The organism is Microvirga brassicacearum, assembly GCF_008757455.1.
Classification (GTDB): Bacteria; Pseudomonadota; Alphaproteobacteria; order Rhizobiales; family Beijerinckiaceae; genus Microvirga; species Microvirga brassicacearum.
Map to the genome: position 1 here is coordinate 3,143 of NZ_VCMV01000063.1, position 100,247 is coordinate 103,389.

Annotated in this window: 87 protein-coding genes and 2 tRNA genes; 61 read left to right on the forward strand and 28 right to left on the reverse strand. The window is 61.9% G+C overall.

The window, feature by feature from the left end; translation table 11 throughout:
- The 15 genes from FEZ63_RS21675 to FEZ63_RS21745 all read left to right on the forward strand — a co-directional run.
- The coding region (locus FEZ63_RS21675; RefSeq protein ID WP_201274252.1) for an RHS repeat-associated core domain-containing protein at positions 1-875 on the forward strand (875 nt) is incomplete at its 5' end.
- Between the two features lie 17 nt (positions 876-892).
- Positions 893-1,261: a hypothetical protein gene (locus FEZ63_RS21680; protein WP_150948580.1), complete on the forward strand. Its 369-nt coding sequence runs from the start codon at positions 893-895 to the stop codon at positions 1,259-1,261.
- Between the two features lie 36 nt (positions 1,262-1,297).
- Positions 1,298-1,813, forward strand: coding sequence for a hypothetical protein (locus FEZ63_RS21685; protein ID WP_150948583.1), 516 nt, complete (start codon positions 1,298-1,300; stop codon positions 1,811-1,813).
- 26 nt (positions 1,814-1,839) lie between these two features.
- The gene (locus FEZ63_RS21690) at positions 1,840-5,070 is read left to right on the forward strand and encodes an Ig-like domain-containing protein (RefSeq protein ID WP_150948585.1); all 3,231 of its coding nucleotides are present in this window, start codon (positions 1,840-1,842) and stop codon (positions 5,068-5,070) included.
- A gap of 6 nt (positions 5,071-5,076) precedes the next feature.
- Positions 5,077-5,571, forward strand: coding sequence for a prepilin peptidase (locus FEZ63_RS21695; protein WP_150948588.1), 495 nt, complete (start codon positions 5,077-5,079; stop codon positions 5,569-5,571).
- Positions 5,568-7,277: a GspE/PulE family protein gene (locus tag FEZ63_RS21700; protein ID WP_150948591.1), complete on the forward strand. Its 1,710-nt coding sequence runs from the start codon at positions 5,568-5,570 to the stop codon at positions 7,275-7,277. The genes FEZ63_RS21695 and FEZ63_RS21700 overlap by 4 nt, the downstream gene beginning before the upstream one ends.
- Positions 7,274-8,503 (forward strand): type II secretion system F family protein, encoded by a 1,230-nt coding sequence (locus tag FEZ63_RS21705; protein ID WP_150948594.1) that lies wholly within the window; start codon positions 7,274-7,276, stop codon positions 8,501-8,503. Before FEZ63_RS21700 ends, FEZ63_RS21705 begins: the two co-directional genes overlap by 4 nt.
- Positions 8,503-8,982: a type II secretion system major pseudopilin GspG gene (gspG, locus tag FEZ63_RS21710; protein WP_275552361.1), complete on the forward strand. Its 480-nt coding sequence runs from the start codon at positions 8,503-8,505 to the stop codon at positions 8,980-8,982. Before FEZ63_RS21705 ends, gspG begins: the two co-directional genes overlap by 1 nt.
- Complete coding sequence (locus FEZ63_RS21715) at positions 8,957-9,406, forward strand: prepilin-type N-terminal cleavage/methylation domain-containing protein (protein ID WP_150948601.1); 450 nt, start codon at positions 8,957-8,959, stop codon at positions 9,404-9,406. The genes gspG and FEZ63_RS21715 overlap by 26 nt, the downstream gene beginning before the upstream one ends.
- A complete protein-coding gene (locus tag FEZ63_RS21720; protein WP_150948606.1) occupies positions 9,393-9,776 on the forward strand; it encodes a PulJ/GspJ family protein in 384 nt (127 codons plus the stop codon). Before FEZ63_RS21715 ends, FEZ63_RS21720 begins: the two co-directional genes overlap by 14 nt.
- On the forward strand, positions 9,773-10,441 hold the full coding sequence (locus tag FEZ63_RS21725; protein WP_150948609.1) for a hypothetical protein: 669 nt from the start codon (positions 9,773-9,775) through the stop codon (positions 10,439-10,441). Before FEZ63_RS21720 ends, FEZ63_RS21725 begins: the two co-directional genes overlap by 4 nt.
- A gap of 302 nt (positions 10,442-10,743) precedes the next feature.
- A complete protein-coding gene (locus FEZ63_RS21730) occupies positions 10,744-11,490 on the forward strand; it encodes a hypothetical protein (RefSeq protein WP_150948612.1) in 747 nt (248 codons plus the stop codon).
- Positions 11,487-12,041, forward strand: coding sequence for a GspMb/PilO family protein (locus FEZ63_RS21735; protein ID WP_150948615.1), 555 nt, complete (start codon positions 11,487-11,489; stop codon positions 12,039-12,041). Before FEZ63_RS21730 ends, FEZ63_RS21735 begins: the two co-directional genes overlap by 4 nt.
- Positions 12,038-12,478, forward strand: a complete 441-nt coding sequence (locus FEZ63_RS21740; protein ID WP_150948618.1) for a hypothetical protein — start codon at positions 12,038-12,040, stop codon at positions 12,476-12,478. The genes FEZ63_RS21735 and FEZ63_RS21740 overlap by 4 nt, the downstream gene beginning before the upstream one ends.
- A complete protein-coding gene (locus tag FEZ63_RS21745) occupies positions 12,468-13,283 on the forward strand; it encodes a hypothetical protein (RefSeq protein WP_150948621.1) in 816 nt (271 codons plus the stop codon). The genes FEZ63_RS21740 and FEZ63_RS21745 overlap by 11 nt, the downstream gene beginning before the upstream one ends.
- 157 nt (positions 13,284-13,440) lie before the next feature.
- On the opposite strand, the gene FEZ63_RS21750 is transcribed toward FEZ63_RS21745, so the two are convergent.
- Positions 13,441-13,516, reverse strand: a tRNA-Ala gene (locus FEZ63_RS21750).
- Positions 13,517-13,690: 174 nt separating this feature from the next.
- Here FEZ63_RS21750 and FEZ63_RS21755 point away from each other — a divergent pair.
- From FEZ63_RS21755 to folD, 3 genes are read left to right on the forward strand one after another with little or no spacing between them, the layout of a single operon-like run.
- Complete coding sequence (locus FEZ63_RS21755; protein ID WP_150948625.1) at positions 13,691-13,981, forward strand: YggT family protein; 291 nt, start codon at positions 13,691-13,693, stop codon at positions 13,979-13,981.
- Between the two features lie 10 nt (positions 13,982-13,991).
- On the forward strand, positions 13,992-14,306 hold the full coding sequence (locus FEZ63_RS21760) for a DUF167 family protein (RefSeq protein WP_150948628.1): 315 nt from the start codon (positions 13,992-13,994) through the stop codon (positions 14,304-14,306).
- Positions 14,303-15,205 (forward strand): bifunctional methylenetetrahydrofolate dehydrogenase/methenyltetrahydrofolate cyclohydrolase FolD, encoded by a 903-nt coding sequence (gene folD / locus FEZ63_RS21765; RefSeq protein ID WP_150948630.1) that lies wholly within the window; start codon positions 14,303-14,305, stop codon positions 15,203-15,205. The genes FEZ63_RS21760 and folD overlap by 4 nt, the downstream gene beginning before the upstream one ends.
- A 4-nt stretch (positions 15,206-15,209) precedes the next feature.
- On the opposite strand, the gene FEZ63_RS21770 is transcribed toward folD, so the two are convergent.
- Entirely contained in the window at positions 15,210-16,097 is an 888-nt protein-coding gene (locus FEZ63_RS21770; RefSeq protein ID WP_150948634.1) for a LysR family transcriptional regulator, read from the reverse strand.
- A gap of 187 nt (positions 16,098-16,284) precedes the next feature.
- Between FEZ63_RS21770 and sdhC the strand changes: the two genes are divergently transcribed.
- From sdhC to lpdA, 13 genes are all read left to right on the forward strand, one after another.
- Positions 16,285-16,680, forward strand: a complete 396-nt coding sequence (gene sdhC / locus FEZ63_RS21775; protein ID WP_150948637.1) for a succinate dehydrogenase, cytochrome b556 subunit — start codon at positions 16,285-16,287, stop codon at positions 16,678-16,680.
- 12 nt (positions 16,681-16,692) lie between these two features.
- Positions 16,693-17,097: a succinate dehydrogenase, hydrophobic membrane anchor protein gene (sdhD, locus tag FEZ63_RS21780; RefSeq protein ID WP_150948640.1), complete on the forward strand. Its 405-nt coding sequence runs from the start codon at positions 16,693-16,695 to the stop codon at positions 17,095-17,097.
- Positions 17,098-17,109: 12 nt separating this feature from the next.
- Complete coding sequence (sdhA, locus tag FEZ63_RS21785; protein WP_150948643.1) at positions 17,110-18,933, forward strand: succinate dehydrogenase flavoprotein subunit; 1,824 nt, start codon at positions 17,110-17,112, stop codon at positions 18,931-18,933.
- A 40-nt stretch (positions 18,934-18,973) separates the two neighbouring features.
- Complete coding sequence (locus FEZ63_RS21790; RefSeq protein ID WP_150948647.1) at positions 18,974-19,756, forward strand: succinate dehydrogenase iron-sulfur subunit; 783 nt, start codon at positions 18,974-18,976, stop codon at positions 19,754-19,756.
- A gap of 160 nt (positions 19,757-19,916) precedes the next feature.
- Entirely contained in the window at positions 19,917-20,504 is a 588-nt protein-coding gene (locus FEZ63_RS21795) for an AprI/Inh family metalloprotease inhibitor (RefSeq protein WP_420846319.1), read from the forward strand.
- A 42-nt stretch (positions 20,505-20,546) separates the two neighbouring features.
- Positions 20,547-21,740 carry a cell division protein ZapE gene (zapE, locus tag FEZ63_RS21800; RefSeq protein WP_150948650.1) on the forward strand — a complete coding sequence of 398 codons (1,194 nt, stop codon included), beginning with the start codon at positions 20,547-20,549 and terminating at the stop codon, positions 21,738-21,740.
- Positions 21,737-22,372 carry a TetR/AcrR family transcriptional regulator gene (locus FEZ63_RS21805; protein ID WP_150948654.1) on the forward strand — a complete coding sequence of 212 codons (636 nt, stop codon included), beginning with the start codon at positions 21,737-21,739 and terminating at the stop codon, positions 22,370-22,372. The genes zapE and FEZ63_RS21805 overlap by 4 nt, the downstream gene beginning before the upstream one ends.
- 229 nt (positions 22,373-22,601) lie before the next feature.
- Positions 22,602-23,564, forward strand: a complete 963-nt coding sequence (mdh, locus tag FEZ63_RS21810) for a malate dehydrogenase (protein ID WP_150948657.1) — start codon at positions 22,602-22,604, stop codon at positions 23,562-23,564.
- Between the two features lie 109 nt (positions 23,565-23,673).
- A complete protein-coding gene (gene sucC / locus FEZ63_RS21815) occupies positions 23,674-24,873 on the forward strand; it encodes an ADP-forming succinate--CoA ligase subunit beta (protein WP_150948660.1) in 1,200 nt (399 codons plus the stop codon).
- 9 nt (positions 24,874-24,882) lie between these two features.
- Positions 24,883-25,770, forward strand: coding sequence for a succinate--CoA ligase subunit alpha (gene sucD / locus FEZ63_RS21820; protein WP_150948663.1), 888 nt, complete (start codon positions 24,883-24,885; stop codon positions 25,768-25,770).
- Positions 25,771-25,836: 66 nt separating this feature from the next.
- Positions 25,837-28,797, forward strand: coding sequence for a 2-oxoglutarate dehydrogenase E1 component (locus FEZ63_RS21825; RefSeq protein ID WP_150948667.1), 2,961 nt, complete (start codon positions 25,837-25,839; stop codon positions 28,795-28,797).
- Positions 28,798-28,857: 60 nt separating this feature from the next.
- The gene (odhB, locus tag FEZ63_RS21830; RefSeq protein ID WP_150948671.1) at positions 28,858-30,096 is read left to right on the forward strand and encodes a 2-oxoglutarate dehydrogenase complex dihydrolipoyllysine-residue succinyltransferase; all 1,239 of its coding nucleotides are present in this window, start codon (positions 28,858-28,860) and stop codon (positions 30,094-30,096) included.
- A gap of 90 nt (positions 30,097-30,186) precedes the next feature.
- Entirely contained in the window at positions 30,187-31,587 is a 1,401-nt protein-coding gene (gene lpdA, locus FEZ63_RS21835) for a dihydrolipoyl dehydrogenase (RefSeq protein ID WP_150948674.1), read from the forward strand.
- A 42-nt stretch (positions 31,588-31,629) separates the two neighbouring features.
- Here lpdA and FEZ63_RS21840 read toward each other — a convergent pair whose 3' ends face one another.
- Positions 31,630-32,607, reverse strand: a complete 978-nt coding sequence (locus tag FEZ63_RS21840) for a tyrosine recombinase XerC (protein ID WP_150948678.1) — start codon at positions 32,605-32,607, stop codon at positions 31,630-31,632.
- Between the two features lie 56 nt (positions 32,608-32,663).
- Between FEZ63_RS21840 and FEZ63_RS21845 the strand changes: the two genes are divergently transcribed.
- The 8 genes from FEZ63_RS21845 to FEZ63_RS21880 all read left to right on the forward strand — a co-directional run bounded on the left by FEZ63_RS21845 (position 32,664) and on the right by FEZ63_RS21880 (position 41,925).
- Positions 32,664-34,826, forward strand: a complete 2,163-nt coding sequence (locus tag FEZ63_RS21845; protein WP_150948681.1) for a primosomal protein N' — start codon at positions 32,664-32,666, stop codon at positions 34,824-34,826.
- A 20-nt stretch (positions 34,827-34,846) separates the two neighbouring features.
- On the forward strand, positions 34,847-35,458 hold the full coding sequence (locus FEZ63_RS21850; RefSeq protein ID WP_150948684.1) for a histidine phosphatase family protein: 612 nt from the start codon (positions 34,847-34,849) through the stop codon (positions 35,456-35,458).
- Between the two features lie 161 nt (positions 35,459-35,619).
- Positions 35,620-36,192 carry a F0F1 ATP synthase subunit delta gene (locus FEZ63_RS21855; RefSeq protein WP_150948688.1) on the forward strand — a complete coding sequence of 191 codons (573 nt, stop codon included), beginning with the start codon at positions 35,620-35,622 and terminating at the stop codon, positions 36,190-36,192.
- Positions 36,192-37,721: a F0F1 ATP synthase subunit alpha gene (atpA, locus tag FEZ63_RS21860; protein WP_150948690.1), complete on the forward strand. Its 1,530-nt coding sequence runs from the start codon at positions 36,192-36,194 to the stop codon at positions 37,719-37,721. Before FEZ63_RS21855 ends, atpA begins: the two co-directional genes overlap by 1 nt.
- Before the next feature lie 52 nt (positions 37,722-37,773).
- The gene (locus FEZ63_RS21865; protein ID WP_150948692.1) at positions 37,774-38,646 is read left to right on the forward strand and encodes a F0F1 ATP synthase subunit gamma; all 873 of its coding nucleotides are present in this window, start codon (positions 37,774-37,776) and stop codon (positions 38,644-38,646) included.
- Positions 38,647-38,668: 22 nt separating this feature from the next.
- Positions 38,669-40,105 carry a F0F1 ATP synthase subunit beta gene (gene atpD, locus FEZ63_RS21870; RefSeq protein ID WP_150948695.1) on the forward strand — a complete coding sequence of 479 codons (1,437 nt, stop codon included), beginning with the start codon at positions 38,669-38,671 and terminating at the stop codon, positions 40,103-40,105.
- Positions 40,106-40,221: 116 nt separating this feature from the next.
- On the forward strand, positions 40,222-40,626 hold the full coding sequence (locus FEZ63_RS21875; RefSeq protein ID WP_150948699.1) for a F0F1 ATP synthase subunit epsilon: 405 nt from the start codon (positions 40,222-40,224) through the stop codon (positions 40,624-40,626).
- Positions 40,627-40,863: 237 nt separating this feature from the next.
- A complete protein-coding gene (locus FEZ63_RS21880; RefSeq protein WP_150948703.1) occupies positions 40,864-41,925 on the forward strand; it encodes an ABC transporter substrate-binding protein in 1,062 nt (353 codons plus the stop codon).
- Between the two features lie 26 nt (positions 41,926-41,951).
- Here FEZ63_RS21880 and FEZ63_RS21885 read toward each other — a convergent pair whose 3' ends face one another.
- The 3 genes from FEZ63_RS21885 to FEZ63_RS21895 form a co-directional block, all read right to left on the reverse strand.
- A complete protein-coding gene (locus FEZ63_RS21885) occupies positions 41,952-43,085 on the reverse strand; it encodes a CobW family GTP-binding protein (RefSeq protein WP_150948707.1) in 1,134 nt (377 codons plus the stop codon).
- Between the two features lie 4 nt (positions 43,086-43,089).
- Positions 43,090-43,986, reverse strand: a complete 897-nt coding sequence (locus tag FEZ63_RS21890) for a DMT family transporter (protein ID WP_150948710.1) — start codon at positions 43,984-43,986, stop codon at positions 43,090-43,092.
- A gap of 122 nt (positions 43,987-44,108) precedes the next feature.
- Positions 44,109-45,566, reverse strand: coding sequence for a D-alanyl-D-alanine carboxypeptidase family protein (locus tag FEZ63_RS21895; RefSeq protein WP_162419818.1), 1,458 nt, complete (start codon positions 45,564-45,566; stop codon positions 44,109-44,111).
- Positions 45,567-45,760: 194 nt separating this feature from the next.
- Here FEZ63_RS21895 and FEZ63_RS21900 point away from each other — a divergent pair, with 194 nt between their 5' ends.
- Positions 45,761-46,663 (forward strand): DMT family transporter, encoded by a 903-nt coding sequence (locus FEZ63_RS21900; RefSeq protein ID WP_150948716.1) that lies wholly within the window; start codon positions 45,761-45,763, stop codon positions 46,661-46,663.
- A gap of 56 nt (positions 46,664-46,719) precedes the next feature.
- Here FEZ63_RS21900 and FEZ63_RS21905 read toward each other — a convergent pair whose 3' ends face one another.
- On the reverse strand, positions 46,720-47,175 hold the full coding sequence (locus tag FEZ63_RS21905; RefSeq protein ID WP_150948718.1) for an NUDIX hydrolase: 456 nt from the start codon (positions 47,173-47,175) through the stop codon (positions 46,720-46,722).
- 148 nt (positions 47,176-47,323) lie between these two features.
- On the opposite strand from FEZ63_RS21905, the gene FEZ63_RS21910 reads away from it, so the two are divergent.
- Complete coding sequence (locus FEZ63_RS21910) at positions 47,324-48,490, forward strand: acetyl-CoA acetyltransferase (RefSeq protein ID WP_150948721.1); 1,167 nt, start codon at positions 47,324-47,326, stop codon at positions 48,488-48,490.
- Positions 48,491-48,525: 35 nt separating this feature from the next.
- Here the strand turns inward: FEZ63_RS21910 and FEZ63_RS21915 are convergent, their stop codons facing one another.
- Entirely contained in the window at positions 48,526-48,792 is a 267-nt protein-coding gene (locus FEZ63_RS21915; protein ID WP_150948740.1) for a BolA family protein, read from the reverse strand.
- Between the two features lie 90 nt (positions 48,793-48,882).
- Here FEZ63_RS21915 and FEZ63_RS21920 point away from each other — a divergent pair, with 90 nt between their 5' ends.
- The 4 genes from FEZ63_RS21920 to FEZ63_RS21935 all read left to right on the forward strand — a co-directional run bounded on the left by FEZ63_RS21920 (position 48,883) and on the right by FEZ63_RS21935 (position 53,538).
- Complete coding sequence (locus tag FEZ63_RS21920; RefSeq protein ID WP_150948743.1) at positions 48,883-49,512, forward strand: J domain-containing protein; 630 nt, start codon at positions 48,883-48,885, stop codon at positions 49,510-49,512.
- A gap of 119 nt (positions 49,513-49,631) precedes the next feature.
- Entirely contained in the window at positions 49,632-50,618 is a 987-nt protein-coding gene (gene cobS / locus FEZ63_RS21925; RefSeq protein WP_150948746.1) for a cobaltochelatase subunit CobS, read from the forward strand.
- A gap of 8 nt (positions 50,619-50,626) precedes the next feature.
- Positions 50,627-52,522, forward strand: a complete 1,896-nt coding sequence (gene cobT / locus FEZ63_RS21930; protein WP_150948749.1) for a cobaltochelatase subunit CobT — start codon at positions 50,627-50,629, stop codon at positions 52,520-52,522.
- The gene (locus FEZ63_RS21935; RefSeq protein WP_162419819.1) at positions 52,519-53,538 is read left to right on the forward strand and encodes an esterase-like activity of phytase family protein; all 1,020 of its coding nucleotides are present in this window, start codon (positions 52,519-52,521) and stop codon (positions 53,536-53,538) included. Before cobT ends, FEZ63_RS21935 begins: the two co-directional genes overlap by 4 nt.
- A 3-nt stretch (positions 53,539-53,541) precedes the next feature.
- On the opposite strand, the gene FEZ63_RS21940 is transcribed toward FEZ63_RS21935, so the two are convergent.
- Together FEZ63_RS21940 and rpmB are read right to left on the reverse strand one after the other, a co-directional pair.
- On the reverse strand, positions 53,542-54,174 hold the full coding sequence (locus tag FEZ63_RS21940; protein ID WP_150948756.1) for a queuosine precursor transporter: 633 nt from the start codon (positions 54,172-54,174) through the stop codon (positions 53,542-53,544).
- A gap of 79 nt (positions 54,175-54,253) precedes the next feature.
- The gene (rpmB, locus tag FEZ63_RS21945; protein WP_150948759.1) at positions 54,254-54,544 is read right to left on the reverse strand and encodes a 50S ribosomal protein L28; all 291 of its coding nucleotides are present in this window, start codon (positions 54,542-54,544) and stop codon (positions 54,254-54,256) included.
- A gap of 246 nt (positions 54,545-54,790) precedes the next feature.
- Here rpmB and FEZ63_RS21950 point away from each other — a divergent pair, with 246 nt between their 5' ends.
- The 6 genes from FEZ63_RS21950 (at position 54,791) to FEZ63_RS21975 (ending at position 61,618) form a co-directional block, all read left to right on the forward strand.
- Positions 54,791-55,609, forward strand: a complete 819-nt coding sequence (locus FEZ63_RS21950; RefSeq protein ID WP_150948762.1) for a DUF3108 domain-containing protein — start codon at positions 54,791-54,793, stop codon at positions 55,607-55,609.
- Positions 55,610-55,759: 150 nt separating this feature from the next.
- Complete coding sequence (locus tag FEZ63_RS21955) at positions 55,760-58,939, forward strand: helicase-related protein (protein ID WP_150948765.1); 3,180 nt, start codon at positions 55,760-55,762, stop codon at positions 58,937-58,939.
- 11 nt (positions 58,940-58,950) lie between these two features.
- Positions 58,951-59,253 (forward strand): RNA-binding S4 domain-containing protein, encoded by a 303-nt coding sequence (locus tag FEZ63_RS21960; protein WP_150948768.1) that lies wholly within the window; start codon positions 58,951-58,953, stop codon positions 59,251-59,253.
- A gap of 56 nt (positions 59,254-59,309) precedes the next feature.
- Positions 59,310-59,648, forward strand: coding sequence for a ferredoxin FdxA (gene fdxA, locus FEZ63_RS21965; RefSeq protein WP_150948771.1), 339 nt, complete (start codon positions 59,310-59,312; stop codon positions 59,646-59,648).
- 344 nt (positions 59,649-59,992) lie between these two features.
- Positions 59,993-60,583: a CarD family transcriptional regulator gene (locus tag FEZ63_RS21970; protein WP_150948775.1), complete on the forward strand. Its 591-nt coding sequence runs from the start codon at positions 59,993-59,995 to the stop codon at positions 60,581-60,583.
- A gap of 162 nt (positions 60,584-60,745) precedes the next feature.
- Positions 60,746-61,618 (forward strand): RNA polymerase factor sigma-32, encoded by an 873-nt coding sequence (locus FEZ63_RS21975; RefSeq protein WP_150948778.1) that lies wholly within the window; start codon positions 60,746-60,748, stop codon positions 61,616-61,618.
- Between the two features lie 44 nt (positions 61,619-61,662).
- Here FEZ63_RS21975 and FEZ63_RS21980 read toward each other — a convergent pair whose 3' ends face one another.
- Positions 61,663-63,087 carry a M48 family metalloprotease gene (locus FEZ63_RS21980; RefSeq protein ID WP_244622931.1) on the reverse strand — a complete coding sequence of 475 codons (1,425 nt, stop codon included), beginning with the start codon at positions 63,085-63,087 and terminating at the stop codon, positions 61,663-61,665.
- A gap of 6 nt (positions 63,088-63,093) precedes the next feature.
- On the reverse strand, positions 63,094-63,885 hold the full coding sequence (locus FEZ63_RS21985; protein WP_150948781.1) for a thermonuclease family protein: 792 nt from the start codon (positions 63,883-63,885) through the stop codon (positions 63,094-63,096).
- Between the two features lie 118 nt (positions 63,886-64,003).
- Between FEZ63_RS21985 and FEZ63_RS21990 the strand changes: the two genes are divergently transcribed.
- From FEZ63_RS21990 to FEZ63_RS22000, 3 genes are all read left to right on the forward strand, one after another.
- A tRNA-Arg gene (locus FEZ63_RS21990) sits at positions 64,004-64,080 on the forward strand.
- A gap of 206 nt (positions 64,081-64,286) precedes the next feature.
- Entirely contained in the window at positions 64,287-65,108 is an 822-nt protein-coding gene (locus FEZ63_RS21995; protein ID WP_244622932.1) for a thermonuclease family protein, read from the forward strand.
- Positions 65,109-66,301: 1,193 nt separating this feature from the next.
- Positions 66,302-66,673, forward strand: coding sequence for a hypothetical protein (locus FEZ63_RS22000; RefSeq protein ID WP_162419820.1), 372 nt, complete (start codon positions 66,302-66,304; stop codon positions 66,671-66,673).
- A gap of 60 nt (positions 66,674-66,733) precedes the next feature.
- On the opposite strand, the gene FEZ63_RS22005 is transcribed toward FEZ63_RS22000, so the two are convergent.
- The gene (locus FEZ63_RS22005) at positions 66,734-67,891 is read right to left on the reverse strand and encodes a hypothetical protein (protein ID WP_150948786.1); all 1,158 of its coding nucleotides are present in this window, start codon (positions 67,889-67,891) and stop codon (positions 66,734-66,736) included.
- Positions 67,892-67,987: 96 nt separating this feature from the next.
- Complete coding sequence (locus FEZ63_RS22010) at positions 67,988-69,130, reverse strand: HNH endonuclease (RefSeq protein ID WP_150948789.1); 1,143 nt, start codon at positions 69,128-69,130, stop codon at positions 67,988-67,990.
- Positions 69,131-69,278: 148 nt separating this feature from the next.
- Here FEZ63_RS22010 and FEZ63_RS22015 point away from each other — a divergent pair, with 148 nt between their 5' ends.
- Positions 69,279-69,578, forward strand: a complete 300-nt coding sequence (locus tag FEZ63_RS22015; protein WP_150948792.1) for a hypothetical protein — start codon at positions 69,279-69,281, stop codon at positions 69,576-69,578.
- Positions 69,579-69,591: 13 nt separating this feature from the next.
- Here the strand turns inward: FEZ63_RS22015 and FEZ63_RS26305 are convergent, their stop codons facing one another.
- The 4 genes from FEZ63_RS26305 to FEZ63_RS22035 form a co-directional block, all read right to left on the reverse strand.
- Positions 69,592-70,455 (reverse strand): competence protein CoiA, encoded by an 864-nt coding sequence (locus tag FEZ63_RS26305; RefSeq protein ID WP_150948795.1) that lies wholly within the window; start codon positions 70,453-70,455, stop codon positions 69,592-69,594.
- 731 nt (positions 70,456-71,186) lie between these two features.
- The gene (locus tag FEZ63_RS22025; protein WP_150948798.1) at positions 71,187-72,425 is read right to left on the reverse strand and encodes a site-specific integrase; all 1,239 of its coding nucleotides are present in this window, start codon (positions 72,423-72,425) and stop codon (positions 71,187-71,189) included.
- A gap of 385 nt (positions 72,426-72,810) precedes the next feature.
- Complete coding sequence (locus FEZ63_RS22030; protein WP_150948800.1) at positions 72,811-73,722, reverse strand: virulence-associated E family protein; 912 nt, start codon at positions 73,720-73,722, stop codon at positions 72,811-72,813.
- Positions 73,723-74,955: a DNA-primase RepB domain-containing protein gene (locus FEZ63_RS22035; RefSeq protein ID WP_150948806.1), complete on the reverse strand. Its 1,233-nt coding sequence runs from the start codon at positions 74,953-74,955 to the stop codon at positions 73,723-73,725. It abuts the gene before it with no gap.
- Positions 74,956-76,091: 1,136 nt separating this feature from the next.
- On the opposite strand from FEZ63_RS22035, the gene FEZ63_RS22040 reads away from it, so the two are divergent.
- A complete protein-coding gene (locus FEZ63_RS22040) occupies positions 76,092-76,964 on the forward strand; it encodes a hypothetical protein (RefSeq protein WP_150948809.1) in 873 nt (290 codons plus the stop codon).
- 188 nt (positions 76,965-77,152) lie between these two features.
- On the opposite strand, the gene FEZ63_RS22045 is transcribed toward FEZ63_RS22040, so the two are convergent.
- The 5 genes from FEZ63_RS22045 to FEZ63_RS22065 form a co-directional block, all read right to left on the reverse strand.
- A complete protein-coding gene (locus FEZ63_RS22045; protein ID WP_150948812.1) occupies positions 77,153-77,350 on the reverse strand; it encodes a hypothetical protein in 198 nt (65 codons plus the stop codon).
- Positions 77,351-77,673: 323 nt separating this feature from the next.
- Positions 77,674-82,899: a phosphorylase family protein gene (locus FEZ63_RS22050; RefSeq protein WP_162419822.1), complete on the reverse strand. Its 5,226-nt coding sequence runs from the start codon at positions 82,897-82,899 to the stop codon at positions 77,674-77,676.
- A gap of 556 nt (positions 82,900-83,455) precedes the next feature.
- On the reverse strand, positions 83,456-83,788 hold the full coding sequence (locus FEZ63_RS22055; protein WP_150948819.1) for a GYD domain-containing protein: 333 nt from the start codon (positions 83,786-83,788) through the stop codon (positions 83,456-83,458).
- Positions 83,789-84,003: 215 nt separating this feature from the next.
- Positions 84,004-84,780, reverse strand: coding sequence for a VOC family protein (locus FEZ63_RS22060; RefSeq protein WP_150948822.1), 777 nt, complete (start codon positions 84,778-84,780; stop codon positions 84,004-84,006).
- A gap of 279 nt (positions 84,781-85,059) precedes the next feature.
- Positions 85,060-87,087, reverse strand: a complete 2,028-nt coding sequence (locus tag FEZ63_RS22065; RefSeq protein WP_420846320.1) for a transcriptional regulator — start codon at positions 87,085-87,087, stop codon at positions 85,060-85,062.
- A gap of 137 nt (positions 87,088-87,224) precedes the next feature.
- On the opposite strand from FEZ63_RS22065, the gene FEZ63_RS22070 reads away from it, so the two are divergent.
- The 5 genes from FEZ63_RS22070 (at position 87,225) to FEZ63_RS22090 (ending at position 94,995) form a co-directional block, all read left to right on the forward strand.
- Positions 87,225-88,070: a class I SAM-dependent methyltransferase gene (locus tag FEZ63_RS22070; protein ID WP_150948825.1), complete on the forward strand. Its 846-nt coding sequence runs from the start codon at positions 87,225-87,227 to the stop codon at positions 88,068-88,070.
- Between the two features lie 237 nt (positions 88,071-88,307).
- Entirely contained in the window at positions 88,308-89,060 is a 753-nt protein-coding gene (locus FEZ63_RS22075; protein ID WP_150948828.1) for an ImuA family protein, read from the forward strand.
- Positions 88,978-90,483 (forward strand): Y-family DNA polymerase, encoded by a 1,506-nt coding sequence (locus FEZ63_RS22080; RefSeq protein WP_150948831.1) that lies wholly within the window; start codon positions 88,978-88,980, stop codon positions 90,481-90,483. The genes FEZ63_RS22075 and FEZ63_RS22080 overlap by 83 nt, the downstream gene beginning before the upstream one ends.
- The gene (locus FEZ63_RS22085) at positions 90,480-93,731 is read left to right on the forward strand and encodes an error-prone DNA polymerase (RefSeq protein WP_150948834.1); all 3,252 of its coding nucleotides are present in this window, start codon (positions 90,480-90,482) and stop codon (positions 93,729-93,731) included. Before FEZ63_RS22080 ends, FEZ63_RS22085 begins: the two co-directional genes overlap by 4 nt.
- Positions 93,732-93,780: 49 nt before the next feature.
- Positions 93,781-94,995, forward strand: coding sequence for an adenylate/guanylate cyclase domain-containing protein (locus tag FEZ63_RS22090; RefSeq protein ID WP_150948837.1), 1,215 nt, complete (start codon positions 93,781-93,783; stop codon positions 94,993-94,995).
- Positions 94,996-95,018: 23 nt separating this feature from the next.
- On the opposite strand, the gene FEZ63_RS22095 is transcribed toward FEZ63_RS22090, so the two are convergent.
- From FEZ63_RS22095 to FEZ63_RS22115, 5 genes are all read right to left on the reverse strand, one after another.
- Positions 95,019-95,813 carry an ABC transporter permease gene (locus FEZ63_RS22095; RefSeq protein ID WP_420846321.1) on the reverse strand — a complete coding sequence of 265 codons (795 nt, stop codon included), beginning with the start codon at positions 95,811-95,813 and terminating at the stop codon, positions 95,019-95,021.
- Between the two features lie 116 nt (positions 95,814-95,929).
- Positions 95,930-96,763, reverse strand: a complete 834-nt coding sequence (locus tag FEZ63_RS22100; RefSeq protein ID WP_150948845.1) for an ABC transporter permease — start codon at positions 96,761-96,763, stop codon at positions 95,930-95,932.
- An 89-nt stretch (positions 96,764-96,852) separates the two neighbouring features.
- The gene (locus FEZ63_RS22105) at positions 96,853-97,986 is read right to left on the reverse strand and encodes an ABC transporter substrate-binding protein (RefSeq protein WP_150948848.1); all 1,134 of its coding nucleotides are present in this window, start codon (positions 97,984-97,986) and stop codon (positions 96,853-96,855) included.
- The gene (locus FEZ63_RS22110; protein ID WP_244622933.1) at positions 97,979-99,070 is read right to left on the reverse strand and encodes an ABC transporter ATP-binding protein; all 1,092 of its coding nucleotides are present in this window, start codon (positions 99,068-99,070) and stop codon (positions 97,979-97,981) included. Before FEZ63_RS22110 ends, FEZ63_RS22105 begins: the two co-directional genes overlap by 8 nt.
- A 177-nt stretch (positions 99,071-99,247) precedes the next feature.
- Positions 99,248-100,247: glycoside hydrolase family 3 C-terminal domain-containing protein (locus FEZ63_RS22115; protein WP_201274253.1), on the reverse strand; the 1,000-nt coding region annotated here is incomplete at its 5' end.

Sequence of the window (100,247 nt, forward strand, 5' to 3'; positions counted from 1 at the left end):
ATATCGGCGAACGCGAGGACGCCGAGACCGGGCTGGTCTACCTCAACGCCCGCTACTACGATCCGAAAGTGGGCCGCTTCCTGTCGCCCGACAGCCTCGACCCAACCCTGCCGGGCGTGGGCACGAACCGCTATGCGTATGCGCTGAATGATCCGATCAATCTCAAGGATCCGTCGGGCTTTGCCTCGGACGACAGTTCCGATTACGGCGCCGGCGGCGACATGAACGATGGGCACTACAGCGCTACAGACCAGGTCCGCGACCAGGAAGCCGCTATCGCCGACGGCAGCTACAGCGCCGCCCCTGGCGCCCAAGGCGGCGATTGGTCGGAGGAGGAAAAGGAATTTTACGGCCTTCAGGTCAGCCCTGCGCCTGGTCCCCTAGAGGCATGTGCGCCCTACAAACCCGGCATCGGTCACAACATGGGGCCGCCGATGAGGGGGCCGGCTATGGGCCGGATGGGCGGGCCCCTTGGGCTTCTAGCAGCGATCGTTGCCGAATGGTTTGGAAATCCGATTCAAGATATTTCGCCAGCGGACGTTGCCCGAGCTCAGACCAAAGCCAATCAGTTCAGCTCGTTCACCGACCCTGCCCGGATTGGGCAACCGATCGGACCGAATCCCTATGGCGTGCCTGAAAGCTGGGTCGGCCAACCTGCGAACAACAACAGAGGAGTCAGCTATCGAGATCCAAACAATCCAGGTTATAATGAAGCGCGGTTCTCGACTGGGAATCCAGGATTTATGTCCTATACTGGGCCATACGGAACTGTGCAGGTCAACGGCAATTACTATGATAGTCTCGGTAATATTGTCTCAAATAGATCCGGCGGTGCTCACCAAAGACCGGGAGAACTTACGTTCCCAAGTCAATGAGATTTTAGAGTTAAGATATGAGAAACGTCTATTATTCCGACCTCAGTGAGGTTGTAGATGCCATTTCTGATAGAGAATATCAGAATGCTTCTTGGTTCGGATCTAATCTCAACCTAATGGATTCTCCCGGAGAGCAAATTCATCGGCTACTGAGTGGCGATAAACTTGACAATATCATACGCGAGCAGCGATTTAATTTGGACGCCCGCATCTATGATCTGCTGTCGCAGTTAAAAGCCGCCATTCTGGCCTATCAGGCGGAAGTCGGCCTCGATCCCGATCCGCGAGTCACACTTGATCACCCGAAATGGGAAGCAATCCGGGTTATCGCCCGTGAGATCACCAGCCTGTTGCCGGACGAGCCACCCACTCCCTGGATCCCTTGACTGAAAGCTCGCGCCAAGTCTCCCCAGCGGCTGAAAATGAACGACCGGCCCCAGGTCTACGACGCCAACGGCAACCTGCGTCAGGGCGGCGGGCGGATTATCGCGTGGGACGGGGAGAACCGGCCGGAGGAGATCGCGGCCGGTCTCTCCACGGTGAGATTCGCGTACGGGCCTGACGGGGCGCGGCTGACGAAGACCGTCAAGACCGACCCGAACGATCCGGTCGGCCGCACGACGCTCTACCTCGGCCCCGACGTGGAGCGCGCGCCGGGACCGGCCTCCGCCGGGATCTGGACGGTCTATCCGCATCCCGACATCCGGCTGCAGCCCTCTCCCGGGGGCCATGACGCCATCGTCCAGCGCGACCACCTCGGCAGCCTGCGCCGCCTGACCCGCCCCGACGGCGCCGCCCTCGCCTCGAGCGTGCACCGGGCCTTTGGCGAGAAGCTGGTGGCTTCGGGCGCGGACAAGCTCGACAGCCACGGCTCGCGAACGCTCGTTCTTGTTGAAAACTCGCAACGCAAGGTTTTGTTATCTCGTAACAAGACCTAGTTTGGTGGCCACATCGGAGTAGGATCGTGAGCCCCGTTCCCAGCTTGAATTCGGTTGCATTGTTGCCGACTATCACTATCGCGAATCTCGACGGTGATAGTTTCACCTACCCGGAACAATCCGGTGCTGTCCTAATCGATCAGGGAGCTGGAGTTTCCGTAGCGGCAAGTCCTCCGATTTTCGCCGGGTTGATTTTGACCGCCTCCATCGGCGACATGTCTTCGACTCAGATCCTCTCGGTCCGCCATCAGGGTATGGGGGCGGGGCAAGTCGGCTTCGAGAACGGGTTCATCACATATGAAGGCACGCCAATCGGCGAGGCAACCGGCGGGGCCGGCGAACTGTTGACGATCATCCTGACGACGAACGATGTCACCGCGGTCACGGCTCTCCTCCGGAACCTCACCTATGCGGATACGGGTGACGCCCCGGAGTCATTCAGCGAGATTACGATCGAGTTCTCGGACGATGACGGTGTCCTGGGAAGCGCAGTCGTGGCCGTGAATGCCACGCCGGCGGACGATCCGCCGGAGGCCGAAGACGACGGGTTCTCCCTCATCGTCAATGACGCCGTCACCGGCACTCTCACCGGCAACGATTTCGATCCAGACCACCCGGATGAAGGGATCCTTGATGTTGTTAGTTTGACGGATACGGTCGGCATCGAGCACCCGGTTCCCGCCGTGGGGAGTGTCGATGTCATCGGGATATACGGGACGCTGACCATCGATGCGACGGGGGTGTTTACCTACACGGCCGACAACGCGGGTTCTGTGGCTCCAGGCGACACGGTGACGGAAACGTTCAACTACACGATCGTCGATCAGGATGGAAGCGAAGCGACGGCGACGGTCAGTTTCGCGGTCACGGCTCCGCCCCTGTTCAAGTTTGCGAATCTCGACGGCGACACGCTGATCTACCGAGAAGGCTCCACTCCGCTTTTGCTCGACAATGGGTCCGACGCTCTCGTGGTCGGCACGCTTCCCACGCTCGAGGGTGTTGTCCTGACGGTTGCGCTCGATCAAGCGTCGGGATCCAAAATTCTTTCCGTCATTGGCGGAGGCAGCGGACCGGGCCAAATCGATATCTTGGCGGACGGCACGGTGAGATTCGAAGCCGTAGAGATTGGGGTTCTGTCCAACGAACCGGGCGAGCCTCTGAGCGTCGTTTTTTCCGCCGCCGCCACGATCGATGCAATCGCGGCTCTGGTTCGGCGCATCGCTTATGCGGATACGAGCGAGGCACCCTCTGACGGGACCGTGGACTTCACGCTATCGAGCGGAACGACGGTGCTGTCGGTTTCACACGTTTCGGTGACGGCCGAAGGCACGCAAGACGATCCGGTCGCGGACGCGGATATCGGAACGGTGACCGCCGGAGGGTCTCTGACGGGCCGAGTGACCCAAAATGATATCGACCCCGACGATGCCGCCGCGGTCTTGACCGTGACGACATTCAATGCGGGCGCCTCCGGCGGGAACCCCCAGGCTGCCGCCGGGGCGTCCATTCAGGGTACATTCGGATCTCTGACGCTGAACGCGGACGGCACCTATACATATTTGGCAAGCGATACCAGCGCGATTCCGCCTGGCGGCTCAGGACAGGACTTGTTCACCTACAACATCACGAGTTCCGCAGGCGGCGAGGCTACGGCTCAGCTCGAGATCACGGTGGAAAATCCTCTACAGCAGTCTCTCTTCACATTCTCCAATTTCGACGGCGATGCACTCGATTACGACGAGCAATCAGGCCCCGTGATTGTCGATCAAGATGTTTCGGTGGTTTCGGACGGGATTGGATGGGATGGCGTGAAGCTCCTGTTCGATTTCGGCGGGGCCGCACCGGGAGAAATCATCGCGCTGCGACATCAAGGGACGAGCGCAGGACAGATCGGCCTTTCGGGTCCCCATGTGAGCTATTCCGGGAGTACCATCGGCAGCGTCACGCGCCTCTCGGCCACGTCTTTCGAGATCCTTTTCAATGGGGCGGCGAGCGACGAGATCGTCTCGGCGGTTCTGCGCAACGTCGAATATGACAACCCCAACGAGATCATCAGTTCGGCCGCCCGGACCATGACGACGACGGCGAGTCTTAATGGACAGGCCTTCGGAGCTGACACTGCCACGTTCCAAATCAAGTCATCGGACGATCCTCTCCTGCCAGGGGACGACGCGGCCCTCATCTTCGAAGAAACGACCATTTCGGGCAATGTCTTCACCAACGATGTGGATCCTGACCGGCCGCCTCCGCTGGTCAAGGATCTGGAAATTCGCGGTGCCGTGTCCGGTATCGCCACACCATTATCGCAGGCCGTGACCGGCCCGCTCGTTGTCGCAGGGCAATACGGTTCGCTTATCCTCAATCAAGACGGAACCTTCACCTATCACGCTGACCGAGCCGACGATCTAATCGGCGGCGAAACGGCAACCGACGTTTTCACCTACCTGACCAGGAACGACACCGGCGACGAGGCTTCAGCTCGCCTCGTCCTCACGGTCAAAGGATCAGATGAGGTTCGGATCGGCAGCGAGTCTGCCGACGCCCTGACGGGTGGCCGCGGATCGGACCAGCTCAACGGTCTTGGAGGTGACGACCGTCTCCTTGGTGGAGATGGAACCGACGTTCTGACTGGCGATGCGGGTAACGACACACTGGACGGCGGAACCGGTGCCGACCTCATGTATGGCGGTGAAGGAAACGACACTTTCATGGTCGATAACGCGCAAGACCGCGTCATAGAGAGCGGAAAGGGAAGGGACACAATCCTCACGACGGTCAGCCTCACGCTCCGGACGAAGCTCCCGATCGAACTGATTCAGGCTCTCGGCACGGACTTCAGTCAGCTGCAACTCGTCGGAAACGAATTCCGCCAGACGATTCGAGGGAGTTTGGGAGCGGACACTTTGAACGGCAAGGGGGGTGCCGACACACTCAAGGGCGACAAGGGCAAAGATATTTTTATCTTCAGTAACCGAAGCGATGGTGTCGATACGATTCTTGATTTCAGGGCCAAAGAGGACAAGATCCACTTCGTCGGAAAAGCATTCGGGCTGCGCAAAGGGAAGCTGAAGGCAGAAGCCTTTGTGAAGTTTAAGGGCGCCCCAAAGGCCCAGGAAGACGACGACCGTATCCTGTACGATCGGAGCAAGGGCTATTTGTATGCCGACGTGGATGGGAGCGGCGGCAAATCGCCGGTTTTGTTAGCGATGTTCAAGAACAAGCCGGCTCTTGGACCAAAAGACTTCTTCATTCTCTGATCTCACGTGGCAGATGACAGCACCCTCCTTTTACTTGCGGCCGTGTATCTGGTTCTCGTCTCACTGGCGATCTCGGTCATCGATTCACGCCGGCTTGTGATCCCGAATGCCTTGAACACCGCGAATGCCGGCGGCGGGTTGATGTTCGCTGCGTTTGCCAAAACAATGCCGTTCCTTTCGTGCCTCATCGGCGGCGCGCTCGGGGTTGTCGCGCTGCTGGCGCTGCGCTCCGGCTACCGGAGCATCAGGGGACGTGACGGCCTGGGTCTCGGGGACGTGAAGTTCATGGCCGGCGCCGGCCTCTGGGTCGGCTGGCAAGGCCTTGCGCCGCTGTTGCTGGTATCAGCGCTCTCCGCGCTCATCTTTCTGACGCTTCGCGGGACCTTGAGCGGCCATTTCGATCCGCAGCGGCAGCTTCCGTTCGGCCCTTTTCTATGCACCGGAACGTTGACGATCTGGACTGTTCAGGTCGCAGGCGTCGCACCGTGGATCAGCCCATGACGGGGGAGATCGACCAAGCTTTCCCTGAAGCGGAGGAGGCTCTTGTCGAGCGCGTGCTGAAGGCTCTGACCGAGCGAGCGGCTTTGACCCCTCAAGCCCTGGAGCGCGGTCGCCGTGCTGCAACGGAAAGTGGTGAGCGCCACGATCGAGTCCTCAATAAGCTCGGACTCGTGCCTGACGCTGCACTGACGGATGCTTGGTCAACGGTGACGGGCCTCAGGATTGCGGCCGTCGACGAATACCCGACGGAAGCGCTTCTCACCGAGACGTTGCCGGTAGCCTTCCTGGCTCACGCACAAGCAATCCCGATTCGCGTGAACGACGCGACTTTGCACCTCGCCGTGGTCGATCCGCTCGACAGGTTCAGTCCTGCGGCCATCAAGGAAAAGACAGGCCTTGATGTCATACGGCTTCTAGCGCGACCGGGGGATTTCACAACCGCCTTTGCGCGCCTCTACCATTCCGCCGCCGCCGAGCCGGAATCCCAGGACGGCATCGATGTTGGGTCGGGCCTCTATCTCGATGTGGAACGGCTCCGCGACCTTGCCAGTGATGCGCCGGTGATCAGGATGGTCCATCGATTGATCGACCAGGCCATCGAGCGCAAAGCATCCGATCTTCACATTTCCGGCACGCGCACGGGCGTGCGCGTACGGTATCGCATCGATGGACTCTTGCACGATGCTGAAACACCCCCGCCACATCTCCACGCCGCGATCATCTCTCGGCTCAAGATCATGGCCGGTCTCGATATCGCCGAAAGGCGCTTGCCGCAGGACGGGCGCATCCGCGTGCCGTGGCGAGGGCGTGAGATCGACCTGCGCGTTTCGACGATGCCGCACCTGAACGGGGAGGGTGCGGTGCTGCGTGTTCTTGATCGGTCCAACGTGGCATTGGATTTCGCGACTGTCGGCTTGTCGCCACCGATCATCAAGTCGCTCCGCCAGGTCCTGTCTCAAACGCATGGGCTTCTGCTGGTGACGGGCCCTACTGGTTCGGGCAAGACCACGACGCTCTATGCAGCTCTTGAGTCGATTGCCGCGCCGGAGCTGAACGTTGTGACGGTTGAGGACCCGGTCGAGTATCAACTCGATGGCATCAACCAGATCCAGGTCAGCAAAAAGATCGGCCTCGACTTCGCCGGCGCCTTGCGAGCCGTTCTCCGGCAGGACCCGGACGTGATCATGGTCGGGGAGATTCGTGACAGCGAGACCGCCGCGGTTGCGAATCAGGCGGCGCTGACCGGACATCTGGTGCTTGCGACCCTTCACACCAATAACGCCGTGGCGGCCCTGCCGCGCCTTGTCGACATGGGCATCGAGCCTTATCTTCTCGCTTCAACGGTCCGTGCGTCCATGGCGCAGCGGCTGGCGCGCCGTCTGTGCCAGGCTTGCCGCGAGCCCCACCCAATCGACCCGTTCTTCCGGGATATCTGGGGAGAGCGCCTGAAGAGCGACATCTGCTTCCGTTCTGCTGGGTGCTCGGCTTGCGGTGGAACGGGCCATGCGGGCCGTATCGCCATCGCCGAATTCGTGCCGATGACGGCGTCGTTTCGATCACATCTCCTGCGCCGCTCGGATGAGGCAACCCTCTCCGAGGACGCACAGGCTGGCGGCTTCGAAACGATGCTGGACGATGGTCTTGCAAAAGTTGCCGCAGGACTCATAGACGTTCACGAGCTTGTCCGGATCATCGGGTCCACATGATGGCAAGCTTTCGCTTTTTAGCTGCCACAGCCAGAAACGAAAAACGCGACGGCGTCATCGAGGCCGAAACCCTGCAGGATGCACTCAGTCTCCTGCAGGATCGTGGCCTCTTCGTTATTCGGCTTGGCAAGCCTTCGCGGCTTTCCTCGCTTTGGACCATTCTCAACCGCGACGTGACCTTGAGGCGGCCTCTAGCAGCAGCGGAATTGGCGCGTCTGTCTCAGGAATGGGGTGGACTCGTCGAAGCAGGCATTCCTGTTGAGGAAAGCCTCGCATTGCTCGGCAACACGGGCCGCTCGGCCCCTCGGCAGGTGCTTCAAGCCGTCAGAGAGGCTGTGAAGGCAGGCACGGCACTGCATGAGGCGCTGGGTCGATTTCCAGGTTCATTTCCGCTGGTGTACCGAGCTCTCGTGCGGGCCGGAGAGACCGCGGGCAATCTCGGTCCCACTCTTCGACGGCTTGGGGATGACTTGATGGCTCGCCGTGCGTTGACCGAAGACGTTCGGAATGCGCTCCTGTATCCGCTGTTCCTTCTTGTGACGGCGAGCGCCGGGATCCTAGTCCTCTTGCTTGTTGTGGTTCCCAACCTCGAAACGCTGATGGGCGATGGAGGCGAAAAGCGGCTTCCTCCGGTGACGCGGTTGGTTCTTGCCGTCAGCCATATTCTGCGTGACTACGGCGCTGCGCTGCTGGTCGCCGCGGCCGTGCTGACGCTTGCCACTGTGTTCCTCATTCTGACACCGGCCGGGCGCGTCCGCCTCGACGCCTTTGTTCTGAGGATGCCGGTCTTCGGATCGCTGGTAAGAACGATCGAGACTGGCCGTTTCGCGAGGACGCTCAGTTCTCTCCTGGACGGCGGCGTGGTCGTGTCGGCCGCGATGTTGATCGCGCTACAAACAGTCGCCAACCGTCGCATCCGTGCAGGTCTCGAATCTGCCCATCAATCCATCGTTTCCGGCGCAGCGATTGGGGACGCTATTTCGGCGAGCGATGTATTCCGCGAAGATGCCATCGGCCTGATCCGCGTCGGAGAGAGGACGGGCCGCCTCGCCGAAACGCTCGGGCGGGCCGCCGCCCTGCATGAGGCGCGAGCGACGCGACAGTTGAAGGCTCTGACGGTCATGCTGACGCCGCTTATGACCATAGGCTTCGGCGCCATAGCGGGCGTCATCGTTTACGCCATGCTGTCCACCATTCTCGGCATCAACGAACTTGCGGGTCCATAGTGAAGAAGCCACCTAACATCTTTGATCCCCTCCGGTTCCGCCGGGCAGGGTACCATTTCCATCACGACAACAGCGGGATGACGCTCCTCGAGATCCTAGTGGTGATGGTGATCCTTGGCCTTTTGGCAACGCTCGGATCGATTCAACTGATGGGGTATCTCGACCGCGCCAAAGCCGATACGGCGCGACTTCAGGTGCAGGAGCTGATGACGGCGCTCGACCTTTTCCGCATCGATGTCGGTCGTGCGCCGTCCACGAGCGAGGGCCTGCAGGTGTTGCTCGATGGACCCGCAGGTCTTGCCAACTGGCGTGGCCCGTACCTGCGGAGCAGGAATATTCTGACGGATCCGTGGCGCCGCCCTTATCATTACAAGGCGCCAGGCGAGCACGGGGAGTACGACCTTGTCAGCTTCGGGGCTGACGGGGCCGGCGGTGGCGAGAAAGAGAATCGGGATGTGGCGAGCTGGTCCGAATACTGAGTCCGCCTTTACGCTGCTCGAAATGCTGGTCGTTCTGACGATCCTCTCGCTCATCGGAACTGCCACCGCGATCGGGCTGCCAAGCGCGCGTGACCGTATCAGATTTGCGCAGGCTGGCGCTTGGCTTGACAACATGCTGACGAACCTGCGCGGACAGGCACGGCGCGAGAGCCGCATGACCTGGGTAGAGTTCGATCCTGACGCGGGGAGATACCGCCTCGCTCATGCCGAGTGGCGTGCTTTGCCGCCGGGGGTCACGTGGGTGGTGAAGTCTGACCGATTGCCGATTGTTGCGTCTCCGACCGTCACTTTCCTGCCTGACGGCACAGGGTCAGGGGCCGCGATCACCATACGGGCGGGAGGCTACTCCTCCGTTCATCGAGTTGAATGGCTAACCGGATTGATCCGTCATGCGCATTACTGATGAGCGTCGCGCCGGCTTCACCTTGCTCGAAGCGCTCGTAGCTCTCACGATTTTGGCTGGCACGACGGCCTCGCTCATGATGTTGATCGCCACGAACCGGCGGGCGCAAGCCGATGCTGACGCCGATCTCTCGGTAGCCCTGCATGCACGCACGTTGTTGGCTCGGATCGGCCGCGATCTGCCGCTCGAGATCGGCACAATATCGGGCACTTTCGAAGACGGCCGCACCTGGTCCATTCTCGCCACGCCGTTCGGGCCTGAGCCGGCGACACCCAACTCGACTCTGCTCCAGGTCAAGGTCCGTCTGCAGCGGATGGTCTCCAAGCCGTCGCTCATTGAGGTCGTCACCCTCAAGAGGACGCCGAGATGAGCGTTTCCCACCGCAAGATCAACGAGGCAGGGTTCGCCGTCGTTGATCTCCTGGTCGCGATCGCCGTGGCGGGCCTCGCCGGATCGATCCTGGTGGGACTCGTGACGTTCGTCGAACGCAGTCGTGCGGAAACGACGCGTCGCGACAGGGAGCACGAGGGGGCTGCGATCGTGGAGCGGGTGCTTCGGACTCTTCTGGACAGCGCTCCCCCGTTCGTCCCCGGGGTGCCTCTGCGTTCGGCAGTCGCGGGGGATGAGCAAGAACTGACCGTGACATCGAGCGGACTGCCGATCATCAGTCTTCCGCAGGCCGCCGCCTTCCGCTTGCGCCGGGAAGCCGAACGCTCCCGATCGGACGTGGTTCTGACGTGGGTTGACGACAAAGGACGGGAGCAACGCACGCTGCTCGCCGAAGGAGTGTCCGAGTTGACATTGGCCTACCTGCCTCTCGAACGCGATCCGTCGAAAGGCCCAACCTCAAGAAAGGCGACGTGGCGTTCACAGTGGCGCGCCGGGGATGGACCTTTGACCGCGCTGCGGCTGGCGCTCCGGTTCGGAGCAGCCTCGACACCCAGGGTGTTCGTGATCCCGATTGAGGCCGATCTTCCGGCAGCCTGTCTGCGGAACCCACGGCAAACTGGCTGCTTGCTGGAAGGTTTCGGCTGATGAACGGACCCTCGAGGTCGAAGCGCATCCGGCTCTCTACCGTCTTGTCGAAGCAGGCGGATCTGTGGACATCGTTCTTCAGCCCTGCGCTGGCGCGCATCGCGCGTCGGGGGGGAACGCGCATCGTCGTCCGCAGCGTACAAGGAGGATTCACGGCCAGCCTCGTTCCTTCAACGAAGGAAGATTTGCAAGTCCATTGGCAAGAGGAACCTGCCTGTTGGCAACCCGCAGCCTCTTTCCAACGGCTTCTCCGCGCCGCGCATGAGCAACCTGTCGATCTGGAGCTACCGTCTGAGCTTACCTTGACACAAAGCGTTAAGCTCCCCGAGACGGCACTCACGAGCCTGCCGGAAGCGATCGCATATGGACTTCCGTCTTGGAGCCCATTCCAGGCCGACGACGTATATGTGAGCGCGACCGTCGATGAGGTTCAGGCGGGACAGGCCAAAGTTCGCCTCCACTATGTGCTGAAGACTAAGGCCGATCCCCTGGTCGCTCGCCTCGGTGCCATTGGACTCCCGGCAGACCGGCTTGTTATCGACTCCATGCCGAACCAATTCGTGACGCTCCCGACACCTAAATTGGCCCGTCTTCGGAAGGCGCGTCATATCGACGGAGTCCTCGCCATAACGGCCATTTCTCTTGCCCTTCTTCTCGGCTCATTTCGGGTAACAATCCTCTCCGAAAGGCTTGAAGAGGCCGAAACGCTCCTTCGGTCGGAAGTCGTGCAGTTTCGTCAAATGCAAGCTCTCCAGGCGGCTTACACGTCATTCGCCGCGCGCCGGGCAGCCGTGTCGGAAAGGCGCGCACGGGAGGTCGGCGCATATGAGCTTCTCGTTGCTCTCGCTCGGCACTTGCCGGACGGCGCCCTCGTTCAGACACTGGAAGTCGGCAGTAGTCGAGGGCGGGTCGATCTCTCCGGCATCAATCCCGATGCCGCCCTGACGGCGCTTCGCGTCATTCCGATCCTTCGGAATTTGAAGATCGAGCCGGCGCGCGGATCGCGTTCGATTGCCGCGACCTTCGAGTTTGCGAGGAACAGCCCATGACGCGCTGGCGGCCTGCATTTGCCGTGATCGCCGCGGTGCTGCTGGTAGGTGGCGGTCTTGTGCTGGCAAGCGCGGGAGCCGACCGCCGTGTTGCGCTGGCGTCAACACAGATCCGCCTCACCGAGCTGCGAGCGCAACGCCTCGACCCGCGCGACGTTGATGCCATGACGCGAGCGCTCGCCGCGGCGCCTGATCCGCAAACAGGCCTTCTGACCGCAAACGACGCTGAAGCCGCTCCCCGGTTGGAAGCGGTTATCCGCTCGGTCGCTCAGGGCCACAATGCGGAGATACAGTCGATTTCTCTTGCGGCAGATACGACAAGCAGCAAACTGCCCGTTGTTCGTGGGAACCTGCATCTGGTCATCAGCGACGAAAGCATCGGGTCCTTTTTGAGATCTCTGGAATCAGGATCGCCGGCTGTTTTTCTAGAGCGCCTTCGGATCTCCTATAGACCGTCGACTGAAAGCGACCACGAAGCTCTCATGCTCGATTTGACGGCTTCGATCCTCGCCTACCGCGACATGCCGGCGGCCGGAATGTCTACGCCATGAGGCCGCGGCGTATCGTACTCATCGGCGTCAACGTGGCGCTTCTCGTGGCCTTTTGGCCACTTGCGGACGAACTGCTATCCACCGATGCGTCGCGTCGTACGGCTTTCAAGCAAAGTTCTGTTTTGTTGCCGGTCACCAATTCCTGGCCCGAGCAACCCGAACTCGCACGACCGCTCTTTCGCGCCGGGCCCTCGCCTGCCGAGCAGGACGATCCACCGGGCATCGGCTCCAGCCCGAACATGCGCCTTTTGGGCATCGTGCTCACCGAGCACCGTCGGATTGCGGTGCTGGAGCGCGACGGGGCGACCCTGCGTGTTGAAGAGGGCGACGATTTGGACGGCTGGCAAGTCGCGAGGATCGAGCCTCGCAAGGTCCGTCTTGAGAATTCGGAGCAGCACATCGATGTCCTGTTGGATATGCCGGCCGATGCCCCTTGAGCAACGGCCCGACCGGCTACGCGATCCGGGCGGCTTCGTGCTGCTCTCCGTATTGCTGGTGATCGGGATCGTATCTGCTCTCGTGATCGCGCTGACGATGACCGTACGTGCCGATCGCACCAATGCCGCCATCGAACGGCGCCTTGTGCAGGCGAGTGCGCTTGCGGACGCCGGGCTCACTCGCATCATTGCCGCTCTGGAAGGGCAGGACGATCCCCTTTTGTCCAACCTCTCCAAGCCGATCTACTGGCGTTTCGCTGGCCAGGAGGTCGTCGTCTCGCTTGTGCCCGAAGCTGGCAAGGTCGACTTGAATTCCGGTGACTCGGACCTCGTGGTCAACGTGCTGGGCGCGGTGGTCCGGGACGGCGTCGTGGCCGATCGCCTTGTTCGGCGGCTGGCTGCGATGCGCCGGGACGGCCAAGGCCTGGAAACCGTGCGCGGCCTTCTCGACCCTGATGATCGCGCAGGCCCTCTGGCCCGCGACTTCGAAGCGGTCTTCACCGTTTGGACGAATCTTCGCGGCGTTGACCCAAAGTTCGCTCCTTCAGTCGTCCTGCGCAATCTCCCCGGTCTTCAAGCGGGCGAAGCAGAACTCCTCGTCCAGGCGAGCGCCCGTGGGGCCTATGCCGAGTTGTCGCCCTTCATCACCCGCTTCGGGCCTCTCCTCGGTGCAACCAGGCCGATTTACCGGGCACGTGCTGAAGCAAATGTCGAGGGTGCAACGGCTCGAAGGGAGGTTCTCCTGGCGCACAACCCCACGAGACGCTTGGTCTGGGTGGTGTTCTGGCGCGACACAGTGGAATGAAGCGTGCTTTAGTCGACCGTTGTCCCCGCAAAAGAACTCGGCTCTTTCCCCGTTCCTGCTCCCATGTTCGAGGAAACCGCCTCGGCCCATCCTTCTCCTGGGAAGCGCCTCTGTTCGATACGCTTATTCAGCGTCGCCGGCTGCGGCTAAGGCAACTTGGTGGAGCTGAGGGGAATCGAACCCCTGACCTCTGCAGTGCGATTGCAGCGCTCTCCCATCTGAGCTACAGCCCCGGTCGCTGACGTGACCAAGCGGCGAACTTTTTAGGCTCCCGGCCTTTGCTCTGTCAATCGGGTGACAAGGGGCGAGAGGTCATCCTCCGGCAAAAGCGGCCTCCCGCCCTTGTTGGGTTGTTCCCGCAGGCGAGGGGCGTTACATGAGCAACGTCCGTCCCCCGCGAGAACCCCATGCGCGCCCTGCTCGAAATCATTCTGATGGCCCTCCAGCTCTATGTCTATCTCATCGTCGCCTCGGCGATTCTGAGCTGGCTGGTGGCTTTCAACGTCGTCAATACCCGCAGTAACGTCGTTCGCTCGATCTGGAATTTCCTCGATGCGGTGACCGAGCCGGCCCTGAGGCCGATCAGGAACATCCTGCCCAATCTCGGCGGGGTCGATATCTCGCCCGTCATCCTGATCCTGCTGATCATCTTCATTCAGAAGCTGATTCAGGATTATCTCCTGCCGGTCGCCTTCTAGGAGCGGGCAATTGCCCTGGCGGCCTCGCCCGGATGGGCTCGAGGTGCGGGTGCGCGTTACGCCCCGAGGTGGGCGCGATGCCATCGAGGGCATCGACATCATGGCGGACGGTCAGCGCGTCCTGAAGGTGCGGGTGCGCGCCGTGCCCGAAGACGGAGCCGCCAACGAGGCGGTGAGGCGGCTTCTCGCCAAGGCTTTGCGCCTTCCGGCCTCCGCCGTCAGGCTCGAGGCCGGCGCGACGGCGCGCCTGAAGACGTTCGTGGTGGAAGGCGATGCGCAGGATTTGACGACGCGGCTCGCCGCGATGACAGGATCGAAAACATGAGCGCGACGATCATCGATGGAAAAGCCTACGCGGCGGGCCTGCGAGGGCGGGTTGCCGATGCGGTGGCGGCGCTCGCCGCGAACGGCATGGTCCCTGGCCTTGCGGTGGTTCTGGTGGGGGAGGATCCCGCAAGCCACGTTTACGTAAAGAACAAGGCCCGCCAGACCGTCGAAGTCGGGATGCGCTCGTTCGAGCACCGGCTTCCGGCTTCCGTTACCGAAACAGAGGTGCTGGATCTCGTCTCTCGCCTGAATGCCGACCCCGCTGTCGATGGCATCCTGGTACAGTTGCCGCTTCCGTTACAAATCGACACGCAAAAAATCATCGAGGCGATCGACCCGGCCAAGGATGTCGATGGCTTTCACCCCATCAATGCGGGCCGGCTGATGACCGGGGTGCGAGGCTTCGTCTCCTGCACGCCGCTGGGCTGCCTTCTGCTCATCCGCTCGGTCCAGCCCAATCTCGCCGGGCTCGACGCCGTGGTGATCGGGCGCTCGAATATTGTCGGCAAGCCGATGGCCCAGTTGCTGGTGAGCCAGAACTGCACGGTCACCATCGCCCACTCCAAGACCCGCGATCTCAAGGATGTCTGCCGCCGCGCGGATATTCTGGTCGCGGCAGTCGGCCGGCCTGAAATGGTGCGGGGCGATTGGATCAAGCCGGGGGCCATTGTCATCGATGTGGGCATCAACCGGATCCCGAATCCTGATGCGGGCGAGGGTAGGACCCGGCTGATCGGCGACGTCGCCTACGGAGAAGCCGCACAAGTCGCGTCCGCCATCACGCCGGTTCCGGGCGGCGTCGGCCCCATGACCATCGCGTGCCTGCTGCGCAATACGCTGGAGGCCGCCTGCCTTCGGCGCGGCTTGCCGATGCCGGCACTGGACGCCGCTGCCTGAAAATTCACGTGCCCTTGCGCAGGTGCTCCATCAGCCGCAGCGCCGACGATGGAAGTTCGCCGAGCGCGCGGACGCAGAGGGTCAGATCGCGGGCGGCCCAGAAATCCTCCAGCGCCACAGCGGCGACAGCCATGCTTCGCCCGGCGCGCTGGGCCGTCGTCTCTGGCACAATTCCAAGCCCCACGCCTGCCTCCACCATCCGGCACACCGCATCGAAACTGCGCAGTTGAACCCTCAAGCGGAGCGGTTTGCCGATGCGCCCGGCCTTGTCGGCGAGGAACCGCTGGAGGGCACTGGCGCGGTCGAGCCCCACGAAATCATGGTTGAGGACCTCGGCGAACGCGATCTCGGAAGCCTCGGAGAGCGGATGCCCCTTCGGAACCACCAGGACGAAGCGATCACTGCGGAACGGAAAGGTTTGCAGCCGGCCGGTATCGACCGTCCCCGCAACGATGCCGATATCGCCGACACCCTCGGCGATCAGCCCAACGATCTCGTCGCTCAGGCGCTCCTCCAGATCGATGCTGACCTGCGGGTGCTCGGCCAGAAAGGCGCTCAGCGCCTCGGGAAGGAATTCGGTGAGCGCATTGGTGTTGGACAGAATGCGGATCTGACCGGCGAGCCCGCCCGTATAGGTGCCGAGATCCTCGCGCAGGCGCTCTGCTTGGCTCAACAGGGTCCGGGCATGCTGGAGGAGAGTCCGACCGGCGGGCGTCGTGACGATGCCCTGCCGGCTGCGCAAGAGGAGCGGAGCGCCGAGCGACTTCTCCATGTTGCGGATTCGGGTGCTCGCCGCCGCGAGGGCCAGATGGGCTCGTTCGGCGCCGTGCGTGATGCTGCCGGCTTCCACGACGTGGCGGAAGAGACGAAGATCGGTAAGGTCGAAAATCATAGAGTTCCTTCGTGAAACGCGAAGGTAGATAAGAATTATTACAAATTGCGTTGAGGCGCTCCCTCCCGCAGACTTCGCGACTGACGAAGTTTACTCTGTGTCGCGTCCAATTGCCAAACGCGCATTGCGGTGCCGTGGCGGTTCAGATACGAGACTTTCCAAACTGCGCGATCAGGAGCGAATGCCCATGGCTGAGGTAAAGGTGACCCCGCGGCCGCTGTCACCCCATCTGCAGGTCTACCGCTGGACGTGGACGATGGCGATGTCCGTGTTCCACCGCGTGACCGGCACCGGGCTCTATATCGGCATCGCGCTGTTTGCGATCTGGCTCGTGGCGCTCGCGGCCGGCCCCCAGACGTTCGACGCGGTCCAGTGGTTCTTTGGGTCGCCGATCGGGTTGTTGATCCTGTTCGGCTATACGTGGGTGCTGATGCATCACATGCTCGGCGGCGTTCGCCACCTGGTGTGGGACACCGGTCGCGGCATGGAGCCCGGCGAGCGCATGAACATGGCCCGCTTCACCCTTATCGGCTCGATCACGCTGACTGTGGCGATCTGGCTTGTCGCCTTTCTGCTGTTCTGACGGAGAGAGTTCATGGCCGACAATCGCATGTCCATGCGGACCCCGCTCTCCCGCGTTCAAGGTCTCGGCGCTTCGGGGCACGGGGTCGAGCATTGGTGGCTGCAGCGCCTGACGGCGATCGCCAACATTCCCCTCATCATCGCCTTCGTGCTCATCGTGGCGGCTCTCGCGGGCTCGTCCTACGACGAAGCCATCGCCCTGATCTCGCACCCGCTCATCGCCATCATCCTGGCGCTTGCGGTGCTTTCCGTGTGCCTGCACATGCGTCTCGGCATGCAGGTCATCATCGAGGATTACGTCCACGATACCGGCCCGCGGCTCGCTGCCCTGATCGCGAACAATTTCTACGCGGCGGTCGTGGCGATTGCCTGCCTTTACGCGATCCTCAAGGTCAGCCTCGGCCGAATCCTGGTTTAAGGAGCTTCCCTCATGGCCCAAGAAACGAAGGGTGCTGCCGTGAACGGCAAGGCCTACACGATCGTCGATCACACCTTCGACGTGGTGGTCGTGGGCGCTGGCGGAGCGGGACTTCGCGCCACCGTCGGCTGCTCGCAGGCCGGGCTCCGCACCGCCTGCATTTCGAAAGTTTTCCCGACCCGCTCGCATACCGTTGCGGCACAGGGCGGCATCTCGGCGTCGCTCGGCAATATGGGGCCGGACGATTGGCGCTGGCACATGTACGACACCGTCAAGGGGTCGGATTGGCTGGGCGATCAGGATTCGATCGAATATCTGTGCCGCAATGCGCCGGACGCCGTCTACGAACTGGAACATTGGGGCGTGCCGTTCTCGCGCACCGATGAGGGCAAGATCTACCAGCGCCCGTTCGGCGGCATGACGACCGATTACGGCAAAGGCACCGCGCAGCGGACTTGCGCCGCTGCCGACCGCACGGGACACGCGATCCTGCACACGCTCTACGGGCAGGCGGTCCGCAACAACACCAATTTCTTCATCGAATATTTCGCGCTCGATCTCATGATGAATGAGGAGGGTCGCTGCGTCGGCGTCGTGGCGCTCGACCAGACCACCGGCGAGATCCACCGCTTCCGCGCCAAGATGACGATCCTCGCGACCGGCGGGTACGGACGTGCCTATTTTTCGGCCACCTCCGCGCATACCTGCACGGGAGACGGCAACGCGATGGTGCTGCGCGCCGGCCTGCCGCTGCAGGACATGGAATTCGTGCAATTCCACCCGACCGGCATCTATGGCGCCGGCTGCCTGATCACCGAGGGCGCACGCGGCGAGGGCGGCTACGTGACCAACTCGGAAGGTGAGCGCTTCATGGAGCGCTATGCGCCCTCCGCCAAGGACCTTGCGTCCCGAGACGTGGTCTCGCGCGCCATGACGATGGAGATCCGCGCCGGACGCGGCGTCGGGCGCAACAAGGACCACATCTATCTCCATCTCGATCACCTCGACCCGAAGATCCTGCACGAGCGCCTGCCTGGCATCTCGGAGAGCGCCAAGATCTTTGCGGGCGTCGACGTGACCAAGGAGCCGATCCCGGTTCTGCCGACAGTTCACTACAACATGGGCGGCATCCCGACGAACTATCACGGGGAGGTGCTGACGCTGAAGGACGGCAACCCGGATACGGTTGTGCCCGGCCTGATGGCGCTCGGCGAAGCAGCCTGCGTGTCCGTTCATGGCGCCAATCGCCTCGGCTCGAACTCGCTGATCGATCTGGTGGTGTTCGGCCGCGCGGCCGGCCTGCGCTGCGCCGAGATTCTCACGCCGAACGATAAGCACGCTGACCTGCCCAAAAACGCCGACGAACTCGCGCTGTCGCGTCTCGACCGTTTTCGCTTCGCCAAAGGCGGCACGCCGACCGCGCAATTGCGCCTCGAAATGCAGAAGACCATGCAGAACAACTGCGCGGTGTTCCGCACCGGCGAGGTGCTGGCGGAAGGCAAGGATCTCATCCACAAGGTCTGGAGCGGCGCCGGCGACATCAAGGTCACGGATCGCTCGCTGATCTGGAACACCGATCTGCTCGAAACGCTGGAATTTGACAATCTGATCGGACAGGCCGTGGTGACGATGGAAGGCGCCCTCAACCGCCAGGAATCACGCGGCGCCCACGCCCGCGAGGATTTCCCCAACCGCGACGACACGACCTGGATGAAGCACACGCTGGCCTGGCTCGACGATCATTCGCACAAGACTGCGATCGATTACCGGCCGGTCCACACCTACACGATGTCGAACGAGATCCAGTATATCGAGCCGAAGGCTCGGGTGTATTGAGGACTGACCGTCAGCGCGGCATGACGGCAAGAGGATAGACATGGCTCAGTTCCAACTTCCCAAGAACTCCCGCTACACCGAGGGCAAGTCCTGGCCAAAACCGGCCAATTCGAACCACGTGCAGGAATTCCGCATCTATCGCTGGAATCCGGATGACGGTGCGAAGCCGAAGATCGACACCTATTACGTCGACCGGGACGATTGCGGGCCGATGGTTCTCGATGCGCTGATCTGGATCAAGAACAATGTCGATCCGACGCTGACTTTCCGCCGCTCCTGCCGTGAGGGAATCTGCGGCTCCTGCGCCATGAACATCATGGGCGAGAATACGCTCGCCTGCACGCTCGGCATCGACGATTGCAAGGCCGACAGCGTGAAGATCTATCCGCTGCCGCATACGCCGGTCTTGAAGGATCTGGTTCCCGATCTGACGACCTTCTTCGCGCAGCACGCCTCGATCGAGCCGTGGCTGAAAACCGAAACGCCGCAACCCGAGAAAGAATGGCGCCAGACGCCGGAAGAGCGCTCCAAGCTCGATGGCCTCTATGAATGCATTCTCTGCGCCTGCTGCTCCACGTCCTGCCCGAGTTACTGGTGGAACGGCGAGCGCTTCCTCGGACCCGCAGCGCTGCTGCAGGCCTATCGTTGGCTCATCGACAGCCGCGATGAGGGCACCGGCGAACGTCTCGACAACCTCCACGACCCGTTCCGGCTCTATCGCTGCCACACGATCATGAATTGCGCCAATACCTGCCCCAAGGGCCTCAACCCGGCCAAGGCCATCGCCGAAATCAAGAAGATGATGGTGGCGAGGACCATCTGATATCCGGGTTGGCGGGCTTGCGATGGCGCAAAGGGTAACCGAGGCTGCAGGCGGACCGACAGCGGAACAAACAGCCTCGCTTCGGCTTCTCCGGGACAGGCTTTGCTTGACACAGCCATGATTGCTGCCATTTGACGAGGTCCGGACTGAAATTGAGGTCATGATGAACCGTCACGTTCTTCTCTTCTCCGCCCTCAGCGCAACCCTCGCGCTCGGAGCCTGCTCCTCTGCCCGGATGGACAGCGGTTACGGTGGTCCGTCGATGCGCAGCGCTGCAGCGGCGCCGACGATGACCATGCAACAGCCGATCGAAGCCGTCCCGTCAGGACCCGTCACCTCGGCACCGCTCGCCCCGATCGACGGCCAGCCTTTGCCACCGATGGGCGGCGGGGGCCTTCCGCCAACCGATATGGCGGGCCTGCCCCCCGCATCGGCGCCTGTCGCGCCGGCGGCGCCTGCCCCCGGGGCGACCCGCACGGCCATGGTGGGCAACTGGACCGCCAGGGAGGCGTCCGGCGGATCCTGTCGCATTCAGCTGTCGAGCTCTCCGGCGCTCGACCTTTATCGGGCCTCCGCGTCCGGCTGCGGGAACCAGGACCTGTCTAAAGTCAATGCCTGGGACTATCGCGACGGCGAGGTCTATCTCTATCAGCAGGGCGGCTCCGTTGCTGCGCGCCTGCGTGGCACGTCGGGTGCGCTCAACGGCGTGCTGGCGAAATCCGGCGCGCCGCTCACGCTGGCGCGATAAAGCGGTTTGCGCTTCGAGGCCGAGGCGGGTAATCGGTCGTTTGTGACCAATCCCAAGTTCTCCTCGCCGAAATCCATCACCGCCCGCTATGACGCGCTCGTGCGCGAGAGTGCGATCGAACGCGACCCCGCGCAAGTCGCCTTGCTCCGGCAGCTCGAAACGCTCGCCGAGGGCTTGAGCGGATATCGTTTGGCGCGCAAGACCAGCGCGCTGGGTTGGCTGTTCGGCAAACGCAATCCCGCGCCGCCGCGGGGGCTCTATGTCTGGGGCTCCGTCGGCCGTGGCAAGACGATGCTGATGGATCTGTTCTTCGACGGGCTTCCGGTTCAGCGCAAGCGCCGCGTCCATTTCCATGCCTTCATGGCGGATGTGCACGAGCGCATCCACGCTTGGCGGACACAGCTCAAAACCGGCGTGATCAAGGGCGACGATCCCATCGGGCCGGTCGCGGCGGCCCTTGCCGAGGAAGCATGGGTCCTGTGCTTTGACGAATTCACCGTGACGGACATCGCCGACGCGATGATCCTCGGGCGGCTCTTTACCGCGTTGTTCGCCGCAGGCGTCGTCGTGGTGGCGACATCCAATGTGGAGCCGGAACGGCTCTATGAGGGCGGATTGAACCGCACGCTTTTCCTGCCCTTCATCGCATTGCTGCAGGAGCGCATGGCTGTGGTGAGGCTTGCCGCCCGCACTGACTTTCGTCTCGAAAAACTGGCGGGCGGGGCAGTTTTCCATACTCCCGCGAATGAGCGCTCTCACGAGGCGCTGACCCGCGCTTTCCGCAGCCTTTCGGGCAAGAGCCACGGCGAGGCGATGACCCTGACGGTGAAGGGCCACGCCGTCGAGATCCCGGAGGCCGCCGGTGGCGTGGCTCGATTTCGGTTCGGCGACCTCTGCTCGAAGCCGCTTGGTGCTTCCGATTATCTTGCTGTTGCAGAGCGGTTTCACACGGTCATCGTCGAGGACATCCCGCGTCTGTCGTTCGACCGGCGAAACGAAGCCAAACGTTTCATCACGCTCATCGACGCGATCTACGATGCCCGCGTCAAGTTCCTCGCCTCGGCCGAGGCGGAGGCATCGGACCTGTATCGGGCCGATAGCGGACGCGAGGCCTTCGAGTTCGATCGCACGGTGTCGCGGCTGATCGAGATGCGGTCGGAGGAATATCTCGCCCTGCCGCACGGGCAGCCGGATTCCGCGGGCTCGGGCCAGACGACCGGCCTCGTCGAGACATGAAGCGGCCGCGCGGGGAGGCGTCGGAGCGGTTGCTGGATGCCTCCATTCCGGCGGATGCGCGCCTCTTGACAATCGCAGCCGATCATCTGAAGCGCTTTGGGTCACGTCAGGTCACGGTGGTGAGCATCGCGGACGCGGCCGGGATGACGCACGCCAATGTCTACCGCTATTTCCCCTCGAAGGCCGCCCTCATCGATGCGGTGGCGGGGCAGTGGCTCAAGCGCCTCGAGACGCTGGTCGCCGACATCGCCGACGCGCCCGATCCGGCGGACGACAAGCTCGAACGGTTGCTCCAGGCTTGGGCCCGGACGCACCGGGACCTCCTTCGAGACGATCCGCATCTGTTCGACGTCTATTGCGCCGCGACAGAGACCCGCCGGCCCATTATCCGCCGGCACCGAGCGCGCATGCGGCAATTGACCGAGCGGGTGTTGGACGAGGGAGTGGGGACGGGAAAGTTCGAGACGCGGGATCGGGACCGCGCCGTAACGTTCATCACCGATGCGACGTTCCGGTTCATCAATCCCGTCGCCATCAGACTCGATTCCGACATGCCGTCGGACCTCGCCGATCATCGCCTCGGGGCCCTTATTCGCGCGATTCTGCGGACTCTCGCCAACGGCTACGTTTAGCGTAAGTTACAAATTTTGAGAATTGTAACAAAAAAGTTCGCGGCTCTCAATGGGTCCTAAGTCTTTGTCATGTCGTCGTTATTCCACATGATCCGTCGTGCCAGGATCGGGCCGAAAGGGCAACGCTTTACCGTTTAACCTTTTGTTGGCTTGATGGTGACCCATTTCTGAGTCAAACAGCGCCACGTTTTCAATAGGCTTGGCGCCTTCCAACATTCAAGGACATCTCATGGCCCGTCATAAGATCGCGCTCATCGGTGCTGGCCAGATCGGCGGCACGCTCGCCCATCTCGTTGGTTTGAAGGAACTCGGCGACGTCGTGCTGTTCGACATCGCAGAGGGCGTTCCGCAGGGCAAGGGTCTGGACATCGCCGAATCGTCCCCGGTTGACGGCTTCGACGCGAAATACAAGGGCGCGAATGACTATGCCGACATCGCCGGCGCCGACGTCATCATCGTGACCGCCGGCGTGCCGCGCAAACCCGGCATGAGCCGCGATGACCTGATCGGCATCAACCTCAAGGTGATGGAAGCGGTCGGAAATGGCATCAAGCAGCATGCCCCTGACGCGTTCGTCATCTGCATCACCAATCCGCTCGACGCCATGGTGTGGGCGCTGCAGAAGTTTTCCGGCCTCAAGCCCGAGAAGATCGTCGGCATGGCGGGCGTTCTCGACTCGGCGCGCTTCCGCCATTTCCTCGCCGAAGAGTTTAATGTGTCGGTCAAGGACGTCACCGCCTTCGTCCTTGGCGGTCACGGCGACGACATGGTTCCGCTAGTTCGCTATTCGACGGTTGCGGGCATCCCGCTTCCTGACCTCATCAAGATGGGCTGGACGACGCAGGAAAAGCTCGACGCCATGGTCGAGCGCACGCGCAAGGGCGGCGGCGAAATCGTCAATCTGCTCAAGACCGGCTCGGCCTTCTATGCCCCCGCGGCTTCCGCCATCGCCATGGCCGAGAGCTATCTCAAGGACAAGAAGCGCGTGCTGCCCTGCGCCGCCCATCTGTCGGGCCAGTACGGTGTGAAGGACATGTATGTGGGCGTGCCGATCGTCATCGGTGCGAACGGTGTCGAGCGCATTGTCGAAGTTTCCTTCTCGGGCGACGAGAAGGCCATGTTCGAGAAGTCGGTGGCGTCCGTGCAGGGCCTTGTCGATGCCTGCAAGCAGATCAACCCGGCTTTGGCGTGACGAGTGAATGGTGAGTAGCGAATGGCGAATGGGAAAGCCCCAAGGACCATCTGCTCTTTCACCGCTCGCTATTCGCCATTCGCTAGTCGCAAACTGAAAGCGCGAAAACATGAATATCCATGAATACCAGGGCAAAGCCGTCCTGAAAGAGTTCGGCCTTCCCGTCTCGAAGGGCCGGGCGATCTTCTCCGCCGACGAGGCTGAGGCTGCCGCCAAGGAACTCGGCGGGCCGCTTTGGGTCGTCAAGTCCCAGATCCACGCGGGCGGTCGCGGCAAGGGCAAGTTCAAGGAAGCCGCTGCCGGTGAAAAGGGCGGCGTGCGCCTCGCCAAATCCATCGACGAGGTGAAGAAATTCGCTCGTGAGATGCTCGGCAACACCCTGGTGACGATTCAAACCGGCGAGGCCGGCAAGCAGGTCAACCGCCTCTACATCGAAGACGGTTCGGACATCGAGACCGAGCTTTACCTGTCGATGCTGGTCGATCGCGCCACCGGCCGCGTCGCCTTCGTCGTCTCGACGGAAGGCGGCATGGATATCGAGGCCGTCGCCCACGACACCCCTGAGAAGATCCACACCTTCTCGGTCGATCCCGCCACCGGAATCATGCCGCATCACGGACGGCTGGTCGCAAAGGTCCTCGGCCTCGAGGGGCCGCTCGCGAAGGAGGCGGGGGATCTCGTCACCAAGCTCTATAACGGTTTCATCTCCAAGGACATGGAGATGCTGGAGATCAACCCGCTGATCGTCACCACGGACGGGCACCTCAAATGCCTCGACGCGAAGATCTCGTTCGATTCGAATGCTCTCTATAAGCACCCCGAGATTGTCGCGTTGCGCGACCTGACCGAAGAAGACGCCAAGGAGATCGAGGCGTCCAAGCACGACCTCGCCTACATTGCGCTCGATGGCACCATCGGCTGCATGGTCAACGGCGCCGGTCTCGCCATGGCGACCCTCGACATCATCAAGCTCTATGGCGAAGAGCCGGCGAACTTCCTCGATGTGGGCGGCGGCGCCTCGGAGGAGAAGGTGACGGCGGCGTTCAAGATCATCACCGCCGATCCGCAGGTGAAGGGCATTCTAGTCAACATCTTCGGCGGCATCATGAAATGCGACGTGATCGCGCGCGGCGTGATTGCGGCGGTCAAGACGGTCGGGCTTCAGGTTCCGCTGGTCGTGCGCCTCGAGGGCACGAACGTCGAAGAGGGCAAGAAGATCATCCGCGAATCCGGCCTCAACGTGATCCCGGCCGACGACCTCGACGACGCAGCGCAGAAGATCGTGTCCGCTGTTCGCGGCGGAAAGTAAGAGGCTCAGATGTCCATTCTCATCGATAACAACACCAAGGTCATCTGCCAGGGCTTTACCGGCAAGAACGGCACCTTCCACTCCGAGCAGGCGATTGCCTACGGGACGAAAATGGTCGGCGGAACCTCGCCGGGCAAAGGTGGCTCAACCCATCTCAACCTGCCGGTCTTCGACACCGTGATGGAAGCCCGTGAAGCGACCGGCGCGAATGCATCCGTCGTGTACGTTCCGCCTCCGGGCGCGGCGGATGCGATCTGCGAGGCGATCCAGGCGGAAATCCCGCTCATCGTCTGCATCACCGAGGGTATTCCGGTGCTCGACATGGTGCGCGTCAAGCGCGCGCTCGAAGGCTCGAAGTCGCGCCTCATCGGCCCCAACTGCCCGGGCATCGTCACGGCCGGCGAATCGAAGATCGGCATCATGCCGGCCAATATCTTCAAGCCGGGCTCGGTCGGCATCGTGTCGCGTTCCGGCACGCTGACCTATGAGGCCGTGTTCCAGACCACCAGCGAGGGCCTTGGCCAGACGACGGCGGTGGGCATCGGCGGCGATCCGGTCAAGGGCACGGAATTCATCGAAATGCTCGACATGTTCCTGTCCGATCCCAAGACCCAGTCGATCGTGATGATCGGTGAGATCGGCGGATCGGCCGAAGAGGAAGCAGCGGCATTCATCGCGCGCGAGGCCAAGAAGGGCCGCAAGAAGCCCATGGTCGGCTTCATCGCGGGCCGTACGGCCCCCCCGGGCCGCCGCATGGGCCATGCCGGTGCGATCATTTCGGGCGGCAAGGGCGGTGCGGAAGACAAGATCGCCGCCATGGAGGCCGCGGGCATCCGCGTATCGCCGTCCCCGGCGCGCCTGGGGAAGACCCTCGTCGAGCTTCTCAAGGGCCAATAACCATTCGTTGACCGCCCTGGCGTTAGGTGGGGCGGTCAATTCGTTTCATTTGGATCGAGTATTGCCATGGCACGCCAGGACGCCAACGAAACCTTTCTCAACACCGCTTTCCTGTATGGAGCGAACGCTCCTTATATCGAAGATCTCTATGCGCGCTTTCAGAAAGACCCCGCCTCGGTCGATGCCGAGTGGCAGGCTTTCTTTGCGGCGTTGAAGGACGACAAGCAGGCGGTTGAGCAGAGCGCGCGTGGGGCATCGTGGAAGAAGCCGAACTGGCCGATTGCCGCGAACGGCGATCTGGTGTCGGCGATGGACGGCAACTGGGCGCAGATTGAGAAGGCTGTCGGCGACAAGATCAAGGCAAAGGCCGAGGCCAAGGGCGGCCCTATCGACCAGGCTCAGGTGCTGCAGGCGACGCGCGATTCCATTCACGCCATCATGCTCATCCGCGCCTATCGGGTGCGCGGGCACCTGCACGCGAAGCTCGATCCGCTCGACATCAATCCGCGCCCGAACGACCAGGAACTGCATCCCTCCCATTACGGTTTCACGGAAGCCGATTGGGACCGCAAGATCTTTCTCGACAACGTGCTGGGGCTGGAATTCGCGACCATTCGCGAGATCGTCACCATTCTCGAGCGCACCTATTGCCAGACGCTCGGCGTCGAGTTCATGCACATCTCCGATCCGGCCGAAAAGGCGTGGCTGCAGGAGCGCATCGAGGGACCCGACAAGGAGATCACCTTCACGCGTGAAGGCAAGCGCGCGATCCTCAACAAGATCGTCGAGGCCGAGGGTTTCGAGAAGTTTCTCGACGTGCGCTACACGGGCACCAAGCGCTTCGGCCTCGATGGCAGCGAGTCGCTGATCCCGGCGCTCGAACAGATCATCAAGCGGGGCGGCAATCTCGGCTGCAAGGAGATCGTGCTCGGCATGGCCCATCGCGGCCGCCTCAACGTGCTGACGCAGGTGATGGGCAAATTGCACCGCGCCCTGTTCCACGAATTCAAGGGCGGTTCCTTCGCGCCCGACGATGTGGAAGGCTCGGGCGACGTGAAGTATCACCTGGGTGCATCGAGCGATCGCATCTTCGACGACAACAACGTCCACCTGTCGCTGACCGCCAACCCCTCGCATCTCGAGATCGTCGATCCGGTGGTGCTCGGCAAGGTTCGCGCCAAGCAGGACCAGCACGGCTGCGCACCCGATAACCGGACCGCCGTGATGCCACTGCTGATTCATGGCGACGCGGCCTTTGCGGGGCAGGGCGTAGTGGCGGAATGCCTCGGTCTGTCGGGTCTGCGCGGGCACCGCACCGGCGGCTCGATCCACTTCATCATCAACAACCAGATCGGCTTCACCACCGATCCGCGGTTCTCGCGCTCGTCGCCTTATCCGTCGGATGTGGCCAAGATGGTCGAGGCGCCGATCTTCCACGTCAACGGCGACGATCCGGAAGCCGTGGTGTTCGCCGCGAAGGTCGCAACGGAATATCGCCAGAAATTCCAGAAGCCCGTCGTCATCGACATGTTCTGCTACCGCCGCTTCGGTCATAACGAAGGGGACGAGCCGGCCTTCACCCAGCCTTTGATGTACCGCAAGATCCGGTCGCATCCGTCGATTCTCGAGGTCTATTCCCAAAAGCTGATCGCCGAGGGCACCGTCAGCGAGGCGGAAGTCGAGGAGATGAAGAGCGCCTGGCGCTCCAAGCTCGATGCAGAATTCGAGATCGCGCAGGGCTACAAGCCCAACAAGGCCGACTGGCTCGATGGGCGCTGGGCGGGTCTGAAGGCCGTGCGAGAGGACTCGGATGATCCGCGTCGTGGTCAGACCGGTGTTCCGGTTGAAACCCTTCAGCAGATCGCGAGCGCCCTGACCACGGTGCCGGAAGGTTTCCACGTCCACAGGACGATCCAGCGCTTTCTCGACAACCGCAAGAAGATGATGGAAACCGGCCAGGGCATCGATTGGGCGATGGCGGAGGCGTTGTCGTTCGGCTCGCTGCTGGTGGAAGACCACCGCGTCCGCCTCTCGGGGCAGGACGTGGAGCGCGGCACGTTCTCGTCGCGCCATTCGGTGCTCATCGATCAGGAGAACGAGGAACGATATACGCCGCTGAACCACATCAAGGAAGGACAGGGCCGCTACGAGGTCATCAATTCCATGTTGTCGGAGGAGGCGGTCCTCGGTTTCGAGTACGGCTACACCCTGTCCGAGCCGAACGCGCTGACACTTTGGGAGGCGCAGTTCGGCGACTTCGCCAACGGCGCGCAGGTGGTGTTCGATCAGTTCATCTCATCGGGCGAGCGCAAATGGCTGCGCATGTCGGGTCTCGTCTGCCTGCTGCCGCATGGCTATGAGGGCCAGGGGCCCGAGCATTCCTCGGCGCGTCTGGAGCGCTGGCTGCAGATGTGCGCCGAGGACAACATGCAGGTGGCCTATTGCACCACGCCCTCGAATTACTTCCACATCATGCGCCGTCAGTTGAAGCGCGAGTTCCGCAAACCGCTCATCCTGATGACGCCGAAGAGCCTGTTGCGTCACAAGCGCTGCGTCTCGTCCCTCGACGACATCGCCGAGGGAACGTCGTTCCATCGCGTTCTCAAGGACGATGCCCAAAAGGGCGCTGAAGGCATCAAGCTTGTGAAGGACGACAAGATCCGCCGTGTCGTCATCTGCACCGGCAAGGTCTATTACGACCTCTGCGAGGAACGCGAGAAGCGCGGCATCGACGATGTCTATCTGATGCGCGTCGAGCAGCTCTATCCGTTCCCGGCGAAATCGCTTGCGGCGGAAGTCGCCCGTTTCAAGAAGGCCGATGTGGTGTGGTGTCAGGAAGAGCCCAAGAACATGGGCTCCTGGAGCTTCGTCGAGCCCTATCTCGAATGGGTTCTCAAGACTGCAGGAGCCAAGGTCGATCGTCCCCGTTATGTGGGTCGCTCGGCCTCCGCCGCCACCGCCACCGGCCTGATGTCCAAGCATCTGGTACAATTGCAGGCTTTCCTCGACGAGGCTTTCGCGGCTTAATGGCCGCGAATTTCTCCGCTCCCTTCCATGGGCTCTCCGCCCCGAACAGTTAAGACGATCATGGCCACCGAAATCCGCGTACCCACTCTCGGCGAGTCCGTTTCCGAAGCCACCATTGGCCGCTGGTTCAAGAAGCCTGGCGACCCGGTGAAGGCCGACGAGCCCCTGGTCGAGCTGGAAACCGACAAGGTCACCCTCGAGGTCAATGCACCCGCGAGCGGGACCTTGGGCGACATTCTCGCCAAGGACGGCGAGACCGTCGGCCCCGGCGCGGTGCTCGGCTCGATCACCGAAGGCGGCGCCGCCGCTGCTCCGGCTCCCAAAACAGATGGTGCCCCTGCGGAGGCGCTAAAAGCCGAGGCTCCCAAGGCTGCCGCCCCGAAGGCTGCGGCACCGGCTGCCGCCATGAAGGACAATGGTCCGGCTGTCGCGCGGGTCGCCGCCGAAAGCGGTGTCGATCCGTCGCGGGTCGCCGGATCGGGCAAGGACGGCCGCGTGACCAAGGGCGACATGCTGGCGGCGATCGCCACAGGCGGCGCCCAGGCGCCCGCGCCGGCAGCCCCCGTACAGGCTCGCGCGCCGTCATCAGCCGAAGACGCGCCACGCGAAGAGCGCGTGAAGATGACCAAGCTGCGCCAGACCATCGCGCGCCGCCTGAAGGACGCGCAGAACACCGCTGCGATGCTCACCACGTTCAATGACGTGGACATGAGCGCGGTGATGGCCCTGCGCAGCCAGTACAAGGATGTGTTCGAGAAAAAGCACGGCGTGAAGCTCGGTTTCATGGGCTTCTTCTCGAAAGCCGTGATCCAGGCGCTGAAAGACGTGCCGGCGGTGAATGCCGAGATCGACGGCCAGGATCTGGTCTTCAAGAACTACTACCATATCGGCATCGCGGTCGGCACCGAGAAGGGCCTCGTGGTGCCGGTCGTGCGCGATGCGGATCAATTGTCGATCGCAGGGATCGAGAAGAAGATCGCTGATTTCGGCAAGCGCGCGCGGGATGGCAAGCTGACCATCGACGAGATGCAGGGCGGCACGTTCACCATCACCAACGGCGGCATCTACGGCTCGCTCATGTCGACGCCGATCCTGAACGCGCCGCAATCGGGCATTCTCGGCATGCACCGCATCGAGGAGCGTCCGGTGGTGAAGAACGGCCAGATCGTCGCGCGTCCCATGATGTATCTCGCCCTGTCCTACGATCACCGCATCGTCGACGGCAAGGATGCGGTGACCTTCCTCGTGCGGGTGAAAGAAGCGCTGGAAGACCCGGCGCGTCTCGTCCTCGATCTCTGAGAATCAAACAAACCCATGCCCGGCGAAATGTCGGGCATTCAATGATTTCAGCCGGGTCGAGCCCGGCCCTGACGTCCAAGGGGGCGAACCATGTCGTACGATCTCATCGTTATCGGAACGGGTCCGGGCGGCTATGTGTGCGCCATTCGCGCGGCGCAACTCGGCCTGAAAACGGTCGTCGTCGAAAAGCGCAAGACGCATGGCGGCACCTGCCTGAATATCGGCTGCATCCCCTCCAAGGCGTTGTTGCATGCGTCGCATTCATTCGAGGACGCCAAATCCCATTTTCCCGCGATGGGCGTGGTGGTGGGCGAGCCCAAGCTCGATTTGGCAAAGATGCAGGCGTTCAAGCAGGAAGGCGTGGACGGCAACACCAAGGGCGTCGAGTTCCTTCTCAAGAAGAACAAGATCGACGCCTTCATCGGCACCGGCCGCATCGCTGCTGCGGGGCAGGTGGAAGTGACGGCGGAGGACGGATCGAAACAGGTTCTGGAGACGAAGAACATCGTCATCGCCACCGGCTCCGACGTAACGCGTCTTCCCGGCATCGAGATCGACGAGAAGGTCGTGATCTCGTCCACCGGAGCGCTCGAACTCGGAAGCGTGCCGAAGCGTCTGGTGGTGATCGGCGCAGGCGTGATCGGACTTGAGCTCGGGTCGGTCTGGCGCCGCCTCGGCTCCGAAGTGATCGTGGTGGAATATCTCGACCGCATCCTGCCCGGCATGGACGGCGAGGTTGCCAAGCAGTTCCAGCGCCTGCTCACCAAGCAGGGTATAGCGTTCAAACTTGGTGCGAAGGTCACGAAGGTGGAGAGGAAGGGCAAGGGCGCAATCCTCACCTTCGAACCGGCTGCCGGCGGCGCACCTGAGACGATCGACGCCGATGCGGTTCTCGTGGCGATCGGGCGGGTTCCTTATACGCAAGGGCTGGGCCTCGAGGAGATCGGCATCCAGAAGGACAACAAGGGCCGTATTCTCACCGATGCGCATTTCTCCACCAACGTCACGGGCATCTACGCCATCGGCGACGTGATCGACGGCCCGATGCTGGCGCACAAGGCCGAGGACGAAGGGGTGGCGGTCGCGGAAATTCTCGCCGGCAAGGCCGGACACGTGAATTACGACGTCATCCCGAGCGTCGTCTACACGTTCCCGGAGGTAGCCTCGGTCGGCAAGACCGAGGAAGAACTGAAAGCTGCGGGCATTGCCTACAATGTCGGCAAGTTTCCCTTCACCGCCAACGGCCGCGCCAAGGCGAACGCCACCACGGATGGCTTCGTCAAGATCCTTGCCGATGCGACGACCGACAAGGTGCTCGGCGTGCACATCATCGGCGCAGAAGCAGGCAACCTCATTCACGAGGCCGTTCTGGCAATGGAATTCGGCGGTTCGTCGGAAGACATCGCCCGCTCGTGCCACGCCCATCCGACGCTCTCCGAGGCTGTCAAAGAAGCAGCGCTCGCGGTGGAGAAGCGTGCGATCCACATGTGATGACGGATGCCTGACCCTCTCCGCGACGGGCGAAGCGAACGGCTATTTCGCCCGCGCCCGCGGATGCGCCGAATCGAAAGCCTCCATCAGCCTTGTGGCGTCGATCTTGGTGTAGAGCTGCGTCGTCGACAGCGATGCGTGGCCGAGCAATTCCTGGATGCCGCGCAGGTCGCCCCCGCGCGCCAGCAGGTGGGTCGCGAAGGAGTGACGCAGGGCATGCGGCGTCGCGCTGTCGGGGAGCCCCAGCATGCCGCGCAACTCCTCGACGGCGAGCTGGATGATGCGCGGCGACAACACGCCGCCTCGGGCGCCCACAAAAAGCGGGCCTTCCGGCGGAACGGCATAGGGGCACAGACGCAGATATTCCGCCACCGCCCGCTGGATCGGCGGAATGATCGGCACCCCGCGCATCCTGCCGCCCTTGCCGGTTACGGTCAGCGAGTCGATGCCTTCAATGGGCGCGTCGCGCCGTTGCAGGCCAAGAGCTTCGGAGATGCGCAAGCCTGCGCCATACAGCAGCGACAGTACGGCGGCGTCGCGCGCGACGATCCAGGGCTTGCGGTCGCCGCCTGAGCGAAGTTCTGTTTCGGTCACCGCGACGGCGGACGCGGCCGAGAGCGGGCGCGGCAGGTTCTTCTCCATTTTCGGCGTGCGAATCGCTGCGAATGCCGAGGCGGTCCCATGTCCTTCCCGCTCCAGATGGCGCGCAAAGGACCGCAGGGACGCAAGCTGCCGCATGAGTGACCGGCTCTGCACCGCGTTCATGCGGCGCGCTGACAGGAAGGCACGAATATCGAGCGGCTTGAGTCCGAGAATCGCCCTGACGCTGGCGGGCTCGCCCAAATGGGCGGTCAAAAAGGTCAGAAACTGCCGCAGGTCGCGGCCATAGGCTTCGATGGTTTTCGGGGAGAGTCGGCGCTCCTTCGCAAGCGAAGTCAGCCATTGCGCGGCCTCCTGGCGGGTATCCGGCGCGCCCGGCAGGACGAGATCGAGGGTGGATTTTGAATCGCCGCTTGACATGTTCCCGCTTTGTGCAAGGGCAGGCACTATAATATGGACAGGTTAACCCGAGCCGAATGACAAGCCACATCGCCGATGTCCTCATCCCGCTGGCGCTGGACACGGCCTATAGCTATGCCGTGCCCATCGGCCTTTCGCTGAAGGAAGGCGACGTGGTGCAGGTGCCGCTCGGCACCCGCGAGGTCGTCGGCGTGGTTTGGGCGCTGCGTCCGGGCGCGGGCGGAAATTTCAAGGCGGTGACGGACCTTATCGAGGCGCCCCGGCTTTCGCCGAAAATGCGGAAATTTCTCGATTGGGTGGCCTGGTACACGCTGGCACCCAAAGGGTCGGCTCTGGGCATGGGCCTGAAACTCGCCGATTCGGAACGCGCCGAGGTCATTCGTGTCGGCGTGCGGCTGGCCGGGCCGCCGCCCAAACGGATGACGCCGACGCGTCAGCGGGTCATCGATGCGGCAGCCGACCGACTTGTGCGACTGAAGCGCGAGCTGGCTCACGAGGCCGGAGTCAGCGCCGGCGTGATCGACGGTCTGGTGGATGAGGGGACGCTGGAGACGGTTGCGTTGCTGCCGGAGCGTGCAGCGGAGCCGCCCGACCCGGATTTCAGCCAGACGGGCCTCTCCGACGATCAACGCGCCGCGGCGGCGCTGCTTGTCTCGATCATGGGGGACATCCCCTCGCCGGTGAGCCTCCTGGAAGGTGTGACCGGATCGGGCAAGACGGAGGTTTATTTCGAGGCCGTGGCGGAGGCGGTGCGGCAGGGCCGCCAGGCCCTTATCCTGATGCCTGAAATCGCCCTGACGGCTCAGTTCCTCGACCGATTCGAGGCGCGCTTTGGTGCCAAGCCGGCCTCGTGGCATTCGGGAATCACCGGGCGAAAACGCGAGCGAATCCATGCGGGCATTGCGTCGGGCGACGTAAAGGTGGTGGCGGGAGCCCGTTCGGCGCTGTTTCTACCGTACAGCAACCTCGGGTTGATCGTGGTCGATGAGGAGCACGAGACCGCCTACAAGCAGGAGGATGGCGTCCATTATCATGCCCGCGACATGGCGGTCGTGCGGGGTCGAATCGAAAACGCGGCCGTGATTCTCGCCTCCGCCACGCCTTCCATCGAAAGCCGCACCAATGTGGAGCGCGGCCGTTATCGCCATGTGCAGCTGCCCGAGCGGTTCGGCGGGCGGCAATTGCCCCAGATCCACACGGTTGATCTCAAGCGCGAAACCATCCCGCCGGGGCGGTGGCTGTCGCCGAGCCTAATCAACGCGATGCACGAAACGCTGGCGCGCGGGGAGCAGGCCCTGCTTTTCCTCAATCGACGCGGCTATGCGCCTCTCACCCTGTGCCGCTCCTGCGCCCATCGCTACGAGTGCCCCAATTGCTCGGCCTGGCTGGTGGAACACCGGTTCCGGCGTTCGCTGGTGTGCCACCATTGCGGCCATGTGGAACGCACGCCACAGGCTTGTGTCGCCTGCGGAACCGTGGATTCGCTGGTGCCCTGCGGGCCGGGCGTGGAGCGAATCGCCGAAGAAGCCGCGGAACTGTTTCCGGACAAGCGGCGCATCGTGCTTTCCAGCGATTTTCCGGGCGGGACCGAACGGCTGCGGGCGGAACTCGCGGCGATCGCCGCTGGGGAATTCGATGTGGTCATCGGCACGCAACTGGTGGCCAAGGGGCACAATTTCCCTCTCATGACGTTGGTCGGGGTGCTCGATGCCGATATCGGGCTGACCTCCGGCGATCCGCGCGCCGCCGAACGGACCTTTCAACTGCTGCAGCAGGTGACGGGACGGGCGGGCCGCGGCGACAAGCCGGGCCGGGCGCTGGTGCAGACCTGGCAGCCGGATCACCCAGTGATCGCGGCGCTGGTTTCGGGCGACGCCGAGCGGTTCTACCGTGAGGAAACACGCGTGCGGGAATTGGCCGGGCTGCCGCCTTTCGGGCGACTTGCTTCCCTCATCGTTTCCGCCACCGAGCGGGAGGGTGCCGAGACGCATGCGCGAGCCATGGCCAAGGTTGCCGAGCCCACGGCCGGAATCACCGTGCTGGGCCCCGCGGAAGCGCCGTTGGCGTTGATCCGGGGACGCTATCGCTATCGCCTGCTGGTCAAGACCGAGCGGGATGTGGATCTGCAGGCTTACCTGCGCGCCTGGATGGCGCGCTGTCCAAAAACGCGCGGTAATACGCGCGTTGCCATCGACGTCGATCCGCAGAGTTTTCTCTAAGCGTTCAATCTGGAAAAACCATGATCAAGACCATCCACTGCATCCGGCACGGGCAATCCACCTTCAACGCCCATTGGGAGCAGGCGGGCAAGACGGACCCGCTGCATTTCGATGCCGTTCTGTCCGATCTCGGGCATGAGCAGGTCGCAGCCAGAGCCGCAACGGTCCGGGATGTGCCCTATGAACTGATCGTCACCTCGCCGTTGACCCGCGCGATCCAGACCACCCTGGGGTTGTTTCGCGAGCACCCGTCGGCCTCCCGGATCCGGGTCGAGTGCCTTCACCGGGAGCGGGTTGAAAACAGTTGCGACGTGGGGCGTTCCCCAACTTTGCTGCGCGATGCCTTTCCGGATCTCGCCTTCGACCATCTGGAGGAAATCTGGTGGCACCGGGACGGCGAACCGGACGAGCGCGGCATCGTGGTCGAGCCTGACGCCGTTCTGGCCGAGCGTGTCCGACGCTTCCGCCAGTGGCTCTCGGAACGTCCGGAGCGGTTGATCGCGGTGGTGGGGCACGGCACGTTCTTCTACCATCTGACAGGGCGGCTGCTTCAGAATTGCGAGATCGCCACGCTCGAACTGGAAAGCCCGCCTCCCGGTTTGCTGGAAAAGGCTGGCTCCGCGGGGGCGTGATCGCCTTGCGCCTCGGAAAATCCCATGCTAGTGCACCCCCGCCTGACGGGGCGTAGAGACTCCCGCTCTGGCTCATTTCCACCGACTGACGGGTTTCCCCGCGGCCTTCTCTCGAAGGCTCTGCAGGTTCGAAATTCGTTAGGCCTTGAGAGAGACGAAAAGTGGCGCAAAGCGGTTCCCAAGAAGGACCTCTCCTGTCGGGTGTAGCGTTGCGCTATGCCTCGGCGCTGTTCGAAGTCGCTCAGGAAGCGAATTCCGTCGATGCCGTTGCGGCCGATCTCGACCGATTGGGTCTGATGGTCGAAGGCAGCGACGACTTCCAGCGCCTGATCCGCAGCCCTGCCTTCACGGTGGAGCAGCAGGTGAACGCCATCAGCGCCATTCTCGATAAGGCCGGCATCTCCGGCCTTGCGGCAAATTTCATCCGCCTCGTCACCTCGAAGCGCCGTCTCTTCGTCATGCCCGACATGATCCGCGCCTTCCGCGATCTGGTGGCGACCTCGAAGGGCATCGTCAGCGCGCAGGTGGTGCTGGCCGAAGAGCCTTCCGACAAGGTTCTGACCGAAATCAAGGCGGCGTTGCGCGACGTTGCCAAGGCTGACGTTTCGTTGAACGTCAAAATCGACCCGAGCCTCATCGGCGGCCTCATCGTCAAGATGGGTTCCCGCATGGTGGACGCTTCGGTGCGCACCAAACTCAATTCCATTCGTCTAGCGATGAAAGAGGTCCACTGATGGACATTCGAGCCGCTGAGATCTCCGCGATCCTCAAAGAGCAGATCAAGAACTTCGGCACCGAGGCTGAAGTCACCGAGGTGGGACAAGTGCTGTCCGTCGGCGACGGCATCGCCCGCTGCTATGGCCTCGACAACGTTCAGGCTGGCGAGATGGTCCAGTTCGAGAGCGGCGTGCAGGGCATGGCGCTGAACCTCGAGACCGACAACGTCGGCATCGTGATCTTCGGCTCCGACCGCGAGATCGCCGAAGGCCAGACCGTGAAGCGCACGGGCGCCATCGTCGACGTGCCGGTCGGCAAGGGCCTGCTTGGCCGCGTCGTCGACGCGCTCGGCAATCCCATTGACGGCAAGGGCCCGATCGTTGCGACCGAGCGTCGCCGCGTGGACGTCAAGGCTCCGGGCATCATCCCGCGCAAGTCGGTGCATGAGCCGATGGCGACGGGTCTCAAGTCCATCGACGCATTGATCCCGGTCGGCCGTGGCCAGCGCGAGCTGATCATTGGCGACCGCCAGACCGGCAAGACTGCGATCGCGCTTGATACGATCCTCAATCAGAAGCCGCTCAACCAGGGCACCGACGAGTCGCAGAAGCTGTATTGCGTCTATGTGGCGATCGGGCAGAAGCGCTCCACCGTCGCCCAGTTCGTGAAGGTTCTGGAAGAAAACGGCGCGCTCGAATATTCGATCATCGTGGCGGCCACCGCCTCCGATCCGGCGCCGATGCAGTACCTTGCTCCGTTCGCGGGCTGCGCCATGGGCGAGTATTTCCGCGATAACGGCATGCATGCGGTGATCACCTATGACGATCTGTCGAAGCAGGCCGTCGCCTATCGCCAGATGTCGCTGCTGCTCCGCCGTCCGCCGGGTCGCGAAGCTTATCCGGGCGACGTGTTCTATCTCCATTCGCGTCTTCTCGAGCGCGCCGCAAAGCTCAACGAATCCGAAGGCTCGGGCTCGCTGACCGCGCTGCCGGTCATCGAGACGCAGGCGAACGACGTGTCGGCCTACATCCCCACCAACGTGATCTCGATCACCGACGGCCAGATCTTCCTCGAGACGGACCTGTTCTACCAGGGCATTCGCCCGGCGGTGAACGTCGGCTTGTCCGTGTCGCGCGTCGGCTCCGCCGCGCAGACCAAGGCGATGAAGAAGGTCGCTGGCAAGATCAAGGGCGAGTTGGCGCAGTACCGCGAAATGGCGGCCTTCGCCCAGTTCGGCTCGGATCTCGACGCCACCACGCAGCGCCTGCTGAATCGCGGCGCACGTCTGACCGAACTCCTGAAGCAGCCGCAATTCTCGCCGCTGAAGATGGAAGAGCAGGTCGTGGTGATCTATGCGGGCGTGAACGGCTACCTCGATGCCCTTCCCGTCAATCGGGTGCGGTCGTTCGAGGACGGGTTGCTGTCGCTTGTTCGCGGCAAACACGTCGATATCCTGGATTCGATCCGCTCCTCGAAGGACCTTTCGAGCGACACGGAAGCGAAGCTCAAGGACGTCGTGCAGAACTACACCAAGTCGTTCTCGTAAGGACTTAGGTTCGTCTCAAGGAACCGGGTCACCGGAGAGGTAGGGCTGCTCGATGCCGAGCTTGAAAGACCTTCGCAACCGCATCGCTTCGGTCAAGGCGACGCAGAAGATCACCAAGGCCATGCAGATGGTGGCCGCCGCAAAGCTGCGCCGGGCGCAGTCGGCGGCGGAAGCCGCGCGTCCTTACGCGGAGCGCATGGCGGTGGTGCTCGGAAATATCGCGTCCGGTGTCACAATCGGACCCGAAACGCCTCGTCTTCTCGCGGGCACAGGCGCCGATCGCGTTCATCTCCTGATCGTGTGCACGGCCGAGCGCGGATTGTGCGGAGCGTTCAACTCCTCGATCGCCCGTCTGGCGCGCGACCAAGCCAATCGGCTGATGGCCGAAGGCAAGACGGTCAAGATGATCTGTGTCGGCAAGAAGGGCTATGATGTTCTGCGTCGCCAGTTCTCCGAACAGATCATCGAAGTGATCGACCTTCGCTCCGTGCGCCAGCTCGGCTTCGAGCAGGGCGACATGATCGCCCAGAAGGTGCTGGCGCTGTTCGAGCAGGGGGAGTTCGACGTCGCGACCTTGTTCTACTCGCGCTTCCGTTCGGTGATCGCACAGATTCCGACGGCGCAGCAGATCATTCCGGCACAGATCGAAGCGGAGGCCGCCGCGATCGACGCGGTCTATGACTACGAGCCCGACGAAGGCGAGATCCTCGCGACGCTCCTGCCGCGCAACCTCACCATCCAGATCTTCCGCGCGCTTCTTGAGAATGCCGCTTCCGAACAGGGCGCCCGCATGAGCGCCATGGACAATGCCACCCGCAACGCGGGCGAGATGATCAAGAAGCAGACGATGACCTATAACCGGTCGCGTCAGGCGATGATCACTAAGGAACTCATCGAAATCATTTCGGGCGCCGAGGCGCTCTGACGACACCCGAGAGGAGCCATCTATGGCCATTACCGCCAACAAGCCCACCGGCAAGATCACGCAGGTCATCGGCGCCGTCGTCGACGTGAAGTTCGACGGTCATCTGCCGGAGATCCTGAACGCCCTCGAGACCACGAACGGCGGCAACCGCCTCGTGCTCGAAGTGGCCCAGCAGCTCGGTGAGAGCACGGTCCGCTGCATCTCCATGGACACCTCCGAGGGCCTGGTTCGCGGCCAGGACGTCAGCGACACGGGCGCACCGATCTCGGTGCCCGTCGGCGCCGCTACGCTCGGCCGCATCATGAACGTCATCGGCGAGCCGGTGGACGAAGCCGGCCCGATCCCGGCGGAAGGAGGCATGCGCCCGATCCACCAGCCGGCCCCGTCCTATGCGGAGCAGGCGACCGAAGCCCAGATCCTCGTCACGGGCATCAAGGTCGTCGATCTGCTGGCGCCGTACGCGAAGGGCGGCAAGATCGGCCTGTTCGGCGGCGCCGGCGTCGGCAAGACCGTGCTGATCATGGAGCTCATCAACAACGTCGCGAAGGCCCACGGCGGCTATTCGGTGTTCGCCGGCGTCGGCGAGCGCACCCGTGAGGGTAACGACCTCTATCACGAGATGATCGAATCGGGCGTGAACAAGCTCGGCGGTGGCGAAGGCTCGAAATGCGCCCTCGTCTACGGCCAGATGAACGAGCCCCCGGGCGCCCGCGCCCGCGTCGCGCTCACCGGCCTGACAGTCGCTGAGAACTTCCGCGACCAGGGTCAGGACGTGCTGTTCTTCGTCGACAACATTTTCCGCTTCACGCAGGCCGGCTCCGAAGTGTCGGCGCTCCTCGGCCGTATCCCTTCGGCGGTGGGTTATCAGCCGACGCTGGCGACCGACATGGGCGCCCTGCAGGAGCGCATCACCACCACCACCAAGGGCTCGATCACCTCGGTGCAGGCCATTTACGTCCCGGCCGACGACTTGACCGACCCGGCGCCTGCGGCCTCGTTCGCGCACCTTGACGCCACGACCGTGCTGTCGCGTTCGATCGCCGAGAAGGGCATCTACCCGGCGGTGGATCCGCTCGACTCGACCTCGCGCATGCTGTCGGCCGCCATCCTCGGTGAGGAGCACTACAACGTCGCGCGTGAGGTGCAGCAGATCCTGCAGCGCTACAAGTCGCTTCAGGACATCATCGCCATTCTGGGAATGGACGAGCTGTCGGAAGAGGACAAGATGACGGTGAACCGCGCGCGCAAGATCGAGCGCTTCCTGTCGCAGCCCTTCTTCGTCGCCGAAGTGTTCACCGGTTCGCCCGGCAAGCTCGTCGCGCTCGAAGACACCATCAAGGGCTTCAAGGGATTGGTCGAAGGCAAGTACGATCACCTCCCCGAGGCAGCCTTCTACATGGTCGGCAGCATCGAGGAAGCCGTCGAAAAGGCCCAGCGCCTCGCGAGCGAAGCCGCTTAACCAACCACGTATTGCGCCGGATCGGCCAAGCCGGTCCGGGTTATTCACGCGAGCTGAATCGCTAGAGTGCAGGAATCCGGTGCCGCCCAGCGGCGGATGGGATGACGAGAACCACCATGGCAGCAACCTTCAATTTCGAACTCGTCTCGCCCGAGCGCGTCCTGTTCTCGGGCGCGGTGGATGCGGTGATCCTGCCGGCGTCCGAAGGCGAGATGACAGTTCTGGCCGGCCACGCGCCGACCATGACGACGCTGAAGACCGGCTTTCTCATGATCACGGACACGCCCGGCAACGGCAAGCGCGTCCTCGTCCGCGGCGGTTTCGCCGATATCAACCAGAACGGCCTCACCGTTCTGGCCGAGCGCGCGCTGCCGGCCGAAGAGCTGACGCAGGAAATCCTCGACAAGGAAATTCTCCACGCGCAGATGGTCTATGATGCAACCAACGATCCGATCGCCAAACACGCGGCGTATGCGGCGGTGGTACAGCTGGAAGACGCCAAGGTGGCGTTGAACTACTAAGGCAAAAATCGCCTTCAGCCGAGCTTTTGCTCGGAGCAATCCGCATCTCGCGGCGGGGCGGGAGGCCGTCATGTCCGGAGCTGCCGGCCGCATCTCGACCTCGTCACCCTCTCAATTTTGCGACATCTGCCGGTTCGGGCGTTAGGATCCCTTGACGCGCCGCGCCCATCTGCTTGCATGGCAGCCTTCAGCCGCGCCGTTTGTGGGCAAGCTTCCCCGCAGCAGGCCCGCAGGAAAATGACAGAGGGCGAAGATCAGATGCGTTTGGGTCGTTTGAGGACGTTGCGAGCTGCGATCACCGGATTGATCGCGGGCGCCGCTGCCTTCCTTTGTGCAGCCGCCGCGCAGGCGCAGACGCCGGTTCGCTTCAGCCTCGACTGGCGCTGGGAGGGTCCCGCCGCTTTCTTCGCGGTCGCTCTCGACAAGGGGTACTTCAAGGCGGAGGGCCTCGACGTCACTATTGATACGGCGGCGGGCTCACGCGAGCCGATTGCGCGGGTCGCCGCCGGAACACATGATGCAGGTTTTGGCGACGTAAATTCCCTCGTTCGCTTCCGCGACGAGAACTCCGACGCCGGCATCAAAGCCGTGATGATGATCTACGACCGGCCGCCCTTTGCCATCATTGGCCGCAAGAGCCGAGGCATCAGCACCGAGGTTTCAAGCCTGCAGGGCAAGGTGTTCGGCGCGCCCGCGGGCGACGCCGCTTTCGCGCAATGGCCCATTTTCAAGTCCGTGAACAAGATCGACGATTCGACGATGAAATTCGAGAATGTAGGCTTCCCCGTGCGTGAGCCGATGCTCGCCCAAGGCGAAGTCGATGCGGTGTTCGGCTTCTCGATGTCGTCCTACATCAACCTGAAATCGCGCGGCGTGCCCACCGAGGACATCGTCGTCCTGCTGATGAGCGATTACGGTGTGGATCTTTACGGCAACGCAATCGTCGTGTCGGAGGCCTTCGCGAAAGAGAAACCCGAAGCTGTGAGAGGGTTGCTGCGCGCGATCACAAAAGGCCTGCAGGACACGGTGAAGGATCCCTCCGCGGCTGTCGATGCCGTCCTCAAGCGCAATGAGGCCGCAAAGAAGGAGGTAGAGCTCGAGCGTCTCGAGCTGGTGCTCGAGCAGAACGTCCTCACCCCGTGGGTCAAGACGAACGGCTTGGGCGGCATCGACACGGAGCGTTTCGCCAGGTCGCTCGAACAGATCGGCCTAACATTCAAGTACAAGAATAAGCCTACGGTCGAAGACATCTTCACCGACGTGTTTCTGCCTGCCGCGGATCAGCGAAAAGTGAATTAGGATCAGATGAGCCGACGTGCCGTGGGCTACCGTCGGAGCGAGAGCGGATTATCGGCCAAGGCCGTAGCGTCGGGCTGATCGATGCCCGGGCTCCCGACAAAGGCATTCCAGAGTTTCTCCACCGGCTCGCGCGCGAGATCCTGCACGATAAAGACGATGCGACTGCGGCGATCCTCACTCGGCCATCGGGGCAGGACGGCCGGGACATGGATGACGTGTTGCACGCCATGGATGACGACCGGGTGCTCCGGGTCTTCGGCGAGCGCCACCAAGCCTTTCACGCGCAACAGCTTCGCACCCTGAGACGAGCGCAGGAAATCGAGGAACGTGTCGAGCGCGCCTTGGCGGATCGGCTGATCGCTCGTCAGACAGAATGCGTGGATGCTGGCGTCATGCCGGTTCACGTCATGATGATGGTGGCCGTGATGATCGTGATCGCCGTGTTGATGGGCGTGGCTACGATGTTCCGCCTCTTCGACAGCCTCTGCCTTCAGCCAGTCGCGCACATCCGCAATCTTGCCGTCGAGACCGAACAGGCCACCTGCGACGATGGCTTCAATCGGAGCGTCGGCGTCCAGAAGTGTCGCGCCGGGATTCACCTGGTGCAGCCGCTCGCGCAACCGGGCGAGATCGGCTGGGTCGTTCACCAGATCCGTCTTGGCGAGCACGATTCGCTCCGCCACGGCCGCCTGTCTGACGGCCTCGACATGCGCATCGAGAGTCCCCTTGCCATTCACCGCGTCGATGACCGTGACCACGCCCTCGACGGCGTAGCGCATCGACAGGTAGGGGTGATAGAGCACCGCGTGCAGAATCGGCGCCGGGTCCGCGAGACCGGTGGTCTCGATGATCACGCGGCGAAACGGGCCGATGCGTCCGTTGTCGCGCTTCCGCAGGAGGTCTTCCAGCGTCGCGATGAGATCGCCGCGCACGGTGCAGCAGAGACATCCGGCCGAGAGCAGGATCATGTCGTCGCTGACCGTCTCGACGAGCAGATGGTCGAGGCCGATCTCGCCAAACTCGTTGATGATCACGACGGTGTCGTGCAACGCGGGATCTTGTACCAGCCGGTTCAGCAGCGTCGTCTTTCCGGCGCCGAGAAATCCGGTCAGGATGGTCAGCGGGATGGGAGGGAGCGGGCCGGCGGCGCGATCGGACATCGGTTTAATCCGTGGGAACGAGGGACGCGGCGTGCTGCCGCTCTGACAGGATATTGGCCATGATCGCGGCCAGCACGAGGGCACCGCCGACAATTTGTATCGGCGTCAGGGTTTCGCCCAGCACCAAAGTCGAGGCGACCGCCGAAACGACGGGTTCGACGCAATAGGCGATCCCTGCCGCCACCGCCGAAATGCGCCCCAATGCGGCGATCTGAAAGACGAAACCGACGAGATAGCCCCCGATCGTCATCGCGATCGCAAAAGGCGCCAGCGCAAATGCAGCGGGTGAGGCCAACTGGCCGGACATCGCGCCCACCGCCAGGGCGGTCGGCAAAACGATGAGGTGCACCCAAAACACCTTCGCGAGAGTCGTGGTCTTGCGGCAGCGCGCGGCGGCAAAAAACTGCGTCGCGGTTGCGGCGGCCGCCGCCAGCGCCAATGCAAGGCCGCGCCAGTCAAGACCGTGGAAGACAGGTCCCACGACGAGGACGACGCCGGTCAGTGCCAGGCCGACGACCCCGAGTAGTCGCGGCGTCAGGCGCGTGCCGTCGACGAGGGGACTCATCAGCACGATGAGCGAGGGATAGGCATAAAACACAACGGTCGCCACGGTTACGGGGATGAAGGCGACGGAGGAGAGATAGCAGAGACCTACGAAAGCGGTGGCAATTCCCAGCACCAGGATTGTGCCGCGCTCCCCCGGCTCAGCCCGAAGGGAACGCCGCATCAACCACCCGGCGCCGAAGACCAGCACCAGCATCAGCAGCACCCGATAGACGACAAGCGCCGGGCCCGGGACTCCCGCGAGCGTGGCCGCCCCGGCATAGACGATGTTCAGGCCGTAGAGACTGGCCGACCCAAGGGCCAGCAGCAGACCGTTGGCGGATGATGAGGAGGACATGTGGTGGCCAACACGATGAAGCCACACCGTTCGCCCGCTTCACGCCCGATTGCAAGCCTTCCCAATAGCGAACCGTGCCGGGGCGAACCTTGACGCGGTGCCTTCGCTGGCGCCCCGCCGCCTCAATTGACCACGGGTTTGGCTTTGGCGGGCGTTGCCGTTTTCTGTGGCTTCGCGTCAGTTTTGGCGGCCGGCTTGGCCAATTCTTTGGCTGCTGATGCCTTGGCCGATGGCTTTGCAGGCTCCGTCGTGGCGGCCTGCTTGCTTGCCGGCGCGTTGGCTTTGTCGGCGACCGGTTTCACGCTGATGGTAGCGCGCGCCTTGCCTTTGCTCTTGGCATTCTCGATCGCCGGCTCGTCGTCAGCCTCCGCCGTGGTCTTGTCGTCGGTCGTCTTGTCGTTTGTTTTGTTCTTGGCAGCCTTGCTCGTGGCGGCTTTCGCCTTTTGCGCTTTCGCCTCGCGCGCTTTCGCGGCGGCTTGCTCCTTGGCAGCCTCGGCGGCAATTTCACTCTCGGATGGCGGATTCAGGCCGACCCACACACGCTCAGGCTGAACAGCGGAGCGCGGACCGAGACTGGTTCGTGTCGGCTGGGAGACCCCCGCGAAGGACATCATGTCGGATGAAAACAAATTCGGGACACCGCCGTTCTGGTCCGTTGCCAAAGTCGTAGGGCTATCCTCCTCGTTGGGCACGGGGCCGCGACGATCACAGATAACCGAGCGCATGTCCGGCGGGGTCGTCGAGGCAGATTCGGGGAGGGCCGCGAGCGTCGGATTTGTCCAACCGGTCTGGCTGTTGAAGCCGCGATCGAAGAGTTCCGCGGCTTTCATGGTGCGCTCGTTGGCCGACGGCGCTCCCATCACGACCGTAATGAGATGGCGTCCATTGCGTGTCGCGCTCGCCACCACGTTGAAGCCGGCCGAGCAGATAAATCCGGTCTTCATGCCGTCGGCGCCGGCATAGCGACCGATCAGGCCGTTGGTGTTGCGCATGATACGGCGCCCGTATTGGATAGCGCCGATCTGGAACAGCTCCTGATAGTCGGGAAACTCGTTGATGAGCGCGCGAGCGAGAATAGCCATGTCGCGGGCCGTGGTCTGGTTGCGCTCGTCGGGCAAGCCGTGCGGATTGGCGAAATGACTGTCGCGCATGCCGAGGCGGGCTGCGTGCTGGTTCATCAGTTCGGCGAAGCCTTCAGTCGAGCCGCCGAGGTTTTCCGCGATGGTGGCGGCAACGTCGTTCGCCGACTTCACCATGATGATCTTCAGGGCATTGTCGAGGCGAACCTGCGTGCCAGGCTTGAACCCCATTTTCGAAGGCGGCTGTGCGGCGGCGCTTTCCGAAACCGTCAGCAATGTCTCGAAGCTCGCCTGGTTGGTCCGGATTTGGTCGAGAGCCACATAGGTCGTCATCAGCTTGGTGATGGACGCCGGAAACCACGGGTCGGTCGCGCGCTCTGCATGCAGCACCCGGCCGGAATCGACGTCGACGACCAGGGCAGGCCCCCCGGCAAAAGCTGATCCGCTGGCCAAAACGGCGAAAGCGAAAGCTGCCAGACGAACGGCTCGGATTGCGCTCATGCGAAACGGCTCCAAGTTCAAAGCGGTCATTTGGGGAGAAACGTGGTATCGGCCCCGCTTACTTCGTCGAGGCATTTTTAACCGCGGGCGGTCGATTTGACTAGGCCGGGACGGCTTTTTGCCTCTAACCCTACCCCTGTCTGAAGATTCCATGGCAAGAGCATGGCAAGAGCCGCGCGGTTTCAAGATCGAACATGAGCCTTTCACTCCTCTGGATCCCCGTCACTCTGGTGGCCGCGGCCGCCCAAACTGCCCGAAACGCCACCCAACGAAAGTTGACCGAGACGATCGGCACGGTCGGCGCGACGCAGGTCCGGTTCCTCTACGGGTTTCCTTTCGCGCTTTTCGCTCTTGGCATGCTCCGGCTGGTCAGCGGGGAAATGATTCCGGGCGTGAGCTCCGCATTCTTCGCCTATGTGCTCGCCGGGGCGGTTTCGCAGATCCTTGCGACGGGGCTCATGCTGTCGGCAATGCGCCAGCGGTCGTTCGCGGTCGTGACCGCTTATACGAAGACCGAACCCGTTCAGGTCGCCCTCTTCGGGCTACTGCTGCTCGGCGACCGCGTCACACCGCCGATCGCGCTTGCGATCGTCATCGCGACTGCAGGCGTGCTGATCATGTCGGTAAAGCCTGGCACCGACCTGAAAAACGCCGGTTTGCGGCCCGTGATCTTCGGAATGGCCTCCGGTGCCTGCTTTGCGCTTGCGGCGATCGGATTTCGCGGCGCCATCCTGTCGTTGGAGCAGGGCTCCTTCGTTATGCGCGCAACCACGACGCTGGCATGGGGCCTCGGGCTTCAGACCGCGATCCTCGTGCTCTGGCTCGGCATTTTCGATCGCAAGGCGCTGATTTCCAGCTTCCGGGCGTGGCGACCTTCCCTCGGGGCGGGTTTTTTCGGCGCCTTGGCGTCGCAATTCTGGTTCATCGGCTTCGCGCTGACGACCGCCGCGAACGTGCGCACGCTCGCCCTCGTGGAGGTGCTCATGGCGCAATTAGTGTCGCACCGCTTCATGTCCCACGCGACGACGAAGCGCGAACTCGTCGGCATGGGGCTGATCATCGTCGGCGTCGGCCTGCTGTTGTGGGCGCAGCACTGAATTCCGGTAAACGATATATCTTTCAATGGCGGTAACTGCGCAGGGAGACGTAGCAGCTACCGCGCCTGAGCGTTTCCGGTCGCTTCGACAACGAGCGGCAGCACCACATCGCGTGTCAGGGCAGCCAAGGGCGTGTCCCCGGGCGCGGCGGGATCGAGCCAGATCAGTTCGGCGATCTCCGCCTGACAGGCGATGTCGCCCGTGACATGAATGCTGTAGATGGCCGCGCGGACGGTGCGGCCGGGCTCATGGGCGGCAGGCGCATCGAAGATCCCGTGCGCGACAGCCGATCCGGGCACCATGCGGCAGCCGATTTCCTCGTGCAGTTCCCGGGCAAGGGCACCAAGATCATCTTCGCCGGGTTCCCGCTTTCCGCCCGGCTGCATGAACGCGGTGGTGCCCCGCTTCCGCACCAGCAGGATTTGGCCCTGTACGTTGCGGATGAGGGCGGCGACCACCTCGATCGGCAGGCGAGGCGCCTCAACCGCAGCGCTTGCATCGCTGGCACGCATTTAAACCTCCGGGTGTCGTTGTGTGGAATCACAGAAGGGGATTCCGCACAAGCGTGTGCTGGGTTTGGAATCAACCGCGGGGAGTTTCCCTTGCTGAGTCGATAAAACAACCCCATCTTGACCTCAACAGCTCAAATCGGAGACCGCCATGACCGCCTGTATTGTCGGCTGGGCTCATACGCCCTTCGGAAAGCATGATGCGGAGACGGTCGAAAGCCTGATCGTGCGCGTCACCAATGAGGCGCTCGAGCACGCGGGAATCGGGCCCGAGGATGTGGACGAGGTTGTGCTCGGGCACTTCAACGGCGGATTCTCGGCGCAGGATTTCACCGCCTCACTGGTTTTTCAGGCGAGCGACAAGTTCCGCTTCAAACCGGCCACACGGGTCGAGAACGCCTGTGCGACCGGGTCGGCGGCCGTCCATCAGGCCATCAAGTCGATCGAGGCCAAGCGCGCCAAGACCGCGCTTGTGGTCGGCGTCGAGCAGATGACGAGGACGCCGGGTCCGGAAATCGGCAACATCCTGTTGAAAGCCTCCTATCTGCCGGAGGATGGCGATACCAAGGGCGGCTTCGCCGGCGTGTTCGGGCAAATCGCCGGACGGTATTTCCAGCGCTACGGCGACCAATCCGATGCCCTGGCGATGATCGCGGCGAAGAACCACAAAAATGGCGTCGACAATCCCTACGCGCAGATGCGCAAGGACCTCGGCTTCGATTTCTGCCGCGCCGAGAGCGACAAGAACCCCTTCGTGGCGGGTCCGCTGAAGCGCACCGACTGCTCCCTTGTGTCCGATGGCGCGGCGGCGCTGGTCATCGCCGACACCGAGACCGCCCTGCAGATGCCGCGGGCGGTGGCTTTCCGGGCGACAGCCCATGCGCAGGATTTCCTTCCGATGTCCAAGCGCGACATCATTCAGTTCGAAGGCTGTGCGGAAGCGTGGCAGAAGGCCCTGGGTCAAGCAGGGGTCGGGCTGTCGGATTTGTCATTCATCGAGACGCATGACTGCTTCACCATCGCCGAGTTGATCGAATACGAAGCCATGGGCCTGACGCCGCGGGGCGAAGGCGCGCGAGCCGTGAAGGAAGGCTGGACGAACCGGGATGGCAAATTGCCCGTAAACCCGTCGGGAGGGCTGAAATCCAAGGGCCACCCGATCGGCGCGACCGGCGTGTCCATGCATGTTCTCTCAGCCATGCAGCTCTGCGAGGAGGCCGGCGGGATCCAGGTCAGGAACCCCGTCCTCGGCGGCATTTTCAACATGGGCGGCGCCGCGGTGGCAAATTATGTGAGCGTCCTGGAGCGTATCAAATAGGGCGTTCGAAGCGGTTTTTCGGAAACCCTGGCGTTCTATTCGCCCGGCGCCTTCGCGCCGATGGCAAGGGCGTGCAGTCCCCGGTCAAAAGCGCCTTTGAGCGCCTCGTTGACCAGGCGGTGACGTTCGACCCGGCTCTTGCCGGCGAAGGCTTCCGATACGATATCGATGCGGAAGTGAGTTTCCCCGCCTTCTCGCCAGCCGCCGTGCCCCCGGTGCTGTTCTGACTCGTCCGTGACAGTCAGGCGAGTCGGCCGCAACTGCGCCTGCAACGTTTGTGTCATCCAATCGGTGAGGGTCATCGTCTTTGGTCAACCTTTTCTGGATCGGTCTGCGGCGAAACGCGCTCGGGCCTTGGCTCTTTGCCTCAAGCCACTCATAATCACCCAATCATGAATCTCAACTCGCCTTTCTTCGATCGCATCCGCATCAAGCCTGCCTGCGATGAGCCGCAGGAGGTCACCGGGCCGGTCTGCGAGCATCCGACCTGCAGGCTGCCGGGTGAATTTCGCGCGCCGAAAGGGCGGGAGGCGGAGGGCAAGTATTGGAAATTCTGCCTCAACCACGTCCGCGAATATAACGCATCCTACAATTATTTCGCCGGGATGTCGGACAACGCCGTACAAGCCTTCCAGAAGGACGCGATCATCGGTCACCGTCCCACCTGGGCAATGGGCGTGAACCCCACCGGCAAGGCGGCCGAGGACGGAGAGGCGCCGAAAGCCCGCGAATGGGCCTACAGCGATCCACTCGGCGTGCTCGACGGGCAGGATTTTACGCAAGGGCGGCGACGGCGGGTGGACGCGGCGCCGAAGCGGCCTCGTTATACGGGCGCGGCGCGACGGGCCCTCGATGTTCTGGGTCTCGACGAGACCGCCGACGGACCTGCCATCAAGGCGCAATACAAGTCGCTCGTGAAGCGCTTCCATCCGGATGCGAATGGCGGCGACCGATCATTCGAGGAGCGTCTGCGCGATATCATCAAAGCGCATGACATCCTCAAAACCGCCGGACTGGCGTGAAAAAAGTCACATGACACAGCCCTGGAATGCGCGGATCACGTTTGCGCCCTCACGGCGAGGTTGTTAAGACACCCTCAGCGCTTGTGACACCCGACAAAACCGACCGAGAGGCCCCGATAATGGCAAGTACCGAAACCGCCACCCTTTTGCCCGACATGAAGGTGTCTGTGCGGCAAGTCTTCGGAATCGACTCGGATCTGGACGTTCCGGCCTTCTCCACCAACGACGAGCATGTGCCGGATCTCGACCCGGATTACCTTTTCGATCGCGAAACGACCCTTGCCATTCTGGCGGGCTTTGCCCGCAACCGCCGCGTGATGATCACGGGATATCACGGCACCGGAAAGTCGACCCATATCGAACAGGTTGCGGCCCGGCTGAACTGGCCGTGCGTGCGCGTCAATCTCGACAGTCACGTGTCGCGCATCGATCTCGTCGGCAAAGACGCCATCGTGCTCCAGGACGGCAAGCAGATCACCGCCTTCCAGGACGGCATCCTACCATGGGCGCTGCAGAACAACATTGCGCTGGTCTTCGACGAATACGATGCCGGCCGCCCGGACGTGATGTTCGTGATCCAGCGGGTGCTCGAGCAATCGGGCAAGCTCACCCTTCTCGACCAGAAGCGTGTGATCCGGCCTCACCCCGCCTTCCGTCTGTTCTCGACCGCCAATACGGTCGGCCTCGGCGACACGTCGGGGCTTTATCACGGCACGCAGCAGATCAACCAGGGCCAGATGGACCGCTGGTCGATCGTCACGACGCTGAACTACCTGCCGCACGATAAGGAAGTCGACATCGTCCTGTCGAAGGCGAAGCACTATCAGGAAGATCCAGATGGACGCGACATCGTCAACAAGATGGTGCGCGTGGCCGATCTCACCCGCAGCGCCTTCATGAACGGCGACCTTTCGACCGTCATGAGTCCGCGCACCGTCATCACTTGGGCGGAGAATGCGGAAATTTTCGGCGAAACGGGCTTCGCCTTCCGCGTCACGTTCCTCAACAAATGCGACGAACTCGAGCGTGCATTGGTGGCCGAATTCTATCAGCGCTCCTTCGGCAAGGAATTGCCTGAAAGTTCGGTCAATATCGCTCTGTCCTGAAGGTTCAAATGTCCATCTCGAACCGCAAGCCGGGTGAGAAGAAGGAAGCGCCGGCCGAGCCGCTGAAGCGCTCGATTGCCGGCTGCATCAAGGCGCTGGCGCGAAAGCCGGACCTCGAGGTGACCTTCGCGTCGGATCGTCCTGCCTTCATGGGCGAAAAGATCCGCTTGCCTGAACCGCCCCGGCGGCTGACTCCGCAGGATGTGGCGATCCTGCGCGGCAACGCGGATTCCATGGCGCTCCGGCTCGCCTGTCATGACGGTGCGATCCATCGCAAACTGGCGCCCGAAGGCCAGGCGGCGCGGGCGGTCTTCGACGCGGTCGAGCAGGCGCGCGTCGAATCCATCGGGTCGCGTCGCATGGCTGGTGTCGCCTCGAACATTACGGCGATGCTGGACGACCGCTATCACCGTGGCGGCAAATACGAGGAAATTACCGACCGCGCCGATGCTCCCATCGAGGATGCGGTAGCGCTGATGGTGCGCGAGCGCCTGACCGGCGCCAGGCCGCCCGCCGCGGCGACAAAGATCGTCGATCTCTGGCGCGACTTCATCGAAGAGCGCGCCGGTGACGACCTCGATTCGTTGATGAAGAACATCGAGAACCAGCGCGATTTTGCCCGTGGCATCCGCGAATTGTTGTCCTCCCTCGACATGGCCGACGATTCGTCACTGGAATCGGATGACGAGGACAACGAAGACGAAAACGACAGCGAGCAAGAAGAGCAGCAGGGCGAGGGTGAGTCCGAGCAGGAATCGCAGGGCGACCGTGCCGAGATGGACGTCACCGAGGATGCCACCGACGATATGGAGGAGGGCGCGAGCGAGGATTCCGATGGGCCCTCGGGGGAGATGCCCGACGAGGCCGACGAGTCCGATTCCGAGAACGCCGCCGAATCCATGCGCCCACCTTCGCGCTCGAACGAGCATCGCGGCCCCGATTACAAGGCTTTCAGCACGAAATTCGATGAGGTCATCTATGCCGAAGATCTCTGCGATGCTGATGAGCTGACCCGCCTACGCGCCTATCTCGACAAGCAACTCGCCCATCTTCAGGGCGTGGTCGGCCGGTTGGCGAACCGGCTCCAGCGCCGCCTGCTCGCGCAGCAGAACCGCGCGTGGGAATTCGATCTCGAAGAGGGAACGCTCGATCCGGCGCGCTTGCCGCGCGTCGTCATGGATCCGTTCCAGCCGCTGACCTTCAAGCACGAGCAGGACACGAACTTCCGCGACACGGTCGTGACGCTGCTGCTCGACAATTCGGGTTCGATGCGGGGACGGCCGATCACTGTCGCGGCGACTTGCGCCGATATTCTTGCGCGTACGCTGGAGCGCTGCGGCGTGAAGGTCGAAATCCTCGGCTTCACCACCAAGGCGTGGAAGGGCGGTCAGGCGCGTGAATCGTGGTTGCAGAGCGGCAAACCGGCCAATCCCGGCCGACTCAACGATTTGCGCCACATCATCTACAAATCCGCCGACGCGCCGTGGCGGCGCGCGCGCAAGAATCTCGGGCTCATGATGCGCGAGGGACTGCTCAAGGAAAACATCGACGGCGAGGCGCTGGACTGGGCACACAAGCGGTTGCTCGGACGCCCCGAACAGCGCCGCATCATGATGGTGATTTCCGATGGCGCGCCGGTCGACGATTCGACCCTGTCGGTCAATCCCGGCAATTACCTCGAGCGGCACCTGCGCTACGTCATCGACGAGATCGAAACCCGTTCGCCGGTTGAATTGATTGCCATCGGCATCGGCCACGATGTGACGCGTTATTATCGTCGGGCCGTCACCATCGTCGATGCCGAGGAACTCGGCGGCGTCATGACCGAGAAACTCGCCGAATTGTTCGAGGAGAAGGCGCCCGCCGCTCCTCGCGCCGGCGTTCGCCGCAGGGCCTACGCTTGAGACTGAGCCGCCGATCTTTTCTGATCGGCGGGGGCGGCATCGCGGCGGTGGCGGTTGCGGGGCGAGCCCTCGCGCAGCGCCCGCAGGTCTTTCAAGAAGCCACGCCCATCGCGGTTCAGGCCAACCCCATCAGCCGTTTCTCGGTCGCCGACCCGGATCGTGTCCGCTTCGGCGACCTGGCTTTCCGCTCGGGCCTTGAACTGCGCTCCGCGGCGAAAGAATTCGGCGGGTTTTCTTCCTTGTGGCGTTCAGCAAACGGGCGCGATCTCGTCGCCCTCGCGGATAACGCCCAATGGCTGCGGGCGCGCGTCGAGACGACCGAAGGGCATTTGTCGGGACTAGCCGAAACGGTCCTGACGCCCCTGACCCTCGCTAACGGAAAGCGCCTGCGGCGAACACGATTCTACGACACGGAGAGCCTTGCGATTGCGGGGAACACGGCATTTGTCGGCGTCGAGCGCCGTCACGCGGTCATACGCTTCGCGTGGAACGGCAAAGCATTCTCGCAAGGCGCGCCGATCGGGCTGCACTCCAGCGTCGCGGACCTGGCGGACAATGAAGGGCTCGAAGCACTGGCCATCGCGCCACCGGGTTCGGCGCTTGCGGGCGCCCTGCTGGCAGTGGCCGAACGACTGCCCGATTCCGATCAGGTGACGCGAGGCTACATCCTCACCGGCGCGTCACAGGGAGAGTTCGAAATCGCGCGCTCGGATGGGTTCGGTATTTCCGACATGGCGTTTCTGCCGAACGGCGAATTGCTGCTCCTTGAGCGGCGATTCTCGATTTTCGCCGGCTTTACCACTCGTCTGCGCCGCATCCCAGCGGGCGCCATCCGCCCCGGGCGCCTCATCGACGGTGCGGTCATCTTCGAGAGCGACCCCTCCCAGCAGATCGACAATACGGAAGGGCTGGCGGTCCATCGCGAGGGCCGCGATATCATCCTGACAATGATATCCGACGACAACTTCAACGGTTTTCAGCGTACTCTGCTGCTGGAATTCGCCCTTGCCGGCTGAAACCTAAGCCTTTTGGAAAGACGGGCGCCGCATCACCGCCAAGATGGCGCCATAGGGCGCGATCGACAAAGCGGCGAGGAGCAGCTTCACCCCGTAATCGGCGATTGCCAGTTTCGTCCACGGCAGGGCGATGCAGGAATCCGCAATTCCTACCGCGCCGAGAAGATCCGAGATGGCCACGCCCGTGCCGGGGATGGCGCCACAATAGAAGGCGATCGAGAAGAACAGCGCCGTATCGAGGGCCGATGAAATCACCGAGGATACGAAGGGCGGAAGCCACCAAGCACGGTTGCGCAGGCTTGCGAAGATCCGGATATCGAGAAGCTGGGCCACCAGGAACGCGGCCCCGGACGCGATGGCGATCCGCGGCGTGGCGAGAGCGACGGACAGGATCACCGCCAACACGAAGCCGGCGTAAACCACCCGGCGCGCGCCTGCCGTACCAAACCGACGGTTCGACAGATCGGTGATCAGGAACGAGAACGGGTAGGTGAAAGCACCCCAGGTGAGATAATCGCCAAGGCCGAGATGACCGAAGGGATACTGGACGAGGATATTCGACGCCAGGACCACGAGGGTCATCGCCGCAAGGGCAATGCCGAAATCACGACGATCAAACCGGGTCAATGTGCTCATCGTTCCACTCAAGCTTGTCCTGAACGCAAAACGGGCGGCTTCAAAGCCACCCGCCTGCAAAATGCCGTCGTCGAGAGGTTCAGTTCGCCGAAGCGAGCTTCTTCTCGATTTCGCGCTTGATCGTGCGGGCGTTCTGCGACAGCTCGTCGCCCTTCGCCTTGGCGAGGAAGGCGTCGAGGCCGCCACGATGCTCCACGGAGCGAAGCGCGTTGGCGGAAATACGCAGGCGCACCGAACGCTTCAGCGTGTCGGAGAGCAACGTGACATTGCAGAGGTTCGGCAGGAACTTCCGCTTGGTCTTGCGATTCGAGTGGCTCACGAGATGGCCACTCAGCACGGCCTTGCCGGTCAGTTCGCAACGGCGCGACATGGTTCAATCCTATCGTCAAAATGGCGTCACAGCGTCAAAAGCAGCGGGTTTGCTTCGCAGATCCCGCGCCGCCGGACACCAGAAGTCCTTGGAAGGTGCGAGCCTATAGGCCGAAACCGGGTGCCGCGTCAAGAATAGGCCAAGCGGCCGGTCGGATTTTTTGCTATCCGGTCGCCACGATCTATACTGAATTGCGTGCCATTGGGCTTTGGTCGGGCCTGTCGATCGATTCTCCGGGAAGGTTTCATGCGTCTCATCGCATCTGCTCTCATCGCCACGATCCTGGCCGCCGCCGGCGCACGCGCCGAGGCGCAGACCCTGAAGGTGAACTACGACATCTCGTTGGCGGGGCTCGCCCTCGGGACGGCCGATCTGTCTTCGACCTTCGACGGGCCGAAATACAAGATGCAGGCGGCCGTGAAGCTCTCGGGGCTTGCCAAGATGCTGACCGGCGGCAAGGGCGCCGCCACCGCGTCGGGCGCGATTTCAGGCGCCAAGCCGCAACCCGCAGCTTTTGCCGTAACGTCACGCTCGTCCAGCGATCAGCGAACGGTGCGAATGGGTCTCACGGCCGGAGACGTCGCGGCCGTCGAGATCACCCCGCCCATCGATGAGAAAGCGGACCGTGTGCCTGTGAAAGATGGGGACAAGAAGGGCGTGGTCGATCCCGTCAGTGCCCTTCTCATGCCGGCCGTATCGGCCGGAAACCTCATGGATTCGGCCAATTGCAACCGCACGATCCCGATCTTCGACGGAGCTGCGCGGTTCGACGTCGTCCTGAGCTACGACGCCGTCAAGACTGTGGACAAGCCTGGGTATAAAGGCCCGGTTCTCGTGTGCAAAGCGCGATATGTTCCGATTTCGGGCCATCGTGCCCTCCGCCCCAGCACCAAGTTTATGGAAGAGAACAAGGACATGTCGGTCTGGCTGGTGCCTCTGGAAGCCCATCGGATTCTCGTTCCGGTCAGGATCTCCGTGCGGACCATGGTCGGCACAAGCGTCGTCGAGGCATCGCGCTGGTCCCTGGGAGGCGACGCCAAAATCATTCCGATCACGCTCGACTAGCCAGAACGCGTCCGTGCCGTTGGCGGAGTAGCCAGTCGTCACCATATAGCCGGTGAACCTTCCGGCGCAGGCCGGATCGACCCTTTAAGACGGCCCGTCACTTCCGGAACGGCCGTCTTTCACCCACCGGGATTTCGCGCAAAACCACGTATGGCCCGTCGCTCCCTTCTTCCGCAATTGCGCGCGCGCGGCGTCACGGCCGTTCTCGGGCCCACCAACACCGGCAAGACGCATCTGGCCATCGAGCGCATGCTCGGGCACGAGAGCGGCATGATCGGCCTGCCGCTGCGCCTTCTGGCGCGCGAGGTCTATCAGCGGGTGGTGGAGCGGGTCGGGGAGCACAACGTCGCCCTCGTGACCGGCGAAGAAAAGATCAAGCCCGATCGCCCGCGCTACTGGATCTCCACCATCGAGGCGATGCCCCGCGACCTAGACCTTTCCTTCGTGGCCGTGGACGAGGTGCAACTGGCGAGCGACCTCGATCGGGGGCATGTTTTCACTGACCGCCTGCTGAACCAGCGCGGACGCGACGAAACCCTCCTCATCGGCTCGAACACCATGCGGCCCCTCATCGAGGCGCTGATGCCGGGGGTTCATGTGGTGACCCGCCCCCGGCTCTCCCAGCTGACATTCGCGGGTGAAAAGAAGGTGTCGCGCCTGCCGCGCCGGACCGCGATCGTGGCGTTCTCAGCCGAAGAGGTCTATTCCATCGCGGAGCTCATCCGCAGGCAGAGCGGCGGCGCGGCCGTGGTGTTGGGGGCATTGTCCCCGCGCACGCGCAATGCTCAGGTCGAGCTCTATCAATCGGGCGACGTGGACTACCTCGTGGCAACCGACGCGGTCGGCATGGGTCTCAATCTCGACGTCGATCATGTGGCTTTCGCTTCGGACAAGAAATTCGACGGCTTCCGCTTCCGCAAGCTTCACAATGCTGAACTGGCGCAGATTGCCGGACGCGCGGGACGGCATATGCGGGACGGCACGTTCGGCACCACCGGCCGCTGCCCGCCCTTTGACGCTGCGACCGTCGAGGCCCTCGAGAGCCACACCTTCGATCCTGTGCGCATCTTGCAATGGCGTAATCCGGACATCGATTTTTCCTCCCTCGCCAAATTGCGGGAGAGCCTCGCGGAGCATCCGCGCGAGCAGGGGCTGGTGCGGGCGCCGATGGGGGAGGACGTCGCGGCCCTCGAACTTCTGGCCCGCGAACACGACATTTTGGGGTTTGCCCGCTCCAGGGCCGCCGTCGAGCGGCTCTGGCAAATCTGCCAGGTTCCCGACTACCGGAAAGTTTCGCCGCAGATCCATGCCGATCTGGTCGGCCAGATTTACCGCTTCTTGATGAAGGATGGGGCCGTGCCGCCCGACTGGTTTTCCCGGCATATCAACGCGATGGACCGGACGGACGGGGATATCGACACCCTCTCCAACCGCATCTCGCAGGTGCGCACTTGGTCCTTCGTCGCCAACCGTCCTGACTGGTTGCGTGATCCTGAGCATTGGCAGGGTGTTGCGCGTCAGGTAGAGGACAAGCTATCGGACGCGTTACATGAACGTCTCGCCCAGCGCTTTGTTGATAAGCGCACGAGCGTTCTCATGCGGCGCTTGAGAGAGAAAACGATGCTCGAAGCGGAAATCACGACCTCCGGCGACGTTACCGTCGAGGGTCAACATATCGGTCACCTGCACGGCTTCCATTTCGTGCCGGATCCACTGGCGGACACAGCGGAGGTCAAGACCCTGCGCAATGCGGCCAGCAAGGCGTTGGCAGGCGAAATCGGCGCGCGCGCCGACAGGTTCGCTGAGGCGCCCGATACCACGCTGGTCCTGTCCAACGACGGTACGATCCGCTGGATGGGCGATCCTGTGGCGCGCATGGAGCCCGGCGACCGGATCTTCGATCCGCGTGTCCGGATCCTGTCCGACGAGCATCTCGACGGCGCCGCCCGCGAAAAGGTCGAGACGCGCCTGCGCGCCTGGCTCAGGGCCTATATCGTGCGCTTGCTCGGGCCGCTTCTCGAGCTGGAAACCTCGCAGGACTTGACGGGTCTGGCGCGCGGCATCGCTTTCCAGATCGTCGAGTCGCTTGGAGTTCTTGAACGCTCGAAGGTCCTCAACGATGTCCGATCGCTCGATCAGGACGCCCGCGGCGCCTTGCGCAAGGCTGGGATCCGGTTCGGGGCCTATCACCTCTATCTGCCTGCCCTTCTGAAACCCGCGCCCCGCATTCTGGCGACGCAACTCTGGGCCCTTCAGAATGGCGGCCTCGATCAGAAGGGCATCGACGAGATTGCCCATCTCGCCCAATCCGGCCGGACATCGATCCCGGTCGACATCGAAATCGCCGCTGGGCTCTACCGTGCCGCTGGCTTCCGGGTCTGCGGCGGACGCGCTGTCCGAGTCGACATTCTCGAGCGGTTGGCGGACCTGATCCGGCCGGCGATTTCCTACCGTCCTGGAATAACCCCCGGCGAACCGCCTGCGGGAGCCGCGGATAGCGACGGGTTCGTTGCAACCGTCGCCATGACGTCCCTGGTGGGTTGCGCCGGTGATGATTTCGCCACGATCCTGAAATCTCTCGGCTACGCTTCCGAGCGCCGCGAGGGCCCTGCCATCACAGTTCCGCTGGTGGCACCTCCCAAACCCCTGGAGCCGCCGGTCGCGGCCGGCACGCCCGAAACGGTGCCGACAGAGCCGTCCGAGGTTCCGACTACCCTTGCGCCGGCTGCAGAGGCCGCAACCGAGGAGCCGACACCGTCCGCGGACGAGATGAGCCCCGACACGGCAGTGGTAGCCGAAGAAACGCCCGAAACAGTCACCGCGTTGGACACTGCCGCAAGCGCCGATCAACCTGCGCCGGAGGCCGCGACCGAGCAGCCGAACGAAGCCGCGCCCGAGCCGGTGCTCATCGATATCTGGCGTCAGCATCGCCGCCACGAAAGCGGACATGCCCGTCCTGCCCGAGGGCGACCTGACAGGGGCGATCGGCGGCCGCGCCAGGGCGAGGCGCAAGGGGCAAGGCCGGAAGGTCGTGCCGCCGGCGAAGCGCCCGCTGCAGAGCGTCCGACAGGGGATCGTCCCCCGCGCCGCGACCGTCGTCCCGATAACCGCCCTGAGCGCCGCGAGGGGCAGGGCGACGGGGGGCGGCCGCAGAACCGTCCGCCGCGCGGCCCGGGTCGCCCTGATGACCGGAGGGGTCCACGTCCCGAGAAGCGCTTCGACAGCCGGCGGGACAATCCGCCCGAGCGGCGGGAAAAGCAGCCTGATCCCGATTCGCCGTTTGCCAAGTTGCTGGCCCTCAAGGCGCAGCTTGAAGACGGGAAGAAATAGGCCAGGGCCTCATGCGTGCGGACAGACAGCGGCTCGACAAGTGGCTGTGGTTCGCGCGCTTTGCCAAGTCCCGCACCTTGGCGGCAAAGCTTGCCGGCAGCGGCTTTGTCCGGGTCAACGGCCAACACAGCACCGATCCGGCGAAAGGCCTCGCTATCGGGGACGTGGTCACGATCGCCCTCGAGAAAACGACGCTGGTCGTGCGTGTTGTCGACCTCGGAGCGCGCCGCGGACCTGCGCCGGAAGCAAGGCAGCTCTACGTCAACCTCAACAGCGACGATGGGACGCTTGTCAGGGACACTCACAGCAGCTAGAGCGGCGACGGCCGCCGCGCTTCGAGATCGGCCGAAACCGCCCGCGAAGGACCGCCATGACCTACGTCGTCACGGAAAACTGCATCAAGTGCAAGTACATGGATTGCGTCGAGGTTTGCCCGGTGGATTGTTTCTACGAGGGTGAGAACATGCTCGTCATCCACCCCGACGAGTGCATTGATTGCGGCGTTTGCGAACCCGAATGCCCCGCTGAGGCGATCAAGACGGATTCCGAGCCGGGTCTCGAGCAATGGCTTAAAATTAACGCCGAGTTGGCCAAGAGTTGGCCCAATATTACGCAGAAGAAAGATGCGCCGCCCGACGCCAAAGAATTCGACGGGGTGGCCGGCAAATTCGAGAACTATTTCTCACCCGAACCGGGCGAAGGTGACTGATCGGAAGCTTGAGCCAATTGGCCGCATCTTAACGCTACCATTGAAATATTTTTGCTTTTGAGGCCAACTGTGATAGGGTTCGTCCATGCCGTCACTCGTGCCCGACGTGCGTACTCCGCAGACAGACGGTTCATAACATGAAGCGAAACGCACGGCCGCTGTCTTCAGGTAGTTTCGGCTGCCAATCTTTAAAGGTATGGGCGTTTTTTCAGTTAACGGCCCGATCAGGCATATCAGCGGAAGCCGATAGTCCGCAATCATCATGATAGTTCTTCCGGAACCCTGCCGGTTGAACGAAATCACCCTCGCCCCACGGTGAGGAAGTGCAAGGAGGCCTCTCTCGCATGACGACCGCCAAGAAGTCCGCCCAGCGCCTCGGTTTCAAGACCGGCGAAGCGATTGTTTATCCCGCTCACGGCGTCGGCCGTATCACAAGTGTAGAAGAGCAGGAGATCGCAGGTTTCAAGCTGGAATTGTTCGTCGTCTCGTTCGACAAGGACAAGATGGTCCTGCGAGTCCCGACTGCGAAAGCTGCCACCGTGGGCATGCGCAAGCTCGCCGAACCGGCTCTCATCGAAAAGGCGCTGGATGTGTTGACCGGCCGGGCGCGCGTGAAGCGCACCATGTGGTCGCGTCGTGCGCAGGAATACGAGGCCAAGATCAATTCGGGCGACCTGATCGCGGTCACCGAGGTGGTACGTGATCTCTACCGCTCGGATGCCCAGCCGGAGCAGTCCTACAGCGAGCGTCAGCTCTATGAATCCGCGCTCGATCGCGTCGTTCGCGAGATCTCGGCCGTCAACAAGATCACCGACACCGAGTCCCTCAAGCTGATCGAACAAAGCCTTGCCAAATCGCCACGCCGCGCCGCCAAGGGCGAGGTTGACGTCGAGGCCGAGGCGGAAGCCGAGGACGTTCAGGAAGAGGCGGCCTGATCGCCATCCTGCCACCATTTGCAAGAAAGCCCGGCCTTGTGCCGGGTTTTTTGTGCCGAAACGCTTGTCTTCCGGGCAATTCAGCCTATCTCCGCAAACTTTGCTGTTTTGCCTGAACTTTTTCTCGCCGTCGCCGTTGAGAGGAAGCCAAGGGAGGACGCGATGGGAGAAATCTCAGGGGTTCGTCGCAAGTTTGTCCGCGCTGCCATGAATGCTCCGTTTCTCGAACGAGAGGAGGAGCGACTGCTGGCAGTCCGATGGCGGGACAATGGTGATGAATCAGCTCTTCATCAACTCACCGCCGCGCATATGCGCCTTGTGATCGCTCTCGCGGCGCGCTTCCGGCATTACGGCCTGCCGATGGCCGACTTGGTCCAGGAAGGGCATGTGGGCCTCCTGGAGGCGGCGGCACGCTTTGAGCCGGAGCGGGAGGTGCGCTTCTCGACCTACGCCACATGGTGGATACGCGCATCGGTGCAGGACTACATCCTGAGGAATTGGTCGATTGTGCGGGGTGGCACCAGCTCGGCCCAAAAGTCGCTTTTCTTCAATCTCCGGCGCTTGCGCGCCAAACTCACCAGAGGCGGCGAGGAGCGGATCGCCTATGAGGTGCACGAGAAAATTGCCGAGGCGATCGGCGTTTCGCGCGCCGACGTGGCCCTGATGGATGCACGGCTGTCCGCGCCCGATACGTCTCTCAACGCTCCCGTGATGGATGCAGATTCGTCGAATTCCGCTGAGCGGGTCGAGTTCCTGGTCGATAACAGCCCGTTGCCTGACGAGAGCGTCAGCAATGTAATCGACACGGAGCGGCGCGTGCTCTGGCTGAAGCAGGCGCTCGAAGTGCTCAACGAACGGGAATTACGCATCCTACGGGCGCGGCGCCTAGACGAAGAGCAGGTCACGCTGGAATTTCTCGGCACGCGGCTTGGCATTTCCAAGGAGCGTGTGCGCCAGATCGAGAACCGCGCCCTCGAAAAACTGAAGCGCGCGCTGCTGGAGAAGAATCCACAGGCAACCGGCGCGTTCGTATAATCGCCATTGCAAATGGCGCATTGTCTGCTTTCAGGCCGCGTTTTCTACTCGACCGCGATCTTGTAGCGCTCGCCGACCTTCAAGGCCTGGTTGCGATCGAGCCCATTGATCAACAGGAATCGGTCGAGTGGGCGGTCGATCGCCATGCGCGAGGCGAGGCTCTGGGCGGTGTCGCCCTCTCGCGCGATGACCACTTCGAGTCGCAACGGCCGGATCTCGCGCGCTTCCTCGGGTTGGACCTGCCGAACCGTCGCGAGCGTGCGCTGGAACAGGCCTTCGAGATCGCCCGAGCCGCTGCGGATCGCCATGATCAGCCGAAAGGTGGTGTTGCCGATGCGAATGGCGGAGAGGCGAAACGACCATTCCTTGCCGATCGACAGGGCGGTTGCGACCGGCAGGCCGTTCATGGTCTCGGTCCGCAGGCTTCCCGGCTCGATGGTGTCGTTCCAGGTGGAGCGCAGGACCTCCTCGAGACTTTGCCCGTTCGGCGTGTCGGCGGCATCGAACAGGAGCCTGCGCGAGCCGTCCGCCGAGGCGCCCAGCACCGCCTGCGAGGTGTTCTCCAGCGTGAAGCCTTCTGGCGCCTCAAAGGCGACGCCCAGGCGGGAATGGATGAAACGGCGGCCTCTCACCACCCCGTCGGCGGGATCATCGCCATAGGCAAGCCCCTCGAGGGCCGAGAGGTACTCGATCCGACCAGCCTCGCCGACGCCAGGCGCGCTGGCGCGACGGGCGGCCTGAAGCGCCAGCGTGATCCGCTCCCGTGTGCTCGGATGGCTTGCCATCATGTCGGCGCTGCCGTCGGAGCCGCTCGCCGAGCGCCCGAGCGCCGCGAGGAAACGGGATGCGCCGTAAGGGTCGAACCCGGCGCGCGCCAGAACCTTGACGCCGGCCTGGTCGGCCTCGAGCTCCTGCGAGCGGGAGAAGCTTGCCAGCGTGGAGCGGGATTGGTTCTGCATCGCCGCCGCCTCCTTGGCGTCGTTCAGAACATTTTCAGTCACGCGCTTGATCAAGGTGGAGCGCGCCTGCAATTCGCTGCGCTGCGACGCATGGCGAAGGGTCACATGGGCGATCTCATGCGACAGGACACCGGCGATTTCGGATGTGTCGTTCGCCAGCGCGAGCAACCCGCGCGTAACGTAGAGCCTTCCATTCGGCAGCGCGAATGCGTTCACGGCCGACGAATTGAGGATCGTGATCTGAAAAGACTCGTCCGGTCTGTCGCTGGCTTCGATCAACCGCTTGGTGACGTCGGACAGGAGGCGCTGAGCCTGCGGCGCGCGCGCTTCGCCCCCGAAGGCGGCAATGAGCCGCTCGTGATCACGGTCGCGGCTGCGCTCCGCACCCACGGTACGCGGCGCATCGGCGGGAAGCGACCCTGAACCGTCGAGCCCGGCGCAGGCGGCCAGCGAGCCGACGACGAGCAAAGTCCCAATCCGCATTCCGATTTTCAGACGTGTATCACTCATACCCGCTCAGCGTGGCAGCCGTTCGATCATCTCCGGTATCTCAACGGTAAGAGACGCCCCTTGCCAAGCCTCCAAAATGCCTCGGACCCTGACGTGCCGCCCCTTCAACGCCGCGGCATCGATGCCGCGATCGGTCATCCGTTTCCATGACTTTTTCGGAATGATGACCGTGAAATCCTCTGCCCATCGCCCTCCGAAGTTCAAATACGTCCATTGCGCGCGCTCGCCGACGCTCCGTACCCGTCCCTCGACGATGACGAAGGTTCCGATTCGGTCCTTGAGACGGTCTGCCTGGTCGGCGGCGATAGGCTTATAGCCAGCATCTGCCCAGAGACCAAGGCTTCGCTGTCGCGCCATCGCCTCGCGGTCAAGAAAATCGTCAGGGCACTGCGTGTCGACCGCACCGGGGTCGGCCAGCGCAAGGCCTGCCTCGATGAGTTCGCGACCGAAATCGAGCGCCGGCTCTGCCGGGCTTGCGAGCCGGAGGCGAACAGAGCGTCGGCCCCAGCGGTCCAGCGCGCCTGCGCCCTGAACCAGCACCCGAACCCCGATCCTGCCGCGCAGCCACGCGGCGGCGGCATCGCGGAAGGGTCCCTTGTCTGGCAGGCGGATCGCGGTGAGCTTGACCGTTCCGCCGCTCGTGAGGACGATATCGTTTTCCGCCGAGACGGCAGCGATGACATCCGCCACCGCCTCGTGCCGACACGACGCTGATGCCGGACGTTCGGCCTCGTTCGTCTGGGCGATGATGCGCGCCGGCGCTACGATGAGCAGCAAACCCGCAGTAGCCACAGCCATGCGGCTCGACCGCCTCACGCGCAACATCCCCCCAACCGCAACGCTCCTCCCAAGCTCAGCAGGGACAGCCTAGCACCCGTTTACGAGATCGCGAATTGTGTTAAATCATCCCCCGTGCGGTCCCGTAGCTCAGCTGGACAGAGCGGCGGTTTCCTAAACCGTAGGTCGGAAGTTCGAGTCTTCCCGGGATCGCCAGTGTTTTTGAGGGGTTGAGAGGGCGGTTCGGAGCCCGCGGTTGCCTCTCGGTTGCAAGTCCCAAATCGATACAAAATGACGGAAAAGGAACCTAGCCGTTAAGGTAGAGCTTGCTTATGCTTCCCTTGGGGAAGGTGGGCATGCAATTCCGACGGGGGCATAGACACAGCCGCTGGCGCATTCCGGCGCCGCGGCGGGCCAGAAAAATGGCCGGGGTCGCGGGCATCGGCTGCGTGATGTTTGCGGTTGTTGCCGTCACAGCCGGCAATTTTGATTGGCACCGCTACACCTCGATCGTTGGCTTTATCATTCTCGCCTGTGCGGGAAGTTGGGCGGTTTCTGCCCTTTTTGCCATCGCTTTCCAAACCAGCCGCCGTCTCTCGCGAGGGTCGACTCGGGGCGACAAGACCGGGCCTTGGGGACGGCGCACGCGCGGCAAGGTGGTTCGATTGCCCGAGCGCGGCAGCGCAGGAACCGTCGGACGTGTGATGCCGTCGTTGCCCTTGCTGTCCGGCGCGGTCGTCCTAGGAGGGATCGGCAGCTTTTTCCTGTTCCATGTGCTATCTGGCCGCGGCGACACAGGCGTTGGCGTCAATGTCTATCGCGGGGGCGAGATCGCGCAACTCGGACGGAGCAACGGAAGCGAAACCTCCAAGAAAACCATCGGGAGGGCTGGCGAAAGCGACTATTCGCTTTGCAGCTCAATCATCCGGCGCTCATGCGTGATCGACGGCGATACGATCCGGCACGGCTGGACCAAGATCCGGATCGCGGACATCGACACGCCTGAGATCTCCGAACCGAAATGCGCGTCCGAGGCAGCGCTCGGCCATCGCGCCAAGGAGCGGCTTCTGGAACTGCTCAACGACGGACCCTTCGAGGTTGTCCATCCAGGAGGGCGTGACGAGGATGTGTACGGCAGAAAGCTTCGGGTCCTCATGCGTGACGGCAAGTCCCTCGGCATGATGCTCGTTGATGAGGGAATGGCCCGACGTTGGACCGGAGCTCGGCGGAGTTGGTGCGGGTAGCCGTCTACCGGGACGGGACGCAGGGTATTGGAATTTGAATGGCAGTCGAACTACTCACTCAGATTTGGCGAACTCGCTATTCCGGTTTTTCCAATAAATCGTCTTCCACAAGTTCGTCAGGGCTGAGGCGTAACGTTGGTCTCGCGGATAGTGAGCGACTTCCTCTCGGCCAGATTGATTGTCAGCGTCAGGGCCAATGGAACGCCGGCGATACCACGCCTTCGCCCGCCAGCAATCTTATCTCGGCTGGCACGACCGGATCAACTTGGAGCTCTCGACCTGAGAGAGACGATCTTGTAGCAGCACCACAAGCGACCGTCGCATTCGCTAAGCCACGGTATGCGATTTGAACTATGACGAAGTGGTCCGGCGATACAAGGCGTCGAATAATTTTAGTCGGGATCGGAGTCGGACGAGCATGCCGTATAGATGGACCGAACTGCGGGTGGTCGACCCGTCAAGCTCCTATGATCACATTGGGCGGCAGCCGCTGAGTCTCTGGTGGGCAGCTTTGGGGGGCGGCTGACGAGACTTTTCAGGGCGGCCCGTTGGTACCGTCATGGCTCCGACTGTTCCAGGCGCACCTCAGCCGTCGCGATCAAGTGTTGCTGCGCTGGGCCGGCGACCTTGGCGAGAGCGCAGAATTACGAAGAGCTTATTCGGCTCTGTATGGCCGTTACTTCGCGCGAGCGCTTCTGGCGAGCCGACTCGGTCTCACCAACTTCGTCTGACTGCGAACGAAGCGCACGACAATTTCCTCAACGGGAGTAGTGGTCCGTCGGATCCTAAGCGGAGACATTCCCGACTGGATTGCTTGGGACCCAAGGGCAAACGGATACGTGCTTGGAGAAGCAAAAGGCAATCTTACTGGGAGCGTCGATCGGTTTCGCCGGGGGACGCCAGCCTGCGTCGGCGCCGGCAAGGAGCAGTTCGATCGCGTAACGGTGGAAGATCGGACAGGGCGACGGATTGCCACAAAGAACTGGGTGGCGGCTAGCCTATGGTCTACAGACTCGAGGCCGAGGCCCTCTGTCTCGCTACTATGGGACCCACCCGCGGACGGAGAAGAGATTTCCCCTGAAGACATGCCGAGTCATGCGTCCGCAATCCGTAGACGAAGGACGGCGAACCTAGCGCTTCGCTTCGGCCGTCCGGCGCTACTCCGACGCAATGGAAAACTCTCAGGGCAACTTGTGCACATCGAAGCGCAGCCGTTGGATTCTCCCGCAATGCCACCGTTCGCACGCGAAGCTCAACAACAGGACGGCCCGCTGCTGCCGCAGGAGCAACGGGCTGCTGGCCCGCATTCGGACTTGTATGTCGCGGCGCTAATTACGCCGCTCGGCATCCGGCCAATCCTGGACGCGGGGGACCTTCAGGCAGTCTTCATGGCTCAGGAGCAGGCAAAAAAGCTCAATGACCCCGCAATGATCTTTGGTCTCTCGGTTGGCACGATCCTTGGGGATGGCGACGATCGGCACCTATGGTTGTTCGGGAACGGCATTGCTTCCCCAGATGGCCTAAGCCTGTTCGATCTTCGGGACGTGACAGTTAAAGCGCCCTGAAGAATTGACAGCGCGGGTGGCGGGGTCTTTCTGATGGGGCAGCCGATCCCTCTGCGATTACTAATGCTTAATCTCGGCGGCGATCGCGTTAACGATGCGCTTGCGAGACGCACCGCGCGTCACCATCGCGGCCGCCTCTCCCGATTGCGTGAGCCAAGTAACCAGTTTTTGAAGCGCCAGGCGCGTCGTCGCGTCGTCCCGGCAATTTGTGAGCAGAACGAATTGCACCTTTTGGACCTCGTCGGCGACATAGATGCCGAAAGGAGCGCTCACAATCGTAGCATCAGGGAACCCGAGCAGACTTGCCGCCTGGGTCTCGGTTGCTGTTCGATTGCAGCCAATGAGGTGGACCGGGCCAACCGCCAACTTGAGTGCGCTGATCTGCTCATGATCGCGCAGGAACGGTCGCCCAATCATTTCGCGAGCCGCTCCAATCGACATGCTCCCGGGAACGGCGTGGAGGCAGAACAGGACCTTCTCCCCGTCGATGTCAAGCGTTGCGTTTCGCGGCACCATGACCTCGCCGCCATTTTGTTTGATCGCGCTCTCCAGTACCGTGCATATCCGCTCCTCTCGCGCGCGGTAATCGAGCTTCGACCATTCCAATGCTTCGCCAAGATGGAAATGGTTGCGTCGCCCCTCGCTGGCCGCGAGCGTTACCAGCTCGGCGACCTGGTGAGCGATTGCCTGTTCCACTTCGTTAAGAACGTCTTCAAAGCTATTGCCCTGTCCGCGGAACCGATCAGCCCGGTTGACATCTTCTTGGAAGCGCTGGTCCCGCTCGGAGGTATACGACTTAATATCTTCCTCAGATCCCGCGCGAATGACGAGCACCTTTGCGGGCGTCCTGCTGTACGCACGCTGAAACTCGCCGTGACAAATGCCCATGTCACCGGCGCCAGCTGCCCAACCAGCACTTCCGTCATAGATGACGAGGAGAATGTCGGCTTGATCCACTCTCAGCATACATTCATCCCATGCGGCCGCCGTCGCTGCCGGCGCGTCCTCATTGATCCACACGTTGAAGAGCGGATGACCGAATAACGTAGCCGCCTCCAGCTTCGCTTTGATCTCACGGCGCAGCTCGGAAAGCGTTGTCGTCTCACCAGCGGGGAAAGCCGCTAGATTTCGGCTTGAGATCATAATGTTGATGGGGCGGATCTTAGTTGCGCCCTTGCGTTTGACTGCCCGGCTTTTCGCCCGCCTACTCGTTGTCACCGCGTTCCCCTGGTCTCCTAGTACCCCAATGGCTGATGGACCATGTCTCGTTTGGCAACGAAAACTGGCAACAGCGCAGGATCTATACACAGAAGCTTACAGATCTCCGCCTTGGGTCGCGGAGCTAAAGTGAATCGTTGATAGTTTGCGAAGTGCTACCCGTTGTTTCAGCTTTGCGACGTCCTTCTCGCGATCGAGAACATGCATCCTGCGATGACAGTTCGCGCAAAGAGCAACGGTGTTCTCCAGTGTGTCAGGGCCGCCCTGCGCGAGATGCACAATGTGGTGACACTCAAGGTAGGGGCCTTCCTGAGTACTAAATGGCGCCGGGTTTGCGCAAAGATCGCATATGCCCTGGGCCAGCCTCTTTGTCAGCTCTACCACCGCGGCGCTTCGTATGAATTGAATTGCCAGTGTCTCGCGACGGTTAGGCTCATGGCTTCCTTGAGTGCCGGCCAACAACAGTAGTTCTTCTAAGGTTTTGGGGCGAACGGCCCGACGTCGGGCTCTTTCGATTTGTTGGATATCACGAGCCTCAGGAATGGGTTTCCCACCGGCGCTTATCAGAGCTAAAGGAAAAACCAGAACTGTTCTCGTTGTTCCCTCATCGTCGACTTGGCTCTCGCGATAGACGGGGGCCGTTAGCCTAACAGGTCCGGCGTAGTGGTAAGCGTTCCGCGTGAACACCTCAAACAGGTGCACCGGGACGTTGTCTTGCTCGTGATGCGCTAGCCTTAGGTTTTGTCCAGATAATGTCTGATCGCCGACGCGGCCCATGCCCGTGTAGTGGAAAGCGTCCCCTACCCAACGGTCGTCATACAGGCTTTTGGTATGGTCAGCGATAATCACCAGACATTGGTGCTTACCGGACCACCGCATGCCGCCAGCGTTTCCGACACTGAACGTCCTAGAAAGTTGGTCGTTGGTGAGGATCACACCCGGTGCGAGGTCTTTGATATCGACCTGAGCGCCTTCGTTCTTGCGCACAATCTCAAAACCTAGATCCCGCAGAAAATCGTTCGCTTCATTTCCACCGGAGAATTCTCGGCGAGAGTAAGTTTGACCGTTTGCGAATTCAGAGGCAATTGAGATTACAAGTTTGGGCGGAAGTGGCATCTCCGTTACAGGGTCGATCACATCAAACTTTGTCGAAGATGCACCCGACGGGATACCCGTTTCAACGATGCGAGCCATTGCGAGGCGGATGTGATCCGCCGTGACTTTCTTCGGTAGTGCCATACGGTCAAGCCCCCAACCACTGGATCACGGGTAACGAGAAAGTAAACTCAAGTCAAAACGGTCGCATGATGCTCGGAGAGATCATGCTGCCCTGATAATTGTTGGTGATTTTCCGCTGTGTTTTTTGACCGTTTGGGGGTAATTCAACATGAAACCGACTTCACTCGCCTTTTTCGTCACCATCGCCACGATGCTTGCCGGGTGCCAAACCTTGGATCAGCGCGTCGAGGCCCGTTCAAAGCTCGTTTGCTTTCAAGCCGGCTATGGCGAGACATCGCCTCGGCACCGCGAATGCATGGAGACGCTGACGCCGGTCGCCATGGACATGGAGCGGAAGGCGGCGCTTCGCCAATTCAATGAAGGCCTCGACACGATTGCGGCGGGACTGAACCGCAACGACGGCGGCGTGACCTGCGTGACCTCTGGCTCGGTGACCCGCTGCCGGTGACGATTCCGGGGTCTCACCTCCGGGCCCGCCGCGAGATGCGGAGGTAGCGCCTTCGCGGCCCTTGGTGACGTTCCACTGTGAGATGCTGCAACTCGCTACCATTCAAGCAAAACTTCATGAAACTCTCTCGCGTAACGGCAGCGATTACAACCCGTCCGGTTGCCCGATTGAAGAGAAACTGCCAGAGGACTTTTTCAGGAGCCCGAAAGCCAGCAATATGAAAATCTTCGTCCCCAAAGTCGATAAACACGTGGTGTCGGAGAGGAGCCCAGCGTCGGACGATTGCCGCGGCTCTTGTCCGAGGATCTAAGCACAAAGGGCTGTCGTGGACTATATATCCCTCTGCCACGGCTTCACGAAAGGCGGGAAGATCACGCTTATATCGCATGCCATCCACGACCCAAACCATTGTCCCGTAGAACTTCTCGCGGGAAAGGCGCTCTTCGGGATCGAGGGGCGAGTGCTGGAATTCAATCACCAAGCCCCTGTCGTTCTTAACATCCGCGATATGACGTTCGCCTTCAGCGGCAACGTGGATGACCTCCTGCCACTCCTGCGGAAAAAGAGCCTTCCAAGTACGATGCCATTCGGTCTCCGGCTCCCACCAGCGATCGCATTCGAGTTTCCCGAGGTGAGACCAGTGCCAAATCCGCTTCTGACCGCACCTGGAGACTACTTCTGCGTCGCAGTTCGGACAGGCACCACGGAGCTTCGGCTCAGCTTCGTGACGTGCCCCATTTACCAACCCGTATTTCATTTTCCCCCCACCGATTGAGAATGCTTGGAAGGGTTGCTGCCGGATTGAACGGAGGTAAAGGCCCGCTGAGCGAGAATTTACGTACGGTGTCACTAAACGCATATACGGAGCGTTACACATTAAAATGCGTAGCGTTGCAAATTTACATCGCGATTCATCGGCTAGAAACTTGGAAAATTCTGCGACCCGCTTCCAGTCAGGTCTGCACTTCCGACGTGCGTCGAAGGAACATCAAAAAGGGCTAGAAGTCGTCTTCGGCGTCGGGTACCGAACTTCTGGTTTTCACCAATAGAGTGCACGACGACCGTCGCTGACAATGCAATATCCCGGGTATGGGCCGGTGTCTCTGGGGCCCCCGTTGCAGCAACGCTGACAATATCAATTGGGGGGAGGGTCGAAGGCCGGCCGGCGACGAGGCGGGATCAGTCGTCGCCCTCGGCCCTCCGCAGAGTTCTAAGGGATCGATGCCGATGGCTAGGCACACCCCGATTTCACGCACAATTTTGCGCTGAGGCTGATTCATTCGAGCTGACGTGCTTTATTGGGTCATTCGAGCTCTTAAACAGCAGACGGAGGCGAGCAGTGCCGGGCGAGGTTGAAGTTTGCGACAACATGATATGGGCGAACCGCATTCGCGGGGACGACACATTGCGGTGTCGAATCAAAGAACTTTCACCCGGTCAGGCTGTCGTGCTGGAGGTCGATACACACGTGGGAACTTGGATCGCGATCAATCAACATCCTATTCATTCGACAGGCTACGCCTTGAATCCGCAAGGTGCCGCAAGAGCTCCGTGGCATGCTCTTTGGGAAGAGCGACCCGGGGACTGGGTTTCGATCCGTTTCGTGCGCTACCCAGCTGAGGCGTAGGCCCGCTCCAACGCTTCGAGAGCCGCTTCGCCGCCACGAACGGCCTGCGTGTAATGACTGAGGGTGACGACGGCGTTGGCATGGCCTGCAAGTTTGGCGACCAGGCCGATCTCAATACCTTGAGCCTGAAGCGTTGAGATGAAGGCGTGCCGGGCCGAGTGCGGCGACACATAGGGCAGTCCGATCTTCTTGAAGGCCGGGGCCCAAAAACGGGTGCGAAAGTTGGAGTAGAGCAGGGTGTTGCCGCCGCCCGTCCGCGGCTTGGGCCAAGCTTGCCGTTGGCCGAGGCTCGAAAACACCCGATACAGCTCATTACCTCGCCGCGGACAGCGGACGCGCCATTCGAGCATCATCGCCCGCAGGGTGGGGCTCATCGGGATTTCGCGGGTGCCCGCGGAGGTCTTGGTCATCTCGCAGATGGCGCCGTCGAGCTCCTGCATACGCCGGATGCGGATGACGTTTGTATCGAAATCGACATCCTCCCAAAGAAGTGCCAATTGTTCGCTTGGCCGGGTGCCTGTCAGAAAGGGGAACCCGTAGTAAATGCCGCGTTCCGGATCGTTGCGAGCGCCCCCGAGGAGGATCGAGACCTGCTCGGGGCCAAGGATTGCCTTTTTGACCTTTTGCCGTCCCCTGCCCAATTTCGACGGCATGGCGGGCGGTCGAATGTTGTGATCTTCGGCCGCGAGCGCCAGCGCCGCCTGAAGATAGGTCTTCGCGCGGTTCGCGGTGAAGGTGCCGACCTCGTTCGTCAGCAGCCTATGCCACGCCCGAATATCGGCAGTCGTCAACTCCGTGACCTTCATGCTGCCCAACAGGGGCTTAAACTTCGTCCCCGCCGGTGCCTCACCAGTCTCCGTGTAATCCGCCCGCTGCCGCGGCGTGCCGATGAGCAGAGGGCCAACGATCGACCCAGCGACATGACGGTATCCACGCAAAGTGCGCTCTTTGACGTTCCCGGCGCAATTCACGAGCCAATGCTCCGTTACCTCGCCGATTGTCAGACTGACGCGCTTCGATGCGTAGGTGCCCAACGCCACCTCCGCGGCGATCTCGGCGGCTCGGCGTTGGGCATCCTTCTTCCGCTTGAAAGATTTGATGCGGCGCGCGCCGGTCTGCGGATCGCGATAGTTCAGCATGTAGAGGTGGTGAATGACAATCTCGCCCGATTTTAGCGTTCGCGGCCGATCTCGTTCCGTGATGCTGTACTCGAATGCCATGATACGTCCCGCCGAAAAAGAAAAACCGAAAATCAAAACACGCGGGAAGAGGCCGCACAATTTCTTGGATGTGACGCGAGGCCTCCGGGAGATGAAGGGCGCAACCTCCGCGCAACCCGGACATTTCGAAGCGCCGTGACGCCCGAAATGACGGGGCTTGAACTACGGTTCATTAGGCGACAGGTCGTCTCGCGGCAGTCGCAAAAGTCAGCGAAGGCTGCCCATCGAAAACGGACCGGATGTGTGGCCGTGGCGGCGTGGCGGGTGTGGCATGTGCGGCGGCACCTCTGTGCGCTGCCGCTGCGGCTCCGCGGTTCGCACAACGTCGCTGCCCACACACTCCAGCGCGCCTATAGACCATGCCACACATGCCACCCCGCCACGCTCAACAAAGTGATGCTTTGTCTCGGTGGCCCTCGGGTTTTGGTTTCTCGTAGCCGCGAACGGTTTTGTCGCCGATTCGAAATTTCTTCGGCTCCCATCCTAGATGCCGCATGACAATGGCGAGGCGCTTGGTGTGGCCCTGCGTCAGTCGCTCCAGCGGAATGCCGAGCTTGATTTCGAGAAGTTCGTGAGTATAAGCGCGGACGAACTCTCCGTGTTCTGTTCCGCGCTCATCCGACAACTTTTCAAGCCAGGGGTCTTCCTCGAGCCGCGATGCCTGCTCTACCGCTGCAATGTCCCAGAGCTCTTCGGGTAGTGCGATGCTTTCGCCTTCCCGCTCGCGATGCGCCGCCTCGGCGAGGAGTTGGTCTCGGTCTCGCCGAAGCGCCTCAAGGTCAATAAAGCCAGTTTTCACGGGCCAGAAGCGCCGATTGCCAGTCTGGTCGCGAAGGTATTTGTCATCGTTGGTGGTGCCGATGAAAATCGCCTGCCTGGGGCGTGCGGTCGAATAATGCGCATAGGCCATCCGACTTCTATCGACTGTTCGAGAGGCGAAGGCTTTGATCCTGTTAACCTCGGCGCGGTTCAATCCCTCGACTTCGCCCAGTTCGTAGAACCAGACGCCCTCCAGAAGCTCGATCTGCGCTTTTGCATCCAGGGTCAGAATTTCCTGATCCGAGTGATTTCCCGGCCCGGCGAGAATGGCCACCGCCGTGGATTTGCCCGACCCCTGTTTGCCTTCGAATACAACGATCTGGTCGAACTTGACGCCGGGTTGTCGGACGCGCCGGACTGCGGCGATCAGAGTGATCCGAGAGACGGCACAGTTGAGAGGTGTATCTTCTGCCCCCAAGTAGTTGGTCATCCACCGATCAAGGCGCGGGATGCCATCCCACACGAGGCCATCAAGCATCTATCGGATCGGGTGGAAGGCATTCTCGAGGCAAAGGAGGTTAACGGCGTCGCGGACATGTTCCGATCGCGGATCAAAACCGAACTCCTCAATAATCAACCCGCGCAGGGCCATACAGGCATCGTCGCTAATCTCGCCTTGGTGCTCTTCCAGTGGCTTTCCATTGACGATCTTTCGATTGCGGAAAAGATCGAAGGAGCAAGAGAGGCCTAACCGTCGAATGGCGACCGCAGCATTGCGCATCGTCGCGCGAGGGCCTCGTTTATCATTATCAGGCCAACCATTCTCGATGGACGCTTTCGCCGACCGGGCTTGCTTAAGGGCATAAGGGATGGGAGCCCGTCTCTCGAGGATCGACGCCGAGATGCCGAGATGAGGGTTGATAAAAACACCCGCAATAGTTTCTTCAGGGCAACCGGCGCGAACAAGTTCACACGCGACATGAAAGACGGCCTCACTGCGCGACGGGTAGCGCGGCGCTTCACTATTCTGCGGCCGCTCCGGATCGTCGCCCAGTTCGATCACCGAGCGTATTGCCGCCGTTACACCCTCGGGCAGAACATCGAGGCCGACCGGCGTGATGTGGACGGAAAGCGGAGTCGATGGTGTGGTCAACTCCGGATCGAGCGAAACCTCCGTGAAGGCTTCAATCGGATAGGAGCGATCCCAGTCCGTGAATTCGCTGACGTAAGCCAGCGCAGGTGTCCGTCCTGCCGCTTGCTTTTTGGCATTCGGCACGTTGATGGTACCCGGCAGCCGCATGATGCGGTCGGCGTTGTGGCAGTTGTCGCCGCCGAGGTCCGCGGCGATCCTCATGTTACAGCGCTCGACCCGTTCGAGGTTGCTGCACGGTGCATCCAATCGCCAAAACGCCTGATAGCCGCCACCCGAGAAGATAACCGCCGTCGGCCGAGGCGCGTACCGTTCGATGCGGCTGAGCGCGTCGAGGTCGTCGACATCGACATGGAGGAATGTTGCCGCCTCCACGTCCGCCTTCCTAGCCTTCTTGTCGCGGAAGCCGGACGTCAGAGTGTTGACGTGGTGGTAAAGGTTCTCGACGCCTTGGCGGCCTTCGATCCATGCCGCCATTTCATCAAGTTGGTCGGGACCGAAGGTCTTAGCGGCAGGAGCACCATCCGGTTTCATGGCGACGAGGTGCCAGGAGCCCTTTGGGTGCATCGCCTGAAGGAAAGCGACCGCTGCGGCGGTGTCGGAAATAATGTGGTCGGGCATACAAGTTCTCTCAAGTCAGCCGTGCCCTATCGCGCAGGCGGCGCTGCACGAGGGGAAGGCGCAGATTGTGGTGAGGGAGAGCAGGGCGGGTCTGACGATCCCGCCCGCTTGGTCAGGCCAGCTTCAGTCGATTTGCTTCTTGATGACCAGGACGAATCCGTTGCCGTCGGCGTAGACTGCGAGCGACGGAGCCCAGAAAATGGGCGACGCTTGAGCCAACATATTCACATGTGATCTCGGATCGTGCTCGGGTCGCAGTAAGACGTCTTCTTCGTCGAGGGTCCCGGCCTGGGGGTGGCGAGGAAACTTACGCATCGTCGGAGCCTCCCTGGCGCGACGAGTCGATGAAGGCGATTACCTGAGAGAGGCGAACGAGGCGTCGGCGATTGAAGGGTGTGAAGCAGGGGACATCCCCACGACTGACGGCTCCTAAAAGAGCCCAATAGTGAAGGTTCAGTTCTGCGGCCGCTGCCTTGATCGTATAGAGTTTTTCGAATTCAGAAATTGACTTGTCTTGGTCTCGCATCTGGAGCCCCCTAATTTGCGGGGGAGACGCGATGAGATGCCTATCGGCCAGCTATGCATCGTCGCCCCCTAGTGACTGGGTACGTTGATGCGACCACTGGTCTGTAGCTCTGTCGCTCGGGAGGAGGGGCTACCCTCGCAACGCTTGGACAGGTGCGGTACTGCGTTCGCGAATACAAAATGTAGATGCTTTTGCATTCTGTCAACTAGATATGGGATCTTGCCGCGGATTGGGTTATTCCGGGGCTGGCCGCGCCGCTCCGCTATGCGTGCCCTATGCCCCGTCCAGCCGTCGCGGAGGTACTACGCCGGCCGCTGCGGCACGTCCTCCTACTAATATAGCTTCGAGGGCTGAGCACCAGCGGGGACCGCCTCCGTGCGCACGGGTAGGTCAGGGGCGGGTGAAAGATAAAAAAATGGTGGGTATAGGTGGCGGGGGAGAAGGTATGCATCTTACTTCAAGTGATAAGAGACAATCGCCCAATCGCATATTTGGGATTTCGGAACAGTAATAGCTGGGCAAAGTCGCTCCTTAAGCGACCATAGACACCAGCACTCTTGTACTTGACCCGGAGTTCATGCGACCACCGGCGGTACTGAGGATGAGACGCATGCCGAAAATGGCTTACATTTTAGATGACATATCCGCAGCGAGAGAGTTCGTCTCCAGCCTTAACCGCAAGATTGTGCGCAAACGGTTTTCCACAGGCCATTGGGAGCCACATCACGTCGTCCTCGTCACTCGTGATGGCCAAGTTGTCGCCATGGCGGACTGTGTCGTAAGTGATGACGGTCATGCCGCTAATGGCAGCTTGCTTGCCCGCAGCGGTTTCGGGGCAAATGCAATAGCAGCACTTCTGCGCATGAAGCAGCACGTGCCGGTGGGACATTGGCAGTCAACGCTCCGCGTTCCAACACCGTCAACGGTCGGAATCTCTCGCCGCTATTTTGACGCAACATTCGATCAGGGAGCATGGGAAATTTCGAATGAGCTAATGAAAGTGCATGGTTCACAGCACCATCTGCAGCCGACACCTATTATTGTCTCTTCAGCGTTCCTTAAAGCTGCGGGCATCCCCCAACTCCATCGCATGGATGCTGCATCGCGGGCCCAGCTACTTAGGGCGGCCGCTGAACCTTCTCGTGCAACGATTCGCGTTCCAAACGGCTCTGTGCTCGGTGCAACAGATCTCATGTCACTGGCTTTCGAATTGCTGGACCTGCCGATGCAAGTCAGACAGAACGTGTCCCGTGCCATGCTGATTAGCCTTGCGGTGGCACATGGTCACAACATCGACATGCGAACCGTTAATACGCTCGTCCGCAGTGACGCAATGCCGATCTTCTTTAATGCCGTGTCTCGAGCCATTAGTTTAGATGATCAAGCGGGAGGGATCTTCACTGTCGAATGTCACAACGAGGATCCAGTTGCCTCGTTTTTGGCAAAGGTCTCGACGAGAACGTTGCCATCAAACCGGGCGTGATGGCCGCCGCACTACACATCGCTGCAAGCACGTTCTCCTTAGCCAGGCAAAGACTGCGGGCCCAGCAACCTCCGTGCGGTATGTCGACGGGCATGGAAACTAAGAGCGCGGGGTATGGGTTAAGGGTGGTGACAGGTAAGGCCCGGGCGCAGCGGCCAGAGCATATAGGCAGTGTTTCTTCGGGACCCTTAACTCGCAGCCGACATGGCCTTCGTGATGTCGCTCAATTTTACATACTTTCTAGAATTGAAGAACGTATAGGTCGGAATTGCACCTGACTGCGCCGCTCGCTGGAGCTTGAAGTAGGGTAGGCCGGTTGCCTCTGCGGCGGCGCGCAGCGTGAGCGGTCGTTCGAAGGATGCGACGGGCAGTGACCGGCTTTTCATTTGGTTCTCCTCTTGATGAGAAGAAGAATAAAACACGCCGCGCGAGCCGCGAAAATTTCCATACTGTTGCGGCGCAGACGCTGCTGCGACATCTCCAACCTACCATCGTTCTTTCGTTGCACGACGGCGGGAGGCGGCTTCCGTACGCACGGGTACGTTGAGGTTGGGTGAAAGAGAGGAATACACGGAGCGTGGGCGGATAGGGGAGTAGCTCTGGCCGGCCTGTCACCCTCTGTTAGATGCCGACGAACCTCACTTCGCCGACGCGAGAGTCAATGCAACGAGAATCTCATCTTACTAGAATAGCTTCGCACGCGCGGAGCCTAGGCGGCCCGCGTTCGACGACGCTGCGTTCGCTGTCGTCTCGGCAGCCGCGGACGCCTATGTGCTCTCTCCTGTCGAAAGCGGCTGTCGAGCTCGTCCAGCGTCGCACGCGCCATATGGGCGTCGATATCGATCAGTTGCTCAAACAAGCGCGTTCCATCCTCCCGTGTTGCCGGCCCAAGACGGTGCAGCGTAACGGCTAGGTCCACGAGTTGAGGCGCAGTGGATGCGGTTCCCGTCCTCATGTCGCCGAGCTCATTCCGCCATTTCCTCACCAAACCGTCGGCAATACGGGCGACCAGCCGAGCCTCGTGTGGAAGAAGGGTCTCGAGCCTGTCGACGACAAAGGTCGAGGTGAGCCGCGGAGCCTTATCTATATTGTCCGCAATGGCGTCCAAGAGGGCAATTGTGCTCGCCTTTGGCGTTAGATCGTCCACGATGCGAAACAGCTCGAAGACAGCAGACCACTCGCTTTCCGCGGCAGCAGGCAGGAGTCGCACGAGCAACTCGGTTGCGCGCGCTCGGCGAGCCTCTCCGGTCCACAGATTCACTGCGGTCGTCGCAGCGCCTGCACGGGCGTCGTGGTCACTGGATTGCTCAATTGCCGCGAGCGCTTCCTTTGGCCAGGGCCGCTCGGGATGAAGTAACGCAAGTAGGGCAACCAACTCGCCATAACCATAGCGGACGGTTCTTCCTTGTGCGGCTTTCCACCTGAGTAGCTCACTCTCGACAAGGTCGGGTGCCCACCAGTGAACGTGGCCCAACAGATACGCTAGTTCCGCCGTACCGACGAATTCGGGGAAACGATCAAGGATTCGATGCAGCAGTCTGATCTGGTCGGTAGCGTCTCCACCGTTGATCGGTTGGAGGCGAATGAACGAACGAAGCAAGTGACGCCAACATTTGCGGTCGGAAATATTGTTCAACGCCTGATCTAGGACTTCGACGAGCGATGGGATGTCATTTCGCCGGAGGTAAATTCGGACGAGCGCCTGCAGCAATGGGTAGGGGTCGCCTGGCACACTTGACCAGCCACCGTTGCTCCACAGCAGGCTTCTAACATCTGGATCGTCCCCGTTGCCCTTCTTGGTTTCGCCGGGAGCCTCTAGTTCCTCCTCATCCGCTTCCTCGATGGAGTCGCGCACGTCAGATGGTGGCACGAGCAGCCAACGCCTGAACAGGTCAACGACGGCTTCGTCGATTTCGACTTTGCGGTTGATCAACCGATCGATAGCCATTGCTACGGAGCTACGGAATTCAGTCGCTCCGAAGCCTCGATCGGCCAAGACAACGATCGCCTTCATCATTTTTGTGGGGTCTGCTGCCTCGCTCATCGCCTCCAAAGCGTAGCCTGCCCCGCGCTGGCCAATGTCGGCCTCCAAGCGGTCGATTAGGTTGATCGCGCGCTCAGGCTCCGCCTTGGCGAAGTTTGCGAACTCGCGGGCAAGTTGGATATTGCCACCTTTTTCCCAATAATGCGGGTGACTCCAATGCGTCGAGTCCGGAAGCAGTTTGAAGGCATTGATGACGTCATCGTCAGAGGCACGGCTGATTTCTGATGCGCTCATAATCGAGCCGATCGAGCGCACGCCAGAGGAGACCATACCCAGGCGACCGCCCGGCAACGCCCGTTTCTCCTCCTCCAGTCTTCTTCGCGTCTGCTCGCTCGCCAAGTGGGCGGGGAGAGAGCGCAGTAGGTCGAGCCGAATCCGCCTTAGTAGCTTCTGCCAAGCCTGCTTAAATTGCGCATCGGTCCGGTCTGTTTGAGTGGGCGGTTTGAAGTTCCAGACCATGAGTTCGAAGGTGAGAACCTGCGTCTCCGACCAATGGTAAGCCACTGATTCGATAAGTCGCGCTGTGGTCCCCGTTTGATCCTCGATGCTGCCCAAGTAGAGGCGCCTGTGGTCGTGTGAGATGAACGCGAGCGCGTCAGCCGCGAACTCGGCGGGATTGGCGGTGAAGCTATGTGCAATCAGGCGCTGAACGGGCGCAAATTCAAATTGGCTACTCACGACGACCCATGCGCGAAAGACGTCAGGTGCTTCGATTGCAAGTCGTTCCGCCGCAGTGCGGATGGCCGCTAGTAACGACGGTTCAGGGAGATCCGAGCTGTTCTCGCCTTCGAAACGGAAGTCCGCCTCGTAAAAAAGAGCATAACCGAGCCTTTCTTCGCGATTCCCACTGTATCGGCGAATTGCGGCGAGTGTCTCGATGTACCAAGGCCATAAAATCGCAATGAATTGCGCGGGTGCCCGTTCGGCAAGCGCTGGTACAGAGTCCCAATCATTAGTCGTCTCCACGAGGCGCTTGATCGGTTCGCGCGGGTTATTGTTCATGGACCAGACTATCTGCTCGCTTGGCGACGATTCTAGTGGCTCAGTCCTGGCCGCGATTTCTGCAGCGGCTGTCTTTGCAGACTCTAGCTGCTGCGCCAGGCTTGCCCGCAACAGTTTGAGTGCGATTTCGGGTTGCTCAACGCCGAGCTCTGCCAGCAAATGATCCACATAAATGGGCGCGATCGCCGTCCGACTCAGGATGGTAGTCGCAATCTCGAGCAGTTCGTCGGTCCAGTTCGGCGCTCGCTGAATCGCAAGCCACGCCCGCGTATCGTTCGCCGGGTCTGGTAGCCAATGATCGTGAATAAGTGCAGTCACGCGTGGAGCATCGCTCGACCACGCGGCGATCAGAGCGTCAAGCACCCAGTCTGCGGCTGGAGCACCCTCACTCATGGCCTGGGCGAAGTAGCTCCGGGAGAAGCGTTGGAACCAGCCCGCGCTGCCCGATAAAGCGCGAAATGCGGCTGCTCGTTCGTTGGGCGACTTGAGTGCTTGCTCCATAAGGAGAGCCTCATGGTCAGTCGGCGCGACCTGTTGACCGAGGAAGTCGATGAGTAGCAATCTAAGGTGACGGCGGAGCCCCTGAGCGCCCCAGATAGATCCCAACTCAGTAATGTAAGTGTTCGTGTCCGCACCGCGAAGATAGGTAAGCGCTGCCCAGACCTTTGGACGGACAAAGAGTGACGATTGGCGCGCCAGGACATAGCTAGATAGGCGGCCCCTCCCTTGAGAAAATGCTCTGGCTAGGGCGTAATCAAAAACGGTTTGGTGCGCGAAACCGATACTAGTACCAGACGCATTTAATGTAAGGATACCTGCTGCTATAAGAGCGTCGATGTCATGACTAACATCCTCGAAGCGTGCCCGAACGAGCCACAGGCTTTCCTCCTCAGCCATGGTCTCCGCGATGGATCCTGCAAGCTGGGAGCGAGCGACGCCGTTCGTGCCCTTCAAAACATGCTCGGACCATAGCCGGTCGAGCATGGTCTGGTAGCTTCCGAGCGGGCCCAAATGCTCGATCCCACGCAATTGCAAAAATGTTGCCAGTGCTTGGGGCGAGCGCAGCACCTCTTTAGAGTCGTCCGGCCATCCCGCAGCTTGGATTCCTTTGCTCTCCAAAACTGGGAGCACCTGGCTCCAAGCGGGAAGCTGCAGGTTAAGGCTCTCCGCCGAGATCGAGCGCAATCGAACGTCGTGCTCGAACTCAAACCTTCTCGCCGACATGACAATATGGACATTGTCCAACCTACCCAGCCGACGCACGAGGTTAAGCAGCGTGCTAAGCCTGCCCGTCCGTAGATCAAGGTACCCAGCAAGGGCATCTAGCTGGTCGACTAAAAGGTAAGTGGGGCGGAACGCGGCGAGGCGCGCGAGAAGCCGGCTTGGTCGATCCGACAGATCGAGCCTCTCCCGCAGGTCAGCCTCGTTGTTGATTTCACCGTCGAGCAGATCGGCCTTGATGGCCAAGACCGGGTAACCCTGATCGACAAGCATCTTGCCCAAAGTCGCCAGAAGGGCGGACTTGCCGGACCCTGGATCGCCGATGAGCGCCGTGACGCTACGCACGTTCTCACGCATAATGTTGAGCAATTGCTGTAGCTCGGGACGGTCGATCCAGTCGCCATCCGGCAGCGTCGCCGGCCAGGAAAGGAGATCGCTAGAGGCCGCGAGGAGCTCTTCGCTGATCTCGCTCAGCTCCTGCACCTCATGCTCGGGAGCAAGACCCAACAGGTAGAGTTCGAGCCGACTCTCCAAAGCGTCACGGAGCTTCTGCACGTCCACACGGGCCATGGTGCCGGTTAGATCGCTTACGAAGAGCCTAACCGAGCCTTTTTCGATTTTCTCAATTGTGAGGCTGGACGCCCCCGCGACTTCACGCAGAATCGCCTCAATGGCCGCCACCTGCGCAGGCGTCACCGCCGACAACTCGGAGTCTAGGTTGAGGACATATATAGCGCGCGGACCAGTAGGCGCATAACCATTCGGAGCGTCGGCGGCTGAGGATTGCTGCAGCTCGGCTTCGCTCGTATGCGGCGAAGCTGGTACCAGCGCGGACACCCGGGGGTAGAAATGCCCCCATTGGACTAGCACCTCAAATGCGAAAGCGGCCGCGTGGCAAGCGGCGATCGGCTGTCGAATTTTGTCGGTCCCAGGTTCCTTGTTCTCCGCCATGTCGGAGACGCCGCGGATGACGATGGCGGGCTTTAGCTCCTGGCTTGCAGCGTAAATAGCGCCGTACCCTTCCATCTCGATGATGCACGCGTCACCGTAGTCGTTCGCAATCAGGTCGGCGAGGTCGCCTTTGGTGCTGGCGACTACCGCTTCGGTCGAAACCGCGGGCGCGATGTGGCCCAAGGGTGGGAACGCCACCGGATACTCGCTCAGCGCCGGTAGCCTGCCGTCAGCGGGGTCTTTGATCCGTTCAACCCATGCTCTGTCGCGTCGCACTTTACGGGCGATTCCCAGCAACTTGGGATGGGCGGGGAATTCCCTCGGTCGGGCCGAAAATCCCTTGTCACCGTATTTTCCGCTGTATGGCATATAGACGTGGTCGGCGACGACAACGCTTCCGATTGGAACGTCCTCCTTTCGAGAGCCGCCCACACCAACGAAGATCTGGACCTCTGGCCCGAAATGAATATGAGCGTTGGTCACCACGCCCTGCGCAGGATGGGTGCCTGCGCCTGTCTCAGCGACGATGACGAGCCAGTCCTGACCAACGTCATGAAATAGCCCGCACTCGTAGATCACGCCGTCTCGCCCCAAGACGGAGGCAAAGGGCGTGAAATGTGCGATGACTGCCTGGAGCTCGAGATCGAGTGCTGTGACTATCAGCGCGAGCCGCAAATTTCGCTTTGCTGCCTCGTCTAGTAACTGGTTGACCGACATGTTCCCCATTAGATCGTCTTAGGGGCTTTGGTGGGGAGTGCCAAGGAGCAAGCGCCCGACGACTCATGCGGCGGCGCTGATCTCCGTTCTCGGGCAAATCGGTAGGCAGTCCGACGACCGGAAAGGTCTACCGCGGCCCAGGGTGGCGAGAGCATTTTGGGAAGCGGCCCTTAACTTCCCGCTTGTGCGAAGGCCTTCTTAGTTTTTGCGCCGGTTGCTCGCCGGTTGCAGTTTCCTGCCTCGACGCAGCTTCACCCCCGTCCGCCGCAGCTCACCAGATTTCACTGTCCCAGATATTTCAGACCCCATCTTTCGAACGGAACGACGCTCATTCCAGCGTACCTGACCGGAACCCTGTATAATCACCGAACGTTGCAATCTATCGATTCCTAAACCGTAGGTCGGAAGTTCGAGTCTTCCCGGGATCGCCAGTGTTTTTGAGGGGCATCTTAGCCCGCGGCGGAAGCGTCCCGGCCCGCCATAAGCAGACATTCCGGCCCGGCAACCACGCCAGCGGATGGGGCGCCATCCGGTGCAAGGTACTCCTGGAGTGCCCCTAACCTTTCTCTCCCGGTGGGCGATACTTGATCGCCGACGCTTTTTGCATGGCTGCGAGTGTCTCCTCGACGGTCAGCAAGACCGTCGTTTGTAGGGAGCTTAGCGCTCCGCCCGCGCTGATCGCCATCGCGGTCGCGGCCATCGAGACGTTATCCGGGGCTTCCCACAGGTTGTAGGCGTCGTGATCGCCGAAGGCATACCAAAATCCGTGCATCTTTCCGCCGACGGCTTCGATGTACTGCTTGGCCGCCGCCCGGCGGTCTTCGGGATTCTTGATGAGCTTCGCCCATGTTGCTGGCGTGTAACTGAACCGGGTGAGGTATAGGGGCATCTGTTCCTCCCACGCTCGCCATCTTTGGCGAGAGAGAAATAGTAGCACCTGCGGCAGCCTTTGAACCGGCATCACCCCTTGTAGTCATTTACGGCAGGTGGTTCCGGCGGTCTCCCGGGGGACTGGTTAAATGTCCGGCATAACGCCTTGAGGGCTGAGAAATATTCTCGGCCCTGCAGTTGCGGGCGGGTGAGGTTCGGACCGAAACGTTCGCTTTACGGTTTGCGTGGGCCGACGAGACCGAACATCGCTCCCTGTGGATCACTTCCCACAATGATGAAGCTCCCGCCGGGAACCTCGGCCGGCCCGTAGTGAATCGTAGCGCCTCCGTCGGTCGCCGCTTTGTTGGCAATGTCGATATCCGCGACCCCGAAATAGAAATTCCACATCGGTGGCGGACCGTTGGCCGCTCGCGTCATCACCGCGCCGAGGGTCTCACCGTGATGCGTGATGAACTGATAATCGCCCATCTCGCCCATCGGCATCGCGTCGCCCTTCTCCCAGCCGAACTGGCCGCCATAGAAGGCAAGCGCCGCCGCCTGATCGCTGGTGGCAAGCTCATTCCAGTTGCAATGTCCGACCTTCATGGAGGCGAAGGAGGTGCTCGTTTCTTCCGTCGCTCCCCGCATCACGTAGAATATGACGCCTTGCGGGTCGGCGAGCATGGCGAAGCGGCCGACGCCGGGAATATCCGTGGGGGAAACATGCTGCGTGCCGCCGGCCTCGACGATGCGCCTGGAGGCCGCGTCTACGTCATCGACCGCAATGTATCCGAGCCAGCAAGGGCGCATTCCGGCCGCTGCAGCCTCGGGGGGAATTGTCATCAGCCCGGCGACATCGGAATCATCGGCACTGAAGATGCGATAGCCGTGGGGAGCGCCGTCGAAGGATCGCGACCGCCATCCGACGACGGCGCCGTAGAACTCGGCGGCAGCGTCCACATCGGACGTGAGGAGCTCGTACCAAATGAAATCGCCGTGCTGATTTGGCATTGTGTGTTCCTTAAAGGTCGAGGTTTATTCTCCGTAGCGTAACCCTCCTACGGGTATATCAGGTTGCTTCCCGCGGAATTCCTTTATCTTGCCGCCCGTGACCAGCGAGTTCAAGAAGATCATATTGTGTAGGTTGTCGGGAAAGAGTTCTCTTCTCGGGGTTCGCCGCGCGGCCTCGTCCGCTGCCGTGTCCTTGGGACTTCACCGCTGCGCAGTGGCGGAACAGTTTATTTTCTGAGCAATCTCCCGGCACCTTATGAAACCTCGACTTTTTGCCGACTAATTTGTTTCGATGCGTCTTGCGCCCTCTCTAAACAATTGCTCGCCTTCCGATGAAAACTGCATCGCGGTGAGGAAGTCGCCGATTCCGTAGCGAGGCAGCGTCTTGTGTATGGTGGCGAGATAGCCGCGCGCCTCGTCAAGCCGGCCCGCGAGCGCCAGCGAATAAGTGGCGATCGCCAGGATCTGCGCATGCGCATTGGGGCGGGCGGCCGCTCTGATGGCCCAATCGGCGGCTTCCTCGAAGCGTCCGAGACGCACGAGCGCCATGGCGCGTGCGCCAAGCATGCCGAACAGTAGAGGGTCGAACGGACTCAGCTGGCGCGAGTGGTCGGAGAACCCGATTGCGGCGCGTGGATCGCCGTCCTGCGAGTGGACGAAAGCGAGGGTGTAATGACCCTGGGCGAAATTCGGGCTGAGATCGACGGCCTGCTCCAGTTCCACAACGGACTGGTTGTGACGACCGCGCAGCCAGAGCGCCCGACCCATCGCCCAATGCGCGGCCGGGTCGCGATCGTCGGCTATGAGGCTTTGCCCCGCGGCCTCGAAGGCCCGGTCGATCTCCGGCTCGCGCTGTTCCCAATCCTGGAAGGCATTCTGGAAATGCGCGAAGGACAGGCCCGCATAGGCGCGCGCGAAGGTCGGATCGAGACGCAGCGCCATCTTGAAAAAATGCTGGGCGAGATCGTTGTCGGTTTTGTTGAATCGATACATGTGCCACAGGCCGCGATGATGAGCCTCCCACGCGTCCAGCGAGTTCGGCGGCCTCAGGATGGCCCGGTTGCGCTCGGTCATCTCGATCTCGCTGGCGATGGACGCGACGATCCTGTTGCCGATCTCGTCGAGGATGAAGAACGCGTCGTCGAGTTTGTGGTCGAAGCTTTCGGCCCAGACAATTCGGGCGGTCCGTGTTTCGGTGAGGTCGACCGTCACGGTCAGGCGTTTGTCATGGCGCCACACGGATCCGCCGACAACGTAATCGACGTCGAGCATTCGGCCGGCCTCTTCGGGACCGACGCGCCGCTCATGCAGGGTGAACACGGTCCCCTGTGCGATGACAAACAGGCTCCGCAGCTTGGCGAGCCGCGTTATCACGTCGTGCGCAAGGGCGTCGGCAACCCCGCCGCGCGCACGCTCCGCAGGGGACCCGTCGGCGAACGGCATCACCGCTATGGAGGCCCGGCGGGGAGCGAGGGTTACAATGGCATCCGGGGCTGCTCCGATGAGGGCAGGGGAAGCAGCCACGCGAGCGCCAGGAGGACGGTCTCCTTGTGCTTTGGCCAAGCGCCATGTTGCGCGGATCGGTGCGCAGTCGAGGCCCTCGGCCTCAAACAGCCGGGCCGTCGCCGCCAGATGTTCCTCTCCTTCCCGAAATTGGCCGCGCTCGGCGAGCCGGTTCAGAAGGAGTTCGTGCACGCGACGGTCGAAGGGAGCCAGCTCCAGCCATTTTTCAAGATAGCCAAGAACCTCGTCATCCGAAGCGCTCCGGACGAGGTGCTCCAGCACCGCAACGTGAAAGCTGCGGAACCGACGCCGGTGCGCGGTCAGCCAGCCGCAGAAGGCCGGGCTCCGGTCGATCTCGAGGCTGTCGAGCAATTCTCCCTCGAACGAAGCAGCGAGCATTCGCAGCCGGTCCGGTGCAAGCGTGTCGATGCCGTCGTGATGCGCGCGGGCGATGTCGATCGCATCGACCCAACAATCTGCGAGATCGAGCCTGACGGTGTCGGCCTGCGTGTCGACCCTGTGCCGACCAGGCTCGTCAACGAGACTTCGTATTTTGCTGAGGCACCAGCGAAGCTCTCCCCGTGGATCGTTCGGAACGTCCCACAGGAGATCGCAAAGCCGGCTTCTCGCGACAGGGTGCGGGGCAAGCGCGAGATAGGCGAAGAGCGCCTGAACCTTGCGCGAGGCCGGCAGCGCCAGCACCACGCCCCCACGGCTGATCGTCAGTGGCCCGAGGAGGCGCACCTGCAGCAAGGCCGCAGCATCGGTGGGGATCGGCCGTTCCGATTCCACGGGCATTTCCATGCCTGCTCCCACGCTCGTCTCCACGAGTGGCCGTTACGGTGCGAACTCGGAATCGCGGCGCGTGACGCCGGATCCAGCTGGCGCCTTCGCATGGCGAGGCGGCAGCATAGCAGAATAACCGTTCGATGGAGAGAATCATGGTTACGTCCGCAGCTGCAATCAGCCAAAGCCCCACCTCCGAACCAGTGAATCTCCAGGCGGTCAAAGCCCGCCAGCAGGGAGCCTGGTCTTCGGGCGACTATGCGATCGTCGGCACCACCCTGCAGATCGTCGGCGAGGAGCTCTGCGAAGCGCTGGATCTGCGCGCCGGGCAGAAAGTGCTCGATGTTGCCGCCGGCAACGGGAATGTCAGCCTCGCCGCCGCACGGCGCTGGTGTGATGTGGTCGCCACGGATTATGTTCCCGCGCTCCTCGATCGTGCGCGGGAACGCGCCGACGCAGAACGGCTCAGCATGGCGTTTCGTGAGGCCGATGCAGAAGCTCTGCCGTTTGCGGACGAAAGCTTCGATGTGGTCGTTTCGACATTCGGGGTCATGTTCACTCCCGATCAGGATCGGGCCGCCGCCGAACTGGTTCGCGTGTGCAGGCGCGGTGGCAAGATCGGGCTGGCGAACTGGACGCCTGAGGGCTTCATCGGGCAGCTGTTTAAAACGATCGGCAGGCACGTCCCGCCGCCTCCCGGCACCAGGTCGCCGGCATTGTGGGGCACCCGGGCGGGGCTTGCCGAACTGTTCGAGCCGCATGTGGCCTCAGTCAAGGCGGCGCAACGGCATTTCGTATTCCGATATCGCACGCCGCAGCATTGGTTGGAGACCTTCAAGACCTATTACGGCCCGGTGCTCAAGACGTTCGCCGCTCTCGCGCCGATGCAGCAAGCGGCTCTTGATCAGGATCTCCTGGCGCTCGTCGAGGAGTTCAATCGCTCGGGAGACAAGTCCATGGTGGTGCCAGGCGAATATCTCGAGGTCGTCATTACGCGTTGACGAATAGCGGGCGCTTTTCGTCGCGGCCTCCAAAGCAGGAAGATCAGACGAAGAAATACCCCGGCGCCGAATGAGCTTCGGCGCTGGGTCTCTTATGGCACCCGGCTTGCTTGATGGATCATGCTGCCAGCATGGCACGGGTGAGGTCAGGGAGCGCGTTGAAGGAGTCCTGTTGACTCTCGGACTTCATGAGAACAAACTAAGAACATCATTAATGTAAATGGGTTGGCAAGGTCCATGCGTGCCGGACGAAAGGAGGTTTTTGCCGCGTTGCGGCAGGAAATCAGGCGACTGGATGGGCAGTTCCGCCCTCATCAGGCGCTGCCGTTCGGCGTTGCGGAGGTGGATATCAGGCTTCCGGGAGGTGGACTTGCGCGAGGGGCATTGCATGAGGTCACCGAGAGCGGATCCGCGGCGGAGTTTTCCGGGTCGGCCACGCTTTTCACGGCGGGGATTGCGGCCCGCCTTAAAGGGCCGGTCTTGTGGTGCCTCAATCGGCGGGATCTGTTCGCGCCGGGGCTGGTGAATGTGGGGCTGCACCCCGATCGGGTCCTCTACGCGGAGACATTTCGAGAGCGGGACATTCTGCCGGCCATGGAGGAGGGCTTGCGGGAAAGGGGGCTTGCGGCAGTGATCGGGGAGGTCACCCGGCTTGGCCTTACCGCCTCACGCCGCCTTCAACTGGCGGCCGAAGCATCGGGTGTCCCGGTTTTTGTTCTGCGCCGCTGGTGGAGCGTGGCCGAGAAAGAATTGACCACTCTCCCCAGCGCCGCCACCACGCGCTGGCGGATCTCGCCTTTCATGTCTCATGCGCCGCCGGCGCCGGGCCTTGCCCGTGCCCGCTGGCATGTGGACCTTCTGCGCTGCCGAGGCGGCGAACCCCATTCCTGGATTCTCGAGGCTTGCGATGCGAAGGGTCGTCTCGCTCTACCTGCCGACCTGGCCGACCGACCGGATCAGGCGCCATGGCGGCAAGCCGCCGTCCGATGAGCCGCTGGTGACGGTCGAAACGCAAGGATCGCGACGTCTCATCGGCGCCGTCGATCCCGCGGCGCAGGCACTCGGTTTGCGCGTGGGGCAAACAGTGGCGCATGGTCAGGCCCTGGTGGCGAATCTCCATGTCGTTGAAGCCGTGCCGGAACAGGACGAGGCGGCTTTGATCGAGCTGGCGCGGTGGTGCATCGGTTATTCGCCCGTTGTGTCGCCTTGTCCGCCGGATGGAATCTGGATCGATATCGCGGGCTCGTCGGCTCTCTTCGGCGGGGAAGAAAAACTTGTCGCCGATCTTGTTCAGCGGCTTGCCTCGCAGGGCATTCACGCCATGGCGAGCATCGCCGATACGCCGGGCGCGGCCTGGGCGATGGCGCGCTACGGCCACCGGACCATCGTGCCACGCGGCGAAATCATGGGCGCCGTCGAAGGGCTTCCGGTTGCGGGTTTGCGGCTACCTTCCCTGATTGTCGAAGGCCTGAGCCGATTGGGCATCGACCGCATCGGCCAGCTCGCCGCCATGCCGCGCGCGCCGATGACGCGCCGCTTCGGGAAGGATGTCGGCCTGCGCCTCGATCAGGTTTACGGTCATGCTTTTGAACCGTTGAATCCGCTGGTGCCGAAAGAGACACCATCCCGACGATTGGCCTTTGCCGAACCCATCGGGCAACTGGACGATCTCAAACACGTGCTCAACCGCCTGACAGCGTCTCTCTGTCAGGACCTTGCGCCGCAGGATCTCGGTGTGCGCTGTCTCGATCTGATCTTCGAGCGCATCGATCGTCGCAACGTGGCTTTGCGTGTCGGCACCGCCAAGGCGACGCGAGATGCGCGCCACCTTGCCAAGCTCTTTGACGAACGGTTGCAGTTGGTCGATCCGGGTTTCGGAATCGAGGCGGCCATTCTTGTTGCCAGCAAGGTCGAGCCTTTAAGCGCACATCAGGTCGAAGCGCAGGATTTCAGGAGCGGCGAGGCGACGGCCATTGATCTGAGTCGCCTTGTCGATCGACTTGGGGCGCGATTGGGGCCACGACGCGTCTACCGGCTTCAGCCCGTCGAGAGCCATGTTCCCGAACGATCGGTAAAGAAGGTTCCCGCGCTCGCTCCCCTCACCGGGCAGACGTGGTCCGACACATTGCCGCGTCCATCGCGTCTTCTCGAACACCCGGAACTCGTCACGGCCACCGCGCTGCTGCCCGATCACCCGCCCGCTTTCTTCATCTGGCGGCGTGTGCGCCATCGCGTGATCAAGGCCGACGGGCCGGAACGCATCACCGGCGAATGGTGGCGGGGAGGACAAGGTGATTTTGCCTTACGGGATTATTACCGCGTCGAGGACGAAACAGGCGCACGCTTCTGGTTGTTCCGCGATGCTCCGGCCGGTCAATCCGCGCGGTGGTGGCTGCACGGGATTTTCGCATGACCTATGTCGAGCTCCAGGTCACGACTCATTATTCGTTTCTTCGCGGCGCATCGAGCCCGCGCGAATTGTTCGAGCAGGCGAAGCTGCTGGGGATCGACGCGCTCGGCATCACCGATCGCAATTCGCTGGCGGGCATCGTGAAGGCCCATGAAGCCGCGAGAGAAACCGGAATCCGCCTTGTCGTCGGGTGTAGGCTCGATCTCACCGACGGCACGTCGTTGCTGGTCTATCCCACGGATCGCGCAGCCTATGCTCGCCTGTGCCGATTGCTCAGTCTTGGGAAAGTCCGCGCGGGAAAAGGCAAATGCGCGCTTGGCTGGAATGATGTCAAAATCTGGAGCGAGGGCCTCATCGCGGTTCTGCTTGGCGACGACGCAAACGAGAGACTCCAGGCTGATCTGCGACGCCTGAAGAGCACATTCAACGATCGCGCCTATATGGCGCTGATCCGCCGGTTCGGGGCAAACGAACATCTGCGCCTCTGGGATGTGGAACAGGCGGCGCAGATCGCCAAGGTGCCGACAGTTGCGCTCGGCGACATTCTTTATCATCATCCCGGCCGGCGCATGCTGCAGGATGTGGTGTCGTGCATTCGGCAGGGCTGCACCATCGACGCTGCAGGCTTCCGCCTTGAGCGCCACGCCGACCGTTTCTTGAAAGATGCGGCCGAGATGATACGGCTGTTCGAGCGCCATCCCGGAGCCGTCGCACGAACGGCCGAGATCGTGCGACGCTGCACTTTTTCGCTCGATGAGCTTGCCTATCAATATCCGGCAGAAACGGATGAGGGCGAGACCGCACAGGAAAAGCTGGAGCGTCTCACGTGGGAGGGCGCGCAAAAACGCTATCCGAATGGTGTTCCCAGCAAAGTTGCGCTGCAGTTGCGGCATGAATTGCGGCTGATCGAAAATCTCCGATACGCCCCGTATTTCCTGACCGTCCATGCCATCGTGAGCTATGCCGAATCGGAGGGGATTCTATGCCAGGGGCGGGGATCGGCAGCGAATTCCGCAGTTTGCTACGTGCTCTTTATCACCTCTATCGACCCTGCGCGATCGGAGCTTCTCTTCGAGCGTTTCATTTCCCAGGAGCGCAACGAGCCGCCCGATATCGACGTGGATTTCGAGCATGATCAGCGCGAGAAAGTCATCCAATGGATCTACGACACCTATGGCCGTCAGCGTTCGGCGCTCACCGCCGTCGTGAGTTGCTACCGCGCGCGCGGTGCTGTTCGGGAGGTCGGCAAGGTTCTGGGCGTGCCGGAAGACGTGACCGGCGCACTTTCGGGACTCGTCTGGGGGTGGAGCACGGAAGGGGTCAGTGAGCAGGAGGTCAACGATCTCAACCTCAATCTTGATGATCCGCGGTTGCGGCTGACCCTGGAACTGGCGCGGGAATTGATCGGTTCGCCTCGACATTTGTCGCAGCATCCGGGCGGATTCGTGCTGACGCAGGATCGTCTCGACGATCTCGTGCCGATCGAACCGGCCGCCATGGAAAACCGGCAGGTCATCGAATGGGACAAGAACGACATCGAGACGCTGAGATTCATGAAGGTCGATGTGCTGGGCCTTGGGATGCTCGGCTGCATGCGGCGGGCCTTCGATCTAATGCGCGACCATAAGGGTGTGGAGCACACCCTTGCGTCGATCCCCTCGAAGGATTCGCCGACCTACGAGATGATCTGCAAGGCTGACACGGTCGGCGTGTTCCAGATCGAAAGTCGCGCGCAGATGGCGATGCTGCCGCGGATGAAACCTAAAATATTCTATGACCTTGTCATCGAGGTCGCCATCGTGCGGCCGGGGCCGATTCAAGGCGACATGGTGCACCCCTATCTTCGCAGGCGGCAGGGAATGGAGGACGTGTCCTATCCGAGACCGGAGCTGGAAAGAGTGCTCGGCAAGACGCTCGGCGTACCGCTTTTTCAGGAACAGGCGATGCGGGTCGCCATCGAATGCGCCGGATTCACGCCGTCCGAAGCGGATCAGCTGCGACGCTCCATGGCGACGTTCAAGTTCAAGGGCGACGTGTCGAAATTTCAACAGAAGCTCATCGATGGAATGTTGGACCGCGGCTATGACCGCGACTTCGCAGAGCGCATCTTCAAGCAACTCGAAGGGTTCGGCTCCTATGGCTTTCCAGAAAGCCACGCTGCTTCCTTCGCGCTCCTCGCCTATGCGTCGTCCTGGGTGAAATGCCATCATCCCGATGTGTTCTGCTGTGCGCTCCTGAATGCCCAGCCGATGGGTTTTTACGCCCCGGCGCAACTCGTCCGCGATGCGCAGCAGCACGGCGTCGAGGTCAGGCCGATCGACATCAATCATTCACGCTGGGATTGCACGCTCGAAGACGTGGGCGGCCGGTTTGCTGTACGGCTTGGGTTGCGAATGGCCAAGGGATTGGCCGAGACGGAGGGCGCGGCGATCGCTCTCACGCGTGGCGAGGCGTCGTTCGAATCGGCCGAGGATATCTGGCGGCGAGCCGGCGTATCGGTGGCGGCCCTCGAGCGGTTGGCCGAAGCCGATGCCTTCGGCTCCATCGGACTGAACCGACGCGATGCGTTATGGCAGGTCAAAGGCCTCAGTGATCGGCCCTTGCCGCTTTTCGCTGCGGCTGATGACCGCGACCACCGCCTGCGACCGGAATCGGTCGAGCCGGAGGTCTTGCTCACGCCTATGACGCAAGGGCGGGAGGTTGTGGAGGATTATTGCTCCAAAGGTCTCACGCTTCGCCAGCATCCGGTTGCTTTTCTCAGACAGGACCTCGATGCGCGACGAATGATGCGCTGCGAGGGGCTCAAGGCGATTCGTGACGGTCAGCGGGTGACGGTCGCGGGGCTGGTGCTCGTGCGGCAAAAGCCGGGGTCGGCCAAAGGAGTCATGTTCATGACCATCGAAGACGAAACCGATATTGCGAACCTCGTCATCTGGACGTCCCTCTTCGAGAAGCAACGACGCTTGATCCTGTCTGCCGGCATGGTTGCCTGCAGAGGACGGGTCCAGCGTGAGGGCGACGTGATCCATGTGGTGGCCGAACACATGATCGACCTTTCCGATCTCCTGAAGAGCGTGGGCAATCGCCAGAAGGCTTTCCCGCTCCCGCACGGGCGCGGCGATGAAGCAAAGCGTGGCGGCGGGCCGGATTCCCGCGACACGCCTCCGCTTGGGCGAAAGCCGCGCGAGACCGATATTCTCGATCTCCGACCTGAAAGCGGAATCAGGATCAAGACGCGGGATTTCCGTTAGATGCCAATCCACGGGTGGATTTTTGCCTCGGGTGGCCCAGAATAGGCCGATGGACAAAAGCCACATCGAACGGATATCCGCATGGATCATCCAACGCGGCCTTGGCGGTGCGTCGGAAACCGAGCTCCTGCATGGGTTCTGCCAGAAATGCCAGGCGGTCGGGCTCGATCTGTCACGCGCCCTGGCGCTGATCGACACGCTCCACCCGGTCTATGAAGGACGCGCCTTCCGCTGGCGGAACGACGGCGTCGAGGAAGAGCCGGTCCTGGAATATGGCCGCACCCACGACGGCGAGGCGGCAGCCAACTGGCAGCGAAGCGTCTTCTATCACATGCTGACGACGGAACGCGACGAGGTCCGGCTCAAGCTCGGTCAAGGCGAGACGGCCGGCTTTCTGAATCTCGAGACCCTTCAGGAAGCGGGCCACACCGACTATCTCGCTCTCGTTCATCGTTTTGCAAGCGACGGCGCCATCGGCGACATGGATTGTTTCTATTCGCACTGGGCCACCAGCCGTCCTGAAGGCTTCAGCGAAGCCGGGCTTGCGGCGATGAGAACACTGGTGCCCCAACTCGCGCTCGCCATCAAATGTGCGTCCCTCACCCGCATCGCCAGCACACTGGTGGAAGTTTATCTTGGGCGCGATGCCGGGCAGCGCGTCCTGAGCGGTCGCATCTCGCGCGGCGTAGCGGATCGTATCAACGCCGTTCTCTGGTTCTCGGATCTGCGCGGCTATACCTCGATTACCGACACGGCGGCACCAGACGAAGTCATTCCGCTCCTCAATGATTATGCTGACGCGGTGATTTCGTCGATCCATGAGGCGGGCGGTGACGTGTTGAAATTGATCGGCGATGGCACGCTTGCGATCTTTAAAGCCGGTGATCCAGGCGATGCCTGCCGATGCGCGCTCCGCGCCGAGGCGAGCCTGCGCGAGCGCCTGAAGATCTTGAATGCACGCCGAAGCGCGGAAGAACGGCCGGTCACCTCGGTCTATCTCGGCCTGCACATCGGAGACGTATTCTACGGCAATATCGGCAGCGAGGACCGCCTTGATTTCACGGTCGTCGGACCGGCGGTCAACGAGGTCAGCCGCATTGCCTCGATGTGCCGCTCGGCCGACCGCGGCGTCGCCATGTCGTCCGATTTTGTTGCCGCAACCTTGCCGGAAGACCGGAAGGATTTCGTGTCGCTCGGGCGTTTCGCCTTGCGCGGCGTGGGACGCGCGCAAGAGCTGTTCACGCTCGATCCGGCGATTTACTAAGGGATTTTCCCGCGACGAGCCGGCTATTGGCCGACCTTGCTTAACACGTCGGCCTTCAGAAAACGTTCGATAAAAATCATGAACAGAACGGATGGGACGAGAAGGATCAGCGCGGTAATTGACGCGATCTGATAATTGCCGCCCATGCTGGCGTTGTAGAGCAGCAGCGGCAGCGTCGTGACCTGCGGCACACCGACGAAAAACGTGCCGGTGAATTCGTCGAGGGATTCGAGAAAGACGAAAATCGCGCTCGCCATGATGCCGGGTGCCGCCAGCGGCAGCGTGATCGTAAAAAACGTTCGCAGCGGCGATGCGCCGATGTTGCGCGCTGCCAGTTCCAGATCCTTGTCGACCGCCGCGAACGCCGCCGCGGCGATCCAGACTGAATAGACCAGCCCGTGTGCGGCATGGACGAGGACGACGCCGGGGATCGTACCCGTCAATCCAAGGCTGTAGAAAACCCGCGCTACGTTGATGTAGATCGCGACCGACGGAAACGCCTGCGGCAGCAGGAAAACGATCATCAGGACGGTGCGGAAGGGGAGCTTCAGGCGCGCCAGCGCGTATCCCGCCGGGACCGAGACTGCGAGCGCGACGACGACCGTCAGGCAAGCAATGCTCACGCTCGTCGCCAGCGACGACATGGCGTCCCCCGTCGGGCGGAAGACGACCTCCCAATATCGCATGCCGTACGTAACCGGAAGCTTGAACGGGGTATACCACCGCTCCGCGACCGACCACAGCGCGAGGTTTGCCAGCGGCCCAAACAGCGCGAATGCAAAAACCGCAAGCCCGAGCCCTTTGAGGATCGTCGACAAGACGCCCCATCCTCTTACGGCGAAAGGCGAAAAGCCGCGCCGCGAGGACGATGCGACTCCCCGGAGAGCCGGAACGGAACCCTGTCGAATCGCCGTGCTCGCCTGGGTCTCGATACTCATGCGGCGATCTCACGCTTCACGTTGTGTCGCAGGTAGATCCAAGCCACGGCTCCGGCGATGGCATATGAGATGACGCCGAGCGCATTGGCGGTCGCATAGTCACCGTAGGAATTGATGCGAAATGCCATGTCGACGGTCATCATCGTGGGTTGCGAGCCTGCAACCATCATCGGGACTGACAGCACCGACAGCATGGTGACGAAGGAGAGGACAAGGCCGACGAGCAGCGTTTGCGCTACCTGCGGCAGCACGATCTCGATCAGCACGCGCAACCGCGATGCGCCGAGATTGCGGCCGGCCTCGATCGTTGCTCGATCGATGGATGCCATCGCGCCGGCGAGCATCAGGGTGACGAATGGAACCTGTTTCCACACGAACGTGATGATGATGCCGCGCCAATCAAGGAAGCTCGTTGCCTGCAGCGGTTCCATTATCCCCATGGCCACAAATGAATTGTTCATCAGGCCGTTCTTGGCGAGGAACGTGCGCATGCACTGGGCCGCGACAATGAACGGGATGAAAAGGGGCCATCGATAAAGAAATCGCAGCGAGGAAATCAGCCACGGCGTCTCACCCAGCGTCAGCGTTCCCGCGATGGCGATCGAGAAAAGCGCGGTCAACAGGGTCGATGTGATGACGATGAAGAGCGTGAACAGAATGTCGGTCGAATAGAGATCGATCGCCTTTTCAAAATGTGTCAGCGAAAATCCGCCGCCGGGCACGGTGAATGCCGAGGTCAATGAGAAACCGAGCGGATAGAGAAACAAAGCCGCGATCATCGCCAGAGCAGGCGCAATCAGGATCAGGCCGAAGAAGGACGGGCGTGTCATTTTTTGAGCTGCCTCCCGAGGCGGCTGAAAACGGGCGGTCCGCAGATGAGTGCAGGCCGCCCGCGAGGAGTCGATGCGTCACGCAGCGATCAGTTGGCGACTTTCTTCTCGTAAGTTTCCAGAATGTCGTTGAAGTACGGCCCGATCGGGAACGGCTTGCCGTTGGCGGCAAGCGCCTCAGGCGTGATGTCGACGAAGAGCTTGTCCCAGTCGGCCTTCTCGAGTTTAGGCTGCACGTTCTTGGCGTCGATGCCCGGATACCAGTTGAACCGCTTCACGATGCCTTCGGCCTGTACTTCAGGGCTCGTCGCAAGCGCGATGAACTCGGCCGCGAGCTTCTCCTGGCCGGTCTTGGCCGGAACCGCGTAATACATCGGCTGGCCGGGCATGCCCGGTGAGACGAGCTTCAGGCGCGTGTTGGGCGGCAGCTTGCCCTCGGCCTTCCAGGTGTAGAACATATCGACCCAGACCGGGCCCATGGCGATCTCGCCGCGGTTCAACATGTCGAGGGTGCCGGCGTTGCCGGGCGTGATCACGACATTCTTGTTGAATTCCTTGAGGTCGCTCATCGCCTTGTCCCAAGTGGCCTTGGTGGCGGCGTCGTAGGGGCCGGTTTCGAGCTTTGCCGCGTCGCCGCCGAAAGCCGAGACCCAGCCGGTGACGAAAGCGACGCCGGACATGCCGCCCTTGATGCCGTTATAGCCGAACTGCTTGGGGTTCTTCTTCACCCACTCGCTGAGTTCGGCATAGCTGTTGGGCGGTGCCTTGACGAGATCCGGGTTGTAGGCGATCGCGGTCTGCGAATGGAACATCGGCATGACGTAGCCACTCACATCGGCGCCGAGCGAATTGTTCGCCGTGTCGCGGGTGACCAGTTTGCCGGTCGGCAACGTGTCCCGGTACTTCTTGAGGAGTTCATCCTTCACCATCGTGCCCGCGGCCTTCTGGTGGATGACGACCACGTCGAAATCCGAGTTGGCGCCGGCCTTCTTCTGGGCGTCGAGTTTCTCGAAGATCTTCTGCGAACCGCCATCGCCGGGGCCGGTGCCGACGGCCACGACCTTGACGCCCGGGTGGCTCTTCTCGAACATCGGCCCGAGATAGTCCTTGATATAGTCGACCATGTTCTGGTCGCCGGCGGTCGCCACGTTGAGGGTCTGGGCGCTCGCCGGGTTGGTCAGCAGGATGGCCGTGAAGCCAGCTGCCAGTAAGCTCTTATGCATGGTTTTCTCCCTTGATTGTGTCGGTGGGGAACAGGTGCAGCGATGCGAGCGGCAGGCGCAGGCCCACCGCATCATCGAGCTCGTGGTAGTGATCGTCCGTCACGGTAAAATGACGGTCGTTGATCGCGACCACGTACCTGTAATGTCCGCCCGGATACGTTCTCTGCGTAATTCGTCCGGGCAGAATGATGGACCCGTCGATCCGGGCATCCGGCCCGTCGAGCGATGCCACGTCGTCGCGGAAATAAGCCGTGACCGGCCCGAGCGGAACCGCACCGTCCCAGGAGGTGGGGTTTCCGTGCGCGACCGCGACCTCGACGCCGGCGCCGGACGTTCGGATATCGAGGCCGATGGTGTTCTCCGCTCCCATGAAACTCGCGACGAACGGTGAGTTCGGATGATCGAAGACCTCCTTGGGCGAGCCGATCTGTGCGATCTTGCCCGCGTCCATGACCACGATGCGATCCGCCATGGTCATGGCTTCCTCACGATCGTGCGTGACGTGGACAGCCGTGAAGCCGAGACGGTTCTGGAGCGATTTGATTTCGGAGCGCAGTTGGAGTCGGACCTTGGCGTCGAGGTTCGACAGGGGCTCGTCCAGCAGCAGGATCTCGGGTTCGATGGCAAGGGCCCGCCCCAACGCAACCCGCTGCCGCTGTCCGCCCGATAAATTGGTGACCTTGCGGTCCTCAAGCCCTGAGAGGTTCAGCATCTTGAGGATGGTTGCCACCCGTGTGCGGATCTCGTCCTTCGCGACCCCACGCAGCCGCAAGCCATAGCCGACATTGCCGAGTACGGTCATATGCGGCCAGAGCGCATATGACTGGAACATCATCGCCATGCCGCGCTTCTCAGGCGGCATGTTCACCACATCCCGGCCGAACAGGCGGATCGCCCCTTGAGATGCTTTCTGAAAACCCGCGATGGTTCGAAGCAGCGTCGTCTTCCCGCAGCCCGACGAACCAAGGATCGCGATGAACTCGCCGGGAGCAACAGTGAGATCGACCCCATGCAGCACGCGCTGGTTGCCATAGCTCACATGAAGGCTATCGATAGCGATAGCCGCAGACACAGGTGCACCCACGGTCGTCGTCGCCTCCCGGACACGCTTTCTGCGTTCTTATGTAGCCAGCAAACCACAATCCGGCTTCGCTGGGAAGGGACCGGGGCGAGACTATGTAGGAGGATCGTGTGACGCTGGGACGACGGCCCGTCGGCCGCAACCATGAGGGCGCGAACGTCTGGCGACGCGGAGTGGCAACTACTGCGCGGCCGGCGTCGACAGGCCGGCGCGACTGTCGGTGAATGGAATGCGGATCGTCTCCGTGATGTGCGCTTCGCCGACCAAGCCGGCGCTCGAGTTGCTGCCCACGAAGACCTGAATGATCCCCTCCTCAATCAGATAGGTTCCGTCGTCCAGATGGAATCCGAGATCCCTGACCGGCACCCGGAACGTCACCCGCTTCGCCTCGCCGGGATCGAGCGGGATCTTCTCGAAAGCCTTCAACTGCCGAAGGGGCCGGCTGCGGCTTGCAACCGGGTCGCGGATATAGAGCTGCGCCACTTCCTGACCCGCCCGCGAACTGGTGTTGGTGATGGTCACGGAAGCTTCGAGGACGTCGTCCGCGCCAAGCTCGGCCTTGATGACGGCGGCATCCGAATACGCGAAATGGGAATAGCTCAATCCCCAGCCGAACGGGTAAAGCGGTGAGATGGCCTCGTCGATATACTTCACCGTGAACCGGTTCTCGGGCAGCGTCGGACGACCGGTCGGGAGACGATTGTAATAGAGCGGGAGTTGACCGATCGCGCGGGGCCAACTCACGGGCAGCTTGCCGCTTGGATTGTAATCGCCAAACAGGACATCGGCGATGGCGGGGCCCGCTTCGGTCCCCGGGTACCAGGCCATGAGGATGGACGCTAGCTTGTCCGGAAGTCGACCGAGTTCGAGCGGACGTCCACCAATGATGACGAGCGCGATGGGTTTGCCGGTGGCAGCGAGCGCTTCGAGAATCTCGGGTTGCTTGCCGTTCAGCGTCAGGTGGGCGCGCGACGCAGCCTCTCCGGACAACTCCTGCGGTTCGCCGAAGACCGCGATCACGAGATCGGATTCCCGCGCCGCCGTGATCGCAGCGGGAAGCTGCTCGGTGTTGCGGCACGTGAGGTCGCAACCGGCGGCATAACGGACCTCGATCCCGGCGGCGTGGGCGCGGTCGCGAATGCCTTTGAGCACGGATACGCTGTCTTCCGCGTGACCGCGC

What these genes read in the sequence shown, in the direction of transcription:
- FEZ63_RS22105 (WP_150948848.1), bottom strand. Translation starts at nt 97,986, where the DNA reads ATGCATAAGAGCTTACTGGCAGCTGGCTTCACGGCCATCCTGCTGACC.
- atpA (WP_150948690.1), top strand. Translation starts at nt 36,192, where the DNA reads ATGGACATTCGAGCCGCTGAGATCTCCGCGATCCTCAAAGAGCAGATC.
- FEZ63_RS21755 (WP_150948625.1), top strand. Translation starts at nt 13,691, where the DNA reads ATGCGCGCCCTGCTCGAAATCATTCTGATGGCCCTCCAGCTCTATGTC.
- FEZ63_RS21725 (WP_150948609.1), top strand. Translation starts at nt 9,773, where the DNA reads ATGAGCGTTTCCCACCGCAAGATCAACGAGGCAGGGTTCGCCGTCGTT.
- FEZ63_RS22055 (WP_150948819.1), bottom strand. Translation starts at nt 83,788, where the DNA reads ATGCCCCTATACCTCACCCGGTTCAGTTACACGCCAGCAACATGGGCG.
- rpmB (WP_150948759.1), bottom strand. Translation starts at nt 54,544, where the DNA reads ATGTCGCGCCGTTGCGAACTGACCGGCAAGGCCGTGCTGAGTGGCCAT.
- FEZ63_RS21850 (WP_150948684.1), top strand. Translation starts at nt 34,847, where the DNA reads ATGATCAAGACCATCCACTGCATCCGGCACGGGCAATCCACCTTCAAC.
- FEZ63_RS21700 (WP_150948591.1), top strand. Translation starts at nt 5,568, where the DNA reads ATGACGGGGGAGATCGACCAAGCTTTCCCTGAAGCGGAGGAGGCTCTT.
- atpD (WP_150948695.1), top strand. Translation starts at nt 38,669, where the DNA reads ATGGCCATTACCGCCAACAAGCCCACCGGCAAGATCACGCAGGTCATC.
- FEZ63_RS22035 (WP_150948806.1), bottom strand. Translation starts at nt 74,955, where the DNA reads ATGCCCGACCACATTATTTCCGACACCGCCGCAGCGGTCGCTTTCCTT.
- FEZ63_RS21770 (WP_150948634.1), bottom strand. Translation starts at nt 16,097, where the DNA reads ATGATTTTCGACCTTACCGATCTTCGTCTCTTCCGCCACGTCGTGGAA.
- FEZ63_RS22045 (WP_150948812.1), bottom strand. Translation starts at nt 77,350, where the DNA reads ATGAAAAGCCGGTCACTGCCCGTCGCATCCTTCGAACGACCGCTCACG.
- FEZ63_RS21715 (WP_150948601.1), top strand. Translation starts at nt 8,957, where the DNA reads ATGTGGCGAGCTGGTCCGAATACTGAGTCCGCCTTTACGCTGCTCGAA.
- fdxA (WP_150948771.1), top strand. Translation starts at nt 59,310, where the DNA reads ATGACCTACGTCGTCACGGAAAACTGCATCAAGTGCAAGTACATGGAT.
- FEZ63_RS21735 (WP_150948615.1), top strand. Translation starts at nt 11,487, where the DNA reads ATGACGCGCTGGCGGCCTGCATTTGCCGTGATCGCCGCGGTGCTGCTG.
- FEZ63_RS21910 (WP_150948721.1), top strand. Translation starts at nt 47,324, where the DNA reads ATGACCGCCTGTATTGTCGGCTGGGCTCATACGCCCTTCGGAAAGCAT.
- FEZ63_RS26305 (WP_150948795.1), bottom strand. Translation starts at nt 70,455, where the DNA reads ATGTGTAACGCTCCGTATATGCGTTTAGTGACACCGTACGTAAATTCT.
- FEZ63_RS21980 (WP_244622931.1), bottom strand. Translation starts at nt 63,087, where the DNA reads ATGAGTGATACACGTCTGAAAATCGGAATGCGGATTGGGACTTTGCTC.
- FEZ63_RS22060 (WP_150948822.1), bottom strand. Translation starts at nt 84,780, where the DNA reads ATGCCAAATCAGCACGGCGATTTCATTTGGTACGAGCTCCTCACGTCC.
- FEZ63_RS22075 (WP_150948828.1), top strand. Translation starts at nt 88,308, where the DNA reads ATGCGTGCCGGACGAAAGGAGGTTTTTGCCGCGTTGCGGCAGGAAATC.
- mdh (WP_150948657.1), top strand. Translation starts at nt 22,602, where the DNA reads ATGGCCCGTCATAAGATCGCGCTCATCGGTGCTGGCCAGATCGGCGGC.
- FEZ63_RS21985 (WP_150948781.1), bottom strand. Translation starts at nt 63,885, where the DNA reads ATGGCTGTGGCTACTGCGGGTTTGCTGCTCATCGTAGCGCCGGCGCGC.
- FEZ63_RS22030 (WP_150948800.1), bottom strand. Translation starts at nt 73,722, where the DNA reads ATGCTTGATGGCCTCGTGTGGGATGGCATCCCGCGCCTTGATCGGTGG.
- FEZ63_RS21950 (WP_150948762.1), top strand. Translation starts at nt 54,791, where the DNA reads ATGCGTCTCATCGCATCTGCTCTCATCGCCACGATCCTGGCCGCCGCC.
- FEZ63_RS21880 (WP_150948703.1), top strand. Translation starts at nt 40,864, where the DNA reads ATGACAGAGGGCGAAGATCAGATGCGTTTGGGTCGTTTGAGGACGTTG.
- FEZ63_RS21845 (WP_150948681.1), top strand. Translation starts at nt 32,664, where the DNA reads ATGACAAGCCACATCGCCGATGTCCTCATCCCGCTGGCGCTGGACACG.
- FEZ63_RS21685 (WP_150948583.1), top strand. Translation starts at nt 1,298, where the DNA reads ATGAACGACCGGCCCCAGGTCTACGACGCCAACGGCAACCTGCGTCAG.
- FEZ63_RS21890 (WP_150948710.1), bottom strand. Translation starts at nt 43,986, where the DNA reads ATGTCCTCCTCATCATCCGCCAACGGTCTGCTGCTGGCCCTTGGGTCG.
- FEZ63_RS21970 (WP_150948775.1), top strand. Translation starts at nt 59,993, where the DNA reads ATGACGACCGCCAAGAAGTCCGCCCAGCGCCTCGGTTTCAAGACCGGC.
- FEZ63_RS21960 (WP_150948768.1), top strand. Translation starts at nt 58,951, where the DNA reads ATGCGTGCGGACAGACAGCGGCTCGACAAGTGGCTGTGGTTCGCGCGC.
- FEZ63_RS22085 (WP_150948834.1), top strand. Translation starts at nt 90,480, where the DNA reads ATGACCTATGTCGAGCTCCAGGTCACGACTCATTATTCGTTTCTTCGC.
- FEZ63_RS22050 (WP_162419822.1), bottom strand. Translation starts at nt 82,899, where the DNA reads ATGTCGGTCAACCAGTTACTAGACGAGGCAGCAAAGCGAAATTTGCGG.
- FEZ63_RS21840 (WP_150948678.1), bottom strand. Translation starts at nt 32,607, where the DNA reads ATGTCAAGCGGCGATTCAAAATCCACCCTCGATCTCGTCCTGCCGGGC.
- FEZ63_RS21790 (WP_150948647.1), top strand. Translation starts at nt 18,974, where the DNA reads ATGGCTCAGTTCCAACTTCCCAAGAACTCCCGCTACACCGAGGGCAAG.
- FEZ63_RS21875 (WP_150948699.1), top strand. Translation starts at nt 40,222, where the DNA reads ATGGCAGCAACCTTCAATTTCGAACTCGTCTCGCCCGAGCGCGTCCTG.
- FEZ63_RS21975 (WP_150948778.1), top strand. Translation starts at nt 60,746, where the DNA reads ATGGGAGAAATCTCAGGGGTTCGTCGCAAGTTTGTCCGCGCTGCCATG.
- FEZ63_RS21745 (WP_150948621.1), top strand. Translation starts at nt 12,468, where the DNA reads ATGCCCCTTGAGCAACGGCCCGACCGGCTACGCGATCCGGGCGGCTTC.
- FEZ63_RS21915 (WP_150948740.1), bottom strand. Translation starts at nt 48,792, where the DNA reads ATGACCCTCACCGATTGGATGACACAAACGTTGCAGGCGCAGTTGCGG.
- sucD (WP_150948663.1), top strand. Translation starts at nt 24,883, where the DNA reads ATGTCCATTCTCATCGATAACAACACCAAGGTCATCTGCCAGGGCTTT.
- cobT (WP_150948749.1), top strand. Translation starts at nt 50,627, where the DNA reads ATGTCCATCTCGAACCGCAAGCCGGGTGAGAAGAAGGAAGCGCCGGCC.
- FEZ63_RS21720 (WP_150948606.1), top strand. Translation starts at nt 9,393, where the DNA reads ATGCGCATTACTGATGAGCGTCGCGCCGGCTTCACCTTGCTCGAAGCG.
- FEZ63_RS21920 (WP_150948743.1), top strand. Translation starts at nt 48,883, where the DNA reads ATGAATCTCAACTCGCCTTTCTTCGATCGCATCCGCATCAAGCCTGCC.
- FEZ63_RS21900 (WP_150948716.1), top strand. Translation starts at nt 45,761, where the DNA reads ATGAGCCTTTCACTCCTCTGGATCCCCGTCACTCTGGTGGCCGCGGCC.
- FEZ63_RS22070 (WP_150948825.1), top strand. Translation starts at nt 87,225, where the DNA reads ATGGTTACGTCCGCAGCTGCAATCAGCCAAAGCCCCACCTCCGAACCA.
- FEZ63_RS22100 (WP_150948845.1), bottom strand. Translation starts at nt 96,763, where the DNA reads ATGACACGCCCGTCCTTCTTCGGCCTGATCCTGATTGCGCCTGCTCTG.
- FEZ63_RS22025 (WP_150948798.1), bottom strand. Translation starts at nt 72,425, where the DNA reads ATGGCATTCGAGTACAGCATCACGGAACGAGATCGGCCGCGAACGCTA.
- FEZ63_RS21705 (WP_150948594.1), top strand. Translation starts at nt 7,274, where the DNA reads ATGATGGCAAGCTTTCGCTTTTTAGCTGCCACAGCCAGAAACGAAAAA.
- odhB (WP_150948671.1), top strand. Translation starts at nt 28,858, where the DNA reads ATGGCCACCGAAATCCGCGTACCCACTCTCGGCGAGTCCGTTTCCGAA.
- sdhD (WP_150948640.1), top strand. Translation starts at nt 16,693, where the DNA reads ATGGCCGACAATCGCATGTCCATGCGGACCCCGCTCTCCCGCGTTCAA.
- sucC (WP_150948660.1), top strand. Translation starts at nt 23,674, where the DNA reads ATGAATATCCATGAATACCAGGGCAAAGCCGTCCTGAAAGAGTTCGGC.
- FEZ63_RS21680 (WP_150948580.1), top strand. Translation starts at nt 893, where the DNA reads ATGAGAAACGTCTATTATTCCGACCTCAGTGAGGTTGTAGATGCCATT.
- FEZ63_RS21865 (WP_150948692.1), top strand. Translation starts at nt 37,774, where the DNA reads ATGCCGAGCTTGAAAGACCTTCGCAACCGCATCGCTTCGGTCAAGGCG.
- FEZ63_RS22065 (WP_420846320.1), bottom strand. Translation starts at nt 87,087, where the DNA reads ATGGAAATGCCCGTGGAATCGGAACGGCCGATCCCCACCGATGCTGCG.
- FEZ63_RS21905 (WP_150948718.1), bottom strand. Translation starts at nt 47,175, where the DNA reads ATGCGTGCCAGCGATGCAAGCGCTGCGGTTGAGGCGCCTCGCCTGCCG.
- FEZ63_RS22015 (WP_150948792.1), top strand. Translation starts at nt 69,279, where the DNA reads ATGAAACCGACTTCACTCGCCTTTTTCGTCACCATCGCCACGATGCTT.
- FEZ63_RS21795 (WP_420846319.1), top strand. Translation starts at nt 19,917, where the DNA reads ATGATGAACCGTCACGTTCTTCTCTTCTCCGCCCTCAGCGCAACCCTC.
- FEZ63_RS21805 (WP_150948654.1), top strand. Translation starts at nt 21,737, where the DNA reads ATGAAGCGGCCGCGCGGGGAGGCGTCGGAGCGGTTGCTGGATGCCTCC.
- sdhC (WP_150948637.1), top strand. Translation starts at nt 16,285, where the DNA reads ATGGCTGAGGTAAAGGTGACCCCGCGGCCGCTGTCACCCCATCTGCAG.
- sdhA (WP_150948643.1), top strand. Translation starts at nt 17,110, where the DNA reads ATGGCCCAAGAAACGAAGGGTGCTGCCGTGAACGGCAAGGCCTACACG.
- FEZ63_RS21955 (WP_150948765.1), top strand. Translation starts at nt 55,760, where the DNA reads ATGGCCCGTCGCTCCCTTCTTCCGCAATTGCGCGCGCGCGGCGTCACG.
- cobS (WP_150948746.1), top strand. Translation starts at nt 49,632, where the DNA reads ATGGCAAGTACCGAAACCGCCACCCTTTTGCCCGACATGAAGGTGTCT.
- FEZ63_RS21895 (WP_162419818.1), bottom strand. Translation starts at nt 45,566, where the DNA reads ATGAGCGCAATCCGAGCCGTTCGTCTGGCAGCTTTCGCTTTCGCCGTT.
- FEZ63_RS22090 (WP_150948837.1), top strand. Translation starts at nt 93,781, where the DNA reads ATGGACAAAAGCCACATCGAACGGATATCCGCATGGATCATCCAACGC.
- FEZ63_RS21885 (WP_150948707.1), bottom strand. Translation starts at nt 43,085, where the DNA reads ATGTCCGATCGCGCCGCCGGCCCGCTCCCTCCCATCCCGCTGACCATC.
- FEZ63_RS22080 (WP_150948831.1), top strand. Translation starts at nt 88,978, where the DNA reads ATGCGAAGGGTCGTCTCGCTCTACCTGCCGACCTGGCCGACCGACCGG.
- FEZ63_RS21825 (WP_150948667.1), top strand. Translation starts at nt 25,837, where the DNA reads ATGGCACGCCAGGACGCCAACGAAACCTTTCTCAACACCGCTTTCCTG.
- folD (WP_150948630.1), top strand. Translation starts at nt 14,303, where the DNA reads ATGAGCGCGACGATCATCGATGGAAAAGCCTACGCGGCGGGCCTGCGA.
- FEZ63_RS22040 (WP_150948809.1), top strand. Translation starts at nt 76,092, where the DNA reads ATGCCGAAAATGGCTTACATTTTAGATGACATATCCGCAGCGAGAGAG.
- lpdA (WP_150948674.1), top strand. Translation starts at nt 30,187, where the DNA reads ATGTCGTACGATCTCATCGTTATCGGAACGGGTCCGGGCGGCTATGTG.
- FEZ63_RS21940 (WP_150948756.1), bottom strand. Translation starts at nt 54,174, where the DNA reads ATGAGCACATTGACCCGGTTTGATCGTCGTGATTTCGGCATTGCCCTT.
- FEZ63_RS21740 (WP_150948618.1), top strand. Translation starts at nt 12,038, where the DNA reads ATGAGGCCGCGGCGTATCGTACTCATCGGCGTCAACGTGGCGCTTCTC.
- FEZ63_RS22010 (WP_150948789.1), bottom strand. Translation starts at nt 69,130, where the DNA reads ATGGCACTACCGAAGAAAGTCACGGCGGATCACATCCGCCTCGCAATG.
- FEZ63_RS21995 (WP_244622932.1), top strand. Translation starts at nt 64,287, where the DNA reads ATGGCCGGGGTCGCGGGCATCGGCTGCGTGATGTTTGCGGTTGTTGCC.